At 46.7% G+C, this 90,821-nt stretch carries 74 protein-coding genes; 12 read left to right on the top strand and 62 right to left on the bottom strand.

Translation table 11 applies throughout. The features are described from left to right. From FE296_RS04225 to FE296_RS04180, 10 genes are all read right to left on the bottom strand, one after another. The coding region (locus FE296_RS04225) for a DUF5704 domain-containing protein (RefSeq protein ID WP_223868762.1) at nucleotides 1–2,079 on the bottom strand (2,079 nt) is incomplete at its 3' end. Further along, the gene (locus FE296_RS04220) at nucleotides 2,076–3,260 is read right to left on the bottom strand and encodes an S-layer homology domain-containing protein (RefSeq protein ID WP_190945023.1); all 1,185 of its coding nucleotides are present in this window, start codon (nucleotides 3,258–3,260) and stop codon (nucleotides 2,076–2,078) included. The genes FE296_RS04220 and FE296_RS04225, both read right to left, overlap by 4 nt. A 134-nt stretch (nucleotides 3,261–3,394) precedes the next feature. Beyond that, nucleotides 3,395–4,690 (bottom strand): Tle-like phospholipase domain-containing protein, encoded by a 1,296-nt coding sequence (locus tag FE296_RS04215; protein ID WP_150364301.1) that lies wholly within the window; start codon nucleotides 4,688–4,690, stop codon nucleotides 3,395–3,397. 14 nt (nucleotides 4,691–4,704) lie between these two features. Further along, nucleotides 4,705–5,067, bottom strand: coding sequence for a hypothetical protein (locus FE296_RS04210; RefSeq protein WP_150364300.1), 363 nt, complete (start codon nucleotides 5,065–5,067; stop codon nucleotides 4,705–4,707). A 468-nt stretch (nucleotides 5,068–5,535) separates the two neighbouring features. Beyond that, nucleotides 5,536–6,162, bottom strand: a complete 627-nt coding sequence (locus FE296_RS34015; protein ID WP_150364308.1) for a cell wall hydrolase — start codon at nucleotides 6,160–6,162, stop codon at nucleotides 5,536–5,538. A 724-nt stretch (nucleotides 6,163–6,886) separates the two neighbouring features. Further along, nucleotides 6,887–8,104, bottom strand: a complete 1,218-nt coding sequence (locus FE296_RS04200; RefSeq protein WP_124116114.1) for an MFS transporter — start codon at nucleotides 8,102–8,104, stop codon at nucleotides 6,887–6,889. A gap of 113 nt (nucleotides 8,105–8,217) precedes the next feature. Next, nucleotides 8,218–9,033 carry a carbohydrate ABC transporter permease gene (locus FE296_RS04195; protein WP_150364299.1) on the bottom strand — a complete coding sequence of 272 codons (816 nt, stop codon included), beginning with the start codon at nucleotides 9,031–9,033 and terminating at the stop codon, nucleotides 8,218–8,220. Between the two features lie 143 nt (nucleotides 9,034–9,176). After that, nucleotides 9,177–10,049, bottom strand: coding sequence for a carbohydrate ABC transporter permease (locus tag FE296_RS04190; protein ID WP_190945021.1), 873 nt, complete (start codon nucleotides 10,047–10,049; stop codon nucleotides 9,177–9,179). Nucleotides 10,050–10,052: 3 nt separating this feature from the next. Beyond that, nucleotides 10,053–11,327, bottom strand: coding sequence for an ABC transporter substrate-binding protein (locus tag FE296_RS04185; protein ID WP_150364298.1), 1,275 nt, complete (start codon nucleotides 11,325–11,327; stop codon nucleotides 10,053–10,055). A 216-nt stretch (nucleotides 11,328–11,543) separates the two neighbouring features. Then, nucleotides 11,544–12,725, bottom strand: a complete 1,182-nt coding sequence (locus FE296_RS04180; protein WP_150364306.1) for an LLM class flavin-dependent oxidoreductase — start codon at nucleotides 12,723–12,725, stop codon at nucleotides 11,544–11,546. A 684-nt stretch (nucleotides 12,726–13,409) separates the two neighbouring features. Between FE296_RS04180 and FE296_RS04175 the strand changes: the two genes are divergently transcribed. Next, nucleotides 13,410–14,288 (top strand): helix-turn-helix transcriptional regulator, encoded by an 879-nt coding sequence (locus FE296_RS04175; RefSeq protein WP_124116111.1) that lies wholly within the window; start codon nucleotides 13,410–13,412, stop codon nucleotides 14,286–14,288. A 671-nt stretch (nucleotides 14,289–14,959) separates the two neighbouring features. On the opposite strand, the gene FE296_RS04170 is transcribed toward FE296_RS04175, so the two are convergent. The 8 genes from FE296_RS04170 to FE296_RS04135 form a co-directional block, all read right to left on the bottom strand. Then, entirely contained in the window at nucleotides 14,960–15,301 is a 342-nt protein-coding gene (locus tag FE296_RS04170) for a DUF3139 domain-containing protein (protein ID WP_150364297.1), read from the bottom strand. 96 nt (nucleotides 15,302–15,397) lie between these two features. Continuing rightward, nucleotides 15,398–16,084 carry a hypothetical protein gene (locus FE296_RS04165; RefSeq protein WP_150364296.1) on the bottom strand — a complete coding sequence of 229 codons (687 nt, stop codon included), beginning with the start codon at nucleotides 16,082–16,084 and terminating at the stop codon, nucleotides 15,398–15,400. Nucleotides 16,085–16,489: 405 nt separating this feature from the next. Further along, a complete protein-coding gene (locus FE296_RS04160) occupies nucleotides 16,490–17,413 on the bottom strand; it encodes a hypothetical protein (RefSeq protein ID WP_150364295.1) in 924 nt (307 codons plus the stop codon). Nucleotides 17,414–17,421: 8 nt separating this feature from the next. Next, complete coding sequence (locus FE296_RS04155) at nucleotides 17,422–18,789, bottom strand: nucleotide sugar dehydrogenase (RefSeq protein WP_150364294.1); 1,368 nt, start codon at nucleotides 18,787–18,789, stop codon at nucleotides 17,422–17,424. A gap of 155 nt (nucleotides 18,790–18,944) precedes the next feature. Beyond that, entirely contained in the window at nucleotides 18,945–19,748 is an 804-nt protein-coding gene (locus FE296_RS04150; protein ID WP_124116106.1) for a response regulator transcription factor, read from the bottom strand. A gap of 65 nt (nucleotides 19,749–19,813) precedes the next feature. Continuing rightward, a complete protein-coding gene (locus tag FE296_RS04145) occupies nucleotides 19,814–21,214 on the bottom strand; it encodes a glycosyltransferase family 2 protein (RefSeq protein ID WP_190945020.1) in 1,401 nt (466 codons plus the stop codon). 22 nt (nucleotides 21,215–21,236) lie between these two features. Then, nucleotides 21,237–22,445 carry a HEAT repeat domain-containing protein gene (locus FE296_RS04140; protein ID WP_091018251.1) on the bottom strand — a complete coding sequence of 403 codons (1,209 nt, stop codon included), beginning with the start codon at nucleotides 22,443–22,445 and terminating at the stop codon, nucleotides 21,237–21,239. A gap of 26 nt (nucleotides 22,446–22,471) precedes the next feature. Then, complete coding sequence (locus FE296_RS04135; RefSeq protein WP_150364293.1) at nucleotides 22,472–24,697, bottom strand: hypothetical protein; 2,226 nt, start codon at nucleotides 24,695–24,697, stop codon at nucleotides 22,472–22,474. Nucleotides 24,698–25,554: 857 nt separating this feature from the next. On the opposite strand from FE296_RS04135, the gene FE296_RS04130 reads away from it, so the two are divergent. Both FE296_RS04130 and FE296_RS04125 read left to right on the top strand, forming a co-directional pair. Further along, a complete protein-coding gene (locus tag FE296_RS04130; RefSeq protein WP_150364292.1) occupies nucleotides 25,555–26,799 on the top strand; it encodes a DNA polymerase IV in 1,245 nt (414 codons plus the stop codon). After that, nucleotides 26,796–27,137, top strand: coding sequence for a YolD-like family protein (locus tag FE296_RS04125; RefSeq protein ID WP_150364291.1), 342 nt, complete (start codon nucleotides 26,796–26,798; stop codon nucleotides 27,135–27,137). The genes FE296_RS04130 and FE296_RS04125 overlap by 4 nt, the downstream gene beginning before the upstream one ends. 214 nt (nucleotides 27,138–27,351) lie before the next feature. Here the strand turns inward: FE296_RS04125 and glsA are convergent, their stop codons facing one another. From glsA to FE296_RS32620, 10 genes are all read right to left on the bottom strand, one after another. Further along, entirely contained in the window at nucleotides 27,352–28,293 is a 942-nt protein-coding gene (glsA, locus tag FE296_RS04120) for a glutaminase A (RefSeq protein WP_124116102.1), read from the bottom strand. A gap of 140 nt (nucleotides 28,294–28,433) precedes the next feature. Beyond that, on the bottom strand, nucleotides 28,434–28,916 hold the full coding sequence (locus tag FE296_RS04115) for a GNAT family N-acetyltransferase (protein WP_150364290.1): 483 nt from the start codon (nucleotides 28,914–28,916) through the stop codon (nucleotides 28,434–28,436). Nucleotides 28,917–29,175: 259 nt separating this feature from the next. Further along, nucleotides 29,176–30,411 (bottom strand): L-lactate MFS transporter, encoded by a 1,236-nt coding sequence (locus tag FE296_RS04110; protein ID WP_150364304.1) that lies wholly within the window; start codon nucleotides 30,409–30,411, stop codon nucleotides 29,176–29,178. 180 nt (nucleotides 30,412–30,591) lie between these two features. Continuing rightward, nucleotides 30,592–31,353 carry a LytR/AlgR family response regulator transcription factor gene (locus tag FE296_RS04105; RefSeq protein ID WP_150364289.1) on the bottom strand — a complete coding sequence of 254 codons (762 nt, stop codon included), beginning with the start codon at nucleotides 31,351–31,353 and terminating at the stop codon, nucleotides 30,592–30,594. A gap of 10 nt (nucleotides 31,354–31,363) precedes the next feature. Further along, entirely contained in the window at nucleotides 31,364–33,016 is a 1,653-nt protein-coding gene (locus FE296_RS04100) for a sensor histidine kinase (RefSeq protein ID WP_150364303.1), read from the bottom strand. A gap of 937 nt (nucleotides 33,017–33,953) precedes the next feature. Then, nucleotides 33,954–34,241, bottom strand: coding sequence for a stage VI sporulation protein F (locus tag FE296_RS04095; protein WP_036614589.1), 288 nt, complete (start codon nucleotides 34,239–34,241; stop codon nucleotides 33,954–33,956). A 115-nt stretch (nucleotides 34,242–34,356) separates the two neighbouring features. Next, a complete protein-coding gene (recG, locus tag FE296_RS04090; RefSeq protein ID WP_124116099.1) occupies nucleotides 34,357–36,402 on the bottom strand; it encodes an ATP-dependent DNA helicase RecG in 2,046 nt (681 codons plus the stop codon). Between the two features lie 10 nt (nucleotides 36,403–36,412). Then, complete coding sequence (locus FE296_RS04085) at nucleotides 36,413–37,276, bottom strand: DegV family protein (protein WP_076250889.1); 864 nt, start codon at nucleotides 37,274–37,276, stop codon at nucleotides 36,413–36,415. Nucleotides 37,277–37,352: 76 nt separating this feature from the next. Beyond that, a complete protein-coding gene (locus FE296_RS04080) occupies nucleotides 37,353–39,164 on the bottom strand; it encodes a DAK2 domain-containing protein (RefSeq protein ID WP_150364288.1) in 1,812 nt (603 codons plus the stop codon). Nucleotides 39,165–39,226: 62 nt separating this feature from the next. Then, nucleotides 39,227–39,400, bottom strand: a complete 174-nt coding sequence (locus FE296_RS32620) for a hypothetical protein (protein ID WP_155985128.1) — start codon at nucleotides 39,398–39,400, stop codon at nucleotides 39,227–39,229. Nucleotides 39,401–39,800: 400 nt separating this feature from the next. On the opposite strand from FE296_RS32620, the gene rpmB reads away from it, so the two are divergent. Further along, nucleotides 39,801–39,989 carry a 50S ribosomal protein L28 gene (rpmB, locus tag FE296_RS04075; RefSeq protein WP_017687459.1) on the top strand — a complete coding sequence of 63 codons (189 nt, stop codon included), beginning with the start codon at nucleotides 39,801–39,803 and terminating at the stop codon, nucleotides 39,987–39,989. A 195-nt stretch (nucleotides 39,990–40,184) separates the two neighbouring features. Here rpmB and spoVM read toward each other — a convergent pair whose 3' ends face one another. The 19 genes from spoVM to FE296_RS03980 form a co-directional block, all read right to left on the bottom strand. Continuing rightward, nucleotides 40,185–40,265, bottom strand: coding sequence for a stage V sporulation protein SpoVM (spoVM, locus tag FE296_RS04070; RefSeq protein WP_019424875.1), 81 nt, complete (start codon nucleotides 40,263–40,265; stop codon nucleotides 40,185–40,187). Between the two features lie 167 nt (nucleotides 40,266–40,432). Next, a complete protein-coding gene (locus FE296_RS04065) occupies nucleotides 40,433–40,684 on the bottom strand; it encodes a hypothetical protein (protein ID WP_091014322.1) in 252 nt (83 codons plus the stop codon). Nucleotides 40,685–40,687: 3 nt separating this feature from the next. Then, nucleotides 40,688–41,347, bottom strand: coding sequence for a ribulose-phosphate 3-epimerase (rpe, locus tag FE296_RS04060; RefSeq protein WP_017687456.1), 660 nt, complete (start codon nucleotides 41,345–41,347; stop codon nucleotides 40,688–40,690). Between the two features lies 1 nt (nucleotide 41,348). Then, a complete protein-coding gene (gene rsgA / locus FE296_RS04055) occupies nucleotides 41,349–42,257 on the bottom strand; it encodes a ribosome small subunit-dependent GTPase A (RefSeq protein WP_017687455.1) in 909 nt (302 codons plus the stop codon). Nucleotides 42,258–42,318: 61 nt separating this feature from the next. Further along, entirely contained in the window at nucleotides 42,319–44,529 is a 2,211-nt protein-coding gene (gene pknB / locus FE296_RS04050) for a Stk1 family PASTA domain-containing Ser/Thr kinase (RefSeq protein ID WP_150364287.1), read from the bottom strand. Continuing rightward, nucleotides 44,526–45,302 (bottom strand): Stp1/IreP family PP2C-type Ser/Thr phosphatase, encoded by a 777-nt coding sequence (locus FE296_RS04045; protein ID WP_091028658.1) that lies wholly within the window; start codon nucleotides 45,300–45,302, stop codon nucleotides 44,526–44,528. The genes pknB and FE296_RS04045 overlap by 4 nt, the downstream gene beginning before the upstream one ends. A 7-nt stretch (nucleotides 45,303–45,309) precedes the next feature. Next, complete coding sequence (gene rlmN, locus FE296_RS04040) at nucleotides 45,310–46,350, bottom strand: dual-specificity RNA methyltransferase RlmN (RefSeq protein ID WP_036614609.1); 1,041 nt, start codon at nucleotides 46,348–46,350, stop codon at nucleotides 45,310–45,312. Between the two features lie 259 nt (nucleotides 46,351–46,609). Further along, complete coding sequence (gene rsmB, locus FE296_RS04035) at nucleotides 46,610–48,088, bottom strand: 16S rRNA (cytosine(967)-C(5))-methyltransferase RsmB (RefSeq protein ID WP_124116095.1); 1,479 nt, start codon at nucleotides 48,086–48,088, stop codon at nucleotides 46,610–46,612. After that, entirely contained in the window at nucleotides 48,085–49,038 is a 954-nt protein-coding gene (gene fmt / locus FE296_RS04030; protein WP_124116094.1) for a methionyl-tRNA formyltransferase, read from the bottom strand. The genes rsmB and fmt overlap by 4 nt, the downstream gene beginning before the upstream one ends. A gap of 12 nt (nucleotides 49,039–49,050) precedes the next feature. After that, entirely contained in the window at nucleotides 49,051–49,539 is a 489-nt protein-coding gene (gene def / locus FE296_RS04025; RefSeq protein ID WP_017687449.1) for a peptide deformylase, read from the bottom strand. 116 nt (nucleotides 49,540–49,655) lie between these two features. Then, nucleotides 49,656–52,205 carry a primosomal protein N' gene (gene priA, locus FE296_RS04020; protein WP_124116093.1) on the bottom strand — a complete coding sequence of 850 codons (2,550 nt, stop codon included), beginning with the start codon at nucleotides 52,203–52,205 and terminating at the stop codon, nucleotides 49,656–49,658. Between the two features lie 3 nt (nucleotides 52,206–52,208). Then, nucleotides 52,209–53,444, bottom strand: a complete 1,236-nt coding sequence (gene coaBC, locus FE296_RS04015) for a bifunctional phosphopantothenoylcysteine decarboxylase/phosphopantothenate--cysteine ligase CoaBC (RefSeq protein WP_124116092.1) — start codon at nucleotides 53,442–53,444, stop codon at nucleotides 52,209–52,211. Between the two features lie 138 nt (nucleotides 53,445–53,582). Beyond that, a complete protein-coding gene (rpoZ, locus tag FE296_RS04010) occupies nucleotides 53,583–53,795 on the bottom strand; it encodes a DNA-directed RNA polymerase subunit omega (RefSeq protein ID WP_036614619.1) in 213 nt (70 codons plus the stop codon). Nucleotides 53,796–53,952: 157 nt separating this feature from the next. After that, entirely contained in the window at nucleotides 53,953–54,525 is a 573-nt protein-coding gene (gene gmk, locus FE296_RS04005) for a guanylate kinase (RefSeq protein ID WP_017687445.1), read from the bottom strand. A 13-nt stretch (nucleotides 54,526–54,538) separates the two neighbouring features. Continuing rightward, nucleotides 54,539–54,799, bottom strand: a complete 261-nt coding sequence (remA, locus tag FE296_RS04000) for an extracellular matrix/biofilm regulator RemA (protein ID WP_006209218.1) — start codon at nucleotides 54,797–54,799, stop codon at nucleotides 54,539–54,541. A 51-nt stretch (nucleotides 54,800–54,850) separates the two neighbouring features. Further along, a complete protein-coding gene (locus FE296_RS03995; protein WP_091014305.1) occupies nucleotides 54,851–55,750 on the bottom strand; it encodes a YicC/YloC family endoribonuclease in 900 nt (299 codons plus the stop codon). Between the two features lie 19 nt (nucleotides 55,751–55,769). Continuing rightward, entirely contained in the window at nucleotides 55,770–57,659 is a 1,890-nt protein-coding gene (locus FE296_RS03990; protein ID WP_150364286.1) for a bifunctional homocysteine S-methyltransferase/methylenetetrahydrofolate reductase, read from the bottom strand. A gap of 214 nt (nucleotides 57,660–57,873) precedes the next feature. Next, nucleotides 57,874–58,707: a diaminopimelate epimerase gene (dapF, locus tag FE296_RS03985; RefSeq protein WP_150364285.1), complete on the bottom strand. Its 834-nt coding sequence runs from the start codon at nucleotides 58,705–58,707 to the stop codon at nucleotides 57,874–57,876. 183 nt (nucleotides 58,708–58,890) lie between these two features. Continuing rightward, nucleotides 58,891–61,749, bottom strand: a complete 2,859-nt coding sequence (locus FE296_RS03980) for a cation-translocating P-type ATPase (protein WP_150364284.1) — start codon at nucleotides 61,747–61,749, stop codon at nucleotides 58,891–58,893. Nucleotides 61,750–62,104: 355 nt separating this feature from the next. Between FE296_RS03980 and FE296_RS03975 the strand changes: the two genes are divergently transcribed. Then, nucleotides 62,105–63,877: an Rqc2 family fibronectin-binding protein gene (locus tag FE296_RS03975; RefSeq protein ID WP_150364283.1), complete on the top strand. Its 1,773-nt coding sequence runs from the start codon at nucleotides 62,105–62,107 to the stop codon at nucleotides 63,875–63,877. Between the two features lie 419 nt (nucleotides 63,878–64,296). Next, nucleotides 64,297–64,743, top strand: a complete 447-nt coding sequence (locus FE296_RS03970) for a GNAT family N-acetyltransferase (RefSeq protein WP_124116089.1) — start codon at nucleotides 64,297–64,299, stop codon at nucleotides 64,741–64,743. Between the two features lie 141 nt (nucleotides 64,744–64,884). Here the strand turns inward: FE296_RS03970 and FE296_RS03965 are convergent, their stop codons facing one another. From FE296_RS03965 to FE296_RS03930, 8 genes are all read right to left on the bottom strand, one after another. Then, nucleotides 64,885–65,754: a PHP domain-containing protein gene (locus tag FE296_RS03965; RefSeq protein WP_150364282.1), complete on the bottom strand. Its 870-nt coding sequence runs from the start codon at nucleotides 65,752–65,754 to the stop codon at nucleotides 64,885–64,887. A gap of 67 nt (nucleotides 65,755–65,821) precedes the next feature. Beyond that, nucleotides 65,822–66,745 carry a selenium metabolism-associated LysR family transcriptional regulator gene (locus tag FE296_RS03960; protein WP_124116087.1) on the bottom strand — a complete coding sequence of 308 codons (924 nt, stop codon included), beginning with the start codon at nucleotides 66,743–66,745 and terminating at the stop codon, nucleotides 65,822–65,824. A gap of 132 nt (nucleotides 66,746–66,877) precedes the next feature. Continuing rightward, nucleotides 66,878–67,315, bottom strand: a complete 438-nt coding sequence (locus FE296_RS03955) for a hypothetical protein (protein ID WP_017687436.1) — start codon at nucleotides 67,313–67,315, stop codon at nucleotides 66,878–66,880. A gap of 165 nt (nucleotides 67,316–67,480) precedes the next feature. Then, a complete protein-coding gene (locus tag FE296_RS03950; protein ID WP_026080981.1) occupies nucleotides 67,481–67,744 on the bottom strand; it encodes a YlbG family protein in 264 nt (87 codons plus the stop codon). A 30-nt stretch (nucleotides 67,745–67,774) separates the two neighbouring features. Beyond that, nucleotides 67,775–68,212 (bottom strand): YlbF/YmcA family competence regulator, encoded by a 438-nt coding sequence (locus FE296_RS03945; RefSeq protein WP_036614642.1) that lies wholly within the window; start codon nucleotides 68,210–68,212, stop codon nucleotides 67,775–67,777. Between the two features lie 152 nt (nucleotides 68,213–68,364). Further along, nucleotides 68,365–70,083 (bottom strand): helicase-associated domain-containing protein, encoded by a 1,719-nt coding sequence (locus FE296_RS03940; protein ID WP_150364281.1) that lies wholly within the window; start codon nucleotides 70,081–70,083, stop codon nucleotides 68,365–68,367. A 36-nt stretch (nucleotides 70,084–70,119) separates the two neighbouring features. Then, nucleotides 70,120–71,814: a DNA repair helicase XPB gene (locus FE296_RS03935; protein WP_150364280.1), complete on the bottom strand. Its 1,695-nt coding sequence runs from the start codon at nucleotides 71,812–71,814 to the stop codon at nucleotides 70,120–70,122. Between the two features lie 190 nt (nucleotides 71,815–72,004). Then, nucleotides 72,005–73,174: a M20 family metallopeptidase gene (locus FE296_RS03930; protein ID WP_124116084.1), complete on the bottom strand. Its 1,170-nt coding sequence runs from the start codon at nucleotides 73,172–73,174 to the stop codon at nucleotides 72,005–72,007. A gap of 210 nt (nucleotides 73,175–73,384) precedes the next feature. Here FE296_RS03930 and FE296_RS03925 point away from each other — a divergent pair, with 210 nt between their 5' ends. Next, the gene (locus tag FE296_RS03925) at nucleotides 73,385–73,732 is read left to right on the top strand and encodes a YugN family protein (RefSeq protein WP_074095774.1); all 348 of its coding nucleotides are present in this window, start codon (nucleotides 73,385–73,387) and stop codon (nucleotides 73,730–73,732) included. Nucleotides 73,733–73,745: 13 nt separating this feature from the next. Continuing rightward, complete coding sequence (gene ftsW / locus FE296_RS03920; RefSeq protein WP_150364279.1) at nucleotides 73,746–75,035, top strand: putative lipid II flippase FtsW; 1,290 nt, start codon at nucleotides 73,746–73,748, stop codon at nucleotides 75,033–75,035. Nucleotides 75,036–75,163: 128 nt separating this feature from the next. Here ftsW and FE296_RS03915 read toward each other — a convergent pair whose 3' ends face one another. After that, on the bottom strand, nucleotides 75,164–75,526 hold the full coding sequence (locus FE296_RS03915; RefSeq protein WP_017687428.1) for an Asp23/Gls24 family envelope stress response protein: 363 nt from the start codon (nucleotides 75,524–75,526) through the stop codon (nucleotides 75,164–75,166). A gap of 183 nt (nucleotides 75,527–75,709) precedes the next feature. On the opposite strand from FE296_RS03915, the gene cax reads away from it, so the two are divergent. Beyond that, the gene (gene cax / locus FE296_RS03910; protein WP_150364278.1) at nucleotides 75,710–76,780 is read left to right on the top strand and encodes a calcium/proton exchanger; all 1,071 of its coding nucleotides are present in this window, start codon (nucleotides 75,710–75,712) and stop codon (nucleotides 76,778–76,780) included. A gap of 182 nt (nucleotides 76,781–76,962) precedes the next feature. Here cax and FE296_RS03905 read toward each other — a convergent pair whose 3' ends face one another. From FE296_RS03905 to FE296_RS03885, 5 genes are all read right to left on the bottom strand, one after another. After that, a complete protein-coding gene (locus FE296_RS03905; protein WP_017687426.1) occupies nucleotides 76,963–77,256 on the bottom strand; it encodes an Fpa/YlaN family protein in 294 nt (97 codons plus the stop codon). Nucleotides 77,257–77,481: 225 nt separating this feature from the next. Continuing rightward, nucleotides 77,482–77,727 (bottom strand): HPr family phosphocarrier protein, encoded by a 246-nt coding sequence (locus FE296_RS03900; RefSeq protein WP_036614658.1) that lies wholly within the window; start codon nucleotides 77,725–77,727, stop codon nucleotides 77,482–77,484. A gap of 96 nt (nucleotides 77,728–77,823) precedes the next feature. Then, complete coding sequence (locus FE296_RS03895) at nucleotides 77,824–78,939, bottom strand: aminopeptidase (protein WP_124116081.1); 1,116 nt, start codon at nucleotides 78,937–78,939, stop codon at nucleotides 77,824–77,826. 111 nt (nucleotides 78,940–79,050) lie between these two features. Beyond that, the gene (locus FE296_RS03890) at nucleotides 79,051–79,941 is read right to left on the bottom strand and encodes a hypothetical protein (RefSeq protein WP_150364277.1); all 891 of its coding nucleotides are present in this window, start codon (nucleotides 79,939–79,941) and stop codon (nucleotides 79,051–79,053) included. A 102-nt stretch (nucleotides 79,942–80,043) separates the two neighbouring features. After that, nucleotides 80,044–82,035, bottom strand: coding sequence for a sensor domain-containing diguanylate cyclase (locus FE296_RS03885; protein WP_150364276.1), 1,992 nt, complete (start codon nucleotides 82,033–82,035; stop codon nucleotides 80,044–80,046). Nucleotides 82,036–82,500: 465 nt separating this feature from the next. On the opposite strand from FE296_RS03885, the gene rpsD reads away from it, so the two are divergent. The 3 genes from rpsD to FE296_RS03870 all read left to right on the top strand — a co-directional run bounded on the left by rpsD (nucleotide 82,501) and on the right by FE296_RS03870 (nucleotide 88,718). Further along, nucleotides 82,501–83,100, top strand: coding sequence for a 30S ribosomal protein S4 (rpsD, locus tag FE296_RS03880; protein ID WP_062835377.1), 600 nt, complete (start codon nucleotides 82,501–82,503; stop codon nucleotides 83,098–83,100). A 363-nt stretch (nucleotides 83,101–83,463) separates the two neighbouring features. Then, on the top strand, nucleotides 83,464–85,392 hold the full coding sequence (locus FE296_RS03875; protein WP_150364275.1) for a methyl-accepting chemotaxis protein: 1,929 nt from the start codon (nucleotides 83,464–83,466) through the stop codon (nucleotides 85,390–85,392). 230 nt (nucleotides 85,393–85,622) lie between these two features. Next, entirely contained in the window at nucleotides 85,623–88,718 is a 3,096-nt protein-coding gene (locus FE296_RS03870; protein ID WP_124116077.1) for a transglycosylase domain-containing protein, read from the top strand. A 240-nt stretch (nucleotides 88,719–88,958) separates the two neighbouring features. On the opposite strand, the gene acsA is transcribed toward FE296_RS03870, so the two are convergent. Then, nucleotides 88,959–90,683 carry an acetate--CoA ligase gene (gene acsA / locus FE296_RS03865; protein WP_150364274.1) on the bottom strand — a complete coding sequence of 575 codons (1,725 nt, stop codon included), beginning with the start codon at nucleotides 90,681–90,683 and terminating at the stop codon, nucleotides 88,959–88,961. Nucleotides 90,684–90,821 lie beyond the last annotated feature (138 nt).

Genomic DNA, 90,821 nt, shown 5'->3' with positions numbered 1-90,821 from the left:
CGGAAACCGCACCTGTTTGATTCGATAATATTTGGCATAATCCCGATCCCCATATCCCGGATACGAGTTGACATCCAGATGTTGTCCGCTCGTGGGGATACGGACTGTGAACGGCCGCTCCAAAATAAGGGCAGACCGATCCATATTCGGTATCGTTTTCTGATTATGAGGTTGATCGTCTGAAACAAGGGAGTAGTTCACGACTGGCGTATGAACGGTGACTGTGTTAATCCCTGGAATTTCAAAGGTTTCTTCTTCATTACCCTCATTAACATTTCCACTCATTAATTCATAACGGATTTTGCCTGTGCTAGGCGTGTCCTTCTTATTTAACAAGGTTTTGGATATTTCATTGTCAGGACTATACAGAACATCTTTACCAATCATTTGGGGTTCTGCGATCTGACCTGGCGTTGGACCCGTCTCTTCTACTTTTAGGTTATCCATAACAACAGCACCATTAAACTTCAAATAGTCATTCTTAACTTGGACCTTTGGCACAGCATCTTCCGCAATTGATGAGAGATCATCTGTTGGTGTTGGAGGTTCGCTGGTCCCTCCCGGCACTGGCTGTGAAGGCGCTGTTAACACAGGTGGTGTATTGGGTGCATAAAAGGTACCGTTCGTAGTCGCTGCATAGATGGGACTACGATAATCAGCAGGATATAGTTCAATCTGTGGTAGCGCATAGTTTTTTAGAATCGCATCGGTTATCTCATAAACGAGTAAAGTGTCAATTTTCCAATAATCGAAATCCCGTTTCACAGTGTAGGTGTATGGTACTTTGACATCTCTAGATCTTGGAGTTGATACCGTTGTCTTACCGCCTTTACCATCCGAGATTTCCTTTACCTCTGTCCACGTTTTGTTATACGTTTTTTCAACCACTACGGTATATGTACAAGTACCTTGCATGTTCACAAACTTATTTTGGAATAGGTAACTTAGACCAAATACATTGCCATATAAACTCTCAGAGGTAGGGATACCTCGCAGTACGTCAAATGGCTCATTTCCACGTTGATCGGCCTTAATAACTGCGCTTGCATTAGGGTCCATTCTCTCCCCTGTCATTTCTCCGACAGGTGACTCTGCACATGCCGCATCAGGAGTCTCCGGAATTTCGGGTGGTGGCGTATCGCCAACTGTAATCGTTACATTTTCATAAATGTAATATGGGCCTTTTTCGGAATTCTTCCATTTTGCAGTTATGATTGCAGTTCCGACGTTTTTAGCTACAATTTGCCCTGTTAATTTTTCTACGTAAACTACTTCTTTTTGGTTAGAACTCCATTCAATTTGATCGGCACGCTTGGAGACATTCACCCAGTTACCGAATTCTTCTTGGTTGTATGCCTTAGTTCGTATCTCTGCAACCAATGATTTTACATCGTCAACTTGCAGCTGCATGTCTTCTCGTACTCGTATCTCTTTTGTTTCGTTTACGTAACCAGAATAGTCAATTTTTAAAGGCGTTTCATAATCTGCTTGGAACTTCTTATCTCCGTCTTGACGTATGCCATATTGTCGTTTTTCAGTAACTTTGTTTGGATATCCAGTTTTCGTTTCAATGATGGCGAACAATTTTCCTTTCTCGAAATCAGGTTTAGCACCAACTGGCGTGTAGGTTGCAACATCCACATAACTGATGTCATCAATTCCAACTGATTTAACGAATGCTTTCTGAAATCTATTTCCCGCCTCATCTTGCAAAGAAGCTGGAACATAGTTGGTAGTATTTATTTTATCCTTCACGGCTTTTTCCATCGGCAAGGCATTATCGCCACTACTAAATGTTTGGGTTTCAACTCTATCACCCTCATTACGTGTGGCTTGCCATATGTCATAATCTCCCTGAGTCCAGACCGTTTTCGGACGTGGCGATGCTGTTCCTGTAACTTTAACTTTAATCGTCTGTTTTCCTTTTGCTAGTCCCGATGGCGTAACTTCGATGTCTTTATCTGGATAGCCATTACTGAAATTAGCATCAGCCAGCATCGGGAATATACCAAGCATTATTACTAAGGCTAGTAGATATGAAATAATAGCCGGAATCTTTCTCATACGTTTTTCACTCATTTCTTTTTAATGACTGCAAACGATCCATCATCCATATTGAATTGATTATTCGGATTATCAAGACTGATGTAGTTGACCACCCACAACTTAATACCATTTTTATATTTCGCGAAAAATTTTGCACTCTCTAAATTCGGTAGAGTTTGATAACCAAATTTAGCGTCTAAACCATTATCAATACGCGAACCACCAGTCATGTCGATTACACCATTTGAATAATGTGAGATGCTAAACTCTTTAGCTTTTGGATAGATGGTTAGCTCCGAAAACACAGGGAACACGTTTCTGTTTTTGTAAAAAGATTTATCTAAGTCATTTACGAATAAAGGTGCATAGATACTTTTTTTCTTGTTCCAATCGCTAATATTCACCCCAATTAAACGATTAAACACAAGGCTGCCAGATCCGTTCCTGAACGTTTTTCTCTTACCTGAGATATCCGCAATGGATGTGTTTCCCGTTGTTAAACTAGAAACTAACTCAATGTTGGATTTTTCCGTACCTACCATACGTAATTCATTCAAATCATCAAAGCTTGTTGTTTCTTTTTTAAGGACATTTTCGAGTCTTAATAAAATGGCAGAAGATTCAGCGCGAGTAGTCGTCTTGTCCATTCCAAACGATCCGTCCGGAAATCCGTTCATCAGGTTGGTACCCATTGCAAGAGCTAGGTAAGGGATTTTGTCTTGCGCGATCCCTGGTTTAAAGGACTCTTTGACTGGAAGCAACGTTCCTTTGGTTTCAGCAAATGCTGTCTTATACTCATCACTGGATGCAACCAATCCGGAACTCAACCATTTGGCCATTTCTTCGCGAGTAATCGGAGTACTCGGCTTAAAACCATTCGGATAGTCTTTAGTGTTGATGAAGCCCAAACTGATTGCCCGATCTACCTCTGCTTTGCTCCAGTGTCCATTCAGATCCTTGAAGGAATCAGTCTGGGCATCTTCCGGAAGTGGCATATCTTTGGCTACTCGTGAAATTAGGGATGCAAATTCTGCTCTTGTTACCGAAGCATTGGGCTTGAACAATCCATTACCGTATCCTTTGAAGTATCCCTTGGACACCGCAGATTCAATAGCAGACTTTGCCCAGTGATTAGCTTGTACATCTTTGAAGGTTGTTGTTGCGGCAGAAGCCTGGGAAGAAATCAATGTCGATACGAATACTACAGCGCTCATTATGGGTAACATTATTTTTTTCAACTGTTCCACTCTCCGATTAGTTAGATTTAGTTTGGTTAGGTCTTTCTAGTTTCTGCATTTTCTTTGGGATGCCTTTGTTTTTTTTACATGGTTTACTACTATGTAAATGTTCACTGTGCTCCGGAATCTGCTTGTATAAAATCTTCTGCCTTTTGATTAATGTAGTCCACCAGTTCCGACGTATGCTCCAGGTGCCATTCATCCAGCTGCTTAATACTCATTTGAAGATCCCACACGATGGGTACAAGTCGCTGACTATGGCTGCTCTCGGTATACTCGAAAAAGTTCCGTTGAATCCGTTCAAAGGTACGACTCATATCCTGAGCTTGTCGTCTCCATTTGTCCGCAGTCTCTTTCAACTCCTCAGGAGTTAGCTCTATGGTCCCTGCGGAGTATCCGCCAGCCACGTTGGCCACCGATTTGAATCCTTTGGTCAATGTGTCCCATGCTTCGCGCGCGTGATCAAGTATATTATGCTCCGAAGGCTTTCGCGGAGAGAAATTTACTCGTTCTCCAGTAACTTCATCATAAAGAGGATTATCAATATATCCATCTTGATCGAAGCTATAGTGCTTCATATCGTGGTATTTAGGACCATCCTCAAAAAACGTATCCACTACCTTGGCCCAAACGTTAATGCCATAGTTTTCATTTCCATCTGCATAATTAGAATCAATAAGAAACGTGGCCCCCACATGCCGCTCATAACCTCCAAAAAAACCACTTGCAATGCCATCCCCAGGATGTATAAAGTTAGTCACTTGTCCATCAAATCCTCCCTCCTCTGCTTTCCTTCTCATCTCAGGAGTAAGCGATGCTACGACTGTGGGAGCGCTAAAAGTAACGGCATTTAATCCAGTGTAAACCGCTGCATACTGTGCATTAGCACCTCCCAAAGAATGACCCGTTAGTGAAAACTGTAGGTCTTTATGTTGGTCTGTCATGCTCTTGACATAGCTCTCTGCCTCATAGAGTTGATTAAAGCTACCCACATTTTTATCTACCGTCTTTTTGACATCGCCAACCCAATCATTTAATTTTGTAATGCCTAACCCATCTTCAACCCCACGTGAGAAGTCTTTCCAGAACTTCGGTTTCCAATCTATTGCACGTTCTATGGTTGCACCGATTTCGGGGAAACCGATATGTAGAGCATCCGTTCTAAAATCTGGAACAGATCTTGCCGGAATTGCATCCCCTTCTGTTCCTCGAAATGCAATTACTGCTTGCTTCGTCTCTGGATTGTAGAATGTAACAGCATCCATACCGGATACATTATGTTTCTGATCTAGCACTTGCCAACCTGGTACATCAATCTCTTGACCTTCTTCTACTTTTAAGTAGGCTATCTGAGACATAGTTCTATAATTCAGATCCGTAATGTCTTGTCTTACTGTAGCTTCCATGTCTAACCCCCTCTCTACTGTGTTGCATTTTGATTTAAAATATATCCTTCTTCTTGCAATGCACTCTTTAGTTGTTGGCTATAAATAAATGATTCTTGCTTATTGGTCTCATAATTAATAGACACACTAAAAGTTTGCTCTGTGTGTTCTTTTACGTGGCCGTACACAGTCACCCAACTCATCGCCATTTTAGGCATTATCTCTTTATCCGTAATAGTGACCTCCAAGTTATAAGTATCCTTCAAATATTCAATTGCTATTGCTTCTGACCGATTTATAATTTCTTGATCCTTTATCTTATTCTCATTCACACCTGCACACCCCCCTAATATTAATAGCAGCATAGCAACCAAGATGATCATCAATATTCGGTACATAATCTTTCCTCACTTTCAATTCACTTCTGCTTTCGTGGGTGAAACAGGAATTCATTGAATTTGAATTTCATATAGTCATATCCATCGATATACTTACGGTTTTGAAATTTATCTGTTCTGCTAAGGCTACAAGGGCCATTTCATTTAGTCTAATAGGTTCAAAAAATCAATTATAAATGGAAATAGTAAGAATATTTTACCACTAAACTCTCAAAAGAGGTAGGTATAAGGTATGATTGCTAGACTAGAGTCTTCGAATTTACCACCAGATTTATTAACTACAACAATAGATCTAGACTTATTAGGACCATCATTAACTTTCAATTCAGTGTGAAACTCTAGTTATAGTCTTGTAAATCATACGAACTTAAATTAACCCCGATGAATCCTGCACTTCGCAGCACCCACCGGGGTTATACTATGGTATCCAATTACTGTCTACGAATTTAATTCTCCACCAACTTAAACTCATCTCGTAAAATCATGCTGACCAATCGTCAGCAACGTTGGCCTGCTCTTGCTCCACAGCGAAGTGGCAATCTTCGGATTGTAATAATACAGCGCTCCATTCGTCGGGTCAACGCCATTTAATGCTTTGCGTGCTGCCTTATAAGAGGTCGCCGTTGGCTTTGTATTAAACTGTCCATCGTCAACCGCCGTGAACTGCCCTTTCTGGAAAATGACCTTGGAGATCGACGACGGAAATGCATCCGAATGCACCCTGTTTAAGACAACTGCTCCTACAGCAACCTGTCCTTCAAAAGACTCCCCACGCGCTTCACCATGAATCAGCTTCGCCAACTGGCGCAGCGTCTCGCCCTCCGCTTTGGCCTTTTTATTCAGCCTGTTTAGCGTTGCGGGACCTGCAACTCCATCCGCACTGAGTCCTTGCGCCTGCTGGAACTCGCGGACAGCGCTTTTGGTAATCGAACCATAATAACCGGTCATTCCCGCGTCAAAATACCCCAGGTCACTTAATTGTTCCTGCAATTGCAGCACATGTTCACTGCGAACGCCCTGTTCCAGCTTCTGTGCTCCCGCAGAAGGCGCTGCTACGGTCAACCCGACAGCCATCGCACAAGTGCCGAGAAGCATACCCACTCGTCCTGCTCTTTTGCCCGCCTTTCTCCCTCTCCGATGGGTTACTTTTCGGCTAACGGTGATAGGCTCTATCAAGTCAGCACTCAACTGCACATCAGCCCCCTCATTTGTGCTACCGGCTCTAATCCGTACATCCTCACTGCCCGTGTACTCCAATTTTTTCGTAAACGTCATGTTATTCATGATATTAGTGGCCTCCATCTCTTTCGTAGGTTTACTTTTATCTACAACATACACATCATACATTCCGTTCATCTCACTCAGTTGTTTACTGTTATTATCACTGTAAGTTACATGTATGTTGTTATCCCCATGTACTCGCACCATGTCAATCACGTTGATGTGGCTTCCATTTATGCTGTTCGCACGAGTCGCTTCACCCATCGTATTGTTTTCATTGAATTCATGCATCTGATCCATTTCACGCTTGGTCTGCATCTTTTCGTTACCCTCCATTTTCTGAATCCAGATCCTACTTCTTTCCCCTGAATCCTCACGGCTCTACATCCCGAGTGTCATTATAGGATATAGAAAAAGTGCCGTCTATCGGACCGATGGAGCATGTAAAAATGAGTCTTGGACACAACAAAAAAAGGCATGAGCCCATGGTCGTATCAGGGTCACACCTCTTCTTGTATCAACCTTGTACCGCTTGTCCAGCCCCCGTTCCCGTAGGCAAGCAGACCCGTACAAAAGTTGCGCTTGAATATAATGACAATTACTCGGCGAGTTCTTGCCCCTTCGTTTCCCGGCCCCAGAACAGTACAGCCGCTGCACCAATGAGAATTGTCACGAAGAAAATGGTGAATATTAGGCTGATTGCCACTTCACGCTGAACCAGCATACCGACCATCAGTGGAGCAAGTACGCCACCGATCCGGCCAACGGATGTGGCAAGTCCAACACCTGTCGAACGAACGGATGTCGGGTACAATTCCGGGCTGTAGGCGTACAGACCACCCCAAGCTCCCAAATTGAAGAAGGACAGACAGATTCCTGCTGCCAGGATCGTCGCTTCCGTTGTTGCCAGTCCGAACGCAATCGCACTGCATGCAGTCAACGTAAGATAGACAACAAGTACGAACTTGCGACCATATCGTTCAATGAAGTACGCTGCGGTGAAGTAACCTGGTAACTGTGCGATCGTCATGATCAGCACGTATTGGAAGCTTTTAACCAACGTAAATCCTTTTGCCATCACAACCGATGGCAGCCATAGGAACATGCCATAATAAGAGAAAATGACGGTAAACCACAAAATCCAGAGCATCAACGTTGTACGGCGATGTGGTGCTGACCAGACGGTAGCCACTTTTTCGCGGAACGTGATTTTACGAAGCTTGGCATGATTCTTATATCGCGGCGGGTCCTGAATGGCACGACGCAGATATAATGCATAGAACGCCGGAAGTGCACCGATGGCAAAGGCAATTCTCCATCCGTACTCCGGGATGACAAAGTTGGCAATAAGCGCTGATACAATCCAGCCCCCTGCCCAGAAACTTTCCAATAATACAACGGCACGTCCACGTTCCGCTGTAGGCATCGACTCGGATACCAGTGTAGATGCCACAGGCAACTCTCCGCCAAGTCCAATACCCGCAACCAGACGTAGTGCACACAATACGGCGAATCCAGTCGCCAATGCAGATAGACCGCTTGCAATCGTGAAGATTAACAAGGTCCACATTAGAATGGCCTTCCGTCCAAAACGGTCCGCAAGTGCACCTGCAAGCAAAGCACCTAATGCCATACCGATGGAGTTAATACTCGTCAGCACACCGACTTGTCCGGGACTGAGACTCCATTCCTTAGCGAGTGCAGCCACGATAAAGGAGATCATTCCGACTTCCATCGCATCAAACAGCCAGCTCATGCCGGCACTGAACAGCAGCTTACGCTGCTTGGGATTCCGCAATACTTCCAGTTTGCTCATCACTTATAGCTCCCTTGATCTCTATGTAGTCACTCTGACACTAAATCATTATTATGCAGAATGCTCCAGAAATCAATGCAAAATAAGCTTTTCCTTCCGATTTCTACGATACCTCACCCCTTGAGTGAACCCGCTGTCAGACCTGCAACGAAGTAACGCTGGAGTAACAGGAACAGCACAATCATCGGAATAGCAGTGACAAGTACACCCGTGAGCATCATCGGATAGTTGGTTACGTACTCCCCACGGAATTGCATCAGTGCTAGTGGTAAAGTCAGCTTGGATTTACTGCTGAGCATCAGCATCGGAATAAGCAAGTCATTCCATACCATGACGAGCAGGAACGTCGCTGTTGCCGCCAGCGAAGGTGCGGCAAGTGGCAGTGCAATCCGGGTATAGAGCCTCCACTCGTTTGCTCCATCCATACTGCCCGCTTCCAGAATCTCCGAATTGAGCATGCGCATGAAACCTGTCAGCATAAATACAGAGACAGGCATGAGCATCGCGGCGGATACGACAATCAGGCCCGTCAGACTGTCCGACCAACCGAGTGTACGCGTGAGGGAATAGATTGGCAGCATGCTCACCTGGGAAGGAACAATTAGGCCTGCCACGAACAGCGCAAACACGATTTTGCCTACGCTGCCGCCCCAACGGACAATGGCATAAGCAATCATACTGCTGAGCAGCAGCTCAATCGCAACCGTACCCAGCGTTACGACCATACTGTTCCCGAAATATTGCCACATCGGCTGATTGCGGAACATGCCAGTAATGTTATCCCACGTAAATGGGTCCGGCCAGCTGAATGGACTGGTGAAGAAGTTGCTGCTTGTTTTGAACGAAGATACTAATACAAAATACAGCGGAACAAGAATCAGCAGCGCGTACACCAACAGGATCAGTCGATTGAACCATTTTAAAACCATATAAACTCCCTCCCTTCTTTTTTAAGTCTATTAGGTCAACTTCGGTGCCGTTCAGGTTCGCCGTTCGGATGGAACGGAAACGACAAATACTTCTATATCTCATCCAGTCACGGTTCACATACTCACGAACATGCGTTCAATCTTCAATAGCTTACCCGGTCGGCACGCAGTGCCTTGAACTGCAACAGCGTCAAGAGCGCGAGCAACACCAGGAAGATCATGGAACCGGCAGAAGCCAGACCAAATGAATAGCTGCCAAAGGCGGTATGATAGATATAAGTTGTCAAAATTTCAGTTGCGTAGTTCGGGCCTCCGTCCGTCATGGTGAAAATGAGGTCAAATGCCTTGAACGATTGAATGGTCGTATAGGCCACCACAATCGTTGCCGAAGGTGCCAAGAGTGGCCAGGTCACCTTACGGAAAACCTGCCATTTGCTGCCACCGTCCATGCGAGCCGCTTCATACAGTTCTGCCGGGATGCCTTGCAGACCCGCGATAAATACAATCATCATCTGTCCGGCATGTGCCCAGACTTGAACCGCAGCGATGGAATAGATGGCGATTTTGGGATCACCAATCCAGTTACGAGCAATGCTGCTCATCCCCGCTTCATTCAGTCCATAGTTGATCAATCCAATGGATGGATCATACATAAATGCCCAGATCAGTCCGACTGATACGGAGGACAGAATCGCAGGCAGGAAATACAATGCCCGAAGCACAATGCGTGTCTTGGTATTGCGCACCAGGAGCAGGGCCAGGACAAGTGAGATAAAGGTTTGTGCTATAACTACCGTTAACATGAACTCCACGTTATTACCAAAGGCTTTGCGGAATACGATGCTGCTGAGACTGTCCTTGTAATTATCCAGCCCTACAAATGCATACGACGGGGATACCCCGTCCCAATCCGTAAAGGAGTAGAACAGCCCCGTCAATGTAGGAAATACGAACAGTGCTACGTACAGCAGCAACCCTGGTAACAAAAACAGGGATAGCTGAATACGATTCTTCATCGTTTATTTCCCGATATGCTGATCAATGATCGCTTGTGCCTGCTGTGCTGCTTCTTCTGGAGAAGTGCCGCTCAGCACAGCCTGAATGGAGTTGGTTACGGCTTTTTGATTATCTCCGTTCAGGATGGTGAACCGTGGCTGGAACACGGTCTTTTTGCTTGCCCATTCTCCGGCTACCTGAAGCTCAGGCGTATCGTACTTCACATCATTCACCGTTACATTCTGTCCCGTCTGGTTGGCGTAGTCACTCGCTACATCGGGATTGCTCAAAAATTCAAGGAACTTCTTTGCTTCTTCCGGATGTTTCGATTTGCTATTCACCGCGAGCATGAATGTAGTGGTATGCACCCCTTCATATTTCGCCTGATCGGCACTTACTGTAATTGGTGCAAGCAGTTTTTGCTCCAGATTCGGGTTTTGCTGTTTGTTCTGAGCCAATTGATACGATCCGCTTGCCAACATTGCTGCTTTCTCTTGGATAAACAGTGCGCCCGCTGCAGGGTCTTTAGTACCCAGTGCATCCTGCTGGAAGTAACCTTTATCGTTCAGCTCTTTAATTTGAGTCAACGTTTTCACCCAGAACTCATCTGTCAGTTTGGCTTCGCCCGCTTCTACTTTGGTAAAAATGTCGTCACTTGGTGCATTGTTCATCACCATCGTGTTCATGAATTGGCCTGGACCAATGTCCGCTCCGGCAAAGGCAATCGGAATGATGCCATTGTCTTTCAGCTTCTGGCAGAGTGCCAGGAAGCCTTCCCAATCGGTTGGTGGCGTCAAGCCGTATTGTTCAAACAGTTTCACATTATAAATTGGATCGTTATATACGAGTTGATACGGGATCGCATATTGCTTGCCCTCGTGCTGCCCTGCTTCAATGAGCTTCGGATTGTAAGCTGACAGGAACGAGGATCCGCTCAGGTCCGTGAACAATCCCGCTTTGGTGAAGGCTTCGAATTGTGCACCCGGGAAGGATGCAAATACATCTCCTACCGAACCGTCACTGATTTTGGATTGAACAGTGGACTGATATTGATCGGAGGGCAATGTCTGCATCTCCACGTTGATGTTCGGGTTTTCTTTTTCAAATGCGTCAATGGTCTTGTTAAGTGCTTCGGAATCCTCTCCGCGCCAGTGCATGAAGCTGATCGTAACCTTGCCTGAACCTGAGGAGCCGTTATCTCCAGAGGACGCGTTATCCCCGCCGCCGCAAGCCGACAGCAGGATGGACATGACCAACATACTGACGAGCGGCAGGAGCAATTTTTTATTTTTTTTCATGAAAGACGACCTCCTGAGGATGATTAATATGTTAACTAAAGAATGTTTATACTGAACGCACTCCGATGACAGAATAACCTTCCGATCGCTGTTATCCCCTGATTTATTTGATTCCCTTTTATAAAAGGAAAAATCCGGGGATAAAGGCGAACGCTTCGCTTCTTCACATTATTTCTGTCCTCTCCGTTTTCGTATAAAAAGATTAGTTGAACCTATTTAGTTAGTAGTAACTTGTTGCTTCTGTCTTGTTTTCCATTTCTCGCGAATGATCGGCATCACGGTCTGTCCGAAGATTTCGGCTTCTTCCAGATGCGGGTAACCGGACAGAATGAACGTCGTAACGCCCAGATCTCCATATTCCATCAAACGTTCTGCGACTTGTTCGGCTGTACCTACAATGAGGATCGCACCGCCGGAACGCACAACGGACAAGCCTGTCCACAGGTTAGGACCTACGACAAACTGCTGCTTCTCGGACAGTTCCCGTAACTCGTTCTGTCTGCGTTGGTTGGTTGCATCCGTCTCGGCAAATGCGGCTTTGGCTTTCTCGATCGCTTCTGGTGGTACTTTGCTAATAATCTCCCACGCTGCAGCCCAGGCTTCTTCTTCGGTATCCCGAATGAGAACCTGAGCACGCATGCCGTAACGGAGCTGACGATCTTGTCCTGTTTCCTCTTTCACCTGCTGACGAATGACCTCAATCTCTTCAATCTGCTCCTGAATCCAGTCATGAGGCTCTCCCCACATCAGGAACGTATCCGCATGTTCCACTGCGACCTTCTTGGCAATCGGTGAACTTCCTCCCAGATAGAATGGTGGATACGGATTTTGTACCGTCTCCGGCATGCCTACCGGCCCTTTGAAATTATAATACTGCCCGTTGAATTCAGGATTGGGATCGCTGGATGCATCAGCTCCTGATTTTGAACCACTTCCCGCAAACTCCGTCAGATTCAGTCCCGTCGATTGCGTCCATGAACGCTTCATCACTTCCATATACTCACTCGCGCGAACATACCGTTCATCATGCGCATGTGCGAGTGGATCGCCAAGTTCCTCCAGATCCCGAACGGAACTGCCTGTCACTACATTGATCATGGCGCGACCACCAGAGAGCTGATCCAATGCCGCTCCCATGCGTGCAGCGAGTACGGGTGTAACCAATCCCGGGCGAATGGCAACAAGGGGACGCAATGTCTTCGTGTGACTCATTACTGCCGATCCAACCACCCATGCGTCCAGACAGGCTCCCCCTGTCGGAATCAGTACAAATTCGAATCCTGCCTTCTCCGCCGTCTGTGCCACATTGATCAGATAATCCAGACTCGGCTCCCGCTCCGGGGCAACCCCCACATACTTCCCATCTCCTGCTGTAGGCAAAAACCATCCAAACTTCATTTCTTCCTGTTCGCTCACAAAAGTCAATCCCTTCTATGATAAATTGCTCTAAAAATGTTGCACTCAAGCACTTCGGTTACAGAAAACCTTTCGAGCACTCTTGTCCCCAGATTTCTTTTCATTCCCCTTTCATGGGAAAATCCGGTGACAAAGGCGCCCGCTTCGCTTCTTCAGTTCTTTCTGTCCCCTCCGTTGTCGTGTCATTCTTTAAATTGATTTATTAGGCATAATCAAAATCAAATGCCGATTAATTAACTTGGTTTAATAGGTATGGACATCATATCAATTGATTTGTCTGTGAGCAATGTCATTTCGCGGTAATTTTATTTTGTCATTTTGTGGTCTTTTCACAGATTTAGGTCTTCCCGATCTTGAATATGCATAAAACCCACCTGTATAATAGGTTTAAATACATGTTCAAAAAGTCTGGTTTTCAGTACCGAGAAGATGGAATGAAGCTAGAAATGGAGTAGCGGAGCGTAGGAAAACTACGTGAGCAACCACAATGTTTCCAAAGGAAACATACTTCGTAAGCCTCCCGCTTATTTCGGCTGAATTTCAGCTTCGATGTTGATCATGCCACTAGGCATGATTCGTAATCAAAAGTGGACTTTTTGAACTACATCTGTAAGCGAAAATTTTAGATCGTATCTACGATACTTATACATTAAAGAGGTGTTCCTGATGACCGAGATTGAACGCATGAAGGAGGACCACCACGAATTTTTGGATATTATATTCTTCACTCCATCTGAATTTGAGAAAGCCGGGGGCGCCTGGCCGATTCGCATTGGCCGTAATATAGCCAAAACCAACTATCATATTGGCCCGCGCACTACGCCTTATTATTATTTGCTGTTTGTACTGGAGGGGGAAGGTACATTCATACAGAACGGACAGCGTCACGCCCTTCGAGCCAGGGATGCGTTCTGTCTGTTTCCACATGTTACCCATGAGTACTGGACAGACCCAGAGGATACGTTGCAGAAAATATTTATCGCCTTCGATGGTGCATACGCAGCCGAACTATTGTCTCGGATCGGACTTACACCTGACTTACCATACCGTTCAGGTGTACTTACCCCGGAGACTGCAAGTGCCATGCGCTCGTTCATGGAGGATGTTCGCAAACCGCAGGATGGAGCAAGTGATCTAGGGCGACTCACCCGTTTTCTAAGCCTCTTTGACCGGATCGCCCGTTCCCCTGCAACCAAAGGATTGCAACCGGATTCAGCCACACCTTGGCTCCAGAAAGGCAAGGAATACATGGACATTCATTTTGCAGGCGGCATCTCCGTGGAAGGTGTGTCCGCTCATGCAGGCGTGGATCGAACCCATTTTGCCAAACAGTTCCGCAAAGCCTATGGTCTGTCCCCTGTGCAATATATCCAACAATTGAAAATGAATCAGGCCAAACGTCTGCTGGTGCAGACGCCGCTAAGCTTAACAGAAGTGGCTCATTCCGTAGGTTACCCGGACTTGTTCTCCTTCTCCAAAGCGTTCAAAAAGCAGGTTGGACTGCCACCCAATCGCTATCGCACATCGGAGAGTACTAAAGAGTAAGTCCATAAAGAAAAGTGGAATCTGTTTATTGATATGGGCTTGAAACAATCAAAGGCAAGTTCCTTCGATCATTTGACCGTGGACTTGCCTTATTTTTTAAACTATATAATTGTAATCTACGCTCCTACATATATGTTAGCAACACTAAACAATATGTGTATATAAGAAAAATGAATATAACCTTACATAAATGAAACAAAATTCAAGTTTAGAAGTTACAGATGGTAGATTCACATTTCATTCATATGTATAAAATGAGTTCTTGTGCGTCTCAACTATAGAAGATTCGTTTTCGTTTAGAACTACCCTGTATAAATAGTTGAGACAATAAAGAAACACAAATTGGTGCTTAGTAATTTAAAGGAAAAATTTCACTGATCGTATTTAGATCGATTTATCATCTATTTACTGAACTAAAGTAAGAAAATTCCTGAGGTTCTCCCTTTATTACAGAAACATTTAAGGGATCTCCCCCCTAATAGCGGTATCCCTTTAAAAATCTGAATTTACTTAAGAACACATCACATATGCCAGCACAATAGATTACATTATTAAAAAAATATCTCAACTCTAATCTGTACTATATTCGTATATTTCGCTATTTATCCTTCTTTGTGACTTTCAAAGGGTAAGAAAATAAAGTGAATTTTGCTATATTTCAAATATACTATCTAATTCATAGGCTCTTGATGCTTTGGATTTTCACTTGAAGAGCTGAACTGTTCAATATTCCCGTCTTTGGAAATGATGTATTGATACTTATCATTAGGTTCGTCAGCGAATGTTACGGCAGCACCATAAGGAGCTTCTGAGCTTTTGAAGGAATACGTGCCGGATATATCTTTAAGCTCCTCAGGTGAATAGCCTTTGTGTTGAATTAAGTAGGCTCTAACTTTCTCTTCAGCATCATTTTTTTTGATTGGATTACCGAATAAACTTAAATATCCCCATCCTGATATAACTACAACTAACGCTAGAATAGATAGCAAACTGATTTTAATTCTTTTAGTCATATAAAGTCCTCCTATTATGAGAGTTGAAACTAGAAATAATTCACAGTTAAGCCCCAAAAGGGAGCTTAACTGTGAATATAAGAAATATTTGAACTATTAGAAGTTACTTCCCCAAGAACCAGCCAATGAGAAACCTTTTTCATTCAGAAAATGATAGGGGCCATAAATACCACTCCAAAATGGTCCATGTCCATCAATGGATACCCCTCCACCAAAATAATAAGCATCCCAAGCAATTTTAGAGCAATATGTTTCCTTTTCGTAGGATCCAATTGTGTTTATTAAACCATATTTTACCACACTTTTATAATTTGTATAGTAGGAAGCAGCCCATGCACCCGCTTTGCTAGCTACACTTGAATTTGTATAACGCATAATCTTGGTATTCTTGTTTCTACTTTTCCATGTAGAAATAGAAATTTTCTCTAGTGGCAAGTCGTAACCACCAATTGAGACAACGCTTCCTCCAAGATCCGTTACAATCCCAGCATGTCCTGTCAGACCTTTTGAACTAGTACTGTTGGTTACTAGTACGTCACCAACACGAATAGGTGTAGAAGTTCCTGGATAATACTCATCCGGTATTGCGAATACTCCTACGGAGTCATCATTCTGTTCCGTAATTACATTATTAGTGTTACTAAATTCTGAGGCTCTCACTGTGGGAGAATCAGTAATCTGTTGTTCGGCATATGTAGTAGTTTCTGCACTAGCCATACCGATTGAAAAAATAGAGAAGATCATTAGCAACAAGAAACTAGTTAACAATTTTGTTTTTTTCATTATTTATCTCCAAAATGAGTATATTTCGAACTTCGGCCGATGTCGATAATGGAATAATATTACAATATTTAATTTAAGTAAATAGTATAATATACCTATTAATAATAACAAAAAAGGATAAAATTAGGCTTTTAAATCAACTTATATCAGCCACTCAAAAAAAACCTCTGTTTTATCCACCTAATCAAGGGTTTAATTGGAGGCATGAGCTGTGAACGTTGAGTAAGTGCAGGCTATTATGATATCGGTAATATTTATCCCCTACTAATTGTCTTATGTAAAAAAACCTCCTGAGCTACAGACGCAAGGAACGAATTCCTTTGCTCAGAAGGAATGGATAAATAACGTTAAAGCTCTTTCTATGTTGCAGCTATATGCCTTGCTTATAAATATTCTCGCTTACAACTATTCCTTCTTTTCATCCTTGCGCGCAAGTGGAATACCGTTCTTCTTGGCATACCATGCTTCATAATGATGCACAGCTACACCTGCAAATGAAGAATGAGAGGAACCGAGATCAAACACCTTCGCCATCTCTTCATCCATATTGCTAACCGGTTTACGGAAAAAGGTCAGGTGATCCCCCTCGTGTGTATCCGCAAGTTCTGCTCCGATCCAGACTTTCTTGCCGAGATCATCCGCTTCGTCCAGTTCTTCCTTGGACAGATCATACATCTGCTGCCCACTGTCCCGGTAAGCCATAATGGCCACCGCATCGAAATGAGAGATCACCCAGCGGCTGAATGTACCATCACCTTCAGTCGACTGACGGGCATCAAGCCAGAACGGGATGGCAGCACTCATGTACAGTCCGGCATCCTCGCCGGCTTTTGTCCAGGCCTTCATGTTGTTCTGCCACTCTGCAATGACGCTGCTCTCCTCGTTCTCCCAGCGCTTCAGCTGATACGGCTCCACATCCAGTTGAATGCCTTCGAAGCGTTCATTCTTGGCCGAAGCTGCATTGTATGCTCGTACTCGCTCGATAAAAGCAAGCCCTTCATCCCGCTTTTCCTCATAGGCCCAGTCTGCATGACCGTTAAGTCCATGCACTTCAATCTCAGCCTGCCCTGCAGCCGCAATGAATTTGCGATATGTTGCATCAGGTACCTCATCCTGGATTTGCAGGAAGATGGTATCCACGCCCTGTTCTTTGGAAAAGTCAATAATCTCAGGCGTTTGTTCTGCAATAATGGACGCGTCCCACAGCCAGGTCGCTTTATGTTCCTCCGCCGAGAACCATTTGAACATCCAGGACAGAAGCAGCAGGCACAACACCACAGCCAGAATGGCCCATTTCGCCATACCCACCAGTTTGCCCCGTTGCCTCATATATTTCCTCAGACGAGCAACGCTTCACTTGGCTCAAGCACAGGATGCTGCACCGAGTGACCAATCTTGTAGATATGCGGATGTGTGTACGAACGGAACGCATTACGTGTATCCAGAATCGGCACACCCATCTCGGCAATATCAAAGTAAGGCAAATCGCTGTGGTTGGTGATCAGCACGATGCAATCGTACTTTTTGAACTGCTCCAGATTGAACACTTCGCTGTGTACGGTCTCGCCATGTTTGTCCTTGAAGGAATCCGCATGTGGGTCGTAGTAGCTTACGTTAGCTCCACTTTCCTTGAACAATTCATATACTTCCAGTCCTGGTGATTCACGCAGGTCGGCAATATTCGGTTTGTACGACATACCAAGGAGCAGAATATTGGATTTACGTACGGATTTAGCGTATTCGTTCAGAATCGTTGACGTTTTGTTCAGCACATAATATGGCATGTTGTCATTGGTGGATTGCGCCAGCTCAATGAATTTGCTATAGAAACGGAAGCCTTTGGCCTTCCATGACAGGTACATCGGATCAAGCGGAATGCAGTGTCCACCGATGCCTGGCCCTGGATAGAATGGCATGAAACCAAATGGTTTCGTCGCCGCAGCGTCAATAACTTCCCAGATATCGATTCCCATGCGGTCACACATCATCGCCATTTCATTCACAAAGGCAATGTTCACACTGCGGAATGTGTTCTCCAGCAGTTTGGACATCTCAGCCACTTTTGGCGAAGATACCGGTACTACCGTTTCTACATATTTGCTATATAGCGCTGTTCCGAGCTTCAAGCAAGCTTCGGTCGTGCCCCCGATGACTTTCGGTGTATTAAATGTTGTGAAACGTCCGTTGGACGGGTCCACACGTTCAGGCGAGAAGCAGAGGAAGTAGTCTTTACCTGCTTCTTGTCCGATCTTGTCCAGTTGCTGCTGGATCAATTCTTCCGTCGTACCTGGATAAGTAGTGCTCTCCAAGGTAATCAGCATGCCTGGTTTCATATGCAGTTTGATCTGATCCACAACGGTCTCGATGTAAGACGTATCCGGGTCTTGATTCTCACTAAGCGGTGTTGGTACGCAGATACTAAGTGCGTCGATCACGCGCAGCATACTGTAATCTGTCGTTGGCTGGAAACGGCCGCTTTGCATTACTTTTTTCAACTCATCGGACGAAATATCGTGAATATAGGAATCTCCTTGATAGATACTCTCTACTTTGGACGCATCCAGATCAATTCCGATTACCGTGAAACCTTGATTGACCATTTCCACGGCAAGTGGAAGTCCTACGTAACCGAGCCCGACAACGCCGAGTACAGCTTCTTTATTTTCAATCGCATTCAGTAATGTGTGGAATTGTTGATTCTCCATGATATTCCCTCCGGGCAGTGTATTTTGGTGGTGCTTAAAATCCATATAAATAGATGAGTGTCTGTGCTCTAAATGTTGCTCTAATCTATCTGATTCATAGTGTAAAAAAAGCTCTTACTTTGCACTTCACACAATCAGTTGTTCCAAGCTACCTTCTAATGCAGGCAGCGTCTGATTCGGGCATCCAGCTCTACAGGTGAGAACGGTTTGGTCATGTAATCATCGACTCCGCTGCGGAAGCATTGACTGATCGTCTGCTCGACACGTTGCTCGGTCAACACAACAATTTTGGGTGGCTGCTCCATCTCCAGGTTCTGAATATGATGGATGAAGGGCAGACCGTCGATGCCATACAGATTCAGCTCGGTGAGCACCAGGTCTGGTGTAACTTTCTCGATCAACTCCAATGCAGCCAGTCCATCGACGGCTTCATAGGTTTCATATCCCTGCATCTTCAACCGCAACTGCAGGAATTCGCGTACCGTCGGATCGTTGTCCACAATCAAAATTCGTTCCGGCTCGTCCGCCGTATTGTCCAGCGTGTAGATATGAATCTCCGACGAATCTACGAGCTTCGAGGACTCAGCCATATGCTGAATAGTTGCCTTCGAAGGGCGCTCCCCTTCCGGGAAACTGGCCAGTGTAATCTGCGGATCGGCACCGGGTACAGTCTCTTGCAACTCATGCTTGATCCGAAGTCCTTCATAATGAACTTCATCCAGTGACAACCCTGGCAGCAGGACGGCTATCGCCTGAGTGGCCCCATCCTTCCACACCTGGAAAGCTGTCCCGCTCGTCTGTTCCAGATGTGTCCTAACCTGCTGCTCAGGTTGAGAGTTTCCTGCACAATGGATGAACATTAAGCCGCATGTTTCGGCACCCGTTTCCTTCAATCCCTGTTCTACACTTCGGTACACATTAACGGCAGCCTCACGCTGCAATGTCGCCGTATTTGGCATGTTCTTTTCCACCCTTCTCCTCGATTATCTATACAAGTTGCTGTAACTTACCATGATCTCTGTACTTAAGCGGCTTCGCTTGTTTTCTTCTCATCCTCGGACCAGCTTTGGCGTGTCATGGTACCCCATGAGTTGTTGTTTTGCATGAACTGCACATGTCCCTGCAATCTCCACAGTACGCCCAGCTGATGGTAACCCACGAACTTCAGCGCGGAGTAAACTAGCATTTTGACCAGATCGGAGAGCTTGTTGTAACGCTTGAAAGCAATCTCCTCCAGGACAAGTGCACCTACACTCAACAGATAACCACTCACAAAGTTCAGCAGTCCGAACAGAACCAGAATCGGCCATTGTGTCATATCCAGAAGGACATATCCAGCGAGAGCCAGAAGTCCGGTAATCCGGAAATACGGGTTCAACGCTTCAAAAATAACGTTATACGGCATGGTCACCATACCCATAACCTTATATTTCGGATTGAACAACATACCGCGATTCTCGAGCATGTTCTTCAGATTCCCACGGCCCCAGCGCTTGCGCTGACTGGACAAGATCCTGTAGGAATCCGGTGCCTGTGTCCAACATACGGCCTCGGGACAGAAGGCAACGCGGTACTTCAATTTGTTTTCCAGCATGTAACGGTGAAGCTTGATGATGATGTTCATGTCTTCCCCAGGATAACCATCCCGGTATCCACCCACGGCGATAACAGCGTCCTTACGGAACATGCCGAAGGCACCGGAGACAATGATCAGACCGTTCATGTGACTCCAGCCAATCCGTCCGCCCAGGAAGGCTTTGAGATATTCAATCGACTGGAACATGGGCCAGATCTTGCGTGGCAGTGATACATCTTGCACTGCCCCGTTTTCAATTTTGCAACCATTGGCGATCCTTACATCTCCACCGATGGCTACCGTCTCTTCCGGATTCTCCATATACATGCGTGCCATGCGGATCAGGGCATCCTTCTCCAGCAAAGAATCGGCATCGATGGAAGAGATCAACGGATAATGGGACAGGTTGATCCCGGCATTGAGGGAATCGGCCTTACCGCCGTTTTCCTTGTCAATGACATACAGATCAGGAAACTCCGGATTATGGTAGATCCCGCGAATTTTCTGACAGGCGATCTTGCCCCGAATCTTCGTATTGGGTACTGGCTTCAGACGATATTCATCCAATAAAATCTTCAGTGTGGCATCACTGGAGCCGTCATTTACGACGATCACTTCATAGGTTGGATAATTCAGCGTCATCAGGCAGTTCACATTTTCAATAATCGTCAGTTCCTCGTTGTATGCCGGTACCAGCAGAGAAACCGAAGGCACTAGTTCCGAGCCTGACAATGTATTGTATTTGGAATAATGCGACCGCCGGAAGATCGTCCAGATGTTACGGAACGATAAGGCCAGAATGGAAAAATAGAGCGTATTTACAAAAACAACATAGTAGATTGCGACCATGCCGTAGATTAATAGTAGATCCCTAAGCAGTGTAATCCCCTCCTACCGTAGCGACACCTGTGCGTTTCTTGCTGGTTCTGTTCTCTCGGACAGGGCCAAAATAGCGATCGTACAGCAGTCTTTTTTTGTTATGTGCAATCATCTGCTCTACAGCTCTGTCATCGGTTCTCGTGTGCTGCATGGTACTCTCAATCTGCTGCATCGCAATCTCGCGCTCAGCAACTGTACCTTGCACCGCAGCCTGACACAGCGCTTCGAATCCCGGTTCACCGAGCTTGCTCAGACTCTCCGCACTGTTATATCGAACTCTCCAGTCCTCATCCCGCAGCGCTTTGCGCAGCAATGGAATACTGCCAGATGCATGTTTCGAACCAAGCGCTTGTACCACTTCGGCGCGAACTTCGGGGTCGGGGTCCTGGATCAGCTTCAGAATTGTCTCATCCCGGAGTGCCGGACTTGCGCTAAGATATAGCTTCACTGCTTCGGCACGTACATCCTGATGTTCTGCGCCTACCAGTCTGTCGAGTGCAGGCATCACTTCAGGTACAGCCTGTCCCCACATGGCAACCAGTCCGACTTTGACAAAATCAGGATTCCGATCTTCCAGCAATTCAATTAGAATTCTGCTCGTATCCAGACTCGTTTCGAGCAGAATATCTGCTGCCAGATGGTGAATGGACTTGCCTTTGGTTAACAGCAACGCGAGCATGTCTTTCAGTTCACCTTGTCGGGTCGTACATCTGGAGATGGAACGACCAATCATAATAGCCATCGGGCCCGGCTTCTCATCCTTAAGCAATTCCATCAAACCCGGAACGGCTTCGGGACAACGCATGCCACCCAAGCGATAAGCTGCATCAATCTGGCGACCGTAACGCAAACGGCCCAGTTCCTTCAGATCATGCTCTACGAATCCTGCTTCACGGCACAGTGCGATTAATTTGTCGCGATACTCACCCTTAAACTGGTCGATCCATTCAATCAGTCTGTCCTGAATGACTCTGCGTTCCAGCGGAGCCAGTTTGCCTGGTGGCAATTTGAGTGGACTATTCTCAGTCAAGGCTGTTTGCAGATAGGTGAAGTAGTCACGCTGCTTCAATTCATAAAACGCCGTCTTGCGTCGTTTGCCATTGTGGGACATTTTCATGGCAAACAATACGATGACGCCTACAACAACAAGTGCGATACAGATGTACAAAAACAGATAGGCCAAAGCCAAACTTGGAAACATGTGAAAAGGTCCTCCTTTATACTCATTTATTCGATCTGAAAACTAGGAATTTTTTCATAGCTCTTCTTCATTTTTTCGTAGCTTAGCTTCAGGCGTTCACTATACTGCACCTGCTCCCAAGGCTGCCAGCTATATACCGGCAATGTCTTCAGATCCAGGGTCGTCTGTTCACCCCCAGGCCAAGATACTTTCTTCGTGGCGCGGTCCGTTAACCACGGAATGAGGGCAACGCCTTCCACAGCAACTGTAGAGAACTCACGTCCATTCTTGAGCGGTCCATAGTCGATCGCTTGCAGCGAACTCGGATCACCGAACCCGAGCAACATCCAGGGAATTCGCATCTCCACCTGATTGCCGTTATACTGCCATGCCGTTAATGAATCCGTATCGGGCTGACCGGGAGCCGTCGTTCCCCGCTTCAATGTTCCGACCTTTTCATTCATGAATGGATGAGCAGATCGGGTATCCGGCGGTGTCATTCTCAGGCTGACTGCCAGATTCCATGGGTGGAACGGATCTGCGGAGTCTGACTGCTGATCTGGTAGCATGTCGTATCCATCCTTGCCATACAGACGCTGATTAAAGTCATAATCCTTGGCGATCTCCACCTGAGATTCTTCATCCTGCCCCAGTGTAATCACCGTCTCAAGACCATCACTGAGCGTCCGGCCCGGGAGTAACTTGTCAGGCTGACTGCCTCCAGCAAGTGTATCGGTCCCAATTCGCAGCACTGTCTTATCCGGGTCAAACGGTTGATCCAAGGTCAGCCCAATATACAGATAGGCTTCGTCATGGGTCATCTTCATTTCCTGAATGCCGTCCACTTGGCCCTGCCAAGTCGTGACCTCTTCATCCTTCAGATCGTTCCAGTCATCCAGTGATCCGTCGATGGTCAACTGTTCCTGTTTACCGGGGTCCATGGCAAGCAGGCCAAACATCTTCTCGTTTGTCAGCACGTTCAGCCAATATGCACGGCGATCAGCCGGGATTTCCAGTGGCATTGTGTTCCATGTTTTTTTGAACCATTCATCCTGCCACATGAACACAATGGCTCCCGAGTATCCCTCATCATAGATATCCTGCGTCAATGACGCGTCAATATCTCCCTGCTCTACTTCGTTATGTCCACCCTGATTCCGGCCTCCCATACCCAGATGGGAAATACCAAGAGAAGAAGGTACGCCATACTCTGTAATCATTACAGGCATATCGGAAAACTCGGCTTTGAGTTTGCGCAGATAACTTTTGTACGTGTTGTACTCACCGTTCTCATCCTTGATGGTTTGGAGCGTTTTATCAATATGGAACAGATCCGGGTAATACGGGTACACATGGTAGGCTGCAAAATAACCTCCCTGCCACGCCTCCGGCTGAATATGTCGGGCATCCACACTGACGAGATCCTCTTCATACAGCGGCTCGCCGGGATGATCCAGCACATCGGTCGTTACCCAGTTGGTGAAGGTCATCGGATGTTCCCATCCATACTGCTTCTCCAGGACCGCCGTATGATCCAACAGCTCTGCCAGCCAGTTCTCGAACGGTGACGCTTCTGGACTCGCCGAGAAATGAACTCCCTTGTACTGCGGCACGTCCGCATGTTTTGCGTTTGTGTTGTCTACCATCGCCGGGTCCCATTCCGTCCCCACATGCCAGGCCATCAGGTATTTTCCTGCATTCGTTTTGTATTTGCCGCTGGACTCTCCCTGCTTGGCAGGAATGTCCGCATCGCCATAGACAGCAGATACGGCCTTTTCAATCTCCTGCTTGAACGTCTGCTCAATATGGGCCGCATAGGCATCCTGCTTCTCAATCAGCTCTTCTTCAGGTGACCATATGCCCTGTATAAAATATAACGGTTGCTCCCGGCCGCGGTTATATTCGACCAATGCGGAGTAGAAAATCGGTTCGTGAACCGTGTATACCCGGATTACATTGGCTCCCAGATCCTCGATCTGCTGGAACCACCGCAAGTAATCCTCTTTGGTCAGCGGGAATTCTCCCGGGTAATGCCCCGGTGAAGTTGCGCCCAGGTTGACACCTTTGACGAACATCTCCCTCCACGTTCCATCTGGCCCGTATTCCATGAACCGGTCTCCATCGGTCTTGAATTTCATCTCCGTGCCGTTCTCCGCTGTGTACGTAACGAGCTTGGGTTGCATATAGTGCCATCCGGCAAATATCCCACCGGTCACCACCACTGCTCCTGTCAACACCGTTAATAGCCAGCGTCTTCGTCTTTGTCTGCTCATGTCTTTAGATTGCTCACCTCTCTAATATGCATCCTGCTTCAACATCGAATGGTCCAACATGAAGTTTACGAATCATTCCGCTTCGGATGTCCGCTTGGTAGAGATGTCAGCGGTGTAGTTCTCACTATAGCGCTAAGACTCTGCATTTGTAACTAGGCTGATGGAAGCAAACATGAAATGGAACATTCTGCCCATAATTCGTAAAAAGCGCCATCAACTAGCATCCGAAAGCCTCCAGGATGCGTCTGATTCCCAAACACTAATATTTGCTGGAATCGCATGGATTAGATACCCTGCTGATCTTGCACTTCTGGAACCTTTATTGTTATGTGCAACGCGGGTACAGGCAACGTTTGCCGTTTGAACACATACCCCATTAAACGCGAGTTATATTTTAAAGTTGCGGACCTTTTTACAGTATTAACCATAAAGATTACAAAATTGATACTATAGTCCGATAACGCATCAGCGATATTCCGCGTCACATCAAGGTTTTCTGAAAAATGCAGAAAATCAAAAAAGGACATCAGTCCCCCTCTATAGGACTGTGCCCATTTATAACCCTTTTACAAAAAACCAAATGAACGCCTGGTCATCACCCAGAGGTCACAGATCTCTCACATTAAATGTAAAAAAGCACATCTTATTTCCTAATTTCTGCCTCTAATATAGCTAACCCATAATTGTGTCCAATTTGCAAAATAATTCCGGTTGCTGCATTTCGAATTGTCAGATATGCTTATAAAACAAGAACACTTGTTCCATACTGTAAATAAACTGTTAATTATCGATGTTCAAACGAAGATAATTGATGCTTAACAGATGAGCTTAGCATCACGGATAAGGAGAGAAGTCTTATGCCCCGCCAAGACAGACGTGTCATCATGCTGGCAGACTGCCAGTCATTCTATGCCAGTGTGGAGAAGTCTGCACACCCCGAATACAAGGACCGCCCCCTCGTTGTTGCGGGAGATCCGGCGCGCCGTTCGGGTATTATTCTTGCGGCCTGTCCACTCGCCAAGTCCTATGGAATTACAACAGCAGAACGACTGGGCGAAGCGCTCGCCAAATGTCCGGATGTTGTTGTTGTTCGCCCCCGGATGGCCGAGTACATTCGGGTGTCCCTTCATATTACGCGTATCCTTCAGTCTTACACCGATCTGGTGGAACCCTATAGTATTGATGAACAGTTTCTCGATGTCACCGGAAGCCTGGAACTGTTCGGCAGTCCCGAGACGATTGCCCGTAGCATTCAATCGAGGGTGATGGATGAGACGGGTGTGTACATTCGGATCGGCATCAGTGATACCAAGGTCGTTAGCAAGATGGCCTGTGATCTGTATGCCAAGAAAGTCCCGGGAGGCATCTGTACGCTACCTCGCAAAGATCTGCCTTCCACCATCTGGAAAAAACCTGTGCGAGACATGTTCATGGTGGGTTCCCGCATGGCGCAGCATCTCTACAAGATGGGGGTTCATACGATCGGTGATCTGGCTCAGACTCCGCTATCCCGTCTGAGAGAACGTTGGGGTGTGAATGGCGAGGTACTGTGGCGTATCGCCCGCGGTATGGATGATTCCCCGGTCAAACCCGGGACATATGCTCATCAACAGCAGGGGATCGGACATCAGATGACGCTGCCCCGGGACTATGACTCCTGGGAAGATATCAAAGTGGTACTGCTTGAACTGGCGGAACTTGTCAGTCGACGTTCCCGGGACAAATCACTCATGGGCCATGTGGTCTCGGTTGGTTGTCGCGGACAGGATTATGATCAGCCTACCGGTTTTTCCCGCCAGATGAAGGTGAATGAACCCACCAACATTACGGATGAAGTATATGATGCGGCAGCAGCTCTGTTCCTGCGCCATTGGGACGGATTACCCATCCGCCGTATCAGCGTGTCACTGACCGGACTTGTACCCGATTCCGAAGTGCAGCTGTCCTGGTTTGATGACCGTGAACGTAAAAGAGAACTGGAACGTACCACGGATGATATCAAGCGCAGGTACGGAGATACCGCCATCATGCGGGCATCCTCCCTCTGCTCGTCCGCGCAAGCCCATGAACGTTCTCATAAAATTGGAGGTCATTATAAATGAGTAAAAAATTGCAGCAAAACGGTATCTTTGAATCCTCACGCATGATGCTTCCCGAACACCGGGAAGCCTACATTCTTCATCAGGAACAACTTGCTCCTCGTACCCGCCCATCTCTGGATGCCCAGGCGGCGGAAGAAATGTCCCGTTTGCTCAGCAACTCGATGATGCTTGGAGATATCGTTACCATTACGTTGTTTCACGAACAAGACGATATCCGTTACACGGGGCAGGTGCTTCGGCTGGACCGTCCTGCCCGTACCCTCAGACTACTGATGGAAGATGGGTCCCGGGATATTCAGATGAACCTCATTACAGATGTAGCCCTAGCCAATGACTGAAGGGATATATACCCACCCCGATGTTGTGAATGTTCCATGATAGATGCAGCATAGCCGTTGCCATACAGGACTGCCTTCCTACACAACCTGATGATCACCAAAAGCAGCCGACGAGACATACCCGGACCATTCACTTCGTTCTAAAGAAGCAAAATATCAGATATGTGATTCATCGGCTACATATAAGGGTAGGCTTCTTTTTTTTGAAAAATTTTTAGAAAAAGCTCCAGTCGAATTCCTTGGACAGACGCTCCAGCAGATGCACGCCGGCAATGCTGTTACCTTTGCGATTCAGAGCCGGGCCCACAAGACCAATGCCGAATTGCCCCGGTACTAGGGTCAATATCCCTCCGGATACACCACTCTTGGCGGGCAAACCGACCTCAATTGCAAATTCGCCTGAAGCATTGTACATACCACAGGTCGTCATGAAGGTTTTGGCAATCTGTACATAACGACGAGGAATAAGTTCGTTGCCCGTAATCGGATCTGTTCCATCATAAGCCAGAACGAGTGACATTCGTGCCAGATCAGTACAGGTAACTTCAATAGAGCAATGTCGGAAATACACGGCAAGTACATCTTCCACGTCATCCTTGATCACACCATTATGCTTCAAAAAATACGCCAGCGAACGATTCAGGTGACCACTCTCCGACTCGGACTGGAATACCTCTTCGTTATAGCCCAGCTGATCATTATTCGCCAGTTTGCGAAAAAACTCCAGAATGCGCCGTGATTTCTCCTCTTTGCAGTCACCTGCAATTAGAGAGGACACCGTAATCGCACCCGCATTAATCAAGGGATTAAACGGAATTCCGGGTTCAACCAATTCAAGCTTGATCATCGAATCGTAATCGTCGCCTGTGGGTTCTTTTCCTACATTAAAGAAGACTGCTTCTTCTCCATGATCCATTAAGGCCAGAATAAGGGTAAATACTTTGGAGATACTTTGCATCGTAAATGGGACACCGCAATCCCCTGCAGACACATGGTTCCCTTCGGCGTCCATGATATGTATACCAAGCTCATCCTGAGAGGCTTTCACTAGCTCAGGGATATAAGAAGCCACTTTCCCCTGTCCGGTGTGCAAACGACTGGTCTCCAGCCACTCCGGCAGTAACGCATTCAGACGTTCCATGGTTGAATTGCTCATATGTCATCTCCTCCACATCTCTATATAAGCACCTTGCATGAAATGTGCATGGTTAACGCCCATATGAATAAATGAGTAATGAGCTCCATCCATCTCATGCAATATGCCCTATATTATCTGATTACCCTCAGAACAGTTCCTTACCGCTTCATTTGAAGATTCAACTCCAAAATCTCACCAGGAAGACCATCGTAATCGCCCGTCCAGGTGGATACAAAGTTCTGTCTGGTCAAGATCCGGCGGGAAGCAGCGTTAGCCGGATCGATAACTGCATAAAGTGATCCAATCCCTGCGGCTTGTGCCTGAATAATCAACCGTGACGCTATGGATGTGCCTTGACCTTTGCCCCAATGTTCAGGCAGGATCATGTAACCTATCTCAGCCTTGGTCGGGTCCTCCTGATCCGGAATCAATTTGGCATACGCCACACCGGCACCATCTTCACTAAATACCCTGTAATGTCCGCAAGTGGAACGCTCATTAAACTCCAGCATGGACTCGAATTGCGTTCTCGCCTCTTGTTCCGGTAGTGCACGTTCTGTAATCTGTTTCATTACTTCCATATTGGAAACCAATGCATAATAATCATCAAAATCAGGTTGTGTGTATTTAATGAACTTCATGATATGCCTCCTCTGGGGTACATAACTTGGTCTTAGTCTTGTTGAATTCACCTAGAGTATAACAGATGCGAATGATGGAATGCACACAAGGCACCACGCTTGCAGGCGCCAGATGGTCCGATAGGCCAACAAGTCAGCAATCTGACAACTGTAGATACCAAAAAGCGGCCTCATCTGGAGACCGCTTTGTTTACTTTGTTTTTAATTTGCTTTTTAAGATGAAGAAATATTCTCAGTTCTGTGCTTCCAATGCATGCTATTAGCTTGCCCGTGATGAAGGGTTAAGGTTCATCTGTTTTTCACGTTGACGTGCACGACGACCTTGACCCGGAGGTGTAATAATCAGTGCGAGCAACAGCGAGACAGCGCAGAGGACGGCAATCACGATGAAGGTTAGATGGAATCCACCCAGCAGGGCGCTGATGAATGAGCCAGCCAAAGCACCAAATCCAAATCCCTGATAGATCACACCATAGTTTTTGCTCTGATTTTTCAATCCGAAGTAATCGGCCACAATCGCCGGGAATACCGTAATGTTACCGCCGAAGCAGAAGGCAACGGCCGCCACACAGGCGAAGAAGATCCCGAAGGTCAGTGGAACCAGACTAAGTGTCATGACAGCTACGGCTGTAACGAGCAGCGCACCAGCGATGACTTTCATTCGTCCTACTTTATCCGACAACGCACCGAGAATAATACGTCCTGCCGTGTTAAAGATTGCAACCATGGCCACTGCGTTCGCAGCGGTAGCTACATCAAGACCTGCAAGCTGTACACCGATATCTTTAACAATACCGATCAGATACAAACCGCTCATACACGCCGTGAAGAAAATAACAAACAGCATGTACGCTTCTTTTGTACGCAGCATCTCTTTCACCGTGTAGTCATGACGTGCTACGACTTGTTTGGATCCTTCCTTGCTTTTCGGAGCCTGTTCACGAACAACCGCTTCACGGATCAGGAATGATCCCGCAACGACCAGAACTAGAACGATAATGCCCCAGTACATAAATGCCTGAGCAGGACCAACGGCACCAATCAATGCCGTGTTCACATATTTGAACAATAAACTACCGGTACCAAAGGCTCCGACCGAGATCCCCGAGATCAGACCTTTACGCTCCGGGAACCATTTGATCAGATTAGACAGCGACGTAATGTACGCCGTACCATCTGCAAAACCAACGACAAATCCAGCCAAAATGTACAGCAGTGTCAACGAGGTGACTTGGGAACTCAGAATAAGACCCAGCCCAAGCACAACCCCGGCTACACGGATCAGACGCTGAAGACCCCAACGTTCCTGCAATCGTCCTGCAAACAATGTGGCAAAAGCCAAAGCAAAACTGGTAATTGAAAAAGTTATCGCGACCGAGCTGACGTCCCATCCGAAACGATCAGACAACGGTTGATTAAATAAACTCCAAGTATAGATGGTTCCAAGACCCATTTGTACAATGATGGTCCCCAAAACAATAAGCCAGCGATTCATTTTTGTAGGTACAGATGTTGATTCAGGTGTTGATGAAACGGATGAAATTGTTGCTTTCATCGTGATCTCCCCTTTGCCGATGTCATATACATGAATGCGTTCACAAGCTAATCATACATGAAAGGGGATTCATCACACCGTTTTGAGCATGAGTTGCATCAGATGCGGAATGAAATGCTTCTAGATGCGCATGAGTTGCCTGAATTCTTTGACCTTCCCACGACTCACGGGCACTTCAGCTTCCAAATCGCGCAGACGGAGCAGATACGTATTGTTGAACCAAGGTACGATTTCACGGATTTGAGACAGATTTACAACGTACGAACGGTGGCAGCGAAAGAATGTATCCTCTGGCAGTCGGCTGTGAAAATCCGATATGCTCACTGGCATGGTGAACTCCCCATTATTGGTATATACCTTTGTCACTTTCTCTTGCGCTTCCGCATAGTAGATATCTGCCGTATCCGTAACAATAATATTGTCATTCCGCAGCAGATTAATTCTTCTATCTGTATGGGAATTCGTATCCACCAGGGTAGCTGGTCCATCCTCAGCATGTTGCTCCACCGGCGCATGATCACGTTTGAATGCGAGCTCCAGCTTCTGGAGCATTGCAGCAATTCGTTTCTCGTCATACGGCTTCAGAATATAATCAAACGCCTCCAACTCAAAGGCTTCCGCTGCATGTTCCTTATACGCCGTAGTAAATACAATGTAGGGTTTCGTTGCAAACTTTCCAATATGATGGGCCAGCATCATACCGTCCAGCGAGGGAATATTGATATCGAGAAAAATAACATCTACTTCTTGTTCCTGCAAAAACTTCAGTACATCCAGCCCATCTTCAAGGCGATCCACCACTTCAATCTGACTATGTTCCTGGATTAAATAATTCAATTCCTCACTTGCCAGAATCTCGTCTTCCACAATAAGAGCTCTCATTGATCCATCATCACCTTGTTACGACATCTCCTTTGGGCACATCAAATAAAATATCGGTTCCTTGTTCCAGCCGTGTAATGGTTACACCTTGTCCGTAGATAAGCTTGACCCGGCGATGCACATTATATAGCCCGATCTGGTTACCAGGCATACGGTCATGGTACACACGTTCAATAATATCTGCACTGATACCTGCCCCTGTATCGCTAACACTGATTCGAACAAACTCCGGATAATCCTGCACCCGAATTCGAACAGTCCCGGGTCCTTTGACCTTGAGAATGCCATGAATAATTGCATTTTCGACGAGCGGTTGAATAACAAGACTCGGAATATGCACCGCAACCTCATCAATGTCATAGATCACGTTAAGTCGACTGCCAAAGCGAGCTTTCTCAATCTCTACATAATTCCGGACCTGTTCCAGTTCCTTATGAATATCAATTAACTCATCCGACAGCTCCAGATTGTAACGCATGTACCCGGATAGATTCACAATCAGCTCCCGTGCTCGATCCGGTTTGGTTCGGATGGACGATGCAATCGCATTTAACGCATTAAACAGAAAATGAGGATGAATAGTTGTCTGTAATGCACGCAGCTCTGCTTTGTTGGCAGCAGCCTTGATCTCCTCTACCCGCGATACCTCCATCTGGGTCGAGATGATCTGGGACAGACCTACTGCCATCGTTTGCAAAGGATACGTAATTTTATAAGCTTTGCGATAATAGATTTTGAGCGCACCTGTAATGTCTCCTCGTTCTTTGAGTGGAATGATTAACAGCGAGTGGATATCCGGTGTTTTTTCATCAATGACATCATTACTGATCGTAATCTCCCCGCTGGATATCGTCTTCTTGGTCATCTCACTTATAATTTCATTACCGATATGATATCGTTCTTCACCAAATCCTACATAAGCCAGTACATTCCGGGTATCCGTAATTGCAACCGCATCGGCCTGAATATCCTCCTGAATAATCCGGCAGATTTTGCGCAGAGAATCCTCATCAATCGATCGAAAATACGGCAAGGTTTTGTTTGCAATCTCCAGTGCTAGCTTCGCCTGACGGGCTGCAATCATTTCCTTTTCCCCTTCAACACTCTGCACCAGGAGCACAATCAGCCCAATGTTGACTTCACCCAGAATCATAGGCAGCGCAATCTTCGAGACAATGTCGGCACCCAGTGGATCGGGATAGGAATATAGCAGGATCAATAACATCGTGAGCGCTTCACAGATCATTCCGGCACCAATACCGATAATCCATCGCTTAGGCTTGGGCGTGTACTTATGTATATATCCGGAGACCAGACCTGCCAGGATACTTGTGATCAGACAAGGTATAGCTGTGACTCCATCCATATCAATCAAATACCGATGTACCCCGGAGACAATCCCCGTAATAATACCCACAGGCGCTCCGAACAAAATACCACCCGATAACACGGCGATGATCCGCACATTCACCAGTGAACCTTCAACATTAATGCCCGTATATGTCCCGAAGATGGCAAAAGCACAGAATAACAAGGTAACCGCAATAGACTCCTGCCACCTTAATTTCCCTTTTTGAAGAATCTGCCTGAACCTCGGCACCCTCGACAGAAAGAATAAAAATATAATCAACAGCGCGGCCCGTTCAAATAAACCAAGCAGCATCGTAAACATTTCCAATCGTACTTCCTCCACATCTGTCTGAAAATAAAAGGCATGTCTCATTGTAATGCCAATCCGCCACAACATCTATAAATTAAGTCTGATTCACACAACTAACTTGTATGCAACAGTTTACCGCTCCCCCCGGAGGAAAGCAAAGTACATCCTGTGACAATCAAAAAAGGGAATATGTGAAGATCAGCCATCACCTCATATTTCCATAAAATCAACAAATACAGAAATTCCTATGATATAATTAATGACTTGTCATGTTATTCCAATTGGTCAAAATTAATTACAGAAAGGTGTTCATACATGCTTGCCATTATACTCCTAGGTTCGCTTCTGCTTTTTAGTGTAATATGGCTTATCCTATATGGTGTCTCCAGACGATCCAACGATCCTGATCGCTCAACAAGGCTTGTCCTGCAAATTATTTTATTTATCTCAATCCTAATCTTACTTGTACAAGACTACATGCTGAAAGAATTCCCTTCCAATAGCATTATCATTGTAGTTTTAATCATAACTTTAATATTCATCAGCTCTTTCCAAGATAAAAAGAGTACAACTAAAGAAAATACATAAAAATTTTCAATTTGAAGCTTAACTAAGGCTGTCTTCATCCCAGCTGCTATCCACCACAAAAAAAGGGGTGTTCCATCGTGTCATCTACATGACTAATGGAACACCCTTCTTTACATTACTACACCAACTTGGATGTAATTTGGTTTTTTATAAAGTACTTTCGTTTACACAACAACGGAGAGGGCAGAACCAATCTGAAGAAGCGAAGCGTGCGCCTTTATCCCCGGATTTTACCCTTTAGAAAAGGGAATCCAAAAAATCCGGGGATAACAGCGATCGAAAGATGGTACTGCACTCGTAGTGCCCCCGTGTAAACAACTCTCTTTAGTTAACCCAACATTACATCGAATCCCTACCTAAACATCCCCCACAGCTTAATCAAATGAAACGTATTGTTTGGATCAATTTTCTGCGCGAGCACAAAAGCAACAAACTGCTCCTCCTGCGCCGGAGAGAAATTCTCATTCATAATGACAGCTGAAGACTTGACCAACCTTCTGACTTTGGCCTTATCTTGCAGATCAGACTTGGTCACGCCATCAATCAACTTTTTGATACGCTCTTTGACAGCGGGATTTTTCATCTTTAATTTGATCCGCTCCACCAGCTGCGGACTAATTCCATATTGTTGATAACCCAAAACGCATAGCACCTCCCAAAAGAATGAACTCACTTCTTATTCATATGTCGGGAGGGCTTGTACACTTGTCTTTTTTTACAAAGGTAATATGAAAAACCCGCTATCATGGCAAACATTAGTCAATCAGATCACCCTTGAATACTTGCTGTTGCTGTAGGAAATCACGCAAAGGTGCGTAGTCCATAGACGTCCAGAAGGTCGCATCCTCAATTAAGTGGGTCACGTCATCTCTGGCTTGTTCGAGCACAGCAAAATCGGCAACCATATCGGCAAGACGGAACTCGGGTAGTCCGCTCTGTTTGGTACCAAAGAAATCACCCGGACCTCGGAGATCCAGGTCCCGCCGGGATACCTCGAATCCATCCTCCGTTTCCGTCATGACCTTCATGCGCTCCGTTCCAACCTCCGTTTTGGGATCAGCAATGAGTACACAATAGGAAGCATGTGCACCACGACCGACCCGACCGCGAAGCTGATGCAGCTGGGATAGACCGAAGCGGTCCGCGTCCATAATGACCATCAACGTTGCATTTGGCACATCGACCCCAACCTCGACAACGGTGGTGGAGACAAGCAACTGAATATCATTGCTGTAGAAGTCTCGCATCATCTCTTCTTTCTCCGCGGCTGTCATCCGTCCATGCAGCAGACCTACACGATATTTCGGAAAGTTCTGCTGCATCTGCACATGCAGATCAATGGCATTCTGCACATCCAGCTTCTCCGACTCTTCAATGAGTGGACAGATCAGATAGGCCTGACGCCCCTGATCCACTTCTCTGGAGATAAACCCTAGCACCCGCTCCATCATATCGTGCTTAACCCAATACGTAGAGATGGGAATCCGTCCCTTCGGACGTTCCGAGATCGTGGATACTTCAATATCTCCAAAAGCCGTAATCGCAAGTGTCCGTGGAATTGGCGTTGCCGTCATCGTTAACACATCCGGGTTATATCCTTTGCGTCGTAAAACGCTGCGCTGATTCACCCCGAAGCGATGCTGCTCGTCCGTCACCACAAGGCCCAGATCACGGAAGAAAACATCTTCCTGAATCAGGGCGTGTGTACCCACCACAATATCAATCATGCCCATTTGCAACGAGGCGATCAGATCTTTACGTTTGCGTCCATTTACACTGCCCGTTAACAGCCCTACGGTTACCCCAAACGGTTCAAACAGCTTTTGCAGTGAGCGCATATGCTGTTCCGCCAGAATCTCAGTAGGCACCATCAGAGCCCCTTGGAACCCAGATCGAACAGTCGTGTATAGTGCAATTGCCGCAATAACCGTTTTACCCGATCCTACATCACCCTGCAATAACCGATTCATTGCATAGGGCGAACGCATATCATGCAGAATTTCAAGCTCCACCTTTTTCTGAGCATCTGTTAATTCAAAAGGTAAACTGCGTACAAACTCACGAATCGTCGTATTGTCCGTGGTATGCACTACACCATCCATGCGATTCCGGTTGAGCGCGCGATACGCCTGCATTTTCAACTGGAACAGAAACAGCTCCTCATACACCATCCGCTGTCTGGCCTGCTGACCTTCCCGGTTGTCCTGTGGACGATGAATCCCCGCAATCGCCTGCTTACGTGGCATCAAGCTGTATTTCTTCATCAAGGAATGAGGCAGAATCTCGGGAATCATATCTCCGAATTGGATTAACCCTTGATTGATTGTTTTCCGCATCCATTGTTGCGTCAGCTTGCCAGTTACAGAATATACAGGTTGCAATGTACCTGAACGCCCATCGCCTTTATCAGGGAACTCCGAGTCAGTCACGGTCATCTGCATGCGTTTTTGTTCCCATTTTCCCGTAATCACAATCTCCCGATTGGGGGTAAGTTGTTCTTTGAGGAAATGGCGATTGAACCAGGTGGCTGTAATCATCCACTCTTCCGTCATGATCTTACAGGTAAGACGGGACTTTTTACCGTATCGTTGTAATACAGGAATACCCATTACCTGTCCCTGGACCGTAATTTTGTCCCCATCCTTCACTTCACTGAGCGAACGAAGACGATAATCCTCATAACGGAACGGATAATATTCAAGCAGGTCTTTAACAGTAGAGATGCCAAAGGCGTGAAGCTCTCCCTCTTTGAGAGCACTCACGCCGTTAATTTGCTTAACTGATATTTCTTCCAATTTCATGTCTAATCCCTCATTCCGGAACAGGCCACATAAAGATCGCAATGACACCAGGTCCAACATGACTGCCTATTACGGCTCCAATATTGGTATAGATCACTTCATTCAGTGTAAAATGACCCCGCAGCTGCTCTGCACAAGCGATCGCTGATCCCGGGTCAGCGGTATGACCTACCGCCAGGTTAACCCGTTTGCCTGCAAGATCCTTCTGGAACAGCTCAATAATGCGTGCCATTGCTTTTTTATGACCTCTGACTTTCTCAACTGCGTAGATAACGCCTTCTTCATCAATAGACAGGATCGGCTTAATGTTAAGCAACGTTCCCAAGATGGCTGAAGCTTTGCCAATCCGACCGCCCTTTTGCAGATACTCCAAAGTATCTACAAGAAAGAACAACTTGCGAGATTGTTGCATCCCTTCAATAGCAGCAGCGATTTCGACTGCTGACTTGCCCTGTTCGGCAAGTTCAGCAGCCTGTACCACCATTAGACCGTATCCATACGAAGCTGACTTCGAATCCAGCACGGTGATGTCACCCTCACGCTCCAGCAAAGACTTGCCAAGCATGGCCGATTGGTAGGTACCACTCATGCCGGATGACAGGTGGATCGATACAATCGGGCGTTCCGGGTTCTCATCAAGAAGTGATTGGTACACGTTCATGAAATCGGTTGGAGATGGCTGTGAAGTTGTAGGCAACACAGATACCTTCTTCAACTTTTCGTAGAACTGTTCCGAAGTCAGATCAACGCCATCTGCATAGGTCTCTTCACCGAACAGAACACGTAGCGGAACAATATGAATCCCGTATTTGCGAATGAGTTCTTCGGGAATATCTGCCGTACTGTCTGTTACTATCGTAACCTTGTGGCTCATGAGTCTCCTCCTCTTCGCCAGAGTGCTATTGGTACCTGTTCAAAAACTCAACAAGAGACGTTTTGAACAACCTTTATTAGGACTCTACGGAGAACAAATAATAATACACAGGCTGTCCTCCACGATGTACCTCTACCTCAGCATCAGGATACTGTTCTTCAAGCCATGCAGCGAGGGCAGCAGTAACCTCAGGGTCCGCTTCGTCCCCTTCAAGGATCGTCACCACTTCATCTCCACTCTCCATCATCTGTTTGAGCAGACCTTCACATGCTTGAAGCATGGTTTCATCCGTCGCTACAATTTTGGAGTTATGGATACCGATGTAGTGCCCCGCCTTGATATCCAATTCATCATATTGCGTATCACGAACCGCATGAGTCACTTGACCGGACTGCACCCGGCTGATGGCCTCCAACATATGATCACGGTTTGTTTCCGCAGTCTCATCTTCCTGGAAAGCAAAGGCAGCAGCCATCCCCTGTGGAATGGTCTTGCTTGGAATAACCGTAATCCGGCGCTCATCTTCAAGCAGTTCACGAGCCTGCTCCGCAGCCAGTACAATATTCGAGTTATTCGGGAGTATAAATACCTGCTCCGCAGCAATGGAACGAACCGCTTTTACAAAATCCTCAGTACTCGGATTCATCGTCTGTCCACCGGACAGAACCACATCAACGCCAAGACTTTGGAAAATCTCTGCAATACCGTCACCGGAGGATACCGCAATAAAACCATACGGTGCCATTTCATCTGCAGGAAGCACAGCCTCTTCCATACTGCGTGCTGCCTCTGGTGGAATCTCTGCAAACAATTCAGGTGATGGAGCAATGTCCATGCCTGCTGTCAGGAGATCCCGATGCTGTTCACGCATATTGAGAATATGAATCTGTGTAATCTCACCATAATGCAGCGCCAGGTTTAATACATCGCCTGGTGTCTTGGAATGGACATGAACTTTGATGACTTCATCATCGGCAATGATGATGATCGAATCCCCATTAACTGACAACGCTTTCCGGAATGCTTCGTCATCAAATGCCACTCCTGCGTTCTCTCCAAGCTCACGATTAATGAAGAATTCCATATCATACAGGAATTCAATATCTTCCGTTTCCAGTCTCGCCTGAGCAGACAATGGCATCTCCGGTGCAATCACCTGCCGCTGTGCAGGCTTCTTGATATCCACTTCTGTCGGTGCAGCCGGTTTCAAAGCAGATGCTGCCACGTGTGGGGTTACTTCTTTGTTCAACGAAGTACGACTCACTCCGTCACTTTGCAGCAATACTTCCATAAAGCCCTCGTAGATATATACAAGCCCCTGACCACCTGAATCCACAACACCAACCTGTTTCAGTACAGGCAGTAATTCCGGAGTCATTGCCAGTGCTTCTTTTGCTTTTAACAAAACTTCATTCATTAATTCAGTAATATCATTCGTCCGTCTTGCGTAGTAGTTGGCATGTTTCGCCGCTTCCTTGGCTACGGTAAGAATGGTCCCTTCAACGGGCTTTACGACTGCTTTGTAAGCTGCGTCAACACCGTTCTGTAGGGCTGCTGCAAATTGGAGCGTATTCAGTTCCTCATAGGGAGCAGCTGAACGACTAAAACCACGGAACAATTGCGACAGAATAACTCCTGAATTCCCCCGTGCGCCCATAAGCAGGCCTTTCGATAGAATACCGGCAGCTTCGCCGATGGAGGCAGAACTTTTTCTTTTAATCTCTGCAACTCCTGCACTCATTGTCAAATTCATGTTCGTTCCCGTGTCACCATCCGGCACAGGGAAAACATTCAGGGAATTGACGTGCTCTGCATGCTGTCCAAGTTGTTCCGCTCCGGCAAGTACCATTGCGGTGAAATCTGTTCCATTTAAAGAACGTATACTCAAGTGAGAATTCCCCTTCCTAGCTTGATACACGAACACCTTGCACCAAGATGTGTCTGGTCTGTTCATGCGCTAACGCGGACTGCGTTATTCTTCGTCCATACCTTGTCCGGCACAGGCATACAATACAACATGTCAGCCGGATTAACGGTCTGGGCGGCCGGGCTACCAATATCCTGCACTCTCTGCACCCCTAACTTCGGGGCATACGGATATGCACCGGTATCAAGAGCCGGCATGAATGCCGCATGGAGACTGGTGCCAATGATGGAATGCCGCAGCTCACAGCGTTGCCAAAAAGCAGACCACCGACCTCTAAGTACGGTTTATTCTCCGACTTCCTCGCGGCAACAGCCTGTTCACCACTGTATTATGGACTACTCAACATTGTACTATATTAGACAGGAGAAATAAATAAAGTTTTTGGATCAGTTGACGAAGCTTTTTTAATTATGATATTATATTCAAGTATTGTTTTATGCAGGTTAAGTAATGGAAATGATCCGGTTATGCCGGCTTAAACAACACCATTAGCTACTGAAACCTGATCTTTATGATCAGGAAGAACAATTTAGTCCTTATGGAATGACTTTTCGTTTCTGAAGGCAACTGGTTATTTTAGGATAGGAGGTGTAATCTATGTCTCGCAAATGTTATGTGACAGGTAAGAAACCGGGCACCGGTAACCACGTATCCCACGCTAACAACCGTAACCGTCGTACTTGGGGCGTAAACGTTCAGAAGGTCCGCATTCTCGTTGACGGCAAACCAAAACGTGTATACGTAAGCACCCGTGCACTGAAAGCCGGTAAAGTGACTCGCGTATAATCACGCAAAGCTACTATAAATCGGGTAAGCAAAAAGCACCTTGTTCCTTGCAGGTGCTTTTTTGGTATTCAAAAAAAGGGATTCTTGAATACGCTCATTAACATGTGGATGGCCGCCGCATGGCGCTTCGCAGGTACGAATTCCAGATAAGACTGAGCCAAAGCGGCGGTATTCCCTGTTACCTTATCAATCGGATCAGTTCTTTTGAAACGTATTAAGAATCGCCTTTACAAACCCTCCCAAAAACTTCGGCAGTTTGAATGTGTAAAATTTCATAATTCACCCTCCCCATCATGCTCATGCGTCCGCCGTATCCTATGCTTCAGGCCTTCTTTACCTCAAACACGACAAAAAAGGCTACATGAGAAACCTGCTCATGTAACCATATTTATGCGGAACCTTCGATCCCTATTCCACAATGACAAGCCCGAAGATCAGGTCATTTACGTTTGGGCAGGAATATATTGATAGACAGCGATCATGAAAACACTCAGTACATAATACAGTATGCTGAATATGACAAAAGTAACCCGATGTCCGGTACGATCAAATTTGCGGAAATACATAATAACAACGCCTACCCCGATTAATGACGTAATAGCATTAAACGGGGATTGAATAACCGCAAACAAAGCAAGCACAAGTCCCGTCACGAGACTCGCAGCCATCGTCCACAGTGTCTCCTTGAGGGTCATAGATCAGCCTCCGTAGCTACGACGAATTTCAGTAATCGCGGCAGCACGATCCTCACGGCCAAATACGGCACTCCCGGCAACGAGCACATCTGCTCCAGCTTCCACCACAAGCGGGGCTGTATCGGCAGCAATTCCGCCATCTACTTCGATATGTACATCATGGCGTCCCTTTTCGTTCAACCAGGTACGAATCTGCTTGATTTTGTTCATGGTACCCGAGATAAATGCCTGTCCGCCAAATCCAGGATTGACCGTCATGACAAGAACCATGTCCACATCATCCAGAACTTCGAGAATGGCAGACGCTGGCGTTCCCGGATTAAGGGCAACTCCTGCCTTCACTCCTTGCTCCTTAATCAGATGAATAACGCGGTGCAAATGCACACAAGCCTCAGCATGAACGGTAATTACCGCTGCACCCGCTTTGGCAAATTCCTCAACATAACGCTCCGGATTCTCAATCATCAAATGCACATCGAGCGGCAAGCTTGTATGGGGAGCGATTGCCTTCACAATCGCAGGTCCAAGCGTAATATTAGGGACGAAATGACCGTCCATAACGTCAACATGAATCCAGTCTCCTCCTGCAGCTTGAGCTTCTGCAACTTCCGCACCAAGGCGGGCAAAATCAGCTGATAATATCGATGGGGCAATTTTAATCATATTAATACCTCCGCTTCTTATCTTTCATTTCGGTCAGGAACAGCACATAGTGCTGATATCGGCTTTCGGAGATCAGACCTTCCTCTTTGGCCGCAAGCACACGACAGCCTGGTTCATGTGTATGAGTACAACCTCGGAATTTGCACTGATCTGCAAACTGGGCGAATTCACGGAAACAAGTGGAGAGTTCCTCCACACCGATCTCCAGAAAGTCCAGTTGGCTGAATCCTGGCGTATCTGCAACAAATCCACCATTATCCAACGGAATAAGCTCCACGTGCCTGGTGGTGTGTTTCCCTCGTCCTAGACGCATGCTGATCGCATTTGTCTCTAGCGTCAGGCCCGGCATCAATGCATTTAACATTGAAGACTTGCCTACACCGGATTGTCCGGAGAATACGCTGATCTTACCAGCCAGACGGTCTCTGAGCAATTCACTGCCTTCACCGGTACGTGAACTTGTGGAGATCACTTCATAACCAACCTGTTCATACAATGCTTTCACTTCAGCAACAGTGTCTTTGGCTGGATCAGCCAAATCCAGTTTGGTCAACACAATGAGTGCATCCAGCCCCGCCTGCTCGATGTGAACAAGGAACTTGTCTAACAGGTTCAGGTTCATATCCGGTTCCTTCACAGAGAACACGAGAACCGCCAAACTTACATTGGCTACAGGGGGACGGATAAGTTCCGTTTCACGCTTCCGAATTTCATCAACCGTTCCTTCTCCGTTCTCAGTCAACATGTAGCTGACGCGGTCACCTACAAGCGGTGACGTTCCCCGCTTTCTGAAGATACCTCTGGCTCGACATTGAACGGCGGAACCTTCAACCGAAGGAACCCCGTTGTCTTCCACTGGCATGACATAATAGTAACCGCTTAGCGCTTTAACGATGATACCTTCTGGCATAGCTCCGACGCCCTCCTTTAGATGGTGGTACATTTACTCCAGACGCCAGCATAAGCCGCCCTTATGGACGGCTTGATGCGTTAATGACTTCCTTTTTCTTCTCTTTTTCCTTGCCGTGCCCCTTACCATTATTCATGGCAGAAGTGTCCTCATCTACGCTGTCACCTTCACCGTCTGCCGGTGTGGACTCAGGTTCGCCTTCCTGATTGGGATCAACACTGCCTTCATCAACGCTACCTTCACCTGAATCAGGCTCATTTTCTGGCGGCGTCTCAGTGCTTTGTTCCGGGTCAATGGAAGGTACATTCACTGTTCCGTTTTTGGCGTCACTGTAGGAGACAAGATACGTATCCAGGAACTGTCCATCACGATATACGGACACAGCCCCATTTTCATTTGGAGCGAGCACAAGTGGAATGGTCAACAATTGGGTTGAATTAACAGTGCGAGTTCCCCATTCCTGATTCTTGCCACGTGCATCTTCATATGTGATACGGATTTTACTGTTTTTGCCCTCTTCTTTGGGTGATACATTGATATCAAAAGGATATTGGAGCGCTTCAGGCGGATACCCTGTACTGATAAAGATCGTAATCTTATCCCCAGGATTCACCTCTGTGCCCGCTTCCACAGGCCATTGCTGCGTCACTTTGCCCTTTTCCATCGTATAGCTTGGTTCTTCCTGCACCTGAGCAAGTTCCAGTCCAGCAGATTTAAGCTTTTCTTCAGCTTCACTGCGGGTAAGGTTTTTCAGATCAGGCATTTTGACTGTTTGAGAACCTTTACTTACGGTTAACTCAATCTGAACCGCCTCTGGATCGAATTCCTCATTGACGCCAGGTGTCTGGGAAATAACAGTACCTGAAGCCACATCATTGGAGAAATCATCTTTCCGCTGAATCTGATCTTCCTTAATACCAAGCTTAGTCAATTTCTTGACAGCCTCATCATAAGTCTCTTGTTTGACATCAATCATCTTCAGCAGTTCTTTTTCAGCACCAACACTGATCTGGACCTCGGAACCTTCTTTGACGACATCGCCTTCTTTTCTGCTCTGGTCAAAGACAATACCGGGTTCGACACCTTCCTGATACAGACGGATGATCTCATCACTGACGACGAGTCCTTTCTCCTCAAGCATTTCCCGAGCTTTTTCTTCTGTCTGAGTGATCACGTTAGGCACCGTTACTTCAGGTACGACCAGCATACCCTTGACATACCATACAACGCCCACCATGGCGATTAGAATAAGAACGGTTAATGAAATGAGTAGAGCTGGCTTCTTCCAGCTCTTGGATTTTGCCTTACCCTTGCCAGTTTCTTCGTCAGACTCCATCACAGGCACTGCACCCGTCGATGTAACTCCGCGAGGTTCAGGTTTGATCGCTGGCATAACGCGAGTCTGGTCTATATCATCCTCATCCGGAAAATCAATCTTCGTTTCATTACGTCTCTCCGGCATCAGGCAAGTTTCCAGATCGGTTTGCATTTCTTTAGCCGACTGATAACGTTCCTGCGGATTTTTACGCATGGATTTTAAAATGACATTTTCCACACTTTGCGGAATCAATGGATTGAATTTGCGTGGTTCATCGAACTCTTCCTGCAAATGCTTCAAAGCCACACTGATAGGACTTTCACCCAGAAACGGAAGTTGCCCGGTAAGCATTTGGTAAAGTACGATCCCAAGAGAATATAAGTCCGATTTTTCACCAGTAACGATCCCTTTGGCATGCTCTGGTGAGAAGTAATGTACAGAACCAACTACGGAACCGGTCTGCGTAATCGTTGTAGATGTAACGGCACGGGCAATCCCGAAATCCGTTACTTTCACACGGCCATTCCGACCAATTAATATATTGTGGGGTTTGATATCCCGATGAATGATTTGATTATGATGTGCATGATCAAGAGCATCTGCAATCTGGGAAGCGATTCGTACCGATTCGTCCACCTGCAGAGGGGCACGTTCTTTAATAATTTCATTCAGGTTTTTGCCTTCCACGTACTCCATGACAATATAATGAACGTCATCTTCCTGCCCCACATCATAAATGCTAACTACATTCGGATGAGACAGCGATGCTGCCGACTGTGCTTCCCTGCGGAAACGGCGAATAAACTCTTCGTCATGCACAAACTGTTGTCTAAGGACTTTGATCGCTACATTCCGGTTCAACAGAAGATCCTGGGCTTTGTACACAAGAGCCATGCCGCCACCGCCGACACGCTCAATCACTTCATAGCGTCCGCCTAGCTGGTGCCCAATCATGACTCACACCCCGTTTCCGTATCCACGGAACCTTCCCTCTGCAACTCGAACAAAGCAACCGTGATGTTGTCGTCTCCCCCAGCAAGTAAAGCCAACTGAAGCAGTCGGTCTGCACGATCTTCCAATGCCAGTTCCAGATTGCCGGCAACCTGAATAATCTGCTCATTGCTGACCAGGTTACTGAGACCATCACTGCATAGGAGAAGAACTTCGCCTTCCTCCAGCTTGACGGTATCCAAATCTACCTTCACCTCGGCATCTGTTCCAAGCGCACGAGTCAGTACGTTGCGACGTGGATGATGGGACACATCCTCTTTGCTAATCTGACCATTTTTGAACAATTCATTCACCAGTGTATGGTCCTCGGTTAGCTGGATCACAGCTTTGTTCGCAATTTTGTAGGCTCTGCTATCACCGATGTGTCCAATAACACCTTCCGTATCGTTCAATAATGCCGCAACCACCGTTGTTCCCATGTTGTGGTACTTGTCATCTGTGGATGCCGTACGGAAGATAACTTCGTTGGCATGCAAAATAGCATCGCTGAGAGCTGCAGACAGAGACGCATGTGACAGACCTGGTTCCAGTGTTCCCAGATCTTGTACCAACGTCTCTACTGCCAAGCGGCTTGCCGTATCCCCTGCAAGATGTCCACCCATGCCATCGGCAACAATACCCAAAATGTATCCTGTATCGAGATTACGAATCCAGGCTGAATCTTCATTCACCGAACGCACTCGTCCGATATGGCTCACATGAACTGTTTTGATCAAAACGTTCTCACCTCAACTCCATATGCTTTGCACGAAGCTGACCGCAAGCGGCAGCAATATCATGTCCCTGTTCACGACGAATGGTTACATTAACACCCTGTTCCGAGAGAATCTTCTGAAAATTGAAAATGTCGCTTCTCGATGTTCTTACGTATTTGCGTTCAGGTACATGGTTAACCGGAATCAGGTTCACGTGGCACAACATGTTCTTAAGCACACTTGCCAGTTCTGCTGCATGCTCTGGCTGATCGTTTACCCCACCAATAAGTGCATACTCAAACGTAATTCTCCGACCTGTTTTGGCCAGATAATAACGAAGGGACTCCATCACGTCTTCAAAAGGAAAACGACGGTTAACCGGCATCAATTTCGAACGCAGTGCATCATTTGGTGCATGGATCGAAATGGCGAGGTTAATCTGTGTATCTTCATCCGCAAACTTATAGATGTTCGGAACAATTCCGCTCGTTGATACCGTGATGTGCCGCTGACCAATGTTCAGTCCTTTTTCATGGATCATAATGCGCAGGAAAGTCATCGTTGCTTCATAGTTTTCGAAAGGTTCACCCGAACCCATGATTACAATGCTGCTGACACGCTCGCCGCGTTCATCCAGAATTTTCTGAGCCTGTACAACCTGGGCAACAATCTCCCCAGCCGTAAGGTTACGCTTGAGACCACCCAATGTGGAGGCACAGAACGTACAACCAATACGACAACCAACCTGTGTGGTTACACAGATGCTGTTCCCGTAGTTATGCTTCATGATTACCGTCTCAATGGCATGATCATCATGAAGACCAAAGAGGAATTTAACCGTTCCATCCTTGGATTCAAACTTGGTAATTTCCTTAAGCGTTACGAATTCAAATTGCTCTGTTAGTTTTTCACGCAATGGCTTGGACAAATTGGTCATTTCACTGAAATCATTCACGCGTTTTACATAAATCCAGTCAAAGATTTGACCACCGCGAAACGCCGGCTCCCCGTTCTCCACAGCCCATTGCTGCAATTGTTCCAGAGAATAATCATATATAAAAGGTTTCATTTTGTTGTCAACACCTATTCCTTCTTTTCTTTTCTTTTCGTTTGGCTTCCTTCTTTTCGTTCCATTCGTCCTATTCTATCACAAAGACCACGTTACATCCATGTATACCCTTGATATCTGTACTTCATGCATTATAACACCTCAATGCCGCCATCGCACCCTGTCATCACTTTTCTCTGACAATTATATCGAAGTCCCATCACAAAGAAATCCGCCGAAGTTCCCCTCGGCGGTCATGCTTCCGTGCTCTATTAAACTGTTATTCCGCTGTTTTTGTCAACCGTGCGATGAAAAAACCGTCGCTGTGAGCGTATTGTGGCAAAATCTGAATACCACCGTTCACGGCCTTCAAATTCACTGTCTCCGATTCGGACCAGACCGATGTTTCTGCTGGACTATATTCCGGATGTCGATTCAAGAAATCTGCAATCATATCCTCATTCTCAGCAGGCTCAATCGTACACGTGCTATACACCAGAATACCACCTGGTTTTAACAACGGCGCAACCCGATCAAGCAGTTCACGCTGCAAACCTGCGATATCTTCGATATCTTCTACGGTTTTGGTCCATTTCACATCAGGCTTGCGGCGAATAACACCTAGACCCGAACATGGTGCATCCAGCAAAATGCGATCAAACGACGCTTCCGGATACCGCTCGTTCAGATCAAGAGCATCTCCAGTTACCGCATCGATGCAACTCAGACCGAGACGCTCCGCCTGATCCAGGATCAACTGGCGCTTATGAGCATGTACATCGTTAGCGACAATACGACCACGATCGTGCATTTTTTCAGCCATGTGAGCTGTTTTACCACCTGGAGCTGCGCAGCAATCCAATACAAGCTGGTCTTCTACAGGCGCAACCGCTTCAGCGACGAGCATGGAACTTTCGTCCTGTACAGAGAACAGGCCGTCCCGATACCAGGACGTTAGAGCCATATTTCCGCCACTACGCACAAGAATACCATCGGAACTCAACTGAGAAGCTTCAACGACTGCACCCGTGCTTGCCATCTCATGCATCAGTTTCTCCCGTGTGGTCATTGTTGTATTGACTCGGACACTCACTGCTGGAGGCTCATTATTCGCACGACAGATCGCTTCCGCCGTCTCCTCGCCGTACTGGGCAATCCAGCGTTTAACCATCCATAACGGGTGGGAATGCTCAAGTGAAATACGTTCGGCAACAGGCAGATGTTCTGGAATACGAAGTTCATCCCGATTACGGATCATATTGCGAAGTACACCATTCACCATACCCGAGATTCCCTGATGGCCCAGTTTCTTCGCCAGATTAACCGCTTCGCTCACCACGGCATGCTCCGGAATACGATCCAGGTATATCATCTGATATACGCTGATTCGCAGCAGGCTACGAACCCACGGTTGCAGTTTGGATACTCCTTTGGCGACGTAACGTTCCAGAAAATAATCAAGTGTATTCAATCTAGCGATTGTTCCATACACCAATTCGGTAGCCAGTCCAGCATCTGCGGGGCTTAGATCCGCCTCCTTCAGACGACGGTTCAACTCCAGATTACTGTATGCTCCATCTTGCTCAACAGCACTCAGAACCTTGACTGCCAATGCACGAGCAGATGTTTTGGGTTTCTGGGAGCGAGATGCACCACCCGATTTACCCGAATTAGGATGACGGTTTCCTTCACGCCCGGATGAATTTCCAGTAGCTTTCTGGCCTTTTCCTGACGAACGACCTGGTATGTTACCGCTCATCGCAGCACCGTTCCAGGTTTCAGTGTACCACCGCGAGCAAAGTCAGCGGCCTGCATCACCTTTTTGCCTGCAGGCTGCACCTCAGTCAACCACAGAGACCCATTACCTGTACGAACTTCAATCCCTGCTTTGCTCAATTGCAGCACGGTTCCCGGCTCTGCTTGTCCAGCATCCGAAGAAGTTGCCAGATCCACCTGATCCGGGTTAGCCGCAGCCCAGACTTTAAAGACCTGATCATCCCACATCGTAAATGCACCGGAGAACGGCACAAGACCACGAATCTGATTGAACAGTTCGCGTGAAGTACGATTCCAGTCCATTTTCTCGTCATCCCGAGTCAGATTACGAGCATACGAAGCCTCGGCATCATCCTGAGGGACCGCCGTTGTCTCGCCTGCAATCAATCGTGGCATTTCTGCCTGAAGCAGTTTGGAACCAGCCTCACTTAATTTATCAAACATCGATCCTGATGTATCTTCATCCGTAATCGGCAGTTCCACACGCGAGATCATATCTCCGGTGTCCAGGCCTTCAGCCATATACATCAATGTGACTCCTGTCACGGATTCCCCGTTAATAATGGAACGTTGGATCGGGGCTCCTCCGCGATATTTTGGCAGAAGAGAGCCATGTACGTTCACACAACCGCGAACAGGCATATCCAGCACAGCTTTGGGCAGAATCTGTCCAAAGGCCGCGGTCACGATCAGATCCGGCTTCCATTCAGCCAAGCGGGCTACGGCTTCCGGATCACGCAATTTAACAGGTTGAAACACCGGCAGACCATGGCGTTCTGCCGCGGCCTTAACCGGTGTTGGCGTAAGTACTTTTTTGCGTCCCTGTGGTTTATCAGGCTGAGTCACGACACCCACCACATTGTATCCCTCTGCAATCAGCATATCGAGAGAAGGAACTGCAAATTCAGGTGTTCCCATAAAAACAATATTCAAATCGATCACTCCTTAATTACGACGCGGTCCCGTTTGATCGGCTGCAATTTCGTACACTTTCTCGGCGACATCCGTAAAGAGTACGCCATCCAGATGATCAATCTCATGCTGGAATGCACGGGACAGCAAGCCACTACCCGTAATAATCAGCTCTTTGCCTTCACGATCCAGACCTTTAACCGTAACGGTCTCGAAACGGCGAACATCACCATTAATTCCAGGGATACTCAGACAACCTTCCGGTCCAAATTGCTCTCCCTCACTTGCAATAATCTCCGGGTTAATCATCTTGATCAGCCCTTGCTCATCACCTGCGTCGATAACAATCAGACGTTTCAAAATACCAACCTGCGGCGCAGCAAGACCCACACCTTCTGCATCGTACATGGTATCAGCCATATCATCCAGCAATTTTTGTACATTTGGTGTAATTTTGGTTACTTCTTTGGCTCTCTTGTGGAGCACCTCATCTGGTTCTTGCACGATAATGCGAATCGACATGTTGTAAGCACCTTCCTAATCCTCATCATAATTTCAGGACGATATCTGTATTTTTGGGGTATTCATTTTAATCTATGTTTATACCGCTTGTTTACATCCGCATTGCTGCAAAATGCTTACATTAACATTTGCGGGTCTACATCCAGACTAATAAGCAATTTCTGTGCCTGAACATCATCGTCCATGCGCCGGGCCGTTGCCAGAGCGAGTCCTATGGCGTCTACATCCCCCCGCCATTTTATCATACATTGGAATCTGTATCTATTCTTGATCCGAGGAATCGGAGACGCTACCGGCCCTAGTACATCAAAGGCATCATTGCTGAATCGATCCAGACTGCCGAGCCATCCGGCCGCATTAGCCTTCTCTTTCAGTATTCGCGTATAGTTCTCGGCAAGACGAATCAATACCGGAAGCTGCTCATGCGAAAAGGTCACCAGAATCAGGCGACAGTAAGGCGGATATTGCAAATTGCGACGGTGCAGCAATTCCTCACGTACAAACGACACGTAGTCATGCTGACTCGCATGGCCAATGGAGTAGTGTTCCGGCGTATAGGACTGAACAAACACTTCACCAGGCAATTGGTGCCGACCAGCTCGGCCAGCTACCTGTGTTAATAACTGAAACGTCTTTTCCGCAGCACGGAAATCAGGTAAATTCAACGCTGAATCCGCTGTTATTACGCCAACCAGGGTTACATCCGGGAAATCAAGCCCCTTCGCAACCATCTGGGTGCCCAGCAATACATCCGCCTTTTTCTCACGAAACTGTTTCAGCAGCTTCTCGTGAGCCCCTTTTTCCGTTGTTGTATCCACATCCATCCGAATGACCCGAATACCCGGGAAGAGCTTGGCAAGCTCTTCCTCGACTCGCTGCGTACCTGTACCAAAGTATCGAATATGCTCACTTCCACAGTCCGGACACACTTCCGGAGCCGCTTCCGCATACCCGCAGTAATGACAACGGAGATTATTCGAGCGCTGATGGTACGTCAATGAAATATCACATTCCGGACAACCTGCCACATATCCACAACTTCGGCACATGACAAAGGTCGAATATCCACGGCGATTCAGCAGAAGCACCGTTTGTTCACCACGTTCCAAACGCTCCTCCAGCCCTTTATGCAAAGCCCTGCTGAACATGGAGCGGTTGCCATCCTTCAACTCTTCACGCATGTCAACGATCCGCACTTCAGGCAGTTTGTTCCCTAGTGCTCGTGTTGGCATCTCCAGCAAGAGTGGTGCAAAATCATCATTACTCTGCGAGCGTGCCGCATAATAACTTTCCAGCGAAGGTGTCGCTGAACCCAGAACAACTACGGCCTGGTGCTGCTGTGCTCTTTTTACCGCTACATCACGGGCATGATATTTCGGCGTTTCCTCCTGTTTGTAGGAAGTCTCGTGTTCCTCATCCATAATGATCAACCCAAGCCGACTGAACGGAGCAAATACAGCTGAACGCGCCCCAATCGCAACCTTCACCTGACCCTCACGAATCTTGCGCCATTCATCATAACGCTCACCGCCAGACAGACGACTGTGCATAACAGCAACCTGGTCCCCAAATCGCCCTTTAAAACGTTCTACCATCTGTGGTGTGAGTGCAATCTCGGGCACCAGAACGATAGCTTGCCGACCCTGCTCGATGCATTGTTGAATGGTTTGAAGATAGACTTCCGTCTTGCCACTTCCGGTAACACCATGTAACAAAAACACCCCATGGCGTTGTTCCTGCAATCGGCCATTGATATTGTCGTAGACAAGTTTTTGTTCATCGGTCAGAACCAGCGGTTCAGTCGCTTTGAACTTCCTGCCCTGATAAGGGTCACGAAAGACCTCAACGTCCTCGGTGACGATCAATCCCTTTTCCTCAAGCCCTTTAATCGTTGCGGCCGATACCTGTAGTGTAGATAACACTTCTTTCATCGGCATGGGCAGCAGTTCTTTCATTTCCAGCAAAAAAGCCAGAATCTCCTTCTGCCGCTGTGCTTTCGCCGGGAATGAAGCAAGTGCTTCCTGAGCAGCAGCAATATCTACAGCCAGATCAACGGACTTCATCGTTTTTTTATTTAACTTGTCCTTGATGGCCTGACTTTCCAGCAGCACGCCACCAAGCAGTAATTTCTTAATTAGTGCAGCATGATTGGGATATTTTCGACTCAGTTGTTGCAGCGGTACCTGACCCCGACTTTTGACAAAACGGATGATATCCTGCTGTACTTTCTCGGTCGTAGACTCTTCTCCCCAAACAAATAACACCTCATCATCCGGTTGTGCACCCGCCATCTGTCCATCAAGTGCATCTCCCAGCGAGATGTATCGCTCTGCTTTCCCTTTCAATGCCGTCGGCACCATGACCTGCAATGACAAAATCCGGTTACTGGCATAACGTCCACTCATCCATTCGGCCAACTCAACCAAATCTTTTGACAACGGGGGAACAATGTCCAGCAACTCCTGAATCTGCTTAAGCTTGAATGTTTCATCTCCGGTACGCGGCACAAGATCAATCACGAATCCCTGTACCGTCCGATGACCAAAAGGTACACCCACCCGGCTGCCAATCTCGATCCATTCCCTCATCGATTCAGGTACCAGGTAATCAAACGGCCGGTCTGTTTCCTTCACGGGAACATCGACTATGACCTTGGCAATCTCCATATCCTAATTCCTCCCGGCAATGCGCTCCGCCGCAATCCGAAGCAACCGATGAGCCACATCGTCCTTGGCCATCACTTGAAGCTCCTCCACCAAACCTTCCCGGTCATAGATATGTACCGCGTTGGTGTCTGTTCCAAATCCTGCACCCGTGCGGGTTACGTCATTGGCTACGATCAGATCACAGTTTTTCCGTTCCAGTTTCTCACGTGCATACATCTCAACCGACTGAGTCTCCGCAGCAAAACCAATCAAAAACTGATGGCTTTTCTGTTTGCCCAGCGTTTCAAGAATATCTATATTTTTAACAAGTTCGAGCGACAACGTGTCGCCTTTCTTCTTGATCTTCTCGGTGTAAACTTCCTTTGGACGATAATCGGCAACTGCCGCCGCCTTAACCACGATATCAGCATCGTCCCACTCGCGTGATACGGCTTCATACATATCCTGTGCAGACTGTACAGGGATCAACTCAATGTTCTCCGGTGGCTCGGCTTGGGTATTGCCCATAACCAATTTCACATCTGCCCCCAGATCACGCGCAGCTGCGGCTATGGCAAATCCCATTTTGCCAGATGAATCGTTCGTAATGTATCGTACTGGGTCAATGCGCTCAATCGTACCGCCAGCCGTAACAACAACCTTCTTGCCATGTAACAATGGAGCTTGTCCCTGCCGGCTAATGTCTGCAGACTCGCGCTGTTCAAAGAAACGTTCCACCACATCCACAATGCTCTCCGGTTCTTCCAGACGTCCCTTGCCCACATATCCACACGCAAGCAGACCTTCACCCGGTTCAATCATCATGGCGCCCCGTTCAACAAGCAGGTTCATATTATGCTTTACAGCTGGATGATCATACATATGTACATTCATCGCTGGAGCAATCATGACAGGGGCTGTCGTCGCAAGAAGAGTCGTTGAGAGCATATCATCTGCCATGCCATGCGCCATCTTGGCAATCACATTGGCAGTTGCCGGAGCAACCAGAACAAGATCCGCCAGATCGGCCAGATGAATATGAGATACGACTGCTGGTTCACGCTCATCAAATGTATCGGTATATACGGTGTTTCGGGTCAACGTTTGCAGCGTCAATTCGGTAATAAACTGTGTAGCGGAAGCTGTCATAATCACATGAACATCCGCTCCCTTTTGCACCAGTCTGCTGCATAATGTTGCCGCTTTGTAAGCGGCTATGCCGCCAGTCACACCAAGCACGATTTTTTTACCGTTCAACATGTTTATTTCCCCCGATATTTATACGACGTCTAAGTAAGATTCCGTTAAAATATGCTTATTCGTAAAAAAATAACAACCTCGCGGTTGTCAATTAATCCGGCTTGCGCCGTATGCAGTTGAAGAGCAGCCGCAGGCGGCTTACTCTTCTTCTTCGTCCTGTCCTTTGATGACAACGAGCAGGTCTCCATAGATTTCTTCCAGTGCAACGCCAACTTGTTTATGGGATCTCGCACCTCTTAAATCCGTTTTTTCACCTTCACGTAGCTGTCTAGCCCGGCGGGAAGCAGCAACAACAAGGGAATACTTGCTGTCGACTTTGTTCATCATTTCATCAATAGAAGGATACAGCATATTAACAAACACCTCTTCGCATTAGTATAATCGCAAGTTGCCGCCTGACAGAACTGATGTGGCATGTCTTCACACCCGGGCATTCCGAGAAGGAGTGCTTCAGTATATGATATGACAACTGCCCCACTTATATCGCATTCTGCAGCGGCAAAAGGGATTATTTATTGATCTTACAATGTTCGGCGATTATGATGCTTTCTATTCTCTTGCACGCCAAATCAATTTCATCATTAACAACAGCGTAATCATACTGCTCCAGCAGACTGATCTCATCAACCGCCACGGACATCCGGTGATCAATGGTCGCTTGGCTTTCGGTACCACGGCCCTGAATGCGATCTTTCAGCTCGTCCAATGAAGGAGGAAGCAGGAAAACAAAGATCCCTTCCGGGAATTTCTCTTTCACTTTTAACGCGCCTTGAACCTCAATCTCCAGAATGATGTCGCGGCCTTCGTTAATCGTTTTCTCTACAAAATCACGCGGTGTTCCGTAATAATTACCAACATACTCCGCATGTTCCAACAATTGATCTTCAGCAATCATGTTCTGGAACTCTTCATGACTTCTGAAGAAATAGTTCACACCATGTTCTTCACCAAGACGAGGCTGACGGGTTGTCGCCGATACGGAATAGATCAATTCCGGCACCCGTTTGCGCAAAGCGCTGCATACAGTACCCTTTCCGACCCCAGATGGGCCGGACAACACTACCAGTAATCCCTTAGACATATTACACTCCATTTTATTCGTCGTTATCATCATCTTTCGAAGAAAGACGATGGGCGACCGTCTCAGGCTGAACTGCAGACAAAATGACATGATCGCTATCCGTAATAATTACGGCACGAGTACGTCTTCCGTACGTTGCATCAATCAGCATGTGACGATCTCTTGCCTCTTGTATAATTCTCTTGATCGGCGCAGATTCCGGACTCACGATGGATATAATCCGGTTCGCCGATACGATGTTACCGAATCCAATGTTAATGAGTTTGATTGCCATAATCAGGTTCTTCCCCCTATACATGCGACTCTTTTGCCGAAATTTGGCCGTTCATTCGATATTCGCAGCTTGCTCACGAATCTTCTCCAGCTCCGCCTTCATCTCGACAACACGATTCACCAGAGCCAAATGGTTGGCTTTTGATCCAATCGTATTGACTTCCCGATTCATCTCTTGAATTAGAAAGTCCAATTTACGACCTACAGGCTCATCACTCTTCAGCAGTTCCCTGCTCTGTCCAAAGTGACTCTGTAGACGCGTAAGCTCCTCTTCTATGTTAGAACGATCGGCAAACATTGCAATTTCCATACCCAATTTATGCTCATCAAAAGGGAAAGAGCCTTCTTCCTGCATTTCCGTAAGCCTCTGTCTTAGCTTGTTGCGGTAATCACTTACCACAGTCGGTGCAAGATCAAGCATCTCGGTATGCAGTGACTCCAGACGGGTAATCCGCCGTTCCAGATCACTGGCCAGATGAAGACCCTCGCGAGCGCGCATCTGTTCAAGGCTGGACAGAGCCTCTTTCAATCCTTCCTGCAGAACTCGCTCCCATTCGTCCTTCTGCTCTTCGGAAATGGAACTTGTCCCATCCGAATGAACCATGACGTCCGGCAGCCCAAGCATATCCACAATACTTGGTTTGCCCTGCATTCCATATTGGGTCTCCAGTTGCTCTGCAGCCTGCAGATAGGCCCTGACCGTCTGTTCATTCAGAACAGCGGGAAGAGCCTGGTCTTCCTCTTTTTCTTTCATTACATAAACATCAATCCGCCCACGTTTCAAACGACTCTGTACGATTTTCCTCAAACCGTCTTCATAATACGTCCACTCTCTTGGCAGACGCATCATCACTTCGCAATAACGATGATTAACAGATTTGATCTCTAATTGTACCTTATAGCCGCCAAAATGAAAGGCGGATTGACCGTATCCGGTCATACTGAATGACATCGGCATCACATCCGTTTTACTATTGTAATTGATTATTAGGGTTGAAACAAGTAGGACATTGATGCTCCGACTTCTCCCATACGTACTGAGTCAGTTCGGCCGTCATACCGTAGAACATAAACGGTGTCATAAGATAGATCCCTTTGAAATGCGCTGTTGCTACGTCCAGCAATTCTTTGGCAATTTTTACCCCCATCGCACGGCCTTCTTCGCCTTCCAGACCTGCCATACGGGAACGTACTTCATCCGAAAGCTGAATTCCGGGAACCTCGTTGTGCAGATACTCTGCATTCCGTCCACTCGCCAGCGGCATTACACCTATAAAAATGGGCACATCCAGATGTTTGGTCGCTTCGTGCATTGCTACAATCAACTCAGGATCATAGATCGGTTGTGTCATGATGTAATCAGCGCCAGAGGCAATTTTCTTCTCCAGACGTTGTACAGCTTTCTCCAAGTATTTCACATTAGGATTAAATGCTGCTCCGATGACAAAACCAGCTTTCTGCTTCAGCGGTTTACCTGAGAAAGCCACACCATCGTTCAACTGTTTGATCATGCGTATGATTTCAAAAGAAGTCAGATCGTACACCGAGCTTGAACCCGGCAGATCTCCAAACCTTGCTGGATCTCCTGTTACAGCCAGTACATGATTAATCCCCAGAGCATCAAACCCCATCATGTGTGACTGCGTTCCAATCAGATTCCGGTCACGGCAGGCAATGTGCACCAATGGACGAAGGCCCGTGCGATCCTGAACAAGGTGACCCAGCGCCATGTTGCTCATCCGTGTAACCGCGAGTGAATTATCGGCCAATGTCAGGGCATCTGCTCCTGCTGCTTTTAATGTCTCGGCACCTTTCATGAACTTGGCAATGTCCAAGTCACGCGGCGGGTCAAGTTCAACAATGACCGTGTGACGCTGCTTGACCAGATCGACAATCGTAGGCTGACCTCCACGTCCGGAACGCTCATCCACATGTTCATGCAGCACAATACGCGGTTTGGATTCTGACGGATCAGGCTCCAAAATAGGCGAAGGTATATAGTCAGCAAGCGCCTCTTTCATAGCGGTAATATGATCAGGTGTCGTACCACAGCAACCGCCGATAATACGAGCGCCCAGTTCGGCAAATTGCACTGCCGTCTGACCAAAGTACTCCGGAGTTGCACCATAACGGAACTGGCCATCTACATAATCTGCTGCACCCGCATTTGGATAAACAGACATTGGAATACCAATACGTCCGGAGACGGTTTCCATGGCACGCATAATCCCGTTTGGACCTGAGCGACAGTTAAAACCAATGACGTCCGCGCCCTGCTCCCGCATAATCCGGAAGGCTTCAGGCATCGTATATCCGTCCAGTGTATGTCCTACATCCTCTACAGCGAACTGTCCAATTACAGGCAAATCACTCAGCTTGCGCGCTTGTAAAAGGGCAATATCCATTTCCTCGATATCATAAAAGGTTTCAAGCAAAATGCCATCCACGCCTTCATCAAGCAGTGCAGAGATCTGTTGTTGATAAAAGCGCTTCAGTTCACTCGTTGACACGTTCGTCCGCTTGCCCCCTCGAATGGAACCAACTGCACCAAGCACATAACCGGTATCCCCAGCTACCTCTTTGGCAATGCGTACGCCGGCACGGTTCACGTCCTCCACCTTGGACTCCAGACCGAACTTGGACAACTTGTCGTAATTGGCAGAATACGTATTTGTTTCAAATATTTCTGTACCTGCATCCCGATAACGGCGATGTACATCCGCCACTACTTCAGGTGAAATCAAGTTCAATTCTTCATATGAAATCCCCACTGGGAACCCCATTTGGTACAGAAATGTTCCCATGGCCCCATCTCCAACGAGAACCCGTTCCTGCATAACTTTGCGCAAATCCGCCTTCATCCCATTTCCCCCCGCCTAGCTGTGATCATTTACATACTAATGTAACACAAAAAACGCTAAAAAACGAAGAAAAACAAAGGTTTTTGTTGAATATCCAGCTCATAAGGACTTTCTTTCCACATAACACCCAATATGTCTCTGTACAGGAGACACGCACTGTCCTTAAACAAAAAAAAGAGGCCCGCAAGGCCTCTTGGGTTACACCGTTCTCTTATTATGATGTAATTCCCTTAAAAACAACTTCAGCCGGTCCAGTCATGTACACATGATTGTCAGCTTCGTTCCACTCAATGTGGATATCCCCACCCTTGAGGCTGATGACTGCTGTACGATCTGTATGTCCATTCAGGACAGAGGATACCAGTGTTGCACAAGCTCCGGTTCCACAAGCAAGTGTTGGGCCCGCTCCGCGTTCCCATACACGCATGTCCACATATCCACGGTCACGAACTGTTGCGAATTCCACATTGATTTTTTTTGGAAACATGGGATGCACTTCAAGAAGTGGGCCCCAAGTTGTGAGATCAAAATTAACAGCATCATCAACATAGATAACCGCATGTGGGTTACCCATGGATACGGCAGTGAATTTGAACGCATGTCCATTTGCTTCAATGTAGTGATCAACCACTGGGTTGGCATCCACCGTTGTAGGCACTTGAAGACCGTTCAGGATCGGCTCACCCATATCGACACGAACCGTTTCCACTTTACCATCACGAATGTTGAGACTCACAGGTTGTACCCCTGCACCAATCGTTTCAATGGTGATCTGCTCCTGGTTCACGTGACCATGATCGTATACATATTTGGATACACAGCGGATGGCATTACCGCACTGCTCTGCTTCCGAACCGTCCGAATTCATGATGCGCATCTGAAAGTCCGCCTTCTCCGAAGGCAGTATATAAACCAGGCCGTCCGCACCGATGCCAAAGAAACGGTTGCACCATTTCACAGCCAATTCTGCTGCATCTGCCGGAAGCTCCTTTTCACCAAATACAACGATAAAATCGTTACCAAGTCCATGCATTTTCGTAAATTCCATAATCTTGCCCACTCCTTTTGGCAGTCTGCTGCCAAAGCTATATTCTTGCTCTTCTACAGGATTACCATAGAAATTCATATTCAACATTTACACAAAAAAAGCTATCCTGCAAAATGCCAAAGCTTCCGCTTCGAATCATTTTGAGGATAGCATAACGAAATAGGTCAGGAAAAGGTATTGATTTTATGCCGAAAACTTTGTACTTTTCGGTACGAAGCGGCCAGAACCACCCATACGGCGGCGGTTACGACGACCACCCCACACGCTGCCTGCGCCCATAAGGAACGTTGGAATGCCCGCAGCAACGATACAGATCGCCCATTCACGCAAGCCAAGTGGTACGGTTTTAAAGATCGGCTGCAACGGTTCAACGTACATCACAACCAGCATCAGTACAACCGACGAAATCACGGCAAGAACCAGATATTTGTTCTGTAAAGGATTCCGGTGGAAGATCGAACGCGAACTACGGCAATCAAAGACATGAATAAGCTGCGCCAAAACGAGTGTAGCAAAAGCCACAGACTGTGCCTTGATCAGTTGACCCGGATTATCCGGTGCAGCCTGAAGGGTAAGCCAGAACGCTCCGAGTGTACATAATCCAATCAATACACCCCGGCTGACGATTTTCCAACCCAGTCTGCGGGCAAAAATATTTTCCTTGGCACCACGGGGTTTGTGTTCCATCAAATCTTTCTCAGGCTGATCTACCCCGAGCGCCATTGCAGGCAAACCATCTGTCACCAGGTTAACCCACAGAATCTGAATAGGTACGAGTGGTAGCGGCAAGCCCATCATCATCGCAAAGAACATTGTCAAAATCTCACCCACGTTTGATGCCAGCAAATAACGGATAAACTTGCGAATGTTCTCATAAATATTACGGCCTTCTTCAATGGCAGCCACGATCGTTGAGAAGTTATCATCACTCAGAATCAGCGCCGAAGCTTCCTTCGTGACATCTGTACCCGTAATGCCCATCGCGATCCCGATGTCTGCTGCTTTAATGGCTGGGGCATCATTGACTCCATCACCCGTCATGGCAACGACATGCCCTTTGCGCTGCAATGACTTCACGATGCGAAGCTTATGTTCAGGAGATACCCTGGAGAACACGTATATGCCCTCTACCTGTTTATCCAGTTGCTCGTCTGTCATGCCTGCCAGCTGCTGACCACTTAAGGAGGCACCTCCACGTGGAAGAATCCCGAGTTGATGAGCAATGGCTTCTGCCGTTGTTCCATGGTCACCTGTGATCATGACAGTTCGTATCCCCGCCTTGCGGCATGTGGCAATCGCATCTCGCACTTCACGACGCGGCGGATCAATCATACCTGCAAGCCCTACGAAGACAAGCTGACTCTCGGCGGCTTGTTCGTCTGCCACTTTTTCTTCCTTCCTCACTTCACGATAGGCCATTCCGAGGACACGCAGTGCTGCTCCAGCCATGCTCTCGTTAGCTGCCATCACTTTCTGCCGCAGCGTTCCAGTGAAAGGTACGACCTTGCCTTCCCACAAAATATAACTGCAGTGTCCGATTAACACATCCGGTGCACCTTTGGTGTAGATCATTCGGCCTCCCTGATGATGAACCAGGACCGACATGCGTTTTCGCTCCGAATCAAACGGGAATTCCTGCTGGCGGGCATACAACTCTTTGAGTCCGGCTGGAGTAAGCCCCATTTTGGAGGCCAGTGTGACCAGTGCCCCTTCCGTCGGATCACCTTTCAGCTCCCAGAATACATTGTCTCGTTGAACGGTTTCTTCTTGGAGATCACCTTTTTTTGTGTTTTTCTTGCCGTCCTTTTTGGTATCCTTGCCCTTTTTCTTGCTCCCCACCTCGCTTGCAACACTCTCGACAATACTGGCATTGTTGCAAAGCGCGCTGATCTGGAGCATTCTGCGTAGCGACTGGTCACTCTTCAGTTCTACCGTTCGACCGTTCTCCAGCATCTGTCCTTCAGGTGCATAACCATCCCCGGTAACCTTGATGTTACGTCCCTCCAGCCACACATCCGTTACCGTCATCTTGTTCTGAGTGAGCGTGCCAGTTTTATCCGAACAGATTACGGATGCACAGCCCAGAGTTTCGACAGAAGGCAATTTGCGTACTATGGCTTTACGTTTGATCATACGCTGCACGCCTAGTGCAAGTGCAATGGTTACAATAGCCGGCAGACCCTCCGGTATGGCAGCCACCGCGAGGCTGACCCCTGCCAGGAACATGCCAACGGCTGGTTGTCCGTGCAATATCCCGGCGACGACAACCATAATAGTTAATCCCAATGCGACAAAAATCAGAATTTTTCCAAGTTGTTCCAGTCTGTGCTGTAAGGGTGTTTCCTGCTCCTCCGTATTTTGGATCAGATCGGCAATTTTGCCCATCTCCGTCTCCATCCCCGTACGGATAACCACACCTTTGGCCGTACCACGAGTGACCATGGTTCCCATAAAACCAATATTCTTCTGATCACCCAGCGGAACGTCCTCATCGGCAATCGGAAGGCAATGTTTGCTTACAGGAACCGATTCCCCGGTAAGTGCCGACTCCTCCACATCCAGACTGTTCGTTTGCAGCCAGCGCACATCAGCAGGTATGCGATCCCCACTCTCCACCATGACAATATCCCCGGGCACAAGTTGTTTGGCAGCAAGATGTACTTCCTGGCCTGAACGAAGCACTTTGGCAAGAGGTGCAGACAACTGTTTCAATGCACGAAGAGATCGTTCAGCCCGGAATTCCTGTACAAACCCCAGAATCGCATTCAGTACGATAATGGCTACAATCGTTACCGCATCGAGATACTCACCCAGCAATCCGGATACCAACGTTGCTCCCATCAACACCAGCACCATAAAATCCTTGAACTGATTCAAGAGCAACGTAATCGGCGATATGCGTTTCCCCTCGCTCAGTTCATTTGAACCGGCCACTTTCCTCTTCTCTGCTACAGCTTCATCCGTCAATCCATCCTGCGGGCTGACGCCAAGAGTGTTACGAAGCTCTTCATCACTAAGTTGATGCCACTTGGTATGTTCCATGCTTCATGTTTCCCTCCCAGTCTGTATTTCATCTGCTAAATAAGCTCACATGCTTTACCGGCGTGCTGGTCGACAGGCTGTACACTATGCCGGACAAACTACCTGCTCTATATGTATTCGGACAGGTCTGTGATTAGCACCCGGAAGGTGAATCCTTTCCCTGATGGACAGAATAGGCTAAAATAAAAGTCTGCGATGTTCTGCGCAGTACCATGTTCAGTGTTCAACAGGTAAGCAACGAAGAATCTGCATCCAGTCCTTGTTTTTTTACATATCTGGTTGCACGTTTCAGTTATATAGATGAAGCATTTGGCATGATAAATGCAGGTGCTGATAGAGAGAGGAAGTGGAAAAAATGGCATTGGACGGCATTGTAACACGGGCCATTGTTCATGAACTGCAAGGCTGCATTGGTGGACGTATTAGCAAAATCCATCAGCCGAATGGTCATGACGTAGTTCTCACCCTGCGTGCTCAGCGAGGTAATAGTAAATTGCTTGTTTCGGCAAGCCCAACCTATCCCCGTGTGCATTTTACGGAAAAGACATTCCTTAACCCTACGGAAGCACCCATGTTCTGCATGCTGCTCCGCAAGCACTGTGAAGGTGCAATCATCGAGGAGATCCGTCAGATTGGCATGGAACGTATCATCCACATCAATGTGCGCCAGCGTGACGAATTGGGGGATGTTTCGGTTAAACGGATCATCATTGAATTGATGGGGCGTCACAGTAACATTATTTTGCTTGATCCCGTTACTGGAACGATTCTGGATGGCATTCATCATGTGACTCCTTCCATCAGCAGCTACCGGGTAATCATGCCCGGATTCTCATATACTGCCCCACCCGAGCAACATAAAAGTAATCCGCTCGAAGTGAGTCGTACAGCATTCGAGGACAGCTATCATTCCGCTGAGGAAGAGGCATCACGCTGGCTTGTGAACTCCTTTAGCGGTCTTAGCCCGCTAATTGCGGGAGAGATTGCTGCCCGCGGGATTGCTTCTGAAGGCACATTGAGCACTCAGGCTGTGGTTGAGGGTGAAAGCCGAGTTGAGGCTGGTGCACTCTGGAACGCTTTTGAAGCCGTGATGGGGCCTGTCAGAGATCATATCTACACGCCTGTAACCGGAACAAACGCCAAAGGCAAAATGATTTTCTCGGCCGTTCATCTTCAGAGCATTCAGGACTTGGAGAAAACCTATGACACGATGAGCAAGTGCATGGAAGATTATTACGGAGACAAGGCTGAACGGGACACGGTTAAACAGAGAGTAAGTGATCTGCTCCGTTTTCTGCAGAATGAGCGAAGCAAAAACATCAAAAAGCTGGACAATTTGAACAAGGATCTGCTGGAAGCGGACGATGCAGACAAGTTCAGACTATGGGGTGAGTTGCTGTTTGCCTCTCTGCATCAGGTCCACAGAGGGGACAAGAGCGTGGAACTTGTGAACTTCTACGATGAAGACCAAGCCAACATTACCATTCAGCTTGATCCACTGCTCACACCGTCTGACAACGCACAACGTTATTTCAAGCGTTATAACAAATACAAGAACAGTCTAGCTGTGATTCATGAGCAGCTTGGCAAAACCAAAGACGAGATTGACTATCTCGATAACCTGTTACAGCAGCTGTCCATTGCGTCAATGAACGATATTGAGGAAATACGGGACGAGCTTGTGCAACAAGGATACCTTCGTGACCGCAATAAAAAAGGTAAAAAGAAGAAGAAAAGTGACCGTCCAACCGTACACCAGTTCACCTCCTCCGAGGGGATTGATATTCTTGTGGGCAAAAACAACCTGCAGAATGAGTACGTGACCAACCGTCTCGCTTCTTCCAACGACACCTGGCTGCATACCAAAGACATCCCAGGTTCACATGTCGTTATTCGCAGTACGGACTTTGGTGAAGCTACATTGGAAGAAGCAGCACAGCTTGCTGCCTATTTCAGCCAAGCCAAGGAGTCCAGCAGTGTGCCTGTGGATTACACATTTATCCGTCATGTGCGCAAACCAAGTGGTGCGAAGCCAGGTTTTGTGATCTATGATCATCAGAAGACCTTGTTTGTCACGCCAAATGATGAATTGATCAAAAGTCTGCCATCCACGATTAAAAATGGATAAGGCTATATAAGTTGAACTAAAGATTATTTACACTGACACTGCGATGACAGAACAACCTTCCAATCGCTGTTATCCCCAGATTTTTCGATTCCCTTTTTCCAAAGGGGAAAATCCGGGGATAAAGGCGAAGCTTATGCTTCCGAAGTAGCTTTCTTGCAGAAAGCTTTTAGCTTCGCTTTTTCAGGTTTTTTCTGTCCTCTCCGTTATCGTATAAATGATTAGTTCCACTTATATAGATGTAACATTAATAATAGAAAAATCCCCTGACCATTAATGGTCAGGGGATTTTTGTGGTTGCATTACTTGTTTGAATGATATGTGAAGCTCAGCTTATTTAGCATTTTTATTGAATATTAATTCATTTATATGTATAATAATTCAATTATAATAAATAAAAATTACTTTTAAGGAAGTGTACCATGACCCTACATATCAGAGAAACTCAACCTGATGATCTGAAACCCCTGATGGCATTAATGTATGACTATGTGGTGGGATTCTACAACAACCCTTGGCCTGGTGATCAATCCATCCAGCTTTTGATCACCAACCTGCTTAATCAGCAGATCGGTGCTCAATTCGTGGCAGAAGAGAACGGGAAGCTTATCGGATTTTCCACCCTGTTCTTTACTTATAGCACGATGAAAGCAGAGCGTGTCGCCATCATGAATGATCTATTTGTTACGGAAACATTCAGAGAGGGCGAAGCAGAAGCCAAATTATTTGCACACTGTCAGCAATATACGCGTGACCATGGATGCGCATATATGTCTTGGATCACAGCAGTGACCAATGAGCGGGCACAGCAATTATTCGAACGTCTTGGGGCTACACGTGGCGCTTGGGTAAACTATTCCATTACATAGACTATTTTTAACACAAAAAAGGGACATGAATACATGAAGGTCGAGCCTACCATGTTTCCATGTCCTATACTCCTTTGATCCTAAATATACTCAATAAGCAAAAACACCCTCATTGCCAGAGAGAGCGTTGCAACGTCTCGCTTACTCTCCCTTTTGCTGTGCAGCAGCTGCCTTCAGCCTTTCCAACACATCAACCGTCACCGTCTTGCTACCAAGATCCCCATGGAAAACAACACCTTGCCGTTTGCCATGATAATCAGATCCACCTGTTTCAATAAGTTCGTAGTCCTTGGCCAGCTCACCATACCTGCGTTCCTCTTCCGGGCCATGGTCCGAATGAAACACCTCAATGCCATCTGGACGAGAGTCTTCGATGATACGTCGCACCAATTCATCATCATTATAGAGACCCGGATGGGCAATCACAGCGGCTCCACCTGCGGCTCTGATCCACTCGCACGCATCCTCTGGTGCAACACGGGGTACAGAGACGAAGCCTGGCTTGCCTTCAGCAAGATACCGATCGAATGCATCCCGCATGTCAACAGCGTATCCCTTCTTCACCAGCACATCAGCCATATGAGGTCTGCCAATACTCTCATCCGGCTCTAACGGTCGTCCCAGCTCATCCAGTACCTCCTGCCAGCTTATATCAAGCCCGAGTTCTTGCAGCTTGGCGATAATCAGATGATTCCGCTCATCTCGCGCTTCTCGTAATCCGCGCAACCGTTGCAGGAACTGCTCATCCTCTGTATTCACATAATACCCGAGCACATGAATATCTTTCCCACCAGCCCGAGTGCTGATCTCCACTCCGGCAACAACATCAATATCGTACTCTTTTCCCGCTTGTTGTGCTTCCGCTACACCGGCTACTGTATCATGGTCCGTTAGGGCAACCGCAGATAGCCCTTTTTGTTTGGCAAGCTTCACATTATCAGCAGGTGGCTGCATTCCATCGGATGCCTGACTATGCGTATGAAGATCACAGCGTCCTTGGCGCTGATTCATGAACAACAGCTCCTTTGTGTAAAATTGATTATGATTCAATCTTATCTATCATTGATGTTGCCAACTATTATGCGTTCCCCGTCTTATGTACCGACTCAGGCTGCTCCTGCTGACGAAGATAATTCAGGAAAGCGACTGCTGACAGGGGCAACAAAGACGATTTTAGATGGATGGCATAGAACTGCCTTTTGAATTCGAGTCCGCGGATATCCACAATATGAACAAGTCCCAGAGCCAGTTCATGCTGCACCGAAGAAGGAGATAACATCGTAATACCTACCCCTGCCTCCACGGCCGATTTTACCGCTCCTGTACTGCCAAGTTCCATTACAACATTCATATCCTGTGGATCAATCTTTTTCTTTTGCAATTGGTCTTCCATCACCTGACGAGTACCCGAGCCCTTCTCACGCAGCACAAAAGGATAATTCATTACATCCTCAATATTCACTTTGCTACGCTTAGCCAAATCATGCCCGGCAGGTACAATCAGTTTCAGCTCGTCCTGCATAACAGGCTCTACAATCATGTCCGGGTGGTGCACTGGCGCTTCAATCAGACCAAAATTAAGCTGGTGCTTCAATATATCATCCATAATTTGCGTTGTATTCATCACTTTCATGACAATTGAAATGTCCGGATATTGAAGTGCAAATGGTCCGAGCATGCGCGGAAGCACATATTCCCCAATCGTTAAGCTGGCTCCCAGCTGGAGTCTGCCCTGTAACATCTGGGTAAACGCCGACATCGCTTCGTCCGTCTGTCTGACCAGCTCTACACTCCGTTTCGCATGAGGTAATAAAGTCCGGCCAGCCTCGGATAATTCTATTTTTTTGGTGGAACGATGCAGTAACTTTGTCCCAAAATAGTCCTCCAATGATTGAATCTGCATCGTTACTGCCGGTTGAGTCATATGTAATGCTTGTGCAGCAGCCGAGAAACTCCCCTTCTCTGCCACCGTATAAAAAATATGCAATTGGTGAAAATTCATATCTTCGCCCCTCTTCGATTACACTCTCTACATTGTAGCCGATTTCCCGCTTGGCAACAAAAAAAGCATGCAGCTTGTCTGCATGCGATAATACTTGAATCTATGATTTCAACATATTGAATCTACTCAGGCTTACTTATGCTTGCGGCTATTTTTGACCAACGTCATTCTTCTTGAATGTCTTAACCATGAATAATATGATTTCAGGTCCCTCAACTCAATGGTCTCCGACATACGTCCCAGAAACGTAACTACAATCATTTTGTGCAGCGGGTTGCCCGCAATATCATATTCTCCTTCAAGTTCGGAAAATTCGGCGACCACCACCAGATCCTCATCAATCAGGTAGACGTCCTGTTCATTACGGTAGTATGGTGTTATACGGTCCTGCTTCAGACACTCCCATAACCACGCCGCAATATGGTCATCATCACTACGTGCAGGCTCAATACGGTCTGCATACCGCATCTTGGCATGATGGGTAATGACGATGTCGGCCACTTTCTTGTCTCCAAGAGCCACGAAAAAAGGCTCGTAGGTGCTCCAACGTTGCATCACCTTATCACGCATGGGAATCACTCTCCACCAGATAGGACTTTCTATCTATTTATTACCAAATATATTACAACATTAGTCCCGCAACCTCAAGGCGTAAGTTTAACTTTTTTTCACAATAGCCATTTTGTGCATAATTCAAGAAAAGAGCGACCCCAAAGGGTCCCTCCAGTTTCTCGTCTATATTCCGTAAAAGCTCGTTTTGTCCATCGTTTTGCTGGCATACTCGGTTTTGATCTCATTACGATACGACCGTTCGATCTTGCGCACATAGGAAAGTCGCTTCACATTTTTCATCGTATCATCAGCCCGTTCTGCATTAACATACATGACTACATAATGCATACGGCGGGAGATATAATGCACGGTGCCATATTTTTCGAGATTACGGGCAGCCTTCAAATCACTGACCCAAATAATGAATCCTGTCCTTTCCGCAAACATCATCGTTCCCCGCCCTTCTATAATGATTCCTTAACTGCAACCACACTTGCCGCCACTACCGCAGCCGCCCTTCGGATTCGGGTCATTGCTCGGTACTTTAATGGTTGTTGACACTGCGAATGCAATGGTCTCTGACATCTGGAATAACATATCATCCAGGGACTTCTCTGCCTGTTTGAAGCGGATTACCGCCTCGAAATTTTCCAACTCCTGTTCCAGAGCCTTCACCTGGTCTTTTGCTGCATGATAATCCGGGTGAAAATGACCGAAACGCTGTGTTTCTTCAAACAATTCCTTCTTGGCATTCAGCTTCCGAATCCCCATCTGAATCTCAGGGGTAGTCTCTACTTGCTGCTTCCAATATAAATAATCCGATACTTCGGCAGATTGGTTAATCATGTCGCCCAGTTCATACGCGCCCGTTAACACTTGGGCCATATCGACCGTGTTCATTTCCGCTACGCTCATGAAATATTCATCCTATCTATATATAAAGTTCTACTTAACGTAGACTACCTCATCATAGCATATCCATGAATAGTTAAGAAGAGTTTTTCCTGCAATTAGAAATAGGCGGAACTCGAAAATTCGCCTTTCAACCTGATATTCACGTGAAATAGTCAGGTTATGACATCATCTGGCAGGATAAGACGCATTGTATCCCACTCTGACGGGGAGAATGTACGCCATTCCGTCTCTGATGTATTTTCACTTGAATCCAGCATGCACCAACCGCTTAAAGTCCATTGTTCATGACCCTCTACCTGATGTGGAATGAGGTATTGCGTACGATTTTCCTGTTGTATCCCCAGCTTGGTCTGCCATTCAATGGCTTTGGCAGCAATCTGTCGGGCGGTTGAACTATGATATCGACGCCACTCCTTGTACCAGGTCTCCGGTATCTCCTCAAACCCCAACAGAGAGAACTTCTTCTCAATGACAGAATGATCACGCTCCAACCCATGCAGAGAAGCAGGGATATCAACCAGACCTTGATTATCCGGTGTGTAGAAAGAAGAATATACACCGCTCAACACATCTTTTTCTAATAACTTCGAATCATCTGCGGAGCCTGTACTTACCTCCATTACATCCGTGTGCTGATCTACAGTTAACGGTGCAGCATCCGTCTCCTTTGCCCAATCTTCTAACGCAACACGTACATTCTCCGGTATACCTGTCAGAGCATATTGATCCAGAAACTCTATCACTTCAGGTAATTCATACCCTCTGGCTATGACCGAAATGAATCGTTCTCTTGTCATGCGGTAGATGGACATTCGATCACGCGTCACCCGTTCTGCGCATTGCTCCAGCATCCAGATCACGTCAGGCCCTGCTTCCGGCGGCACCAACATTTCGAAATCAGGCTGCATGTAAAATCCACAAGGCTCCGTCTGATTTATCATCTTTTGTTCCCGATTTAACAGGCTCTGTGGTTCGATCAACCAGCGGAATGCTAGCCCACCCGACTGATCTTCTCCTACTTCACCATAACCCCAGCCAGCCAGTGCGCAGAGCCAGCCCCTGACTCGTGGTTTCAATTCCGAATTCTCTATATGGCACCATATGTTCTTTTCGGGAGCAAGCACTGCCAATTGATAACGGAAATGCTGCAACGCGGGTTCAGCTTCTCCGTATCTTTTCATACACGCTTGATATATTTCCCGATGCATCTGTCTCCACGAGAGCTTCAACCATTTTTGTAATCGATGATCCACAATCTGAATTCGATCATCTGACTTTTGAACCAGATTCAGACTGAGCAGTAGATCGAGAAGGATAGCTACGTGGGTCGGATACAAATCCGAATGTTCATATCGGATGCTCAAACCATCAAAGTCTGTCGAAGATAATACCGTGATCACACTTAATTTTTGAACTCTTTTCTTATGTATAGTGCCCTTCCCTGTCAAAGGAAGTCCTTCTCTTTTGATCCACGCGATCAGATGAAGCAGCTCCGCAGCAATATCCGGCTTTCCTTCCTGTAATACATGAGCATGCTGTGCCATCTGTTTAACGGTTATACCCACTCTTTGTGCGTAAGCAATCGTCAATGTCTCCATCAGCGAAGCAGGAATATAGAATAATCGCTCCCCCCAACTCTTATGCACAGATTCAATCCATCTTTGCTGCCGAAGGTTGGCAAATGAAGATTTGGCTTCTGCGACACTTAGTCCTTCGATGGCCCACTGTTCTCGCGGCAGGAGGGAGGAAAAAGGCTGACCCGCATGTTTGTGAAAAATTGCACCAAGTACTTTTTGTTCCACCCAAGCAAGCTTTGACCAAGAATCAAGGTTCAGTACCACAGGCTCATCTATTGGTTCAAATGAAGACATATCCCAATCCCTCCTCTTTTCGCGAGTATAAATGGACTATTCGTTCTCATGAACGATGGCATATTCATATCCCTGCTCCACCAAGAACATCTGACGGTTTAATGCAAACTCCTGTTCCTTACTATCCTCTGATACCAGCGCATAGAAATAGGCTTTGTTTTCTCCCGCTTTCGGTCTCAGAATTCGTCCCAACCGCTGTGCTTCTTCCTGCCTTGAACCGAAACTCCCGGATATTTCAAGTGCAACAGCAGCATCGGGCAAATCCACAGCAAAATTGGCAACCTTGGATACCACAATCGTTTTAATCTCTCCACGTCGAAAAGCGGCAAACCATTTGATTCGCTCTTGCTGTGACATGGTTCCCGAGATTAGAGGTGCTTCAATTTCCCGGGCAATCAACTCAAGTTGATCCAGATATTGACCAATCACAAGTGCAGGCAAATCCCGATGATGTTCCAGCAAACGCTTGACTACACGCACCTTCGCCGGATTTTCGGCAGCCAATCGAAATTGGTGCTTAACCTCGGCTTGCAGATAATTTGATCTTAGTTCCGGGGAGAACGGGATGCGTATCTCCTGACATTGTACATCGGCAATCCACCCTTGCTGCTCCAATTGTTTCCACGGCATATCATAGAGCTTCGGACCAATCAGAGAAAACACATCCTGTTCACAGCCATCCTCTCGAACCAATGTAGCCGTTAATCCCAGTCTTCGGGTAGCTTGAATATCCGCAGTTGCACGAAATACAGGTGCTGGCAGCAAATGTACTTCATCATATATGATCAGCCCCCATTGCCGCTCACTGAGCAATTTGATGTGGGTAAAATCAGCATCCTTTGATTTCCGGTGTGTAAGAATCTGATATGTAGCTACAGTCACAGGTTTCACCTGTTTTTTCTGACCTGAATACTCACCAATCTGTTCGCTGGTAATCGTGGTTTTGTCCTGAATTTCTTGAATCCACTGTCGCACAGACGTTGTATTGGACGTCAAAATAAGGCATTCACATTGAAGCCGCTCCAGCACGGCCATGCCAATGACCGTTTTGCCTGCCCCGCAAGGAAGTACGAGTAAACCACTTCCTCCCATGCCCTCACTTCCTTCGAATGCATCCACAGCCTCTCTCTGGTAAGAACGCAGCGCAAACCGCTCAGAGTAGTCCCCTGTATCATTGGTTCGCCATTGGAATGAAAGCTTGGTTCCCTCCCGATACCCCACGTAATCAAGTACGGGGTAACCCAATCGTGTTAATTCCCTTTTTAATAACCCTCGCTGTTCTCCTGGGAGCAAAAGTTCATGAGCGTCCTTGCGTTCCATACGAAAGGCAGCTATCGTTTTCAATCCACTTAATTCATCGAGCAACCGTTCATCCTCACTGTAAAGGCGCATTCTGGTGTGATCTGCTTCGGAATGAAGCTTTAATTTGCCATACTGATCCATAATTCTCTGAACATCCTGTATCAGTACAGCAGGCACGTTCCAACGCGATACCAGCTCCAGACTTGCGATGACCTGATCTGAATTCCATCCCAACGCAGCTGCATTCCAGAGCGTCAGCGGAGTGATTCGGTAGGTATGAAATGCTGCGGGTGTCTTGACCAGTTCTGAATACATCCCAAGCTGCTCTCTTGCCCTTTCGAATCCGGGGTGGGCGACTTCCAGCAAAACCGTAAAATCTCGTTGAACAATGCAAGCATCCGTTCTACCCATATGTTCTGTTCCTTCCATTCGCGCCTTCCTCCTATCACAAAAAAGTCCAGTTCCGGCTGCTTCCGAAAATGAACCTGTATAATTGCGAGTTCAACAAGTCTTATTTCAGTACCGAAAAGTGGACTTATTGAACAAACTCTAAAAAAATCCATAAAAAAACACCCTGCCCATACCTCGGTATGAACAGGATGCCCAACTGGCTATAAAGTCATTCGGCTGTGTAACCCTTGGCCATGGCGATAAACAATCTCACGGCTGTCTGCATCGCGTCTTCATCAAAATCAAACATCGGATGATGATGCGGATAGATCGCATTTTTATCCGGGTTACCTGCTCCAACAAACATAAAGCACCCTGGAACCTTCTGCAGATAATAAGCAAAATCTTCCGCTGGCATCAGCATTGGGGAAGATTGCACTCGTTCTGCCCCAAATAATTCTGTAGCTTCTCTGAAGAAACGTGCTGTCTCCTGTTCATCATTAACCACAGGCGGATATCCCATAATATATTTCACTTGCGTCTCAGCCCCATACGCTGCCCCTGTCTGGGCTACCATGGTAAGCACACGCTCTTTCATCCTGTTTCGGGTCTCTTCATCAAACGTTCTTACCGTACCGCTCATTTTGCATTGCTCTGCAATTACATTCTGAGCTGAGCCCGCCTGCATTGTACCAATGGTCAGCACCGCGGGTTGCAATGGATCCACCGAACGACTGACAACGGTCTGAAGCTGCATCACAAGCGCAGACCCCGCGATAAGACTATCTATCGTGGATTGTGGCATCCCGCCATGTCCACCTTTGCCTTTGATCTCAATGTAAAAATCGTCCGCCGCCGCCATCATCGGCCCTGCTTTACTGGCAACAACACCTACAGGCAGCGGGGTCCAAAGATGAATGCCATATATGACATCGACACCTTCAAGCGCACCATCCGCAATGACCTGAACTGCGCCGCCCGGAAGCAGTTCTTCTGCTGGCTGGAACAAAAAACGAATCTCTCCTTGGATCTCCTGTTTGTGACGGCTGAAATACAATGCCGTACCAAGCAAGATGGAGATATGACCATCGTGGCCGCATGCATGCATCGCTCCTGCTTGTTGTGAGGCATACTCGACATTCTTTTCATCCTGAATTGGAAGTGCGTCCATATCAGCTCGCAGCATGACGACAGGACCCGGCTTGTCCCCACGAATGGTACCGATGACCCCGTGACCACCAACATGACGCCTCACTTCAACGCCAAAACTCTCCAACATATCCGCTACAAAAGAGGATGTCTTCTCCTCATGAAAGGAAACTTCAGGATTGCGATGTAGGTGACGCCGCCATTCCACCATATGGATCTGCAGATCTTCCCACCATATATTATTAGTCATTTCTCTCCACCCTTTCAATCTTAAACGGGACTTATATCAAGCCCGAACCTTCCTCTTCAAACCTATTGCTGTATATTGTAGCAGAATTGGAAGAAAACCGATACGAAACGCCTTCGGAAAGCTTGCACGGGAAGGGGAAACATACTATCATGAACTAGAGAAATACTCGAGAAATTATACTCGGAAGCTTATGAGGAGGATCAAACGCTTATGATTTTTGAGAATACAGGCTTGGATGGCTTGAAGAGCGACTTGGCATACCTGGATGAGAGCGCCGAGAAAGTCGGATTTGTCCGGTGGCAATGGGAATATTACCGTGCTACATATGACTACAAAATTGAAGATGAACAAACCAACTCAGAATACTTTGTACGCATTAATACCCGCGCTGTGGAAGGCAAATTGGAAAAACCGGATACCGTTCTTGCTGTTGAAGCAGTATACCTTGGCAAAGCCACTTTCCCTCACGGCCTAGATTATGACTCTTCTGTTCCGCAACCAGTCGTGAAGCTGGCAGCCGAAAAATTACAGCAGCTTAAAGAACTGCTGGAAGCATAGGCTGGGCCAAACGATGAAACAACAAACGGCCCAAACGAAAACGAAGAGAGGCACGCCGGATTTTCAACTGCTAATCCTCACTTTATTGTTGGTGGGCTTTGGACTGGTGATGGTATTCAGCTCCAGTTCCAGCATTGCAATCGCAAGCGAAAGATTTAACAATGATGCCCTTTACTTCACGAAAAAACAACTTATGTGGGCGATTATCGGTCTATTTGGCATGTTTTTTGCCATGAATATCCGCTTTAACAAGTACAAAAAGCTCTATGCACCCTTTTTCCTGCTTACTACGGTAATGCTGGTGATTGTGTTGGTCACAGGTGCAGTATTGAACGGTGCACGAAGCTGGATTCACATTTTTGGTTTCAGTCTTCAGCCTGCGGAATTCGCAAAAATTGCTATCATTCTCTATCTCTCTGCTCTGATCACCAAAAAAGGTGAGAAATTCAGGGTTTTCAAGACAGGTTATTTTCCCGTCTTGTTCATCGTTGGATTCATCGCAGGACTGATCATGCTGCAACCAGACTTTGGTACCACCTTCATTCTGGTGTCCACTTGTGGTCTCTTGATTTATGCCGGTGGAGCCAGTATGAAACATATCCTGGGTTCGATTCTCTTGGTTGTACTCGGTGGAGCACTGGCGTTTGGAGCGAATTCCCTGTTCTCTTCCATGTCTCCTTCCGATGCGACGACTACTACAACAGCAGTCACTGCGGAGCAGAACTACAAGATCGGACGGATTCAAGCTTTCTTGAATCCATTATCCGATATTAATGGGGGAAGTCTTAACCTCTACCGTTCCCTTGTTGCCATTGGTGATGGCGGCATGACAGGTTCAGGAATTGGACAAGGTACGATGAAGCTGCACTATTTGCCAAATGCGTATAATGACTTTATTTTCTCCGTAATTGGGGAAGAACTCGGATTCATCGGAAGTGCATTATTCCTGCTCGTTTACCTGTACTTTATCTGGCGAGGAATTATTGTCTCTCTTCGCTGTCCCGATCCATTTGGAACATTGGTCGGCATCGGAATTATGGGACTCATCGCTATACAGGCATTCATTAATATCGGCGGCGTAACTCAGACCATTCCGGTAACGGGTGTCACACTTCCGTTTATCAGTTATGGGGGTACCTCACTCTTTGTGATGATGGTTGCCATGGGCATTCTGCTCAGTATCTCACGCACCAACAATCTGGACGTGATCAAGGAAGAGAAAACGAAGTCCGTGACTGTACAGACACAGACTCGTACCTCACCTGCTCTTCGTTCACGGGAGTCCATCCGTCGGATTCGATAAAAAACAACACAAAAAAGGCTGTGCACCTAATGGATGCGCAGCCTTTTTCTGTGTAATCGGTACAATTCTGTCTATCAAGATGAAGAACAGGTCAATATGGCTCTGTTCTCCATTGCGGATTGCGATTTCTACAGATCGTCGCCTTTGAAAGATACTCCTTCTACCTTTACATTGACTTCAACCACGCGTAATCCGGTCATGGTCTCTACCGCTTCTCTTACATTCTGCTGGAGCATACGGGAAACTTCATGAATCGGGGTTTCGTACAGGACGATGATGCGCAGGTCAATGGCTGCTTCCAGCTGGCCGACCTCAACGCTCACGCCTTTCTGTACGTTTTTACCGCTGAGTCGCTTCGCCCAGCCCTCTGACAATCCTCCAGACATTGCGGCAATTCCGGGTGTTTCCATTGCAGCCATTCCGGCAATTTTTGCAACCACGTCATCGGCAATCCGGATGTTTCCGCTCTCCAGTTGAAGTTGTTCTGCCATGCCACATCCTCCTTCACTTCGTTACTCGTATTTTAAATCCTTTCCACCCCAAAAAGCAAATTAAACTCAAAAAGATGCGTTTACAACCTACCACCATTTGGTTATATTGAAATATGAAAATAATCTCATAAGCGATTTACAGTGTTATTCAAAACAAAATAATTTATAACCGAGGTGTTTGTTGTGAGAAACCGGATTTCATCCATTTTGCTGATTGCTTTCTTTGCACTCAGTGCCATCGCCCACTTCATGAAATGGGATTCGATTCTACAGTTCGTGATATCAGCCATTTCGGTTATTTTTGTGGCCGGTTTTTTAGGCAAAGCCACCGAAAATGTTGCCCACTACGCCGGACAGCGGCTGGGTGGATTCTTGAATGCCACGTTCGGCAATGCTGCCGAATTGATCATCGCCATTTTCCTCGTTAAAGAGGGACTGTTCGACATGGTCAAAGCAAGTCTGACAGGCTCCATCATCGGAAATCTGTTGTTAGTGCTCGGGTTAAGTATTTTTGCCGGAGGACTCAAGTTCAAAATTCAGAATTATAATGTTTCACTTGCTGGTCTGAATGGTTCCCTGATGATTGTTGCCATTATTGCCCTGTTTATTCCAGCAGTCTTTCTCAATACACATTCCATTACACAGAAAGACACCAATACACTTAGTCTCATCGTGGCCGGATTGCTCATCCTCGCGTATATTGCTTGGTTGCTATTCTCCATGGTGACACATAAGAACTACCTTGCAGACGTCACTGAGGATAGCGATGAAGAGCTGCCTCATGAGCATGCTCCGGCGTGGTCCAAGAAAAAATCTATTCTCTACCTGGTGCTCGCAACAGTCATGGTTGCCTTTGTCAGTGAATGGCTGGTGGGCACGCTCGAAGTCTTCACTTCGGAATTTGGACTTAGCGAACTGTTTGTCGGTGCATTCCTTGTGGCCATCATCGGTAATGCGGCCGAACACAGTGCAGCTATCATGCTTGCCATGAAAAATAAAATTGGAGCCGCCGTTGAAATTGCGGTCGGCAGCAGCTTGCAGATTGCACTCTTCGTCGCTCCTGTACTGATTTTTGTCAGCTACTTCACAGGTAGAACCATGGATATCGTATTTACAACGATTGAACTGGTCGCCATCGGCGTATCCGTATTTATTGCGAAGTCCATTACCCAAGATGGTTCAACGAATTGGTACGAAGGTTTACTCTTGCTCGTGGTATATATCATACTCGGTGTATCCTTCTTCCTGGTGTAACCAGGTCCTCAGGTAGGTAGCATATAAACAAACCACAGGAGGCAGCCCGAATTTACATTCGGTGCTGTCTCTTTGCTTGTATACGCCTTCCGGCTGGCTTGCATCCCGATCCCGTTCAGACGCACAAAAAAAGCATGCATAAACGCCTGCATGCCTTCTATTCTGACCCGCGCATCTGCAGGCTATTGCTCATTCTTCTTGTTCAAGGCTTCATATAGAATTGCCAAATTCCGCTCAAGCGCGCTAACCAGCTGCTTACCTGCACCTTCTGGAAGGAGCCCTGCACGAACAGCAAAATCAACTTCCTTGGAGAACCCATACATCTGTGTATCCAATACTTCCTCATAGAGAGGGCAGTAGCGGGTAGCCAGATTCTCCATCTGTACTTCAATAAGCTTCTGTATTTTATCTGCATCTTCTTGAAGAAGACTGATCGCTTTCAAATTCAGCTGGTCCTGCAGATCAGATGAAGTCATGCATTTTTCCCCCCTATGTCCCAAAAATCGCGTAAAGACGTTCTACCTCTAATATTAGACGAAATGAAGAGCTAATACAAGAACCTGACCAAAATAAGCCCGCAAAGTTAAGCCTTCTGTTGAAGCATAATCCACCTGTTCCAGTCACGTCCAGACGAGTATTCAGATCATTCCATGCCAAAAAACACCCCTGCCTAAAAAGGCAGAGGTGCTTCTTGAGAGCTATTACTCAGATGCGATGCTTACATTCAGTCCATGCTTGGCAAATACTTCTGACATGGCTGCTTTTGCTTCAACTGCATCTGGACCATGAACATGCAGTTCATAGCTGTGCGTGCTGATCAGCGTTGTAAACAATCCGAGAATACTTTTCACATCGATATACTTGTTCTCCGAATGAAGCACGATTGAAGAAGTAAACTTGCCTGCTGTTTGAGCAATTTCCACTACAGCCGCGTTATTACTCGACATAGGAATCCCTCCGTCTTTTTACTATTGGTATCATCTATTAATTACCACTACATGATACCGTGAATCCGCTTTCCTAGCAACAGCAAAATCCTGTTCCTATTTCAAACGGTCCGGATTCAGGCATTCCAGCTCAGGAATAACAAAAATACCGTCTTTACGAATCAGCACATCGTCAAAATAAATCTCCCCGCCGCCATAATCCGGACGTTGGATCAACACCAGATCCCAGTGGATGGACGAGCGGTTGCCATTATCCGTTTCTTCGTATGCTTGACCCGGTGTAAAGTGCAAGCTGCCTGCGATTTTCTCATCGAAAAGAATATCTTTCATCGGATGAAGAATATGCGGGTTAAATCCAATCGCGAATTCACCGATATGACGAGCACCCTCATCCGAATTCAGGATTTCATTCAAACGCTCTGTATCGTTGCTTGTAGCTTCAACGATTTTTCCATTCTCGAACGTGAACTTGATATTTTCAAATGTCACTCCATTATACAGCGTTGGCGTGTTATAACTAATCGTTCCGTTCACGGAATTACGCACAGGGGCACTGTACACTTCGCCATCCGGGATATTTTTTTGGCCAGAACATTTCTCTGCACCGATATCTTTAATGGAGAAGCTCAGCTCTGTTCCTGGTCCGGTGATACGAACTTTGTCCGTCCGCTTCATCAGGTTAGCGAGCGAGTCCTGCGCTTTGTCCATTTTGGCGTAATCCAGGTTACATACGTCGAAGTAGAAATCTTCGAACGCTTCTGTACTTGTATTGGCGAGTTGCGCCATACTTGCGTTAGGGTAACGAAGTACAACCCATTTCGTATGTTTGACACGTTGTTCACTATGTACCGGGTGGGAGTACAATGAATTGTACATTTTCATTTTTTCTTCCGGCACATCGGACAGATCATTCACATTTTCTCCCGCACGAATACCGATATAACAATCCATCTGTTTCATCCGGTTCAGATCAATCTCTGCCCACGTTTTCATCATTTCTTCTGTGGCATTTTTCAGCATCGCACGCTGTACGGTTTTATCGGTCAACTGTACAAAGATGTTACCACCTTTTTTGCCTACTTCTTCAATAATGGCGTTAATCAGATCACGTTCCGATCCAATCATCTCAACCAATACATTTTCACCAGGCTGTACATCTACTGAATAGCCCACCAGGTTTGCTGCAAGCTTTTGAATTCTTGGGTCCTTCATCTTGGTAAAATCCTCCTGTCATCTGCCATACTTAAATTGAACAACGGTAAATTACGATACTATTGTAGCACGCGAACAGTCATCCCGTCAGCAGGCAGTCCCTCACTTCGTTCATTGATATGACTTGAAGTTTACATCGGTGACAAGGGCTTCTTTGTTACTTTTACGGTTGTTGTCCGTGTAACTCAGCTGACTTTCAGAGGATAAACGAAGAGGCAGACTGCTCTTCCGATCTACCGTGAGATGATATACCGTCTGCACGCTCGCTTGTTTCATCATCTGTTGCATCGTTGTTTCACCCTGTTTCCAAACCTTCTCCAGATCCTTCACAAGCTTCTCCTTACGCGCCCCTTTCACCGAAGCTGCCCTATGCATATATTCTGCCCGAATGGCGTTCATCTCGTCGTTTAACTGGGTTACAGCCCATGATTTGGCGTCTTCCGGTGCAAGTTCAATCCGTAATGTTCTGGTTCGACGACCAGCGCCATACTCCGATTGAATGGTTTTGTGCATCCCATCGATCTTCTCCAATTGGGCAATTGGGTTAAAACGAGAAAGAGACCCACGCAGCGGCTCATGCTGCGCTGACAATGCCATCCATTGCCCTTGTTTCCGCTCGAAAGAGGCGCTAAACCCACTGGGCTGTCCATTATTTTTTACGGCAGTTGTTTGAATGCCTGTGCCCACAGCAGTTACTTCTCCAGGTAATCGGGTCTGAAGGGTCAGACGATCATGATTCTCCAGCTTGCCTTCAAACTTGAACTGATTCTCGAACAGCCCACTGTTCTCCCGTCGAAGTCCTGCCTCTCCTTCAAAACTCAACGTTTCTTTTCCCGCTATCCCCGATAAAGCCAAGGAAAAAACCTCTTCAGGCGTTTGATCTCGCTGGATTAATCCACAACCCGGAAGACCAATAATCACGATGCTCACAAATAACCATAATGTACGTAACGAATGGCGGTTAAACATGTCTATCTTCACCCTTCCGTGAACTTTCTCCATAGATTGCCCCGCCCGTATACGCTTATACTTCCTTCTATACACAACTTGATCTGCGATGCACAAAAAAAAAGAGAACGACTCCGCAATTGGAATTGTTCTCTCTTAACGTGTTACATCCTGTTCCTCTACAACGATTCTGTTCCGACCACCATTCTTGGCGCTGTACAAAGCCATATCAGCCCGATAAAACAAGGACTCTACACTGACCTTTTCATCCATCCAATTCCACTCTGCGATGCCACTGGATACCGTAACGGGCGGTCTAGTCTCTTCTGCGACTCTCTTTCGAATCACTTCCGCATAATCTAACGCCTGCCTTACACTCACCTGTGGCATATAGATCGCCAGTTCTTCTCCACCCCATCTGGCACATACATCCTCCGAGCGAACAGAGCTGGTGACGATCTCACTCACTTGCTTCAATACTTGATCCCCCGTCTGGTGTCCGAATGTGTCATTCACCTGTTTGAACTGATCAATATCCACCACTATGAGGGAGCCACAGAATTCATGAGCCTGTCGCTCGTGAATCACACTATCCAGATAATGCCTCACATACAGACCTGTCAACATATCCAGATTAGCCAAGCGCCGAACCTCGGCATGCAGCGTGGCATTTGACAGGGCAAGCCCGATATGGATGGATAACATCTGCAAAAGCCGATAGTTATCATATGAAAAGTAATGCTCTCTACTATGTCCCAACAAAATGGCACCCTTCACTTCACCATTAACTCTGATTGGTGATGCAATAAGTGACATGGATCCCGTATCTTCCATGAAAAAGGAGGACACTTTATCATATTGCGCATAATTGACTATAATAAGCGGTTCCTCTGTTCGATAGATCAAGCCTGCGATACCGTAGTCTACAGAAAAGGATTGGTGAAAAACATCTTTCACGTTAGATGACATAACTTCGAAGTCATTTGTACTGTCATTGAGTTGAAGAATGCAACACGTTTCAGCCTGGAATATTTCCTTTAACTCTTGCTCGGATAGTTGATAAATCTCCGAAAGATGCAGACTCTTGTTCAACCGCTGTGTAAGATCATTAATTAAACGAAGTTCCTGAATTAACATATTGGATTGTTCATGCAACTTGGCGTTCTCAAAGGCCGTTCCTGCAGTGTCTACCATCATCGTAATCAATTGCAAGTCCGATTCTTCCATAATCTCTTCATTCATTTCGATATGGAACACACCGTATATGCCTTGTTTGCCTTTCAGCGGAATCCCTACATCTACAATGCGGTTCTCTGCATCATGTGAGCGAGCAACAATCAGCTTACCTTCCATAAATGAACGCACACAAATATCTTCTCCTCGCTCGTGGACAAGCAACGGTTTAATCCGTGGATCAGAGTTGCTCTGATCCTGAGACATATACAATTTGATATAAGTCGCCGGGTACAAGTAGTCCATACTGTCAAATACCTCATCCAATATGGCCTCGACATCCATTTTGTCATGCATTCGCTGAACAATCTGAAAGAGGATGGACCTCCGGTGTTCCTCACGGGCTGTTTGTTCATGAGCATGTAACAGGTCCGTCATAAATATGTATTCAAATCTTCGGTAAAAGCAGGTGCGATAATGCAATGCCTCAGATTGAACGACAGCTTCAGACGTTTCATATCCATTGGATTCATAGATCACAGCAGTGAATACGGCAAACATATCCTTGTTTGTTCTGGAGAATAAGGGATGTGTTATTATAAGATATTCTCCGTGTTCGCTTGTCCCTTTAAGGGACAGGACCTGTCTCTTCTCCAAACATTCGAATACCAGCCTGCGTGCATTTACGCCCTGATCAGCTTCATGATCGCTATCGTATCCTATGCAATCGCCTTCGGTGTTCCACACGCTGTAAAAGGTTGATGTTCTGGCCAGCCTTGAACCCACTCTGGAGTTCCAGTCACTGTATGCCTGCTCTAGCAAGCTGCCCAAATATGAAAAATCAAAAGGTGTGATATCCATTTTTTGCATCCACAACACATGCTCTTCATGAGAATGAGGAGCGGCAAAAGATGCGGAATCGCCCGAACTTCGTGAATTCAAGCTGGCAGGTAAACTTCTTAGATGTTCTAACATGTCAGGCGCTCCTTTGCACCGTTTTTGCATCCACCAGGATGCATTAATCTGCAGACGTTATCGCAAACCTGCAAATTCGTTGCGATAACCTTATTACATAAAGATGATTTAAAGTTAAGATACAATCTATTTTACTCTGTTTAAAGCTTTTTTGCATCCATATTTCAGAAAATCGTCCCATTATTTTAGGCCCAATGACCTATCGACAAATTTAGACGTTTTTTTGCTTTTATTCTACGCTTGACTTTGTTTCTCTTAAACTGTAATATAAATTGTTGATGAAGACTACTAATGGGTCTTTAAATTTGGGCATTACCGGTTGTGTCACCCTCATTCTTTTTGTTGCTTTCAGGACAGCGGCTGAACTTTCCTGATCGTTCTATGCGAGGCCAAGCCCGCATCAACAAATTGGAGCGCAAACAGAGCCCTAATATGAACTTTAACTAAAAAGGAGCTACTTTAAACATGGCACGTTACACTGGTCCTAAATTTAAATTGAGCCGTCGCCTCGGCATTTCCCTTAGCGGAACAGGCAAAGAATTGAAACGCCCTTTCCCTCCAGGTCAGCACGGAGCTAACCAACGCAGAAAAATGAGCAACTACGGTATGCAATTGCAAGAAAAACAAAAATTGCGCCACATGTACGGTTTGGGCGAGAAGCAATTCCGCACACTGTTCTCTAAAGCTCAAAAAATGCAAGGTATTGCCGGTGAGAACTTCATGTTCTTGCTTGAGTGCCGCCTTGACAACCTCGTTTACCGCCTTGGGTTCGCTAACTCCCGCGCTGGAGCGCGTCAGTTGGTAGCACACGGTCACGTAACTGTAAACGGCAAAAAAGTCGATATCGCTTCTTACCAAGTAAGCACTGGTGATGTAATCGGCTTGCGTGAGAAGAGCCGCGCTCTTTCTTCCGTTAAAGAAGCTTTGGAAGGTCGTTCGCATCTTCCAGCATACGTTGAATACAACGAAGCAGCTGTAGAAGGTAAATTCATCCGCTTGCCTGAGCGTGCTGAATTGTCCCAAGACATCGATGAAAAACAAATCGTCGAGTTCTACAACCGTTAATCGTTGCAATCACATTAAAGTTTCAATCCAAACAGCTGTCGAGATTTTCTCGGCAGCTGTTTTTCTATGCTTTTTTTAATTATCTTCATTATAGGAATGTAAATAACGATATAAAACATAGACTCCCTCCAGGAGAAGCACACATCCATATATACATCACAAGAATGACATCGAGGGGGATTAAAACATGCATTTTTTCGCAATCGCAAGCTCGCTGTTAAGCTTGGACTTTTACTCGGGATCGTATTACTCTGTTGTATTGGAGCCCTGATTGCATTTAATACCAAATCCATTTACGACAAAAGCCTCCAGTACGGCGAAACCGTTGCTGGACAGGCAGCAAACCGGGCTACGAATGAGTTCATGACTGACATTAATCAGGTTAAAAACACGTTGGACACCATGAGTACCACGTTATTGGATGCCGCTCAGAACGGATCACTCAACCGTGAAGAAATCGTCAGACTCCTTGAACAATATCTGAAAAAAGGCGAGAAAGTTTTTGGCTTTTACACGGGCTGGGAACCAAATGCCTTTGATGGAAACGATACGGAGCACATCAACAAAAAAGAATATGATGATGCTACGGGGCGATTCGTTCCATACGTTATATGTGATGGCAACTCCCTGCATTTTGAGCCTATGCCTACTTATGAGGGAAGCGGTGAAACTAGTACTTACTATCAGCAGCCAAAGAAAACCAAATCCATCTATTGGTCCGAGCCTGTTACCTATACGGTTGGTGGTAAAGAAACACTGCTCGTTTCGATTGTCCTCCCTCTATTAGATGAAAACAAAAATTTTCTGGGCATTGTGGGGGCAGACTTTACCATTGATCGTTTTCAGCAAAATATAGCATCACTTAATCCGGATCAAGGGTATGCCATGCTTATTACTAGCGAAGGACAGATTGCTGCACATGGCTCCAAACCGGAACTGGCTAATGAAGGAGCCGTAATTCCATCTGAAATGAAGACAGTCATTCAGCGTATACAATCTGGCGAGTCCCAGTTTTACGCTACAGACCCTGAAGTAGGGGAAGAACTGTTTATTGCCGAGCCCGCCAGGTTACAAGGAACGGATTCAAACTGGTACCTTGTATCGGCGCTGCCAAAGAGCCATATCCTTCAACCTTTCTATGACAGCTTGAACTGGTCCATACTGATTGCGGCACTGGCATTACTTCTGCTTGCAGGTGTGGTTACCTACACTATCGTCTCCATTGTAAGGCAGTTGAATCAAGTCAATATTGTCGCTGGACAGCTCGCTGGCGGGGATTTGACACAAAAGTTACCTGTACGATCCAAAGATGAATTTGGCGTCATGGCGGGTCATATGAATCAAATGATGGATACACTGCGACATACCATATCGGTTATATCCGAACATGCTTTATCTGTCGGCTCCACTTCTCAACAATTGACCGCAGGTGCCGAAGAAACAGGTAAAGCAGCCGAACTGATTGCATTAACAGGAGTCGAAGTTGCAGATAAAGCAGGTAAACAGGTGCAGGAGCTGCAAGAGTCCTCCCGTTCCATGAATGAAATATCTGCAGGGATCGGAAGAATTGCAAAGGCCGCCTCCGATGTATCGGATTCATCGCGAGCTGTGGCTGAGCGAACAACTGTCGGAACCGATAAGATTCAGTCCGCCATGCGTATGGTCGATAGTGCCACCTCTTCTGTGCAGACATCCATGACCGCACTGGAGAATTTCCGTCAACGTTCTGAAGAGATTGGCCATATTACAGGCATGATCACGGAAGTTAGCCGTCAAACCAATCTTCTTGCCCTTAATGCTTCCATTGAAGCATCACGAGCAGGTGAACACGGGCGCGGCTTTGGTGTTGTTGCTTCCGAGATTCGTAATCTGGCTGAACAATCCAGAATATCAGCAGCGCAGATTGCAGCATTGATTCATAGCGTTCAGCAAGAGGTCCTTTCTCTCGTTGAAAATATGGAACAGGGGAATGCCGAGGTAAGCCACATAGCGGAAGCGATTAATGAGAGTGGTGAACTATTCCTCTCCATTTCATCACAGATTTCAGATGTTAATGAGCAGATTGAACATGTCTCAGCCATTGCGCAGCAGATGTCAGCTGGATCACAGCAGGTTGATGCCACGTTAGTGCAACTCAAAACCATTGGTCATGAGACATCAGATCACGCAACTCGTGTTGCCTCTGCCTCTGAAGAACAACTCGCATCCATGGAAGAGATTACGGCGGCATCTGCCTCACTAGCGAATCTTACTCAGGAATTATTAGAACTGATTCAACGCTTCAAAACCTAATCATAGAAGACCTCCAATACGACACATCACCCAGGCCACCCTATGCACCTCAGCATGGAGGTGGCCTGCTTATTTTGGCTTACAACTCATGAAATGTGCTTCAATATCGCATGATATATAGCATAATGCATGGCAGAATGGCAAATTTCGACCATTACTTGTATTTCTCAGGCATGCAAACCCGCCTTTTTATGCTATAATAAGTGCTGTTAAAAGGAGGAAGACACTGAATGGTTGATGTTAATAAGAAAAAGCCCGATGAACAGCCTGTACGCAAACGCAGCTTTGCCCGCAGACTGGGAAGTTTCGTCAAATGGATGGTTGTCCTTGGATTTATGGGGGCACTATTTGCAGGCGGTGCTTTGATGGGATACGTCAGTTCCATTGTCAAAGACGAGCCTGTCCGTTCAAGGGCCCTGATTGAACAAAAAGTCAGCGAAAACTCCATCACAGGCTTTGCTTACTTTGCCGACGGCAGTCCGATCGGTCAATTACGTACGGAAGAAGACAGGCGTCCGGTCACTACAGACCAGATCCCACAAAAGGTTATTGATGCTGTCATTTCGATTGAAGACAATCATTTTTACGAACATAAAGGTGTAGACATGAGCGGAACACTACGTGCCGTGAAACAAAAAGTGCTGAAAGAATCAGTACAAACCGGCGGTAGTACACTGACTCAGCAATTGGCGCGTCGTGTGTTTTTGAATCTGGATCGAACGGAAGATCGGAAAGTGAAAGAAATTTTGCTCTCACTCCGACTCGAACGTTTCCTGACCAAAGACGAGATCATGACAGCCTATCTGAACAAAGTTCCTTTTGGTAATGGTTCCAGCGGATACAACGTTTACGGAATCAAAGCGGCCGCCAAAGGATTGTTCAATATTAACGATCTAGAAAAAGTCAACATCGCTCAAGCTGCTTATCTTGCTGGATTGCCACAACTCCCCTCCTCATACTCCGCTTTTAACGGTAAAGGTGATTTTGTAGAGGAGAATTTTGACCGCGCAATCAACCGTCAGCATCTGGTACTGCGCCGTATGCTTGAACTAGGCAAAATCAATCAGTCCGAGTATGACAAAGCTCTTGCTTTTGATATCAAAAGCTCACTCGCTCCGAAGACCATCAAGGCTTACAACACTTATCCATATCTTATGATGGAAACGGAACGACAAGCTGCACAGATTTTGATGAAACAGTTGAATTCCGACACAGCTGACTCTAAAGACAAAGGTACGGATGCAGACACACCTCAGAAAGAAAGCAGTGCATTATTAGAGGAAGCTCAGACGCAACTGCGGACAGGCGGATATCGTATATACACGACCATCAACAAAAGTATCTACAAAACGATGCGTACCATTGCGGAAGATGACAGCAATTTCTCAGCAGATGATCCTGTCAAAGGAAAAGAACAAACTGCTGCCATGCTGATTAATCACAAAACCGGTGCTATTCTGGGCATGATTGAGGGACGGGATTTCCAGGATGAACAGATGAACTATGCAACGCAGATGATACGTCAGCCAGGTTCAACGATGAAACCTATTGCAGCTTATCTGCCAGCTCTGGATGAGGGTCTTGTCCAACCTGCTTCTATTATTGATGACTCACCGATCATTCTCAAAAATGGTCCGAGCGGCTATCACATTGCCAAGAATGCCAACAATCGGTATCAGGGACTGGTCACTGCCCGCAGAGCACTGAATTATTCTCTAAATATACCGGCTCTGAAGTTGTTTAATGAAGAAGTTGGGATCGAGAAAGCTTGGACCTTCGCCAAGAAACTGGGGATTACCACCATTCAGAAGGAAGACTATCAGGCTCAGACAGGTGTTCTCGGAGGTCTCCAATACGGTGTAACCGTTGAAGAATTAACCAGTGCCTATGGCGCTATCGCCAATAAGGGCGTATATAACGATTCTTACATGATTAGCAAAATTGTAGATTCCAAAGGCAACATCGTCTACAAACACGATACTGAACCTGTCCAAGCCTTCTCGGAGCAGACAGCATACCTGATGACCGATATGCTGCGGACCGTTATTACAGAGGGAACGGCAGATAAAGTACGTGAAAATTACAAATATTCCAAGAGTGTGCCAATCGTAGGTAAAACGGGTTCCACTCAAAACTACGCAGATGTCTGGTTTGAAGGTTATACACCAGATGTCACACTTGGCGTTTGGGTTGGATACAAACAGCCGGTGAATACGCTCGAAAGTAAATCACAGAGAAAACGTGCGCAGCAACTGTGGTCGAAAATCCTGAACGAAGTGATCGATACGCAAAAAGATCTGTTCGTCACGGATTCGTTCAAAAAACCATCCGGCATCGAAACGCGCACGGTGTCTGCATACAGTGGCAAGTTGCCAACATCCATGACTGACAAATTTGTTACGGATATTTTCAACAGCAAGTTTGTTCCGAAGGATAGCGATGACGGTGTAGCCAAAGCCAGGTATATTACTTACAATGGTGTAAACTATATTCCGCGTGACGGAACACCTTCGGACATGTTGAAGGAAAAAACAGTAATCAAACGTAAAAAACCAATCTCGGATCTCATCAAAGAATTGCAAAATGCATTCTCACGTATGAGTCGACATGAGTCACTTGCGTATTACCTTCCTGAAGATGCTGATGCAGACATGCCAACACAGATTGATCCAAGAACAGATAATGGCAAAGCGCCTGATGCACCAGGCAATGTACGCATCTCAACCTCAGGTGACAGAGCAGTCATTACATTTAATGCCACACCTGAAAATGATGTCGTCGGTTATCGTCTGTATCGTTCTGTAAACGGTGGAGGATTCCAGAACCAGGGTCAGGTTGTCCTGACTGGTGAATCCAGATCATTCTCTGCATATGCAGCACAAGGCGGCAACTTCGCCTTCTATGTGACCGCAGTGGATGTTGCCGGCAGAGAATCTGCTCCTAGCGCTGCAGTAAATAGTGCTGGTGTAGCTCCTCCTGTGCAAGAAGAGATTAATGAGCCAATTGAAGTTCCAGGCACAGTCATTACGCCGGGAGAAACGCAGACCGACAATACAACAACGACAGCCCCAGGCACACCTGGTCAAGTCAGCGTATCTGCCCTCTCTCAAGGACTGCGCATTCAATGGGCGTCAACTCCAAATGCAGATAGTTATGCTGTATATTACAGTGAAACAGGCTCGGCTCCTTACACCAAAATTGGAACAACAGCGGGAAATACGATGGATTATGGAGTACCCGCATCGACCAGTGGATGGTTCAAGGTATCTGCCAGCAATAGTGCGGGTGAATCCGAACCTTCTGCAGCCATACATTTTCAACCCTGATTCAGACATAGCTTTCCAAAACAAGCCGCATCCTCAGACTGTATCTGAGTGTGCGGCTTTTTATTTGTATTTACAGCAGCCAAAAAGCCTGCTTTCATGCCATTGGCATAAAGCAGGCTTTTACAATCCATTTTAATGGGTAGAGTCACCGTATTTGGCTTCGTAGAGTATTAACTTCTTCCCCACTACTCAATGTATCGGTATCGATAGCGCCACATTGATGATCCTAGCACTGTCGCGTTAGTCTTCAATGGTGGATAGATCTCCTGTTGGCAGATCAAGCTCCCAGGCTTTCAGGACACGGCGCATGATCTTCCCGGAACGTGTCTTGGGCAGTTTATCCTTAAACTCAATCTCACGCGGAGCAGCGTGGGCAGACAGGCCCTCTTTGACAAAACGATAGATCTCTTCTTTCAGCTCTGGTGTCGCCTCATATCCTTCACGAAGCGCCACAAAAGCCTTGATGATCTCCCCACGTGTCACATCCGGCTTACCGATTACACCCGCCTCTGCTACCGCAGGATGCTCCACGAGCTTGCTCTCCACCTCAAAGGGGCCGATACGCTCGCCTGACGAATTAATCACATCATCAATCCGTCCCTGGAACCAGAAATATCCTTCTTCATCCATATAAGCGGAGTCACCGGATACATACCAGCCCGTAAGCCTGAAGTACTCCTCGTATTTCACAGGGTTATTCCAGATCTTCGCCATCATGGATGGCCAAGGTGCCCGTATGGCCAGATTACCCATACTGTACGGTGGCAATTCCTGCCCGCGATCATCAATAATCGCTGCTTCGATTCCAGGTAATGGACGTCCCATAGAGCCAGGCTTGATCGGCATTCCGGGGTAGTTACAGATCAGCTGTGCACCTGTTTCCGTCATCCACCATGTATCATGAATTCGCTGACCGTAGGCTTTCCATCCCCAACGAACAACCTCCGGATTGAGCGGTTCACCGACAGACATGACATGACGCAGACTGCTCAGATCAAACTGGGCGATGGTCTCTTCTCCCGCTCCCATCAGCATACGGAAGGCCGTTGGTGCACTGTACCAGATCGTGACTTTGTTCTTCTGGATGGTGCTGTACCAATCTTGAGGACTGAAACGACCACCCCGTATCACATTGGTTACTCCGTTGAGCCATGGAGCAAAGATACCGTAAGAAGTGCCTGTCACCCAGCCAGGGTCAGCAGTGCACCAGTACACATCATCCTCACGTAAATCCAGAACAACCTTACCTGTATAATAGTGCTGAATCATGGCATTTTGAACATGGTATACCCCTTTGGGTTTCCCCGTAGAGCCTGAGGTATAATGAATAAGCAAACCATCCTCACGATTCAGCCACTCTACTTCCATCTCATCCGAAGCGGCAGACATCTCTGCATCAAAATCGATGAGTCCTTCTTCAGTTTGCGCGCCCCCACCCACAATAAATATATGTTTGAGTTCGGGCAACTCGGAACGTTTGATCCGTTTCAGTAATTCCGGAGTGGTGACGAGTGCTACTGCTCCGCTATCCTCCAGTCGATCCTTCACAGCCGTTTCCATAAAAGCTTCGAACAAAGGGCCCGCGATGGCTCCAGCTTTCAATATACCCAGGAGACTAAAATACAGTTCAGGACTTCGAGGCATAAAAATAAATACCCGCTCTCCTTTGGCTATGCCATATTTGCGGAGAACGTTCCCGAACCGACTCGACTGTTCACTCAGATCAGCGAAAGTATAGGACTCTTCACGTGAAGCATCGCTATACAATAAAGCGGTTTTTCCGCCCCTTCCTTCCAGTACATGACGATCAATCGCTTCATGCGCCATGTTTACTTTTCCGCTGGCGTGCCACGTAAAGTGCCTTTCCACCGATTCCCAATCGAACCGGCTTCTAGCCTCCGTGTAATCGCCCAGATTAGATTCAGACACAACCGTTTGCAGCATCTCGCCATGTGCTTGACTCATGCTTGCCAGCCTCCTTCAACTCGACATTTCGATTCCCGTCAGGGGTCAATTCTCATTGCCTTTGTGTTGACTGAACTTCCAGTTAGCGCTTACATTAGTAGAGAGAACTTCTCATCATGTACTTGCTCGGCCAAACAG

The organism is Paenibacillus sp. UASWS1643 (assembly GCF_008693195.1).
Classification (GTDB): domain Bacteria; phylum Bacillota; class Bacilli; order Paenibacillales; family Paenibacillaceae; genus Paenibacillus; species Paenibacillus amylolyticus_B.
Note: the sequence above shows the minus strand (reverse complement) of the source record. Positions and strands in the feature narration are given on the sequence as shown.

Bases quoted from the DNA above. Each gene is read 5' to 3' on its own strand.
- FE296_RS04220 (WP_190945023.1), bottom strand. From the start codon at position 3,260: ATGAGCGCTGTAGTATTCGTATCGACATTGATTTCTTCCCAGGCTTCT.
- FE296_RS04215 (WP_150364301.1), bottom strand. From the start codon at position 4,690: ATGGAAGCTACAGTAAGACAAGACATTACGGATCTGAATTATAGAACT.
- FE296_RS04210 (WP_150364300.1), bottom strand. From the start codon at position 5,067: ATGTACCGAATATTGATGATCATCTTGGTTGCTATGCTGCTATTAATA.
- FE296_RS34015 (WP_150364308.1), bottom strand. From the start codon at position 6,162: ATGCTTCTCGGCACTTGTGCGATGGCTGTCGGGTTGACCGTAGCAGCG.
- FE296_RS04200 (WP_124116114.1), bottom strand. From the start codon at position 8,104: ATGAGCAAACTGGAAGTATTGCGGAATCCCAAGCAGCGTAAGCTGCTG.
- FE296_RS04195 (WP_150364299.1), bottom strand. From the start codon at position 9,033: ATGGTTTTAAAATGGTTCAATCGACTGATCCTGTTGGTGTACGCGCTG.
- FE296_RS04190 (WP_190945021.1), bottom strand. From the start codon at position 10,049: ATGAAGAATCGTATTCAGCTATCCCTGTTTTTGTTACCAGGGTTGCTG.
- FE296_RS04185 (WP_150364298.1), bottom strand. From the start codon at position 11,327: ATGAAAAAAAATAAAAAATTGCTCCTGCCGCTCGTCAGTATGTTGGTC.
- FE296_RS04180 (WP_150364306.1), bottom strand. From the start codon at position 12,725: ATGAAGTTTGGATGGTTTTTGCCTACAGCAGGAGATGGGAAGTATGTG.
- FE296_RS04175 (WP_124116111.1), top strand. From the start codon at position 13,410: ATGACCGAGATTGAACGCATGAAGGAGGACCACCACGAATTTTTGGAT.
- FE296_RS04170 (WP_150364297.1), bottom strand. From the start codon at position 15,301: ATGACTAAAAGAATTAAAATCAGTTTGCTATCTATTCTAGCGTTAGTT.
- FE296_RS04165 (WP_150364296.1), bottom strand. From the start codon at position 16,084: ATGAAAAAAACAAAATTGTTAACTAGTTTCTTGTTGCTAATGATCTTC.
- FE296_RS04160 (WP_150364295.1), bottom strand. From the start codon at position 17,413: ATGAGGCAACGGGGCAAACTGGTGGGTATGGCGAAATGGGCCATTCTG.
- FE296_RS04155 (WP_150364294.1), bottom strand. From the start codon at position 18,789: ATGGAGAATCAACAATTCCACACATTACTGAATGCGATTGAAAATAAA.
- FE296_RS04150 (WP_124116106.1), bottom strand. From the start codon at position 19,748: ATGCCAAATACGGCGACATTGCAGCGTGAGGCTGCCGTTAATGTGTAC.
- FE296_RS04145 (WP_190945020.1), bottom strand. From the start codon at position 21,214: ATGGTCGCAATCTACTATGTTGTTTTTGTAAATACGCTCTATTTTTCC.
- FE296_RS04140 (WP_091018251.1), bottom strand. From the start codon at position 22,445: ATGTTTCCAAGTTTGGCTTTGGCCTATCTGTTTTTGTACATCTGTATC.
- FE296_RS04135 (WP_150364293.1), bottom strand. From the start codon at position 24,697: ATGAGCAGACAAAGACGAAGACGCTGGCTATTAACGGTGTTGACAGGA.
- FE296_RS04130 (WP_150364292.1), top strand. From the start codon at position 25,555: ATGCCCCGCCAAGACAGACGTGTCATCATGCTGGCAGACTGCCAGTCA.
- FE296_RS04125 (WP_150364291.1), top strand. From the start codon at position 26,796: ATGAGTAAAAAATTGCAGCAAAACGGTATCTTTGAATCCTCACGCATG.
- glsA (WP_124116102.1), bottom strand. From the start codon at position 28,293: ATGAGCAATTCAACCATGGAACGTCTGAATGCGTTACTGCCGGAGTGG.
- FE296_RS04115 (WP_150364290.1), bottom strand. From the start codon at position 28,916: ATGAAGTTCATTAAATACACACAACCTGATTTTGATGATTATTATGCA.
- FE296_RS04110 (WP_150364304.1), bottom strand. From the start codon at position 30,411: ATGAATCGCTGGCTTATTGTTTTGGGGACCATCATTGTACAAATGGGT.
- FE296_RS04105 (WP_150364289.1), bottom strand. From the start codon at position 31,353: ATGAGAGCTCTTATTGTGGAAGACGAGATTCTGGCAAGTGAGGAATTG.
- FE296_RS04100 (WP_150364303.1), bottom strand. From the start codon at position 33,016: ATGCTGCTTGGTTTATTTGAACGGGCCGCGCTGTTGATTATATTTTTA.
- recG (WP_124116099.1), bottom strand. From the start codon at position 36,402: ATGAAATTGGAAGAAATATCAGTTAAGCAAATTAACGGCGTGAGTGCT.
- FE296_RS04085 (WP_076250889.1), bottom strand. From the start codon at position 37,276: ATGAGCCACAAGGTTACGATAGTAACAGACAGTACGGCAGATATTCCC.
- FE296_RS32620 (WP_155985128.1), bottom strand. From the start codon at position 39,400: ATGCCGGCTCTTGATACCGGTGCATATCCGTATGCCCCGAAGTTAGGG.
- rpmB (WP_017687459.1), top strand. From the start codon at position 39,801: ATGTCTCGCAAATGTTATGTGACAGGTAAGAAACCGGGCACCGGTAAC.
- spoVM (WP_019424875.1), bottom strand. From the start codon at position 40,265: ATGAAATTTTACACATTCAAACTGCCGAAGTTTTTGGGAGGGTTTGTA.
- FE296_RS04065 (WP_091014322.1), bottom strand. From the start codon at position 40,684: ATGACCCTCAAGGAGACACTGTGGACGATGGCTGCGAGTCTCGTGACG.
- rpe (WP_017687456.1), bottom strand. From the start codon at position 41,347: ATGATTAAAATTGCCCCATCGATATTATCAGCTGATTTTGCCCGCCTT.
- rsgA (WP_017687455.1), bottom strand. From the start codon at position 42,257: ATGCCAGAAGGTATCATCGTTAAAGCGCTAAGCGGTTACTATTATGTC.
- pknB (WP_150364287.1), bottom strand. From the start codon at position 44,529: ATGATTGGGCACCAGCTAGGCGGACGCTATGAAGTGATTGAGCGTGTC.
- rlmN (WP_036614609.1), bottom strand. From the start codon at position 46,350: ATGAAACCTTTTATATATGATTATTCTCTGGAACAATTGCAGCAATGG.
- rsmB (WP_124116095.1), bottom strand. From the start codon at position 48,088: ATGAGCGGTAACATACCAGGTCGTTCGTCAGGAAAAGGCCAGAAAGCT.
- def (WP_017687449.1), bottom strand. From the start codon at position 49,539: ATGTCGATTCGCATTATCGTGCAAGAACCAGATGAGGTGCTCCACAAG.
- priA (WP_124116093.1), bottom strand. From the start codon at position 52,205: ATGGAGATTGCCAAGGTCATAGTCGATGTTCCCGTGAAGGAAACAGAC.
- coaBC (WP_124116092.1), bottom strand. From the start codon at position 53,444: ATGTTGAACGGTAAAAAAATCGTGCTTGGTGTGACTGGCGGCATAGCC.
- rpoZ (WP_036614619.1), bottom strand. From the start codon at position 53,795: ATGCTGTATCCTTCTATTGATGAAATGATGAACAAAGTCGACAGCAAG.
- gmk (WP_017687445.1), bottom strand. From the start codon at position 54,525: ATGTCTAAGGGATTACTGGTAGTGTTGTCCGGCCCATCTGGGGTCGGA.
- remA (WP_006209218.1), bottom strand. From the start codon at position 54,799: ATGGCAATCAAACTCATTAACATTGGATTCGGTAACATCGTATCGGCG.
- FE296_RS03995 (WP_091014305.1), bottom strand. From the start codon at position 55,750: ATGTCATTCAGTATGACCGGATACGGTCAATCCGCCTTTCATTTTGGC.
- FE296_RS03990 (WP_150364286.1), bottom strand. From the start codon at position 57,659: ATGAAGGCGGATTTGCGCAAAGTTATGCAGGAACGGGTTCTCGTTGGA.
- dapF (WP_150364285.1), bottom strand. From the start codon at position 58,707: ATGGAATTTACGAAAATGCATGGACTTGGTAACGATTTTATCGTTGTA.
- FE296_RS03980 (WP_150364284.1), bottom strand. From the start codon at position 61,749: ATGGAACATACCAAGTGGCATCAACTTAGTGATGAAGAGCTTCGTAAC.
- FE296_RS03975 (WP_150364283.1), top strand. From the start codon at position 62,105: ATGGCATTGGACGGCATTGTAACACGGGCCATTGTTCATGAACTGCAA.
- FE296_RS03970 (WP_124116089.1), top strand. From the start codon at position 64,297: ATGACCCTACATATCAGAGAAACTCAACCTGATGATCTGAAACCCCTG.
- FE296_RS03965 (WP_150364282.1), bottom strand. From the start codon at position 65,754: ATGAATCAGCGCCAAGGACGCTGTGATCTTCATACGCATAGTCAGGCA.
- FE296_RS03960 (WP_124116087.1), bottom strand. From the start codon at position 66,745: ATGAATTTTCACCAATTGCATATTTTTTATACGGTGGCAGAGAAGGGG.
- FE296_RS03955 (WP_017687436.1), bottom strand. From the start codon at position 67,315: ATGCGTGATAAGGTGATGCAACGTTGGAGCACCTACGAGCCTTTTTTC.
- FE296_RS03950 (WP_026080981.1), bottom strand. From the start codon at position 67,744: ATGTTTGCGGAAAGGACAGGATTCATTATTTGGGTCAGTGATTTGAAG.
- FE296_RS03945 (WP_036614642.1), bottom strand. From the start codon at position 68,212: ATGAGCGTAGCGGAAATGAACACGGTCGATATGGCCCAAGTGTTAACG.
- FE296_RS03940 (WP_150364281.1), bottom strand. From the start codon at position 70,083: ATGTCTTCATTTGAACCAATAGATGAGCCTGTGGTACTGAACCTTGAT.
- FE296_RS03935 (WP_150364280.1), bottom strand. From the start codon at position 71,814: ATGGAAGGAACAGAACATATGGGTAGAACGGATGCTTGCATTGTTCAA.
- FE296_RS03930 (WP_124116084.1), bottom strand. From the start codon at position 73,174: ATGACTAATAATATATGGTGGGAAGATCTGCAGATCCATATGGTGGAA.
- FE296_RS03925 (WP_074095774.1), top strand. From the start codon at position 73,385: ATGATTTTTGAGAATACAGGCTTGGATGGCTTGAAGAGCGACTTGGCA.
- ftsW (WP_150364279.1), top strand. From the start codon at position 73,746: ATGAAACAACAAACGGCCCAAACGAAAACGAAGAGAGGCACGCCGGAT.
- FE296_RS03915 (WP_017687428.1), bottom strand. From the start codon at position 75,526: ATGGCAGAACAACTTCAACTGGAGAGCGGAAACATCCGGATTGCCGAT.
- FE296_RS03905 (WP_017687426.1), bottom strand. From the start codon at position 77,256: ATGACTTCATCTGATCTGCAGGACCAGCTGAATTTGAAAGCGATCAGT.
- FE296_RS03900 (WP_036614658.1), bottom strand. From the start codon at position 77,727: ATGTCGAGTAATAACGCGGCTGTAGTGGAAATTGCTCAAACAGCAGGC.
- FE296_RS03895 (WP_124116081.1), bottom strand. From the start codon at position 78,939: ATGAAGGACCCAAGAATTCAAAAGCTTGCAGCAAACCTGGTGGGCTAT.
- FE296_RS03890 (WP_150364277.1), bottom strand. From the start codon at position 79,941: ATGGAGAAAGTTCACGGAAGGGTGAAGATAGACATGTTTAACCGCCAT.
- FE296_RS03885 (WP_150364276.1), bottom strand. From the start codon at position 82,035: ATGTTAGAACATCTAAGAAGTTTACCTGCCAGCTTGAATTCACGAAGT.
- rpsD (WP_062835377.1), top strand. From the start codon at position 82,501: ATGGCACGTTACACTGGTCCTAAATTTAAATTGAGCCGTCGCCTCGGC.
- FE296_RS03875 (WP_150364275.1), top strand. From the start codon at position 83,464: ATGACTGACATTAATCAGGTTAAAAACACGTTGGACACCATGAGTACC.
- FE296_RS03870 (WP_124116077.1), top strand. From the start codon at position 85,623: ATGGTTGATGTTAATAAGAAAAAGCCCGATGAACAGCCTGTACGCAAA.
- acsA (WP_150364274.1), bottom strand. From the start codon at position 90,683: ATGAGTCAAGCACATGGCGAGATGCTGCAAACGGTTGTGTCTGAATCT.